The organism is Salinimicrobium marinum (genome assembly GCF_014651535.1).
In the GTDB taxonomy this organism is placed as follows: Bacteria; Bacteroidota; Bacteroidia; order Flavobacteriales; family Flavobacteriaceae; genus Salinimicrobium; species Salinimicrobium marinum.
This window is the reverse complement of record NZ_BMXB01000005.1, coordinates 57,672-173,014: the sequence shown is the minus strand read 5'-3', so window position 1 is coordinate 173,014 and position 115,343 is coordinate 57,672. Positions and strand designations below refer to the sequence as shown.

105 protein-coding genes (2 of these 105 cut by a window edge) are annotated in these 115,343 nt (G+C 41.3%); 52 read left to right on the top strand and 53 right to left on the bottom strand.

The window, feature by feature from the left end; all coding sequences use genetic code 11:
- A protein-coding gene (locus IE056_RS09110; RefSeq protein WP_189604396.1) for a RagB/SusD family nutrient uptake outer membrane protein crosses the window boundary here: on the top strand, nucleotides 1-1,870 show its 3' portion. The gene continues 71 nt to the left of window position 1, outside the view; only the last 1,870 of its 1,941 coding nucleotides appear in the window; its start codon lies off the left edge, out of view; it ends in the stop codon at nucleotides 1,868-1,870.
- A 388-nt stretch (nucleotides 1,871-2,258) separates the two neighbouring features.
- Here IE056_RS09110 and xylA read toward each other — a convergent pair whose 3' ends face one another.
- From xylA to xylE, 3 genes are read right to left on the bottom strand one after another with little or no spacing between them, the layout of a single operon-like run.
- The gene (xylA, locus tag IE056_RS09105) at nucleotides 2,259-3,572 is read right to left on the bottom strand and encodes a xylose isomerase (protein ID WP_189604395.1); all 1,314 of its coding nucleotides are present in this window, start codon (nucleotides 3,570-3,572) and stop codon (nucleotides 2,259-2,261) included.
- A 2-nt stretch (nucleotides 3,573-3,574) separates the two neighbouring features.
- The gene (locus IE056_RS09100) at nucleotides 3,575-5,071 is read right to left on the bottom strand and encodes a xylulokinase (protein ID WP_189604394.1); all 1,497 of its coding nucleotides are present in this window, start codon (nucleotides 5,069-5,071) and stop codon (nucleotides 3,575-3,577) included.
- Nucleotide 5,072: 1 nt separating this feature from the next.
- Complete coding sequence (gene xylE, locus IE056_RS09095) at nucleotides 5,073-6,686, bottom strand: D-xylose transporter XylE (RefSeq protein ID WP_189604393.1); 1,614 nt, start codon at nucleotides 6,684-6,686, stop codon at nucleotides 5,073-5,075.
- Nucleotides 6,687-6,878: 192 nt separating this feature from the next.
- On the opposite strand from xylE, the gene IE056_RS09090 reads away from it, so the two are divergent.
- Together IE056_RS09090 and IE056_RS09085 are read left to right on the top strand one after the other, a co-directional pair.
- Nucleotides 6,879-7,598 (top strand): NUDIX hydrolase, encoded by a 720-nt coding sequence (locus IE056_RS09090; RefSeq protein WP_189604392.1) that lies wholly within the window; start codon nucleotides 6,879-6,881, stop codon nucleotides 7,596-7,598.
- 306 nt (nucleotides 7,599-7,904) lie between these two features.
- Complete coding sequence (locus IE056_RS09085; protein WP_189604391.1) at nucleotides 7,905-8,939, top strand: LacI family DNA-binding transcriptional regulator; 1,035 nt, start codon at nucleotides 7,905-7,907, stop codon at nucleotides 8,937-8,939.
- On the opposite strand, the gene IE056_RS09080 is transcribed toward IE056_RS09085, so the two are convergent.
- The 7 genes from IE056_RS09080 to IE056_RS09050 are packed head-to-tail and all read right to left on the bottom strand — an operon-like array spanning nucleotide 8,936 to nucleotide 17,009.
- The gene (locus IE056_RS09080) at nucleotides 8,936-10,222 is read right to left on the bottom strand and encodes a TRAP transporter large permease (RefSeq protein WP_189604410.1); all 1,287 of its coding nucleotides are present in this window, start codon (nucleotides 10,220-10,222) and stop codon (nucleotides 8,936-8,938) included. The two genes, IE056_RS09085 and IE056_RS09080, sit on opposite strands and share 4 nt — an antisense overlap.
- On the bottom strand, nucleotides 10,222-10,698 hold the full coding sequence (locus IE056_RS09075; RefSeq protein WP_189604390.1) for a TRAP transporter small permease: 477 nt from the start codon (nucleotides 10,696-10,698) through the stop codon (nucleotides 10,222-10,224). The genes IE056_RS09080 and IE056_RS09075 overlap by 1 nt, the downstream gene beginning before the upstream one ends.
- Nucleotides 10,698-11,672 carry a TRAP transporter substrate-binding protein gene (locus IE056_RS09070; protein ID WP_189604389.1) on the bottom strand — a complete coding sequence of 325 codons (975 nt, stop codon included), beginning with the start codon at nucleotides 11,670-11,672 and terminating at the stop codon, nucleotides 10,698-10,700. The genes IE056_RS09075 and IE056_RS09070 overlap by 1 nt, the downstream gene beginning before the upstream one ends.
- Nucleotides 11,672-12,340, bottom strand: coding sequence for a bifunctional 4-hydroxy-2-oxoglutarate aldolase/2-dehydro-3-deoxy-phosphogluconate aldolase (locus IE056_RS09065; RefSeq protein WP_189604388.1), 669 nt, complete (start codon nucleotides 12,338-12,340; stop codon nucleotides 11,672-11,674). Before IE056_RS09065 ends, IE056_RS09070 begins: the two co-directional genes overlap by 1 nt.
- A 9-nt stretch (nucleotides 12,341-12,349) precedes the next feature.
- Nucleotides 12,350-13,348: a sugar kinase gene (locus tag IE056_RS09060; protein WP_189604387.1), complete on the bottom strand. Its 999-nt coding sequence runs from the start codon at nucleotides 13,346-13,348 to the stop codon at nucleotides 12,350-12,352.
- Nucleotides 13,349-13,364: 16 nt separating this feature from the next.
- Nucleotides 13,365-14,777: a glucuronate isomerase gene (gene uxaC, locus IE056_RS09055; protein ID WP_189604386.1), complete on the bottom strand. Its 1,413-nt coding sequence runs from the start codon at nucleotides 14,775-14,777 to the stop codon at nucleotides 13,365-13,367.
- A 24-nt stretch (nucleotides 14,778-14,801) separates the two neighbouring features.
- Entirely contained in the window at nucleotides 14,802-17,009 is a 2,208-nt protein-coding gene (locus tag IE056_RS09050; RefSeq protein WP_229793715.1) for a glycoside hydrolase family 3 C-terminal domain-containing protein, read from the bottom strand.
- Nucleotides 17,010-17,207: 198 nt separating this feature from the next.
- Here IE056_RS09050 and IE056_RS09045 point away from each other — a divergent pair, with 198 nt between their 5' ends.
- Genes IE056_RS09045 through IE056_RS09025 form a run of 5 tightly spaced genes read left to right on the top strand, consistent with a single transcriptional unit; the run spans nucleotide 17,208 to nucleotide 25,329 of the window.
- Nucleotides 17,208-19,376: an alpha-glucuronidase family glycosyl hydrolase gene (locus IE056_RS09045; RefSeq protein WP_189604385.1), complete on the top strand. Its 2,169-nt coding sequence runs from the start codon at nucleotides 17,208-17,210 to the stop codon at nucleotides 19,374-19,376.
- Between the two features lie 16 nt (nucleotides 19,377-19,392).
- Nucleotides 19,393-20,136, top strand: coding sequence for an SDR family NAD(P)-dependent oxidoreductase (locus IE056_RS09040; RefSeq protein ID WP_189604384.1), 744 nt, complete (start codon nucleotides 19,393-19,395; stop codon nucleotides 20,134-20,136).
- A 1-nt stretch (nucleotide 20,137) separates the two neighbouring features.
- A complete protein-coding gene (gene uxuA, locus IE056_RS09035; RefSeq protein ID WP_189604383.1) occupies nucleotides 20,138-21,307 on the top strand; it encodes a mannonate dehydratase in 1,170 nt (389 codons plus the stop codon).
- 5 nt (nucleotides 21,308-21,312) lie between these two features.
- The gene (locus tag IE056_RS09030; protein WP_229793714.1) at nucleotides 21,313-22,455 is read left to right on the top strand and encodes an endo-1,4-beta-xylanase; all 1,143 of its coding nucleotides are present in this window, start codon (nucleotides 21,313-21,315) and stop codon (nucleotides 22,453-22,455) included.
- A gap of 12 nt (nucleotides 22,456-22,467) precedes the next feature.
- Nucleotides 22,468-25,329, top strand: a complete 2,862-nt coding sequence (locus IE056_RS09025; RefSeq protein WP_189604382.1) for a glycosyl hydrolase 115 family protein — start codon at nucleotides 22,468-22,470, stop codon at nucleotides 25,327-25,329.
- A 180-nt stretch (nucleotides 25,330-25,509) separates the two neighbouring features.
- Here the strand turns inward: IE056_RS09025 and IE056_RS09020 are convergent, their stop codons facing one another.
- Nucleotides 25,510-26,412 (bottom strand): SMP-30/gluconolactonase/LRE family protein, encoded by a 903-nt coding sequence (locus IE056_RS09020; RefSeq protein ID WP_189604381.1) that lies wholly within the window; start codon nucleotides 26,410-26,412, stop codon nucleotides 25,510-25,512.
- A 162-nt stretch (nucleotides 26,413-26,574) separates the two neighbouring features.
- Here IE056_RS09020 and IE056_RS09015 point away from each other — a divergent pair, with 162 nt between their 5' ends.
- The 6 genes from IE056_RS09015 (at nucleotide 26,575) to IE056_RS18610 (ending at nucleotide 29,667) form a co-directional block, all read left to right on the top strand.
- A complete protein-coding gene (locus IE056_RS09015) occupies nucleotides 26,575-27,903 on the top strand; it encodes an MATE family efflux transporter (protein ID WP_189604380.1) in 1,329 nt (442 codons plus the stop codon).
- A 98-nt stretch (nucleotides 27,904-28,001) separates the two neighbouring features.
- Nucleotides 28,002-28,769 carry an enoyl-CoA hydratase/isomerase family protein gene (locus IE056_RS09010; protein ID WP_189604379.1) on the top strand — a complete coding sequence of 256 codons (768 nt, stop codon included), beginning with the start codon at nucleotides 28,002-28,004 and terminating at the stop codon, nucleotides 28,767-28,769.
- A gap of 4 nt (nucleotides 28,770-28,773) precedes the next feature.
- On the top strand, nucleotides 28,774-28,959 hold the full coding sequence (locus IE056_RS09005) for a hypothetical protein (protein WP_189604378.1): 186 nt from the start codon (nucleotides 28,774-28,776) through the stop codon (nucleotides 28,957-28,959).
- Between the two features lie 170 nt (nucleotides 28,960-29,129).
- A complete protein-coding gene (locus IE056_RS09000; protein WP_189604377.1) occupies nucleotides 29,130-29,309 on the top strand; it encodes a hypothetical protein in 180 nt (59 codons plus the stop codon).
- Between the two features lie 44 nt (nucleotides 29,310-29,353).
- Nucleotides 29,354-29,539 carry a hypothetical protein gene (locus IE056_RS08995; RefSeq protein ID WP_189604376.1) on the top strand — a complete coding sequence of 62 codons (186 nt, stop codon included), beginning with the start codon at nucleotides 29,354-29,356 and terminating at the stop codon, nucleotides 29,537-29,539.
- Complete coding sequence (locus IE056_RS18610) at nucleotides 29,539-29,667, top strand: hypothetical protein (protein ID WP_262891446.1); 129 nt, start codon at nucleotides 29,539-29,541, stop codon at nucleotides 29,665-29,667. Before IE056_RS08995 ends, IE056_RS18610 begins: the two co-directional genes overlap by 1 nt.
- Nucleotide 29,668: 1 nt before the next feature.
- Here IE056_RS18610 and IE056_RS08990 read toward each other — a convergent pair whose 3' ends face one another.
- The gene (locus tag IE056_RS08990; protein WP_189604375.1) at nucleotides 29,669-30,316 is read right to left on the bottom strand and encodes a 2OG-Fe(II) oxygenase; all 648 of its coding nucleotides are present in this window, start codon (nucleotides 30,314-30,316) and stop codon (nucleotides 29,669-29,671) included.
- Nucleotides 30,317-30,558: 242 nt separating this feature from the next.
- Here IE056_RS08990 and IE056_RS08985 point away from each other — a divergent pair, with 242 nt between their 5' ends.
- Nucleotides 30,559-31,008: a 6-pyruvoyl trahydropterin synthase family protein gene (locus tag IE056_RS08985; protein ID WP_189604374.1), complete on the top strand. Its 450-nt coding sequence runs from the start codon at nucleotides 30,559-30,561 to the stop codon at nucleotides 31,006-31,008.
- Nucleotides 31,009-31,088: 80 nt separating this feature from the next.
- On the opposite strand, the gene IE056_RS08980 is transcribed toward IE056_RS08985, so the two are convergent.
- Nucleotides 31,089-31,724, bottom strand: coding sequence for an alpha/beta hydrolase (locus IE056_RS08980; RefSeq protein WP_229793713.1), 636 nt, complete (start codon nucleotides 31,722-31,724; stop codon nucleotides 31,089-31,091).
- Entirely contained in the window at nucleotides 31,724-32,677 is a 954-nt protein-coding gene (locus IE056_RS08975) for a ring-cleaving dioxygenase (RefSeq protein WP_189604373.1), read from the bottom strand. The genes IE056_RS08980 and IE056_RS08975 overlap by 1 nt, the downstream gene beginning before the upstream one ends.
- 131 nt (nucleotides 32,678-32,808) lie before the next feature.
- Between IE056_RS08975 and IE056_RS08970 the strand changes: the two genes are divergently transcribed.
- Entirely contained in the window at nucleotides 32,809-33,561 is a 753-nt protein-coding gene (locus IE056_RS08970; protein WP_189604372.1) for a UDP-2,3-diacylglucosamine diphosphatase, read from the top strand.
- Nucleotides 33,562-33,615: 54 nt separating this feature from the next.
- Here IE056_RS08970 and IE056_RS08965 read toward each other — a convergent pair whose 3' ends face one another.
- Nucleotides 33,616-33,990: a DUF6686 family protein gene (locus tag IE056_RS08965; RefSeq protein ID WP_189604371.1), complete on the bottom strand. Its 375-nt coding sequence runs from the start codon at nucleotides 33,988-33,990 to the stop codon at nucleotides 33,616-33,618.
- A 237-nt stretch (nucleotides 33,991-34,227) separates the two neighbouring features.
- Between IE056_RS08965 and IE056_RS08960 the strand changes: the two genes are divergently transcribed.
- Nucleotides 34,228-35,004 carry a universal stress protein gene (locus IE056_RS08960; protein WP_189604370.1) on the top strand — a complete coding sequence of 259 codons (777 nt, stop codon included), beginning with the start codon at nucleotides 34,228-34,230 and terminating at the stop codon, nucleotides 35,002-35,004.
- A gap of 80 nt (nucleotides 35,005-35,084) precedes the next feature.
- A complete protein-coding gene (gene pckA / locus IE056_RS08955; RefSeq protein ID WP_189604369.1) occupies nucleotides 35,085-36,716 on the top strand; it encodes a phosphoenolpyruvate carboxykinase (ATP) in 1,632 nt (543 codons plus the stop codon).
- 435 nt (nucleotides 36,717-37,151) lie between these two features.
- On the opposite strand, the gene IE056_RS08950 is transcribed toward pckA, so the two are convergent.
- The 6 genes from IE056_RS08950 to IE056_RS08925 form a co-directional block, all read right to left on the bottom strand.
- Nucleotides 37,152-37,898, bottom strand: coding sequence for a succinate dehydrogenase/fumarate reductase iron-sulfur subunit (locus IE056_RS08950; protein ID WP_189604368.1), 747 nt, complete (start codon nucleotides 37,896-37,898; stop codon nucleotides 37,152-37,154).
- Nucleotides 37,899-37,906: 8 nt separating this feature from the next.
- A complete protein-coding gene (locus IE056_RS08945; protein WP_189604406.1) occupies nucleotides 37,907-39,823 on the bottom strand; it encodes a fumarate reductase/succinate dehydrogenase flavoprotein subunit in 1,917 nt (638 codons plus the stop codon).
- A 2-nt stretch (nucleotides 39,824-39,825) separates the two neighbouring features.
- On the bottom strand, nucleotides 39,826-40,497 hold the full coding sequence (locus tag IE056_RS08940; protein WP_189604367.1) for a succinate dehydrogenase cytochrome b subunit: 672 nt from the start codon (nucleotides 40,495-40,497) through the stop codon (nucleotides 39,826-39,828).
- Nucleotides 40,498-40,765: 268 nt separating this feature from the next.
- Nucleotides 40,766-42,043: an acetyl-CoA hydrolase/transferase family protein gene (locus IE056_RS08935; protein ID WP_189604366.1), complete on the bottom strand. Its 1,278-nt coding sequence runs from the start codon at nucleotides 42,041-42,043 to the stop codon at nucleotides 40,766-40,768.
- Nucleotides 42,044-42,079: 36 nt separating this feature from the next.
- Nucleotides 42,080-44,194 carry a methylmalonyl-CoA mutase gene (scpA, locus tag IE056_RS08930; RefSeq protein ID WP_189604365.1) on the bottom strand — a complete coding sequence of 705 codons (2,115 nt, stop codon included), beginning with the start codon at nucleotides 44,192-44,194 and terminating at the stop codon, nucleotides 42,080-42,082.
- A 10-nt stretch (nucleotides 44,195-44,204) separates the two neighbouring features.
- Complete coding sequence (locus IE056_RS08925) at nucleotides 44,205-45,596, bottom strand: methylmalonyl-CoA mutase subunit beta (RefSeq protein WP_189604364.1); 1,392 nt, start codon at nucleotides 45,594-45,596, stop codon at nucleotides 44,205-44,207.
- Nucleotides 45,597-46,148: 552 nt separating this feature from the next.
- Between IE056_RS08925 and IE056_RS08920 the strand changes: the two genes are divergently transcribed.
- The 6 genes from IE056_RS08920 (at nucleotide 46,149) to IE056_RS08895 (ending at nucleotide 50,468) form a co-directional block, all read left to right on the top strand.
- Nucleotides 46,149-46,289, top strand: a complete 141-nt coding sequence (locus IE056_RS08920) for a hypothetical protein (RefSeq protein ID WP_189604363.1) — start codon at nucleotides 46,149-46,151, stop codon at nucleotides 46,287-46,289.
- A 76-nt stretch (nucleotides 46,290-46,365) separates the two neighbouring features.
- On the top strand, nucleotides 46,366-46,782 hold the full coding sequence (gene mce / locus IE056_RS08915; protein ID WP_189604362.1) for a methylmalonyl-CoA epimerase: 417 nt from the start codon (nucleotides 46,366-46,368) through the stop codon (nucleotides 46,780-46,782).
- 3 nt (nucleotides 46,783-46,785) lie between these two features.
- Nucleotides 46,786-48,345 carry an acyl-CoA carboxylase subunit beta gene (locus tag IE056_RS08910; RefSeq protein ID WP_189604361.1) on the top strand — a complete coding sequence of 520 codons (1,560 nt, stop codon included), beginning with the start codon at nucleotides 46,786-46,788 and terminating at the stop codon, nucleotides 48,343-48,345.
- Nucleotides 48,346-48,356: 11 nt separating this feature from the next.
- A complete protein-coding gene (locus IE056_RS08905) occupies nucleotides 48,357-48,713 on the top strand; it encodes an OadG family protein (protein WP_189604360.1) in 357 nt (118 codons plus the stop codon).
- A 12-nt stretch (nucleotides 48,714-48,725) separates the two neighbouring features.
- A complete protein-coding gene (locus IE056_RS08900; protein WP_189604359.1) occupies nucleotides 48,726-49,154 on the top strand; it encodes a biotin/lipoyl-containing protein in 429 nt (142 codons plus the stop codon).
- Nucleotides 49,155-49,214: 60 nt separating this feature from the next.
- The gene (locus IE056_RS08895; protein ID WP_229793712.1) at nucleotides 49,215-50,468 is read left to right on the top strand and encodes a sodium ion-translocating decarboxylase subunit beta; all 1,254 of its coding nucleotides are present in this window, start codon (nucleotides 49,215-49,217) and stop codon (nucleotides 50,466-50,468) included.
- 340 nt (nucleotides 50,469-50,808) lie between these two features.
- On the opposite strand, the gene IE056_RS08890 is transcribed toward IE056_RS08895, so the two are convergent.
- From IE056_RS08890 to purN, 5 genes are all read right to left on the bottom strand, one after another.
- Complete coding sequence (locus IE056_RS08890; RefSeq protein WP_229793711.1) at nucleotides 50,809-52,434, bottom strand: aspartate:alanine exchanger family transporter; 1,626 nt, start codon at nucleotides 52,432-52,434, stop codon at nucleotides 50,809-50,811.
- Between the two features lie 506 nt (nucleotides 52,435-52,940).
- Nucleotides 52,941-54,839: an amidophosphoribosyltransferase gene (locus tag IE056_RS08885; RefSeq protein WP_189604358.1), complete on the bottom strand. Its 1,899-nt coding sequence runs from the start codon at nucleotides 54,837-54,839 to the stop codon at nucleotides 52,941-52,943.
- Nucleotides 54,840-54,900: 61 nt separating this feature from the next.
- Nucleotides 54,901-55,824, bottom strand: coding sequence for a PfkB family carbohydrate kinase (locus IE056_RS08880; RefSeq protein ID WP_189604357.1), 924 nt, complete (start codon nucleotides 55,822-55,824; stop codon nucleotides 54,901-54,903).
- A 135-nt stretch (nucleotides 55,825-55,959) separates the two neighbouring features.
- Nucleotides 55,960-56,445: a ribonuclease HI gene (rnhA, locus tag IE056_RS08875; protein ID WP_189604356.1), complete on the bottom strand. Its 486-nt coding sequence runs from the start codon at nucleotides 56,443-56,445 to the stop codon at nucleotides 55,960-55,962.
- Nucleotides 56,438-57,040 carry a phosphoribosylglycinamide formyltransferase gene (gene purN / locus IE056_RS08870; protein WP_189604355.1) on the bottom strand — a complete coding sequence of 201 codons (603 nt, stop codon included), beginning with the start codon at nucleotides 57,038-57,040 and terminating at the stop codon, nucleotides 56,438-56,440. The genes rnhA and purN overlap by 8 nt, the downstream gene beginning before the upstream one ends.
- A 148-nt stretch (nucleotides 57,041-57,188) precedes the next feature.
- Here purN and IE056_RS08865 point away from each other — a divergent pair, with 148 nt between their 5' ends.
- From IE056_RS08865 to pyk, 5 genes are all read left to right on the top strand, one after another.
- Nucleotides 57,189-57,425, top strand: a complete 237-nt coding sequence (locus IE056_RS08865) for an acyl carrier protein (RefSeq protein WP_013069791.1) — start codon at nucleotides 57,189-57,191, stop codon at nucleotides 57,423-57,425.
- A 16-nt stretch (nucleotides 57,426-57,441) separates the two neighbouring features.
- Nucleotides 57,442-58,695, top strand: a complete 1,254-nt coding sequence (gene fabF, locus IE056_RS08860) for a beta-ketoacyl-ACP synthase II (protein WP_189604354.1) — start codon at nucleotides 57,442-57,444, stop codon at nucleotides 58,693-58,695.
- A 9-nt stretch (nucleotides 58,696-58,704) separates the two neighbouring features.
- Nucleotides 58,705-59,451, top strand: a complete 747-nt coding sequence (gene rnc / locus IE056_RS08855; RefSeq protein WP_189604353.1) for a ribonuclease III — start codon at nucleotides 58,705-58,707, stop codon at nucleotides 59,449-59,451.
- A 96-nt stretch (nucleotides 59,452-59,547) separates the two neighbouring features.
- A complete protein-coding gene (locus IE056_RS08850; RefSeq protein ID WP_189604352.1) occupies nucleotides 59,548-60,039 on the top strand; it encodes an IPExxxVDY family protein in 492 nt (163 codons plus the stop codon).
- Complete coding sequence (gene pyk, locus IE056_RS08845) at nucleotides 60,040-61,470, top strand: pyruvate kinase (RefSeq protein WP_189604351.1); 1,431 nt, start codon at nucleotides 60,040-60,042, stop codon at nucleotides 61,468-61,470.
- A 98-nt stretch (nucleotides 61,471-61,568) separates the two neighbouring features.
- On the opposite strand, the gene dinB is transcribed toward pyk, so the two are convergent.
- On the bottom strand, nucleotides 61,569-62,672 hold the full coding sequence (dinB, locus tag IE056_RS08840) for a DNA polymerase IV (protein ID WP_189604350.1): 1,104 nt from the start codon (nucleotides 62,670-62,672) through the stop codon (nucleotides 61,569-61,571).
- A gap of 335 nt (nucleotides 62,673-63,007) precedes the next feature.
- Here dinB and IE056_RS08835 point away from each other — a divergent pair, with 335 nt between their 5' ends.
- The 4 genes from IE056_RS08835 (at nucleotide 63,008) to IE056_RS08820 (ending at nucleotide 66,062) form a co-directional block, all read left to right on the top strand.
- On the top strand, nucleotides 63,008-63,670 hold the full coding sequence (locus tag IE056_RS08835) for an NAD(P)H-binding protein (protein WP_189604349.1): 663 nt from the start codon (nucleotides 63,008-63,010) through the stop codon (nucleotides 63,668-63,670).
- 126 nt (nucleotides 63,671-63,796) lie between these two features.
- Entirely contained in the window at nucleotides 63,797-64,936 is a 1,140-nt protein-coding gene (locus tag IE056_RS08830) for an aldo/keto reductase (RefSeq protein ID WP_189604348.1), read from the top strand.
- A 137-nt stretch (nucleotides 64,937-65,073) separates the two neighbouring features.
- Nucleotides 65,074-65,556, top strand: coding sequence for a CYTH domain-containing protein (locus tag IE056_RS08825; RefSeq protein WP_189604347.1), 483 nt, complete (start codon nucleotides 65,074-65,076; stop codon nucleotides 65,554-65,556).
- Nucleotides 65,553-66,062 (top strand): YciI family protein, encoded by a 510-nt coding sequence (locus tag IE056_RS08820; RefSeq protein ID WP_189604346.1) that lies wholly within the window; start codon nucleotides 65,553-65,555, stop codon nucleotides 66,060-66,062. The genes IE056_RS08825 and IE056_RS08820 overlap by 4 nt, the downstream gene beginning before the upstream one ends.
- A gap of 158 nt (nucleotides 66,063-66,220) precedes the next feature.
- On the opposite strand, the gene IE056_RS08815 is transcribed toward IE056_RS08820, so the two are convergent.
- The 6 genes from IE056_RS08815 to IE056_RS08790 all read right to left on the bottom strand — a co-directional run bounded on the left by IE056_RS08815 (nucleotide 66,221) and on the right by IE056_RS08790 (nucleotide 74,772).
- Complete coding sequence (locus IE056_RS08815; RefSeq protein ID WP_189604345.1) at nucleotides 66,221-67,621, bottom strand: efflux transporter outer membrane subunit; 1,401 nt, start codon at nucleotides 67,619-67,621, stop codon at nucleotides 66,221-66,223.
- A gap of 9 nt (nucleotides 67,622-67,630) precedes the next feature.
- A complete protein-coding gene (locus IE056_RS08810; RefSeq protein WP_189604344.1) occupies nucleotides 67,631-70,777 on the bottom strand; it encodes an efflux RND transporter permease subunit in 3,147 nt (1,048 codons plus the stop codon).
- 11 nt (nucleotides 70,778-70,788) lie between these two features.
- Nucleotides 70,789-71,907 (bottom strand): efflux RND transporter periplasmic adaptor subunit, encoded by a 1,119-nt coding sequence (locus tag IE056_RS08805; RefSeq protein ID WP_189604343.1) that lies wholly within the window; start codon nucleotides 71,905-71,907, stop codon nucleotides 70,789-70,791.
- A gap of 21 nt (nucleotides 71,908-71,928) precedes the next feature.
- Nucleotides 71,929-72,426, bottom strand: a complete 498-nt coding sequence (locus IE056_RS08800) for a GbsR/MarR family transcriptional regulator (protein WP_189604342.1) — start codon at nucleotides 72,424-72,426, stop codon at nucleotides 71,929-71,931.
- A gap of 218 nt (nucleotides 72,427-72,644) precedes the next feature.
- Nucleotides 72,645-73,490 carry a phospholipase A gene (locus IE056_RS08795; protein ID WP_189604341.1) on the bottom strand — a complete coding sequence of 282 codons (846 nt, stop codon included), beginning with the start codon at nucleotides 73,488-73,490 and terminating at the stop codon, nucleotides 72,645-72,647.
- Nucleotides 73,491-73,701: 211 nt separating this feature from the next.
- Nucleotides 73,702-74,772, bottom strand: a complete 1,071-nt coding sequence (locus tag IE056_RS08790) for an isoaspartyl peptidase/L-asparaginase family protein (protein WP_189604340.1) — start codon at nucleotides 74,770-74,772, stop codon at nucleotides 73,702-73,704.
- A gap of 162 nt (nucleotides 74,773-74,934) precedes the next feature.
- On the opposite strand from IE056_RS08790, the gene IE056_RS08785 reads away from it, so the two are divergent.
- From IE056_RS08785 to IE056_RS08775, 3 genes are all read left to right on the top strand, one after another.
- Nucleotides 74,935-75,453, top strand: coding sequence for a 3-hydroxyanthranilate 3,4-dioxygenase (locus IE056_RS08785; RefSeq protein WP_189604339.1), 519 nt, complete (start codon nucleotides 74,935-74,937; stop codon nucleotides 75,451-75,453).
- A 103-nt stretch (nucleotides 75,454-75,556) separates the two neighbouring features.
- Nucleotides 75,557-77,110 carry an L-piperidine-6-carboxylate dehydrogenase gene (gene amaB, locus IE056_RS08780; RefSeq protein WP_189604338.1) on the top strand — a complete coding sequence of 518 codons (1,554 nt, stop codon included), beginning with the start codon at nucleotides 75,557-75,559 and terminating at the stop codon, nucleotides 77,108-77,110.
- A gap of 198 nt (nucleotides 77,111-77,308) precedes the next feature.
- A complete protein-coding gene (locus IE056_RS08775; protein WP_189604337.1) occupies nucleotides 77,309-78,178 on the top strand; it encodes a carboxypeptidase-like regulatory domain-containing protein in 870 nt (289 codons plus the stop codon).
- A gap of 47 nt (nucleotides 78,179-78,225) precedes the next feature.
- Here IE056_RS08775 and nadD read toward each other — a convergent pair whose 3' ends face one another.
- Genes nadD through IE056_RS08760 form a run of 3 tightly spaced genes read right to left on the bottom strand, consistent with a single transcriptional unit; the run spans nucleotide 78,226 to nucleotide 80,254 of the window.
- A complete protein-coding gene (gene nadD, locus IE056_RS08770) occupies nucleotides 78,226-78,810 on the bottom strand; it encodes a nicotinate (nicotinamide) nucleotide adenylyltransferase (protein ID WP_189604336.1) in 585 nt (194 codons plus the stop codon).
- The gene (gmk, locus tag IE056_RS08765; RefSeq protein WP_189604335.1) at nucleotides 78,807-79,397 is read right to left on the bottom strand and encodes a guanylate kinase; all 591 of its coding nucleotides are present in this window, start codon (nucleotides 79,395-79,397) and stop codon (nucleotides 78,807-78,809) included. The genes nadD and gmk overlap by 4 nt, the downstream gene beginning before the upstream one ends.
- The gene (locus IE056_RS08760; RefSeq protein WP_189604334.1) at nucleotides 79,397-80,254 is read right to left on the bottom strand and encodes a YicC/YloC family endoribonuclease; all 858 of its coding nucleotides are present in this window, start codon (nucleotides 80,252-80,254) and stop codon (nucleotides 79,397-79,399) included. Before IE056_RS08760 ends, gmk begins: the two co-directional genes overlap by 1 nt.
- A gap of 136 nt (nucleotides 80,255-80,390) precedes the next feature.
- On the opposite strand from IE056_RS08760, the gene IE056_RS08755 reads away from it, so the two are divergent.
- Nucleotides 80,391-80,885 (top strand): acyl-CoA thioesterase, encoded by a 495-nt coding sequence (locus IE056_RS08755; protein WP_189604333.1) that lies wholly within the window; start codon nucleotides 80,391-80,393, stop codon nucleotides 80,883-80,885.
- 89 nt (nucleotides 80,886-80,974) lie between these two features.
- Here the strand turns inward: IE056_RS08755 and IE056_RS08750 are convergent, their stop codons facing one another.
- The 3 genes from IE056_RS08750 to IE056_RS08740 are packed head-to-tail and all read right to left on the bottom strand — an operon-like array spanning nucleotide 80,975 to nucleotide 83,002.
- Complete coding sequence (locus tag IE056_RS08750) at nucleotides 80,975-81,871, bottom strand: DMT family transporter (protein ID WP_189604332.1); 897 nt, start codon at nucleotides 81,869-81,871, stop codon at nucleotides 80,975-80,977.
- Nucleotides 81,864-82,217, bottom strand: coding sequence for an arsenate reductase family protein (locus tag IE056_RS08745; protein ID WP_189604331.1), 354 nt, complete (start codon nucleotides 82,215-82,217; stop codon nucleotides 81,864-81,866). Before IE056_RS08745 ends, IE056_RS08750 begins: the two co-directional genes overlap by 8 nt.
- Nucleotides 82,218-82,237: 20 nt before the next feature.
- Nucleotides 82,238-83,002: a DUF3298 and DUF4163 domain-containing protein gene (locus IE056_RS08740; RefSeq protein ID WP_189604330.1), complete on the bottom strand. Its 765-nt coding sequence runs from the start codon at nucleotides 83,000-83,002 to the stop codon at nucleotides 82,238-82,240.
- Nucleotides 83,003-83,092: 90 nt separating this feature from the next.
- Here IE056_RS08740 and IE056_RS08735 point away from each other — a divergent pair, with 90 nt between their 5' ends.
- Nucleotides 83,093-84,235: a cystathionine gamma-synthase gene (locus IE056_RS08735; RefSeq protein ID WP_189604329.1), complete on the top strand. Its 1,143-nt coding sequence runs from the start codon at nucleotides 83,093-83,095 to the stop codon at nucleotides 84,233-84,235.
- Between the two features lie 342 nt (nucleotides 84,236-84,577).
- On the opposite strand, the gene IE056_RS08730 is transcribed toward IE056_RS08735, so the two are convergent.
- Entirely contained in the window at nucleotides 84,578-84,718 is a 141-nt protein-coding gene (locus IE056_RS08730; RefSeq protein ID WP_189604328.1) for a hypothetical protein, read from the bottom strand.
- A gap of 180 nt (nucleotides 84,719-84,898) precedes the next feature.
- The gene (locus IE056_RS08725; protein ID WP_189604327.1) at nucleotides 84,899-85,672 is read right to left on the bottom strand and encodes a THC0290_0291 family protein; all 774 of its coding nucleotides are present in this window, start codon (nucleotides 85,670-85,672) and stop codon (nucleotides 84,899-84,901) included.
- Between the two features lie 181 nt (nucleotides 85,673-85,853).
- On the opposite strand from IE056_RS08725, the gene gdhA reads away from it, so the two are divergent.
- The 3 genes from gdhA to IE056_RS08710 all read left to right on the top strand — a co-directional run bounded on the left by gdhA (nucleotide 85,854) and on the right by IE056_RS08710 (nucleotide 90,573).
- On the top strand, nucleotides 85,854-87,197 hold the full coding sequence (gdhA, locus tag IE056_RS08720) for an NADP-specific glutamate dehydrogenase (protein ID WP_189604326.1): 1,344 nt from the start codon (nucleotides 85,854-85,856) through the stop codon (nucleotides 87,195-87,197).
- A 254-nt stretch (nucleotides 87,198-87,451) separates the two neighbouring features.
- Nucleotides 87,452-88,171: a DNA repair protein RecO gene (gene recO / locus IE056_RS08715; RefSeq protein WP_189604325.1), complete on the top strand. Its 720-nt coding sequence runs from the start codon at nucleotides 87,452-87,454 to the stop codon at nucleotides 88,169-88,171.
- Nucleotides 88,171-90,573, top strand: a complete 2,403-nt coding sequence (locus IE056_RS08710; protein ID WP_189604324.1) for a TonB-dependent receptor — start codon at nucleotides 88,171-88,173, stop codon at nucleotides 90,571-90,573. Before recO ends, IE056_RS08710 begins: the two co-directional genes overlap by 1 nt.
- 47 nt (nucleotides 90,574-90,620) lie before the next feature.
- Here the strand turns inward: IE056_RS08710 and IE056_RS08705 are convergent, their stop codons facing one another.
- The 5 genes from IE056_RS08705 to IE056_RS08685 form a co-directional block, all read right to left on the bottom strand.
- Nucleotides 90,621-91,463 (bottom strand): hypothetical protein, encoded by an 843-nt coding sequence (locus IE056_RS08705; protein WP_189604323.1) that lies wholly within the window; start codon nucleotides 91,461-91,463, stop codon nucleotides 90,621-90,623.
- A 161-nt stretch (nucleotides 91,464-91,624) separates the two neighbouring features.
- A complete protein-coding gene (locus tag IE056_RS08700; RefSeq protein WP_189604322.1) occupies nucleotides 91,625-91,870 on the bottom strand; it encodes a hypothetical protein in 246 nt (81 codons plus the stop codon).
- 237 nt (nucleotides 91,871-92,107) lie between these two features.
- Nucleotides 92,108-92,527 carry a DUF1801 domain-containing protein gene (locus IE056_RS08695; RefSeq protein WP_189604321.1) on the bottom strand — a complete coding sequence of 140 codons (420 nt, stop codon included), beginning with the start codon at nucleotides 92,525-92,527 and terminating at the stop codon, nucleotides 92,108-92,110.
- A 50-nt stretch (nucleotides 92,528-92,577) separates the two neighbouring features.
- Nucleotides 92,578-93,489: a hypothetical protein gene (locus IE056_RS08690; RefSeq protein WP_189604320.1), complete on the bottom strand. Its 912-nt coding sequence runs from the start codon at nucleotides 93,487-93,489 to the stop codon at nucleotides 92,578-92,580.
- A gap of 103 nt (nucleotides 93,490-93,592) precedes the next feature.
- Nucleotides 93,593-94,171, bottom strand: a complete 579-nt coding sequence (locus IE056_RS08685) for a porin family protein (RefSeq protein WP_189604319.1) — start codon at nucleotides 94,169-94,171, stop codon at nucleotides 93,593-93,595.
- Nucleotides 94,172-94,366: 195 nt separating this feature from the next.
- Here IE056_RS08685 and IE056_RS08680 point away from each other — a divergent pair, with 195 nt between their 5' ends.
- The 5 genes from IE056_RS08680 to IE056_RS08660 all read left to right on the top strand — a co-directional run bounded on the left by IE056_RS08680 (nucleotide 94,367) and on the right by IE056_RS08660 (nucleotide 100,015).
- Nucleotides 94,367-94,639, top strand: a complete 273-nt coding sequence (locus tag IE056_RS08680; RefSeq protein WP_189604318.1) for a hypothetical protein — start codon at nucleotides 94,367-94,369, stop codon at nucleotides 94,637-94,639.
- A 207-nt stretch (nucleotides 94,640-94,846) separates the two neighbouring features.
- A complete protein-coding gene (ileS, locus tag IE056_RS08675) occupies nucleotides 94,847-98,248 on the top strand; it encodes an isoleucine--tRNA ligase (RefSeq protein WP_189604317.1) in 3,402 nt (1,133 codons plus the stop codon).
- A gap of 5 nt (nucleotides 98,249-98,253) precedes the next feature.
- The gene (locus IE056_RS08670; protein ID WP_189604316.1) at nucleotides 98,254-98,637 is read left to right on the top strand and encodes a TraR/DksA family transcriptional regulator; all 384 of its coding nucleotides are present in this window, start codon (nucleotides 98,254-98,256) and stop codon (nucleotides 98,635-98,637) included.
- Between the two features lie 75 nt (nucleotides 98,638-98,712).
- Nucleotides 98,713-99,333 carry a DUF4097 family beta strand repeat-containing protein gene (locus tag IE056_RS08665; protein ID WP_189604315.1) on the top strand — a complete coding sequence of 207 codons (621 nt, stop codon included), beginning with the start codon at nucleotides 98,713-98,715 and terminating at the stop codon, nucleotides 99,331-99,333.
- A gap of 37 nt (nucleotides 99,334-99,370) precedes the next feature.
- The gene (locus tag IE056_RS08660) at nucleotides 99,371-100,015 is read left to right on the top strand and encodes a lipoprotein signal peptidase (RefSeq protein WP_189604314.1); all 645 of its coding nucleotides are present in this window, start codon (nucleotides 99,371-99,373) and stop codon (nucleotides 100,013-100,015) included.
- Here IE056_RS08660 and IE056_RS08655 read toward each other — a convergent pair.
- The 7 genes from IE056_RS08655 to IE056_RS08625 all read right to left on the bottom strand — a co-directional run bounded on the left by IE056_RS08655 (nucleotide 100,000) and on the right by IE056_RS08625 (nucleotide 107,057).
- Nucleotides 100,000-100,413 carry a response regulator gene (locus IE056_RS08655; RefSeq protein WP_189604313.1) on the bottom strand — a complete coding sequence of 138 codons (414 nt, stop codon included), beginning with the start codon at nucleotides 100,411-100,413 and terminating at the stop codon, nucleotides 100,000-100,002. The genes IE056_RS08660 and IE056_RS08655 overlap by 16 nt on opposite strands.
- Nucleotide 100,414: 1 nt before the next feature.
- Entirely contained in the window at nucleotides 100,415-101,869 is a 1,455-nt protein-coding gene (locus tag IE056_RS08650; protein ID WP_189604312.1) for a PAS domain-containing sensor histidine kinase, read from the bottom strand.
- A gap of 44 nt (nucleotides 101,870-101,913) precedes the next feature.
- Nucleotides 101,914-102,486, bottom strand: coding sequence for a 5-formyltetrahydrofolate cyclo-ligase (locus IE056_RS08645; protein ID WP_189604311.1), 573 nt, complete (start codon nucleotides 102,484-102,486; stop codon nucleotides 101,914-101,916).
- Nucleotides 102,473-103,462 carry a succinylglutamate desuccinylase/aspartoacylase family protein gene (locus IE056_RS08640; protein ID WP_189604310.1) on the bottom strand — a complete coding sequence of 330 codons (990 nt, stop codon included), beginning with the start codon at nucleotides 103,460-103,462 and terminating at the stop codon, nucleotides 102,473-102,475. Before IE056_RS08640 ends, IE056_RS08645 begins: the two co-directional genes overlap by 14 nt.
- Nucleotides 103,463-103,465: 3 nt before the next feature.
- A complete protein-coding gene (gene rimK, locus IE056_RS08635) occupies nucleotides 103,466-104,338 on the bottom strand; it encodes a 30S ribosomal protein S6--L-glutamate ligase (protein ID WP_189604309.1) in 873 nt (290 codons plus the stop codon).
- Nucleotides 104,335-104,760 carry an ATP-dependent zinc protease family protein gene (locus tag IE056_RS08630; protein WP_189604308.1) on the bottom strand — a complete coding sequence of 142 codons (426 nt, stop codon included), beginning with the start codon at nucleotides 104,758-104,760 and terminating at the stop codon, nucleotides 104,335-104,337. The genes rimK and IE056_RS08630 overlap by 4 nt, the downstream gene beginning before the upstream one ends.
- Before the next feature lie 74 nt (nucleotides 104,761-104,834).
- On the bottom strand, nucleotides 104,835-107,057 hold the full coding sequence (locus IE056_RS08625) for a TonB-dependent receptor (RefSeq protein WP_189604307.1): 2,223 nt from the start codon (nucleotides 107,055-107,057) through the stop codon (nucleotides 104,835-104,837).
- A gap of 139 nt (nucleotides 107,058-107,196) precedes the next feature.
- On the opposite strand from IE056_RS08625, the gene uvrC reads away from it, so the two are divergent.
- The 6 genes from uvrC to IE056_RS08595 form a co-directional block, all read left to right on the top strand.
- Nucleotides 107,197-108,993, top strand: coding sequence for an excinuclease ABC subunit UvrC (gene uvrC, locus IE056_RS08620; protein ID WP_189604306.1), 1,797 nt, complete (start codon nucleotides 107,197-107,199; stop codon nucleotides 108,991-108,993).
- Complete coding sequence (locus tag IE056_RS08615; protein WP_189604305.1) at nucleotides 108,986-111,211, top strand: patatin-like phospholipase family protein; 2,226 nt, start codon at nucleotides 108,986-108,988, stop codon at nucleotides 111,209-111,211. The genes uvrC and IE056_RS08615 overlap by 8 nt, the downstream gene beginning before the upstream one ends.
- Nucleotides 111,212-111,325: 114 nt before the next feature.
- Nucleotides 111,326-112,486 (top strand): homogentisate 1,2-dioxygenase, encoded by a 1,161-nt coding sequence (locus IE056_RS08610; protein WP_189604304.1) that lies wholly within the window; start codon nucleotides 111,326-111,328, stop codon nucleotides 112,484-112,486.
- 66 nt (nucleotides 112,487-112,552) lie between these two features.
- On the top strand, nucleotides 112,553-113,689 hold the full coding sequence (gene hppD / locus IE056_RS08605; protein ID WP_189604303.1) for a 4-hydroxyphenylpyruvate dioxygenase: 1,137 nt from the start codon (nucleotides 112,553-112,555) through the stop codon (nucleotides 113,687-113,689).
- Nucleotides 113,690-113,984: 295 nt separating this feature from the next.
- Entirely contained in the window at nucleotides 113,985-114,758 is a 774-nt protein-coding gene (locus tag IE056_RS08600) for a DUF3108 domain-containing protein (protein ID WP_189604302.1), read from the top strand.
- Nucleotides 114,759-114,766: 8 nt separating this feature from the next.
- Nucleotides 114,767-115,343, top strand: the 5' portion of a protein-coding gene (locus IE056_RS08595; RefSeq protein WP_189604301.1) for a tryptophan 2,3-dioxygenase family protein. Its footprint extends 389 nt past the window's final position; only the first 577 of its 966 coding nucleotides appear in the window; its start codon is at nucleotides 114,767-114,769; the stop codon falls past the right edge of the window.

Genomic DNA, 115,343 nt, shown 5'->3' with positions numbered 1-115,343 from the left:
TGAGGATATTTTAGAGGAAACTCCAAGAGCTACGTATGAGCCAGGTTTTTTCCAAACTGAAGCCGGTGTGCTTGGTGGATTAACCTCAATGTATGCTCACCTTCGTTACATATACGGGCAGGCTTATTATTATAATACTACCGAAACTGGAACAGACGAGGTGACATATGCACAAAGTGCCGACCAGAACTTCCTGGTAATGGACCTTTCCGGCCAGGGAAATATTACTCCTGAAGATAGTCGTGCCGATGTTATTTGGGCAACAGCTTTCTCCAATATCAATACAGCAAGTGGAATACTTGAAAATGCAGAAGAGGTTGGAATTTCAGAAGAACTTACTGCAGAAGCACGTTTTTTCCGTGCCTTTGATTACTTCTTGCTGGTACAAACCTTTGGGGGTGTGCCTTTGGATCTTGGAGCAGGAGAGCTCGCATTTAATACCAGCCCTACCCGGGTTTCGACAAGAAATACGGTACCGGAAGTCTATACCCGTGCCATTTTTCCCGATTTACAACTTGCAGTGGAAAACCTGCCAGATAGTCCGCGGGTAACGGGAGGTGCGACAAAAACCCTTGCGCGTCTTTATCTTGCCAAGGCATATTTAACTTATGGATGGTGGCTTGAAAATCCAAACAACATCCCTACCTATCCTGAAACTTCTCGCACAGATCCCGATGGGAATGATGCTCAGTGGTACTATCAGCAAGCGTATGATGTAGCCATTACAGCAATAGATAATCCTGGTCCATTCGGACTTCAGCCCACATATTACGATGTTAATAATGCTGAAAATGACCGAAACAGTGAAATCCTGTTATATGCAGATCATACAGAGACCAGTGAATTCTACAATGGAGCCAGTCTTACCTGGAGTAATGGGAACGCCCCAGAAAACTTTGCAGGCTGGATGATGACCTGGAATTATACGGTAATCAGAAGTGCAACAGATCCTAACTGGGAGAATACGGTAAGTTCTGTACAACGTGAGGATTCTCAGGATCTGGGAAGACCGTGGACCCGTATGGCGCCAACTATTGGAGCAATAACTGAAACCTTTGCAGATAAGACCCGTGATTCCCGTTATGACGGAACTTTTACCACCACCTATCGTGGTAACTGGCCAAAAGGTGGTGTAGCGGAGGAAGTTCTGTATAATGCCAATGGTTTGCCTGTAGAACCGGGAGATGCCATCCTTACTTTCCTTGATGAACAACCTGAAGCAACTATAGATTATCCTGATGCGCAGGGAAGAAGTAATATTGGTGCAGGTGTATTGCCGGGAAGATCAGATTTTGTGGTGGGACCACAGGATATTAGCAGAGTAGTTTACCCGGGGCTTTGGAAACTCGGTCCTTACCGAACTGATACCGGAGAAGGTTTAGGGCAGCCAAACGCTGCGAGCACCCGTCCATTTAATATTGCAAAATTCTCAGAGCTTTATTTTGTTGCAGCCGAGGCGGCTGTTCAGGGTGCAAATCCAACAGGGATGACCGCTAGAGAATTGATAAATATTCTTCGTGCAAGAGCCGGAGTATGGCGCTGGGATAACAATGAAGAGCAGCCAAGAAATGAAGACTTCAGTGATGAGCTGGTTTCTGAAACTCCTGCAGAAATTGATATCAATTACCTCCTGGCAGAGCGATCCAGAGAGTATTTTGGGGAGGGGTACCGCTGGTACGACCTTATCCGAACTCAAAAATGGGAAGAGCTGGCCTCAACCTATCAAATTGCCGGAAGCGATTATGGTGATCATACTGCACAAACTATAACCAGGCAGATTGAGCCACATCATTATCTGCGTCCTATTCCGCAAGGTCAGATTGAAGCTATGGAAGGGGATACAGAGATTTATCAGAATCCGGGATATTAAAATTTAGTGATTGATAGATGCTTAAGAGATTGGTTGCTGAATGTTAGCGGCCAATCTTTTTTGTTTTTACTGAAAATGACATTCATGTCACGAACCACATAGTATTTTTTATACAGGCAGGGTATTTGAGGGGGAAGAATCTTAATCGTTTTGCCGAAGGAATCATGAAGAAAGTCTTTTGAAGGTAATGATCCTTTACAACAGGCTAAAGCTTCTGAAGATTTTATGCAGAAGTCAATAAATTAGGAGTACGTATGCCTTATTGGTAACATTAAATTCTGCTCTATCATAATTTAAGATTGGAAACCTTATGAATGGAGTGAAATAAAAAAGCCGGAATCAGTACGATTCCGGCTTTTGCTTTATACATCTTCTTATGAAAAAAAGATTAGATTGAATTAGCGATTAATTGCTCAAACAATTCCTGTTTTCCGCTTATTTGCTGAGGTTCTCCTGCCTCTCTTGCTATTTTGCTTAAATCTTCAAGAGATAGATCTCCTTTTTCAAACTTCGCTCCGTTCCCGCTGTCAAAAGAAGCGTAACGGTCTTTTCTAAGTTTTTTATACTGGGTATTTTGCAGGATGTTTTCTGCGCAAATAAGACCCCTGGCGAAGATGTCCATTCCTGCAACATGTGCAATGAATTTATCCTCAAGATCGGTGGAATTACGTCTTACTTTAGCATCGAAGTTAATACCTCCACCTTTGATTCCGCCACCTTCAAGAATGATAAGCATTGCCTGAGTGATCTCAAATAAGTCAATCGGAAACTGGTCTGTATCCCAACCATTCTGGTAGTCTCCTCTGTTAGCATCTATACTTCCAAGCATACCTGCATCAACAGCCACCTGAAGTTCATGTTCAAATGTGTGACCGGCAAGGGTGGCATGGTTTACCTCAATATTTAATTTGAAGTCATTTTCCAGTCCGTATTGCTTAATGAAATGAAGAGAAGTAGCTGCATCATAATCATATTGATGCTTGGTAGGCTCCATTGGCTTTGGTTCAATAAAGAAGTTTCCTTTAAAGCCTTGTTTCCTTGCATAATCTTTACAAGTGTTGAGGAACTGACCTAAATGGTCTAATTCTCTTTTCATATCCGTATTCAGAAGGCTCATATAACCTTCACGGCCACCCCAGAATACATAGTTTTCCCCTCCAAGTGCAATGGTAGCGTCCAATGCAATTTTAGCCTGTGCGCCTGCGTAAGCAAGAACATCAAAGTTTGGATTCGTTGCAGCACCATTCATGTAACGAGGATTGCTAAACAGGTTGGATGTTCCCCACAATAACTTGATTCCGGTTTCATCCTGCTTTTGTTTGGCATATTCAACCATGGTCTGTAACCTCTTTTCAAATTCAGCAAGGGTCGGTGCCTCATCCACTACATCAACATCGTGGAAGCAGTAATATGGAGTACCCAGTTTGGTCATGAATTCAAAAGCAGCATCCATTTTATCTTTTGCACGGGTGATAGGGTCATCACTTTTGTCCCATGCAAAGGTTTCTGTTCCCGGTCCAAAAGGATCACTTCCTGTATTGTTAAAGGTGTGCCAGTATGCTGTTGCGAAACGTAAATGTTCTTTTAAGGTTTTTCCTGCAACTACTTTATTTTCATCATACCATTTAAAAGCAAGTGGGTTATCACTTTCCCTGCCTTCAAATTTGATTTGATCAATGTTTTTAAAAAATTTTGATTCCATAATTATTTTTTTTCGATTTTAATATTGGTTTTCCATTTTTCGTAGATCTCCTGATATCTTTCACTCAGCTCTTTAGTGGGCTCTAACCTTTCCAGAACCTTAAGTCCGCCAAACGCCTCATCAAGATTCTTAAAATATCCAGATCCATACGCAGCGCCACGGGCAGCTCCTTCGGCTCCGGAAGTGTTATACAGCTCCAGTGTAGCCTGTGTTGTATTACAGAAGATTTCCCTGAATACAGGGCTTAAAAAGAGATTGCCTTTACCGGCTCTTACTATTTCTCCCGATGTGCCCATTGATTTGATTACATCAAACCCATAGTTCATTGCGAAGACAATGCCTTCACATGCAGAGCGAATTAAATGCGAGGGTTGATGTATATTAAAGTTAAGGTTTTCAGTTCCGGAATTTGCCTGTTTATTGTTAAAAATTCGCTCTACCCCATTTCCGAAGGGATAGAACCTCAGGTCTTTACTCCCCGGTTCTGCTTTTGCAGCTTCCGCATTCAGCAAGTCATAGGAAACGAGTTCATTGTTCCCAAGAGAAACCATTTTACGAAGCCATTGGTATAAAATTCCCGATCCATTAATGATTCCAAGAATCCCGTTACGTTTTTTTTCTTCTGAATTGTTGACGTGTAAAAAAGTATTTACACGACTTTGTTCATCGTAGGCATCCTTGTCTGTTACCGCATACACCACTGCAGAAGTCCCTGCCGTGGTAGCAATTTCTCCAGGTTGTAAAACATTTAGGGAAAGGGCGTTATTGGGTTGATCTCCTGCGCGATACGTGATTTTTGTCTCCGGATTCAATCCCAATTCCCTAGCAATTTCGGGATGAACTTTTGCCTGGATTCCGAAATTAGGTACAATTTCAGGAATAATTTCTTCAGGAAGTCCCATTTGTTCCAGGATTCCTGTAGCAAGTTTTCCTTCAGAAAAGTTCCATAATGCAGCTTCAGAAAGTCCGGAGCTCGTAGTTTGTGCAACACGAGAAAGTTTTGCGGCAATATAATCTCCCGGCAGCATCATGTATTTTGCCTGTGCAAAAACCTTTGGTTCGTTAACTTTCACCCACTTCAATTTGGATGCAGTGAAATTTCCCGGGCTTCCCAGGATCTGTTTTTGGCAGTTCTCCAGTCCTATCTTTTCACAGGCATCATTTCCAATAGCCGCAGCTCTGCTGTCACACCAAATTATGGAAGGTCTTACAGGATCTAGGTTTTCATCGGTGATGACCAACCCGTGCATTTGGTAAGCTATACCAATGCCCTCAATTTTCTTTAGATCGAAATCATGCTTCTTTTTGAGATTAGCCAGTCCTTCTTTTACGTATTGCCACCATTTTTCGGGCTGCTGTTCTGCCCACCCAAACTGGGGAGCGATCATTTCCATTTCAAAATCGGGGGCAGTCACTGAGCATACTGTTTCGCCTTTTTCAGCGTCCAGAACTGATAGCTTTATAGAGGAACTGCCTAAGTCTATTCCTAAAAAATACATATTAATCTTGTTTTTTGCGAATCCACAGGTTTTCCATGTCTTCGAGGGTTCTTCCTTTAGTTTCCGGTACGTACTTCCAGATAAACAATCCGGAAAGAATAGCCATTACTCCGTAAATCCAGTAAGAGAATCCGTGGTTGAAATGTTCTACAAGTGCCGAGTTGTTGTTCATCATCGGGAACGTCCATGAAACCATTAAATTTGCCAGCCATTGTACTGCGACAGCTACAGCCATTACGCCCCTAATTTTGTTGGGGAAAATTTCAGATAACAGCACCCAGGTAACCGGTCCCCAAGACATCGCAAAGGCTGCAATGTAGAGAAGCATAAGTAGTAATGCCGGCAGACCTTCGGTTTCCAGATAAAGTGCAAATCCAAGGCCAATCATACTTATGGCCATTACTGCACTTCCTATCATCATTAACTTTTTTCTTCCGAATTTATCAACTGTCATGATGGCCAAAACGGTGAACAACATATTGATGGCTCCAACGATGATGGTTTGCAGCATTGACGCGTCTGTCTCCATTCCCATTCCTCTAAAGATCTCGGGAGCGTAATAAAGTACAACGTTAATTCCTACAAACTGCTGGAAAATAGAAAGTACAATTCCAATCAATACTACTCCCCAGCCAAAAGAAAGCCAGTGTGATCTTGTTCTGCTGAAGGATGCTTTTATGTCTGCCAGGATCTGTGAAGCTCGTTCGGGGCCGTTGAGTTTTGTTAGTACATCCATAGCATTTTTTTCATTCCCTTTCATTGTTTGGAAACGCGGAGTTTTCGGAACAAAAAACAGGAATAAAAGGAATATCAATGCGGGAATCCCTTCAGATAAGAACATGTATCTCCAGCCGGTTTCATTGATCCAGGTAAGGGTTTGTCCGCTTACGATAAAATAGTTCACAAAATAGACTATTAGCATCCCTGTAACGATTGCGAACTGGTTAAAAGAAACAAGTTTTCCCCTGATATTTGCCGGTGCCATTTCGGCAATATACATAGGGGCCAGCATACTGGCCAGACCAACACCTATTCCCCCAATGATCCTGTAAATAATAAAAGCGGTAAGGTCATTTGCCGGGAAAATATTCATGATTTCAGGGTAAGAAGATCCGCAGGCAGAAATAAGGAAAAGAAAGGCAGATAAGATGAGTCCGTTTCTCCTACCAATGGAATTAGCAGCTTTATCACCCATGGAAGCTCCAATGATACATCCTACCAGGGCGCTACTTATCATAAATCCAAGAATGGAATTTCGTAAATTTTCGGTTAAAACTCCAGGTAATGTGAGAAACTGAAAATAGTATATGGCACCACCTAAAAAAAGAATTGCTCCAATGATGATATACGCGGTACTTCGTTTAAAAAATTTCAAAATAAAAGAACCGAATAACAAACCAACGGCGAGGATGCATAAACTAATCATCACCTTGAACTGGAGAATACTGTTTGCTGCAAGAGTAGGATTATTTTCAAGAGTAGAAATAAAATAAGTTTCCAGCGCCCCTACAGCTCCGGAAATTACTGCAGTGTCATACCCAAACAAAAGACCACCAAGACTGGCGACCACCGTTATCATATAAACACTTTTTTGACTGGTTTGTGTTGATGCCATGGTTGGATTTATTTTTTTCTTAAAATTATCTTATAGTTTACTTGACTACAAGTTTAATTATTTATTTCTACTTTAGCAATTAATTAGAGCTAATATTGTGAGATTCTTAGGCCGGAAGGTATGCAATAGTTTTTCAATAAATTTATAGCTACAGTAATGCCGAAAACAGCAAACTGCCAAAGCAGCTAAAAAATGAAAAAAGCCTTAATAAATATGGATTCAGGAGAACTTGTGGAAACTCCTGTAATGAATTCAATTACTATAGACAGTGTGGTTTTTGGGTTTGAAAAAGGGAGTCTTGAGGTTTTACTGGTCAAGCATGCAGAAGGGATAAGCAAGGGAAAATGGGGACTTCCCGGCGGATGGATAAAACAGGAAGAAGGAATTGATGAAGCGGCACATAGGTTGCTGCGGGAGCTTACAGGATTGGATCAAATCTACCTGGAACAATTAAAAGCCTTTGGAGATCCCAACCGTTTTCCAAATGGGCGGGTCATCACCATTGGATATTATGCCTTGGTGAAGCGGGAAGATTACCGCATTAAAGCTGGATTTACAGCTTCGGAAGCAAAATGGTATAAGGTAAGGGAGATACCAGATCTAATTTATGATCATAATGAGATCCTGGAATATAGCCTTCAGAATCTTAGAAACAGAGTTCGCCAGGCACCCATAGGATTTACCCTCTTGCCAGAAAAATTCACGCTTCTCCAGTTGATGCAGCTTTATGAGGAAATTTTAGGAGTGGAAATGGATAAACCTAACTTCAGAAGGAAAATTCTAAGGATGAAACTACTTGTTGATCTTAATGAGAAACAAAAAGATGTTTCCCACAGAGCTGCAAAGCTGTACAAATTTGATAATGATATTTACCAGAAATTGACCAGGAAAGGCTTTAACTTCGAATTTTAGATTTAAAAAATTAAAAAACATTCTTCAGTTTAAGTGTCTTAAATTCTTCTCCTCAGTGGAGAAATTTTTCAATAAAAATTTATGCTGTTATCTCCAAAAGCGTAAAAAATACATTCATTTCGTGTTATTGAAATATTTATTTCTTTTAATTGGAAATGGTTTAATATATTAACACTATATTTAATGATGCTGTGGCTGTAAGCAATTAAAGAAAGTAAGCATTACATTATTAGAAATTGCTATCTTTGAAGGTTGGTTTAACCTTGTAAATTCCTCAGTTTTGGACATACCTGCAATAATATTTTAATGAAGAAGAAGAAGGAAGTCACTATTTATGATTTAGCAAAAGAACTTAATTTCTCTCCCTCTACTATTTCCAGAGCGCTTAACAATCATAAAAGTATTGGTAAGAAAACCACGAAGGAAATTCAAAAAGTGGCTGCAAAAATGGGGTACAGGCCAAATTCTATTGCTGCCAGCCTTCGTAGCAACAAAAGTAAGACCATTGGGATTATGATTTCAAGGATTAATCGTCCTTTTGTTTCTTCTCTAATCAGCGGGGTGGAAGATGCTGCAAGAAAAGCCGACCACAACGTAATTATTAGCCAGTCCAATGATAAATACGAAAATGAGGTAAAGAATGCCAAAGCTATGTATGACAGTAGAATTGGCGGACTAATAGTTTCCCTGGCTATGGAAACTAACAATACAGATCATTTTCAGCAGTTCGCAGATAATAATATTCCAATAGTTTTTGTGGATCGTGTTCCCCGGGATTTCAATTCATACAGGGTAATTATTGACAATTATGCAGCCGGTTATAGGGCCACAAAACATCTTATAGACCAGGGTTGTAAGAGAATTGCACATTTTGCAGGTGCGCAGCACGTGAACGTTTACAATCTCCGGAAAAAAGGCTATCTGGACGCTTTACTGGAAAATGGGATCGAAGTAGATGAAAACCTGTTAGTGGATCTGGAAACGATGAGTTTTGAAGAGGGAAGAGAAGCTATGAAAATGCTGCTTGAGTTGGATTTTCCGCCAGATGGTATTTTTTCTTCCAATGATACTGCAGCGGTCAGTGCTATTTTGTGTGCAAAGGAAAGAGGTGTGAGAATACCTGAAGAGCTGGCAATCATTGGGTTTAACGATGATCCTATCTCTTCTATAGTAGAGCCTTCCCTTTCAACAGTTTCACATCCAGCAATGAAAATGGGAGAGATCTCCACGCAGCGAATCCTTGAACATTCCGAAGATAATCTTGGCTCCAGTATTTCTGAAATTACTATGCTGGATACCGAGATCATTGTACGAAACTCCAGTAGAAGAAGGAAGATTTAGAATCCGAATAATCTTGGCAACCATAAGCTTAAAGCCGGAAAAAGGATGACCAGGATCAAAGAGAACAGCATTCCTACAAATAGAGGCAGTAAAGGTTTCACCACCTTCTGGATGGTGGTGCCGGCCACACCCACACCAATAAATAAAACGGCACCTACAGGTGGTGTGCACAGACCTATACAGAGGTTTAAAACCATGATCACTCCAAAATGCACCGGATCAATTCCCATCGCAACAGCCACCGGAAGAAAGATCGGAGTAAAAATTAATACCGCCGGAGTCATATCCATGAATATTCCGATAAATAACAGAATCAAATTAATTAGGATCATGACTACGATAGGATTATCGCTCACAGATAATAATGCGGAGGTTACTTCCTGCGGAATATTTTCATAAGACATTACCCATGACATGGCAATAGACATTGCGATGAGCAGCATTACCAGTGAAATAGTTCCGGCTGCCTGCACAAGTACCGCTTTCAGGCTTGTTATAGTCATTTCTTTATACAGGAATGCAAGAATAAGGCAATACACCACTGCAACGGAAGAAGCTTCGGTAGCAGTAAAGATTCCGGCTACTATTCCTCCTATAATGATGATGAGTAAAAGCAAACTTGGGAGAGCATCAATAAAAGCTTTAAATACCTGTGAAGCAGAACTTCTTTTTGAGGTAGGAAAGCCTTTTCTCTTTGCCCATACCAAAGCAATGGCCATTAAAATAAGCCCGGTTAAAATTCCGGGGATATATCCTGCCAAAAATAAAGCTCCAATACTTACACCTCCGCTCGCGAGGGAATAGATAATGAAAATATTACTTGGCGGTATCAACAATCCTGTTGTAGCAGCCGTTACGTTCACGGCAACTCCATATTCCTTTGTGTAGCCTTCCTTTTCCATTCTTTCAGACATGAAACTGCCAATAGCTGCCGCCGCGGCTCCAGCCGAGCCTGCGATAGCACCAAACATCATAGCTGCTACAATATTAACATGGGCCAAACCTCCCGGAAGTGAGCCTACCAGGGATTTCGCAAATTCTATAAGCCGCTTTGCAATTCCGCCGCTATTCATTATATGTCCGGCGAGGATAAAGAATGGAATAGCAAGGAGGGAGAAACTGTCCAGTCCGGTCACCACTCTTTGTGAGATCGTGGTAAAAGCTGCAATAGAATCAATACTAAATAAGATCGTGATAAGGGATGCTATGCCAATGCTCCAGGCAATGGGAACACGTATTCCTACCAGCACAATAAAACTTATAATCAGCATAAATATTTCCATCACTCAACAAGTTTTAATGCTTTTCTGGATGCTATCATAGCATGAATTTTGAAAAATATTATAATTAGTCCCGAAATTGGAAGGATAAGGTATACATAACCCATTGGGATCTCAAGTGCTGCAGAGGTCTGCCCTAATTTGAAGGAGATATAAATATATCGAAGTCCGCCAATTATAAAGATCATAAATACAAAGATGCTGATGATCACGCTGGTAAGCATTTCCAGTTTAAGCTTCTTTTTTTCAGACATACTATCGGGAAGCAGATCTATGGCTATATGCGCATTTTTTCCTGAAACATAAGCTGCACCAAGAATACTTACCCAGATTAACATAAAGCGTGCAAGTTCATCGGTCCAGGAACTTTGGTCGGCAAATATATATCTTGTGAGCACTCCCCAAAGAACGCTCAGCAGCATGACACTTAACAGTGCAACTACTGCCCATTCCAGGATTCTGTTCAGGTTTTTCTGCATCAATTGATATTTTTGATTCGCTGGATGATTTCATACAATTCCCTGTCTTTTGATTTAAGCGCTTCAATAAGTGGCTCACTCCGCTCTTTAAAAAGGTCTTTATCGGGATAAGTAACGTTCACACCTGCCGAAATAATTTCTGTAAGTGCTTCCTCTTCCGCAGCTTCCCATAATTCACGTTGTTTTACAGCAGCTTCATCTGCACTTTCCTGAATCCAATTTTGTTCCTCAGGATTTAATTCATCATAAATAAGAGTGCTCATCACCAGGATATCCGGGATGGAAGTGTGTTCATCCATGGAAAATTCCTTTGCGATTTCATAATGTTTGGATGTATAAAAGCTGGGAAGATTGTTTTCAGCTCCTTCCACTACGCCCTGTTGAAGTGAAGTATATAATTCACCCCAGGAAACCGGCGTGGCCGATCCTCCTAAAATTTTTACAAGATTGATAGCAGTAGGGCTTTCCATCACCCTAACCTTTAATCCGTCAAGATCATCTGGGGTGGCAATCACGGTATTTTTTGTGTAAAAGGATCTGCTTCCGGCATCAAAGTAGGTAAGGCCTTTTAACCAGTATTGTTCCCCGTCTTCCAGTAAGTCTTTACCAAGTTCACTATCGTAAACCTTGTACCGGTGTTCTTTATTCCGGAAAATATACGGATAACCGAAAACCTGAAGCTTTGGTGAAAAATTTTCCATTACCGCAGAGGAAACCTTTGTCATGGCAAGACTACCTATTTGCAGTAGTTCGAGGCTTTCCCTTTCTCCTCCCAGCTGACTGCTGGGATAAATATCAACAGTTAAAGTACCTCCCGATTTTTCTTTCACCCTTTCTGCAAAATATTCCATGGCAATATGGACGGGATGAGATAATCCCAGGCTATGGCTTAGCTTCAGGGATTTAACTTCCTTTTCCTGCTGGCAGGAAATACAGCATAAAATGAGTAGGATATATACCGGAAATTTTTTCATTAACTCCTCACTTCTGAAATTATTTCCAGTACCTGAGAGACCTTTCGCTGTAGCGCATCAAAATCTGAATTTTCAACGATTTCTTTGGTAATAAGCGAAGATCCCATTCCTACGCAGGTAACGCCGGCATCAAACCACTGCTTTAGGTTTTCTTTGTTAGGAGAAACGCCTCCGCTGGGCATAATTGATGTCCATGGTTGTGGTCCTTTCACGGCTTTCACGAATTTCGGTCCGTATACGGCTGCCGGAAATAGCTTTACAATCTCACATCCCAATTCTTCTGCAACGCAAATCTCATTGAGGCTACCACAGCCTGGGAGGTAGTGAATCTTTCTGCGGTTACAGATCTTCGCCACGTCTTCCCTTAGCACCGGACTTACCACAAATTCTGCTCCCAATGAAATATATAGTGAAGCCGAAGCTGCATCAGTTACAGATCCTACTCCAAGGATCAATTCCGGACAATGCTTCCGGGAATACTTTACAACTTCAGAAAAAGTCTCATGTGCAAATTCTCCGCGGCTGGTGAACTCAAAGAATCTGGCGCCTCCGTTGTAGCAGGCGGTGACGACATTTTTTACAATTTCAGCATCGGAATGATAGAACAGTGGAACCAAACCCGATTCCCTGAATTTAACTGCAATTTCTGGTCTTGAAAGTTTTTTCATTATCATAGTTTATCTGCTGATTCTTCCGGAGCGATCTCCTTCCACCAATTTAAGAACTTCTTCTTTGGTTACTCTATTAAAATCTCCCGGAATGGTATGTTTCAAACTTGAAGCTGCCGTTGCAAAATCCAGTGCTTTCTGGTCATCGTAATTTTGAAATCCGTAGATTAAAGCACCCATAAAACTGTCTCCTGTACCCACACGGTCTACAATAGGAAAGATATCATAAAGATCTGATTCCAGTACGTCGGAACCGTTGAACAAAGAAGCTGACCATTTGTGATGGGAAGCATTGATCTCCTTTCGGTTTGTAACAGCTATTTTCTTCAGCTTCGGAAATTTCTCTTTTAGACGTTCCGCAAGTTCTTTATTGGAACCATCCTTTGTCCTAAGATCAAAAAATTGTTGACAGGCATAATGTCCGGCTAAAAGGATATCGCTTTTTGCAACGAATTCTTTCATAGTTTCCGGCGGATCTGATTCATATTGCCAAAGATTGGCGCGGTAATTAAGATCGGCGGAAATGGTAATTCCCATAGCGGCTGCCGTTTCTATGGCATCCCGGCAAACATCTGCAGCGTTCTGAGAGATGGCAGGCGTAATGCCAGACCAGTGGAACCAGTCACAGTCCTTTAAAATTTCTTCCCAGTTAAACCATTCTCTATTAATTTCTGAAAAGGCAGAGTTTTTACGATCGTAAATCACCTTGCTGGACCGGTTCACAGCGCCTTGCTCCAGAAAATATAATCCTAATCGACCTTTTTCAAACAGAATATTCCCGGTGCCTACTTCATTAATTTTCAAATCGGAAACTGCGGTTCTTCCTATATCGTTATCGGGGAGGACTGTGACTAAATCTGTATTGAGCCCAAAATTCGCCGCCGTTATAAGTACGTTCGCTTCGCTACCACCATAAACCACTTCGAATTTGTCTGCCTGTGAAAATCTTAGATTATTTTCACTGGTTAACCGCATCAAAATTTCGCCCAGGCTTACAAGTTTCTGCATTTTAATCTTATTTTTCTTATTGTACGTTTTCCGGAAATTCAAAAAATTCTTTCGCGTTGTGATAACAAATATCCTGAATGATCTTGCCTATCCATTCATAATCTTCCGGGAGTTCCTTCTTCTCGATGTCATTGCCGAACAAATTACATAAAATCCTTCTAAAATATTCGTGCCGGGGTACCGAAAGAAAACTTCTGCTGTCGGTGAGCATCCCAACAAAACAGCTCAACAAGCCCATATTAGAAATGGTATTTAACTGTTTTTCAATTCCTTCTTTTTGATCCAGGAACCACCAGGCAGATCCATGCTGAACCTTCCCTTTTGGAGTATCTCCCATGAAATTTCCGGCCATGGTTGCCATTATCTCATTTTCTGCAGGGTTTACATTGTAGAGGATTGTTTTTGGAAGTGAATTTTCCTTGTCTAAAGAATCCAGGAATTTCGCCAGTGGCTTTGCCTGCTGGAAATCACCAATGCTGTCAACTCCTGCATTAGCACCAATTTTTGCTAACATTCTTGAATTTGTGTCTCTAATAGGCCCCAGGTGTAATTGCATTGCCCAGTTTCTGGCCGCATAAAACTTCCCGAGGTAAAACATCAAACCCGATTTGTAGATCATTGCTTCCGAAGGATCAATTTCTTCATTATTAAGCTTCTTCTGCAGGATCTCATTTAATTTTTCATCCGTAAAGTCTTCAGCGCATGCACATTCAAGTCCGTGGTCCGAGAGTCGGCAGCCGTGATCGTGAAAATGACCAATCCTGTTTTCCACGGCCTTTAAAAAAGAATTGAGTCCTGTGATATCAATTCCGGTTTTCTCTGAAATGACATTTATGTAATCTTTAAATCCTGTTTTTTCAATATTCAGAAGATTGTCCGGCCTGAATGTTGGCAAAATTTGCACTTCAAAATTATCTTCAGCAATTTTCCGGTGATGGTGTAAGTCATCTGCAGGATCATCGGTAGTACAAACTACCTTGACGTTCATTTTTCTCAACAGGTTCCGGGTAGAATATGCCGGAGTTGAGATCATGGAATTACATTGCTGATAAATCTTTTTTGCGTTTGACGGACTTAAAATATCATTTATTCCGAAGTAACGCTGCAATTCCAGGTGCGTCCAATGATACAAGGGGTTTCTTAAAGTATATGGGATAGTTTCTGCCCACTTTTCGAATTTTTCCTCATCGATACTGTCACCTGTAATGTATTTTTCTTCTATTCCAAGAGCGCGCATGGCACGCCATTTATAATGATCTCCCTCAATCCAGAGTTCTGTGAGATTTTTGAATTTGCGATCATTGGCAATATCTTCCACCGGTAAATGACAGTGGTAGTCAATGATTGGCATATCCTTCGCGTACTCGTGATACAGCCTTTTCGCAGCTTCAGTCTCCAGTAGGAAATCCTCGTCTATAAAATTTTTCATTAAATAAGGTATATTATCTGTAGGCTATCTTAAAGTAAAAGTAGCTTCTTTTAATTTTGCTATTCCCAGTTCGGTGCTTCGGTTACCCGGGCTGGAACCACCAAGATAGATTTTGAAATTTCCGGATTCCAGTACTCTTTCTCCTTCATCATTTACCAGTTCCATCATTTCGGGAGTAATTTTAAACTGAATCTCTTCGGAAGCACCCGGTTCCAAAGCAACTCTTTTTACTCCAAAAAGCTGATATTTTGGAGCTCTTACGGAAGCTTCAAGATCTGAAACATATAACTGAACCACCTCTTCTGATCTTGTGTTTCCCGAATTTTTAACTGTAATAGTGGCGTTTAAAGATTTTCCTTTTCTTATCCTTTTTTCTGAAAGTCTTACATCGGAATAATCAAAATTCGTATAGCTCAACCCATATCCAAAGGGATACATTGGTTCTGCATCCATGTATTTATAAGTTCTTCCTTCCATAGAATAATCTTCGTACGGCGGAAGATCATCCAGGGATTTTGGAAAAGTAATCGGTAGCCTTCCGGAAGGGGATACCTTGCCGAAAATGACATCTGCAACGGCATTTCCACCTTCTTCCCCGGGATACCAAACCAGCAAAACAGCATCGGCAAGTTCATGCACTTCCTGAAGGTTCATAGGGCTACCGCCGGTTATGACTGCGATCAGCGGATTGTCGCCGGCAGCTTCACTCAGTTTCCTGAGGTAATCGATCTGGTTTTGCGGAAGATTGTAATCCAGCCTATCCCCAAATGTTTCAGAAGCAATGGATTCCCCTTCCTCACCCTCCAATACTCCCGAAATTCCTAAAACGGCAATGGTTGCATCACTGTTTTCTGCATTAGGAGAAGCCCAATCCTGCGGATTTGCGTTTGGCCTATCCAATAAGGTTCCCTGACGGTATTGCATCTGGCTTTGTGGTTCAATGGCACCGGCAAGGCCTTCAAGAATGGTTACCAGGTTCGGATTTATTCCGTGGTAATTTCCTAAAAGTACTTCTATACTGGTGGCATTAGGGCCCGTAATAAAATACTTGGAAAGATCATTTTTAAGGGGAAGTGCATTATCATTTTTAAGCATCACGATAGACTTCTGCGCTACTTCTCTGGCTAAAGCCCGGTGCTCTTCGGTATCTAGATTTGCAGCAGAAAGCTGCGAATACGGATTATTTTTAGGAGGATCAAAAAGTCCTAATTTGAATTTGGTTCTCATCAGGACCGACAGTTGCTCATCAATTTCAGCTTCCGTTACCAAACCTTGATTAACAGCTTCTACCAGGGAAGGATAAACGCTTCCGCAGTTGAGGTTCACCCCGCTTTTAATTCCAAGTGCTGCTGCTTCCTCGGGCGTTTCTACTACGTTGTGACCTTCATAAAAATCTACAAGTGCCCAGCAATCACTCACAATATGGCCCTGAAAATTCCATTTGTCCCGTAAAACGTCCTGCAATAAATATTTGTTTGCGCAACAAGGTTCGCCGTTGGTAGCATTATAGGCACACATTATAGTTTCTACGTCAGCCTCGACCAAAGCCTGAAAAGCAGGTAAATAGGTTTCCCACATATCTTTCATGGAAGCTTCGGCATTGAATTCATGGCGAAGTTTTTCGGGCCCACTATGGACCGCATAATGTTTTGCGGCAGCGGCTGTTTTTAAATATTTGGGGTCATCTCCCTGAAGTCCTTTTACAAATGCAGTTCCTAAAAGGCCGGTTAGATAAGGATCTTCTCCGTAAGTTTCCTGGCCACGTCCCCATCGTGGATCACGAAAAATATTAATATTCGGAGTCCAGAAGGTGAGTCCGCTGTATTGGCGGCGGTATCCGTGTTCTACAGCAGTATTATGTGTGGCACGTGCTTCATCAGAGATTTTGCTGGCGACTTCAAGGATCAAATCTTCATCAAAAGTAGCTCCCATTCCAATGGCCTGCGGAAAAACCGTAGCCACGCCCGATCTTCCTATTCCGTGCAAAGCTTCGTTCCACCAGTTATATTCCGGGATTCCCAGTCGTTCTACTGCGGGACTGTTATGCATCATTTGCCCCGCCTTTTCTTCCAATGTCAATCGATTGACTAAATCCTCTACTCTTTCATCGATGGAAAGGCTGGGATCATTAAAGGGATAAGTTTCTGTGCTTGCTGTTTCCTGCCCGCAAAGGAACTGCGGGGCAACAGCGAGGAACATCATTATAATCGGCTTAAGAAAAGAGACTTTCATAATACTTTTTGATGTTGATGAATATTATTCCGACAATTTAAACGTCGAATTTTAAAGATAGTGTTAACAAATAAAGCACAAAAATAGATTAAACGCAACCGATTGCGTAATTAATTTTGTTCACAAGCTTTTTTTACCTAATTTTCGCTTCGCAACCGTTTTAGCGCTGCTTTGTTTCAATTTAAAATAAATCTGTTTATGATATACAAAAGATCCTTTCTAGTCCTTGTTTTGTGTTGTTGTTCTGCACTAATGTCTGCACAGGACGGGTATGACTTATGGTTGCAATATGATAAAATTGATGATGATAAGGTGGTGGAAAATTATTTGGATCATATCAGCGGATTTCATAAGTTCGGATCTGACGAGACGCTGGATGTGGCAACGACAGAGTTGAAAACTGCTTTTGAAGGACTGGTTGGCCAGACATTAAAAGAGTTAAATTCTGTTGAAGAAAATTCCGTAGTACTGGGAAGTGAGGAGAACCTGCCATCAGAAATCCGGGCAATGCTGAAAAGTGATCTTTCAGAAATAAATTCTGAAGGTTATGTGCTCAAAAGCCTAAGCCTGAACAATAATAGAATTACCGTGGTTACTGGTAAAACCGATGTCGGAGTACTTTATGGTACCTTCAGGTTAATTAAAGAAATGCAGTTGCATAACAACATTACTCAATGTGATATCATTGATTCTCCTAAAATTCAGAAGAGGCTTTTAAACCATTGGGATAACCTCGACAGGACTGTGGAGCGTGGGTACGCCGGCTTCTCCATCTGGGACTGGCATCATCTTCCGGAGCTTATAAAACCTGAATATATCGACTACGCCCGTGCAAATGCATCCATTGGAATTAACGGTACCGTTTTAACCAACGTTAATGCCAGTTCCCTGGTGCTGACTTCCCACTATATAGAAAAAGTAAAAGCTTTGGCCGAAGTTTTCAGGCCTTATGGACTCCAGGTGTATTTGACAGCGCGCTTTTCCTCACCAATGGAATCGGGGGACCTGAAAACGGCAGATCCTTTAGATCCTGAAGTGAGACAATGGTGGAAAGATAAAGCAGATGAAATTTATGCTGAAATTCCCGATTTTGGAGGATTTTTGGTCAAAGCAAATTCCGAAGGGCAACCGGGGCCTAACAACTACGACAGATCGCACGTAGATGGGGCAAATATGCTGGCGGAAGCCGTAGCGCCTCACAGCGGAATTGTGATGTGGCGCGCCTTCGTTTATTCTGAAGACGATCCCGAAGACCGTGCAAAACAAGCCTATTCAGAATTTGTGCCTTTTGATGGTCAGTTTCACGACAATGTTCTGGTACAGGTAAAAAACGGACCTATAGATTTTCAGCCGCGGGAGCCATTTCATCCTATGTTTGGTGCGATGCCCGATACTCCGTTGATGATGGAATTCCAGATCACACAGGAATATTTAGGCTTCAGTTCGCACCTGGTATACCTGCCGGAAATGTTTGAAGAAACACTAGATGAAGATACATATGTGCAGGGAGAAGGATCTACGGTGGCCAAAGTGGTCGACGGAACCTTATCCAATAAAAAATTAACGGGAATTGCCGGGGTTGCCAATATTGGAACCGCAAAGAACTGGACAGGACATCCATTCGGGCAGGCGAACTGGTATGGCTTTGGAAGACTGGCGTGGGATCCTTACCTTGATTCAGAAGCTATAGCCAAAGAGTGGTTGAAAATGACTTTTTCAAACGAGCAGGAATTTGTAGATCCGGTAAAAGATCTAATGATCAAATCTAGAGAGGCTGTGGTAAATTATATGACGCCTCTTGGACTACATCATATTATGGATACAGGGCACCATTATGGCCCGGGTCCATGGGTAGATGACCTTGGAAGACCTGAATGGAACCCCGTTTACTATCACCGAGCCACTTCTGAAGGTGTCGGATTTGATAGAACAGAATCAGGGAGCGATGCTCTCTCTCAATATGCAGAGCCTATCAGGGAAAAATACAATTCCATTGAGACAACGCCCGAAAAATACCTGCTTTGGTTCCACCATGTGCCGTGGGATTATAAAATGGAAAACGGGCAAACTTTATGGTATAATCTTGCAGCAAAATACCAGGAAGGTGTGGAAGACGTAGAAGAGATGGTGAACACCTGGAATGACATAGAGGAATATGTAGATGACCAAAGGTTTGAGGAAATTCAAATGCTGCTGCAAATTCAGCTGAAAGAGGCCAAATGGTGGCGCAATGCCGTGTTGCTGTATTTTCAGCAATTCTCCGGAAAGGAGTTACCCGAATTTATCCCTGAACCCGAATATGACCTAGAATATTATCAATCCCTGGAATTCCCTTATGCTCCCGGCATTAGTCCTTCCTGGCATTAATTAAAATAAACTACTTATGGAAAATAAGCTTACAGCTATAGTTACCGGCGCCAATGCCGGATTAGGATTTGCAACTGCAAAAAAGTTTTGTGACAACGGAATCATCACCTACGTAAACGGAAGAAACAAGGAGAAAACGCTGCAAGCCTGCGAGGAGCTTGGACCAAATGCAAAACCCTTCATTCTCGACCTGAACAATCTCGACGAAATCCCCGACGCAATTGTAAAACTTGCTAAAGAAGCCGGAAAAATTGATATTTTGGTGAACAATGCGGGAATCAATATGAAAAAGGAATTTCTGGAGGTTACCAATGAAGAATTTCAGAATATTCTCCACACCAATGTGCTGGCTCTTTTTGCAGTGAGTAGGGAAGTGGCAAAGGTGATGAAGGAGAACAATTCCGGAAGCATTATCAACATCAGCTCAATGGCTGCGCAATATGGAATTCCTAAAGTAATCGCTTATTCTGCCAGTAAAACAGCCATAGACGGGATGACCCGCGCCATGGCAGTAGACCTTGCACAATTCGGTATTAGGGTGAACGCGGTAGCTCCTGGTTTTATCAAGACCAATATGTCCAGCAAAGCTTTGGATAACGATCCGGAGCGTAAGAACAAGGTGCTTTCAAGAACGCCAATGGGCAGACTGGGAGAACCTTCAGATGTTGCCGATGCTGTGTATTATTTCGCGACTTCAGAATCAAAATTCACCACCGGAACTGTTTTGCCGGTAGACGGTGGAAACTCAATAGGTTTTTAGTATGTACAGAATGACTCAAACCATGCGTTGGTATGGCCCTAACGACTTACTCTCGCTTAAAGAATTGAAACAGGCCGGGATCACCGGAATCGTAACTGCTTTACACGAAATTCCCGTTGGAGAAATCTGGTCTCAAAATGCCATTTTAGAGAGGAAAGCAGAGATCGAAGCCCTGGGAATGGAATGGAGCGTGATCGAAAGTCTTCCAGTACATGAGGATATCAAGAAACGCTCTGGAAATTTTGAGCAATACATTGAAAATTACAAAATCAGCCTTCAGAATATTGGGAAATGCGGGATTGAAGTAGTAGCTTATAATTTTATGCCAATCCTGGATTGGGTACGTACAGATCATTTTTACGAAAATAAGGAAGGTGCTACTGTATTAAGGTATGACCCCGTAAAATTTGCTTTTTTTGACCTTTTCCTGCTGAAAAGGAAGAATGTAGAACAGGATTATTCCGAAGCTGCAATGGCTGAAGCGAAAGCGTTGGGAGAAAAACTTTCTTCAGAAGAAAAAGAACAGCTTTTTAAAAATATTCTTCTCGGTTTACCCGGAAGTAAGGAAAATTTCACTCCTGAAATTATTAAAGATCTGTTGAAAAGCTACCAGCATATCACTGATGAAAAACTCCGGGAGAATCTGGTTTCTTTTTTAAAGGAAGTGGCTCCTGTGGCGGCCGAAAGTGGCGTAAAACTGGCAATCCATCCCGATGATCCTCCATTTTCTGTGTTGGGATTACCAAGGGTGGTAAGCAACCAAAAAGACCTGGAGTACATTTTCAATAATGTTGATGCCAATGCCAACGGACTCTGCTATTGCACCGGTTCCCTGGGCGCAAATCCCAAAAATGATCTGCTGGAGATTTTTGAAAAATTTAGTGACAGGATCCACTTTTTGCACCTTCGGAATGTGAAGAGAGAAGCTTCCGGTGTGTTCATGGAATCAGATCATCTGGCCGGAGATGTGCCAATGACTGAAGTTATGAAGAAGATCCTGAAACTTCAGAAGGAAAAACAAAAGACCATTCCCATGCGACCAGATCATGGGTATTTGCATTCAATGGAAAAAGATAAAAAATACTACGCCGGCTACTCCTTTATTGGTCGTCTAAAAGGTCTGGCAGAATTACGCGGACTTGAACTGGGGTTACTTGAAACTTTTAAATAAAATTTATGGCTCATTTAAATATTCTAAAGAAATCGGCTCTTTTGATGCTGTCTTTTTCCCTCTTGACTGCTTGTAAAAATGAATCGGGTAAAGCGGAACAACCAGCTTTAACGACTGAAGAACAAGAGCAGGAAAAAGGGCTCAAGGATTATTATTCAGATTATTTTTCCATGGGAGTTGCGGTCGCACCAAATACTATAAAAGGAGAATCTGCTGAACTTCTTTTAAAAGAGTTCAACAGCATCACTCCTGAAAATGTGATGAAGATGGGGCCTATTCATCCTGAGAAAGACCGGTTTAACTGGGAAGAAGCCGATGCTATTGCTGAATTTGCCCGTGAGAATGATCTCATGATGCGGGGACATGCCCTGGTTTGGCATCAACAACACGGGGGCTGGATCTTTGACGCTGAAGATGGCGGGAAAGTGAATAAGGAAGAGTTACTAAGCAGGATGAAAACTCACATTGATTCTGTAGTCGGTCGCTATAAAGGCACCATCTACGCATGGGATGTGGTGAACGAAGCCATTGCTGATGACAGCACACAGTTCCTACGAAAATCTGAATGGTATGATATTACAGGAGAGGATTTCATTATAAAAGCCTTCGAATATGCCCATGCAGCCGATCCTGATGCGAAACTTTACTACAACGATTATAATGCGATCATTCCTGAAAAGAGGGACAGGATCTACAAGCTTTTAAAGATGCTGGTAGATCGTGATGTGCCAATTGACGGAGTGGGAATTCAGGGGCACTGGTCCATTTATGGTCCTTCAGAAGAAGAACTTCGTGAGGCTCTGGATATGTATTCTTCCTTAGGCCTGGAAGTGCAGATCACCGAACTGGATGTTTCCCTTTATCCCTGGGAGAAAGAACAGCGGGAGCGCAGACCCGGGGATGTGGATGAATTTACGTCCGAGCTGGAACAAAAACAACTGGAAACCTACGATATGTTCTTTAGAGTTTTTAGGGATTACAAGGATGTTTTGACGAGCGTGACTTTCTGGAACTTATCAGATCAATATTCCTGGCTGGATTATTATCCGGTAGAAGGCCGTAAGAACTATCCGCTTTTGTTTGGCGAAGATATGCAGCGTAAAAAGGCCTATTTTCAGGTTATAGATTTTGCAGAAGAAAAAGAATAAAAAAACCGCAGTATGAAGATCACCTCCAATATTACTAAAGTCAGCTTTCTGTTTTTCCTGTTTTTTCTGGGAATGAACTTGAATACTGTTTTTGCGCAGGAATCCTATATAGCTACTTCTGAAGAAAACGAATATTTCCCGTTGGTTTCTGAAGCTGGAAGTGCAGCAATACACATCGATGAAAACGATTTCAAAGGCGTACACCGGGTAGCTGAAGATCTTCAGAAGGATATTAAAAGGGTGACAGGAAATCTTCCGGAACTCCTCAGAAATTCCGAAGTTTCTTCCGGGACACCAGTTATTGTGGGAACACTGGGCAAGAGCCGCCTCATCGATCAACTTGTTCAGAACAAAAAAATTGATGTTACTAAAATTCAAGGAAAGTGGGAAACCTTTGCTATTAAGGTGGTGAAAGATCCTTTTGAGGGGGTAGAACAGGCGCTGGTGATCGTTGGAAGTGACAAACGAGGGACAATCTTCGGGATGTATGATGTATCGGAAGAAATCGGAGTTTCTCCCTGGTATTACTGGGCAGATGTTCCGGCTAAACAATCAGATGTACTTTATGTGCAGCCGGGAACACATTCTAAAGGCACTCCAAAAGTAAAGTACCGTGGCATCTTCATTAATGATGAAGCCCCTGCACTTGCAGGCTGGGTAACAGAGAATTTCGGCGGATTCACCAGTGGATTCTATGAGCATGTTTTTGAACTTATTTTGCGTATGCAGGGCAATTACCTGTGGCCGGCGATGTGGGGAAGGGCTTTTTATGATGATGATCCCAAAAATCCTGTTTTGGCAGACGAATATGGAGTCGTAATTGGAACTTCTCATCACGAACCTTTAATGCGGGCGCACGACGAGTGGAGGCGCTTTGGTGAAGGAGGCTGGAATTATAATACCAATCCCGAGAACCTTCGGGAATTCTGGAGAGGCGGAATTCAACGAATGGGAGATTATGAAAGTGTGGTTACAGTTGGTATGCGTGGGGACGGTGATGAACCAATGGCCGAAGGTACCGCAATTGAACTTTTGGAACGCATTGTGGAAGACCAGCGGCAGATCATTGCTGAAGTTACCGGAAAACCGGCAGAAGAAACTCCACAGGTTTGGGCACTTTATAAAGAAGTACAGGATTACTACGATCAGGGAATGCGGGTACCCGATGATGTTACGCTGCTGTTGGCAGATGACAACTGGGGAAATATCCGTAAACTCCCAAACCCTAAAGAAGAACCAAGGGAAGGCGGCTACGGGATCTATTATCATTTTGATTATGTTGGTGGTCCGAGAAATTACAAATGGATCAATACCACCCAAATCTCGCGGGTTTGGGAACAAATGAACCTCGCATATAAATTCGGAGCAGACGAACTTTGGATCGTGAACGTGGGTGATATCAAACCGATGGAATTCCCAACCAGTTTCTTTTTGGACTATGCCTGGGATCCCGAAAAAATAGGGGCCGGAGATCTTTGGAAATATACCGAAAATTGGGCTGCCAGACAGCTGCCCGAAGAATATTCCGAAGAGATTGCAGATCTACTTCTTACCTACTCAAAATACAACAGCCGTAGAAAACCGGAATTGATAAGTCCGGAAACTTACAGCCTTATAAATTTCAATGAAGCTGAGAGGATCGTAAAAGAATATCGTGACCTTGAGAAAAGAGCGGAAGCGATCTATGAACAGATTTCCGAAGAATATAAAGATGCTTATTATCAGCTAGTATTATTTCCCGTAAAAGCATCGGTAAACCTGAATGAACTTTATGTTTCTGCTGCAAAAAATAATTTATATGCAGAACAGGGCAGGGCTGCAGCCAATAAATATGCCGACAAAACTGAGGAACTCTTTCAAAAAGATGCTGAGCTAACAGAGCAGTATCACACTGAACTTGCCGATGGTAAATGGAATCACATGATGTCTCAAACACACATTGGCTATACCTACTGGCAACAACCAGATCAAAACAATATGCCTGAGATTGGGAAAATCAAAGTTCCTGAAAAAGCGGAAATGGGCGTAGGAGCTCAGGGATCCAAAAATGTATATACAAGAAGTGGTGCGACTACCACTTTACCCACATTTGATCCGTTCAATGATCATGAGTTCTATGTAGAGGTTTTCAATACAGGTCGAAAATCCTTTGACTTTAAAATTCAGAAAAAAGAAGATTGGATAGAAGTTTCTGAGGAAAAAGGCACTGTTGAAGATCAAAAAAGGCTTTTAGTCAGTGTGAACTGGGAAAAAGCCCCTAAGGGGCAGACTCGTGGTTCCTTCAGGATTAATGGAACAGGCAAAAGAATAACTGTTGAAGTACCTGTCAATAATCCTGAAAATGAGAATATCAAAGGCTTTGTTGAAAATAGCGGATTTATTTCTATGGAAGCCGCAAATTATTCTAAAAACAATAAGGAGAACGAAAGCGGCTGGGAATTGGTGCCAAACCTTGGAAGAACAGGATCTGCCATGACTTCATTTCCAAATGAACCCACTCAGCAGGAACTTTCAGAAAATAGTCCGTATCTCGCTTATAATTTTCATAGCTTTAGTTCGGGTGAGGCAGACGTGGAATTTTATTTATCACCAACGCTTGATTTCAGGAATCAGGGTGGATTGGAATTCGCATTTTCAATAGATAATAAGGAGCCGGAAGTAATCAATATGCACGAAAAAACTGAAGATAACTGGAATACTTCCGTAGCAAATAACGTTACAAAAGTACGTACAACAATAAGCATTGAGCCGGGGAATCACACGTTGAAAATATGGGCAATAGAATCTGGAGTTGCCTTGCAAAAGATTGTGATAAAAACTGGAGAGGATAAAGATTCTTATTTAGGCCCACCGGAAAGCGCGAAGGTGAAATAATATCATCTGGAGACCTACTTTAAAGGAGGCTGTCTAGAAGCTTATTTTACGTCCACCTGAATTTATTTCAGGTTCTAATAATAATGAAAACCAGATTTAAATGATTCTGAAATAAATCAGTATGACGAACTAAGATGCTTTTCAGATAGCCCTTTAAAAAGGGTTAAGATGACTTTTTCCCTAACGTACCCCCTTAACCTTCATCTCCAGACTAAAAACCGCATCCATAGCAGTAATAAATAATATCTGATTATTTTTTCCACCGAAAGTGACATTTGCTGTCCAGTTTTTTTCCACTGGAAGATGGAGGATCTTCTCTCCTTTCTTATTAAAAACAGTGACACCATTGCCGGTAAGATAGAGGTTACCCCGATTATCGATGGTCATACCGTCAGATCCCATTTTTGTAAAGAGCGTTTTATTCGAAAGGCTTCCATTTTCAGCAATGTCAAAAGACCAGGTTTTGTCAGCTTCAATATCTGCTATATACAGCTTCTTACCATCGGGCGTACCAATGGTGCCGTTTGGCTTTACAAGATCTTCTGTGGCAACAGTTAATTCCTTACTGTCCGGAGACAAATAATATACCCGCTGCTCTTCCATTGGCTGCCCGTCATAATTCCGGTACGGTCTTTCGTAGTAAGGGTCCGTAATATAAATTCCTCCTTTTGCATCGATCCAAAGATCGTTAGGTCCGTTTAATTTCTTTCCCCGGAATTCGTCGACCAACACAGTGACATTTTTGTTTTGATCGATCTTCCATAATTCAGATTTCTCATCGGCACAGGCAAAGAGATTTCCATTTAGGTCAAAATAAAGTCCGTTGGCCCGGCCTATATCTTCCATAAAGACGGAGACTTTGTTATCTTCCACAGACCATTTGAGAATGCGGTTATTCGGCTGATCTGTAAAATACACATTACCTTCATAATCGGCCGCAGGGCCCTCGGTAAATTCAAATCCATCGGAAACCAATTTCATTTCTGCACCGTCTGCAACGATTAAGGATTCCTGCGATTTACAGCTTATGGTGAATATTAACGTGGAAATAAAAAGAAGTCTGGATGTAGTACAGATTTTCATATTTAAAATTTTTCAGAAATAAAAGATACGGAAAACTCCCGGGACAGACCTCACAGTTATGAGGGTTCAGGATGAACCCTTGAGGTTTCAGCAACAAAGATCCCCTTCTAAAATAGTTATTAAGCCGAAGGATTTTATCTTTGCGGCTGCAAAATCATAGATTTGGATTCTTCCGTAAGCTTTAGAAACATCAATAAAATTGCCGTTCCCGCCATCATTGCCGGAATCGCAGAGCCGCTCATCTCTCTTACAGATATTGCGGTGATTGGAAATGTGGAGGAGAATTCTGTAGAAGCGCTTGCCGCAGCGGGGATTGTTGGTTCGTTTTTATCTGCAATTATCTGGATCATGGCGCAGACAAAAACGGCGATTTCCGCATTTGTTTCCCAGCACCTCGGCGCCAATAGGCTTCATGCCGTGAAAACACTGGTGCCACAGGTGATCTATTTCAACCTTCTATTGAGCCTGGTAATTTATTTTATTACTGCTTTTTTTGCAGAAGCCATTTTCACTGCTTATAATGCCGAGGGTTTGATCCTCAATTATTCCGAAAATTATTACCGGATAAGGGCACTTGGCTACCCATTGACCCTGGTCACTTTCGCTATTTTCGGAGTTTTCCGCGGGCTACAGAATACGCTATGGGCTATGAAATGTAGTATAACCGGCGCAGTTGTGAATGTGGCGCTGGATTATTTGTTGGTTTTTGGAATTGAGGGTTATATCCCGGCTATGCACCTCGAAGGAGCCGCTTATGCAAGTCTGGTGGCGCAGGGAACCATGCTCGTGATGGCGCTTTGGTACTTCTTTAAAAAGACCCCTTTTCACTTAAAATTAAGCTTCAATATCAATCCGCAGATGAAAGGCCTGTTACTTATGGCAGCCAACTTAATTGTGCGGACTACGGCTCTAAACTTTGCCATTTACCTGGCAAATGCATACGCTACAGATTATGGGAAAAACTACATTGCCGCACAAAGTATCCTGATGAATATCTGGCTTTTCTTTTCTTTCTTTATTGATGGCTACGCCAACGCCGGAAACGCAATTGGGGGAAGGCTATTGGGCGCCCGGGACTATAAAAACCTTTGGGAGCTCAGTAAAAAGATCTCAAAATATGCTGTTTGGATTGCCCTGATTCTGGCGGGAATTTGTGCCTTGTTTTATAATGAAATTGGGTTGCTGTTTAACAAAGAAGCCTCTGTGCTGGTGCTGTTTTCTTCCGTTTTTTGGATTGTCTTGGTAATGCAGCCAGTTAATGCCATCGCTTTTATGTTCGACGGAATTTTTAAAGGTCTGGGAGAAGCAAAATATCTTCGGAATTTACTGTTGGGTGCTACCTTTTTGGGCTTTGTTCCGGTGCTGCTGATAGGAGATTACTTCGGCTGGAAACTACACGCAATCTGGGCTGCTTTTTTCGTGTGGATGCTGATTAGAAGTAGTGCGCTCGTGATCAAATTCCGAAGGAAATATCTTCAGAAGGAGGTTTAATACGCTCTTGAAAAAGTATAAAATATTCTATTTTTTACCATTTCTGGATACCATATTCAGGCTTATTTTTTCTACTTTGGTAGAAAACTAATCAAATTATGACCACCACCCGCGAAAACGGAAGCTTATATACCAGTATTGTAAATAAAATAGCCACAGTAGAATTCGGGCATCCTGCCAGCAATTCCTTTCCTTTGGAACTGCTTCAAAGGCTGGAAAAGGAATTTCAGAAGTTATCAGATAATGATGAAGTAAACCTTATCATTCTAAAATCTGAAGGAGATCGTGCTTTTTGTGCAGGGGCTTCTTTTGATGAGTTGCTGGAAATTACAAATATGCAGCAGGGAAAACTCTTTTTCTCCGGATTTGCAAATGTGATCAATGCAATGCGTACGTGTAAAAAACTGATCGTTGGGAGGATCCACGGAAAAACTGTGGGAGGCGGTGTGGGTCTGACTGCGGCCTGTGATTATTGCCTCGCAACAGAACAGGCAGCTATTAAATTATCTGAATTAAGCATAGGAATTGGTCCTTTTGTAATCGCACCCGCTGTAGAACGAAAAATGGGAGTGGGCGCACTGGCAGAACTCACTCTGGCCGCTCACGAATGGAAAAATGCCTATTGGGCGAAAGAAAAAGGATTATACGCACGTGTTTTTGAAGATATCAAAGACCTGGATAAAGAGGTAGAAATATTTTCTGAAAGATTAGCCTCTTATAATCCTGAAGCTCTTTATGAAATGAAGAAAGCACTCTGGAAAGGAACTGAAGACTGGGATAAATTTTTACCCGAACAGGCTGCTATCTCGGGGGAGCTTGTCCTTTCAGAATTCACGAAAAATGCATTGACTAAATTTAAAAAATAGAAAAATGAAGTTATTTTTACTACAAGCATCTGAAGATGTGTCTGAAAGTTTTGCCTATAAATTAGGCTACGGTGTGGGATATGTAGGAGCGAATTATTTCTGGGAACTATTAATTGCTTTCTTACTCGTGGTTGCGGCTACAATTTATTTTATTGTAAAATATCGAAGAAACAGGTCCAGGGATATTTAATTCTCCTGAGAATTCAAGGCATAAAAACGAGTCTGTCAGGTTAAGCGGAGTCGAAACCTGTTTCAAGGCAGATATCAACAATTTTTATGCTGGCAAAGGAAGAGCATCGTATGGAATATTAGTGATTAATTTATTTCTGCGAGCAACTCCTCACTAACTTATATATTACGATGAAAATATTTTTAACACAGGTTTCAGCGGAAGAAGAAATCGGAAGCATCCAGGAACTGGGAATTAAGGCAGGTTTGTTCATAGGGACTCATTTCCTGGAAATAATAATCTTTGCTGCGTTGCTTATCATTTCAGTTTTTTTCTTCGGGCAAAGAAGAAAAAGATCGGCTGGTATTTAATTTTTTGGCAATTGATTTTTCGGTATCTTTCTTAAAAATAAACTATGGCTGTACAGGAACATTTACCAAAAGACAAACAGGCAACCCCCGAACAGGAGTGGGGATTTACCTTCTGGGAATTTATTGAAGGAAATTGGCCTTACCTGCTGGGAATTCTTATCATTCTTGGGATATTTTTATATGCAAGACATAGCTGGAGAAAAAGAAATGAGAAAAGATATAAAAACTAATGCAACAGGATGTCCCCGTTAATGACGAAACCTTTGAGATCCTCACTTTTTTAAGTGGCTACGGATTCTGGCTTTTGCTGGCCATTGCTCTTGTTGCAGTTGTTTTGTACAAGAAGTTCAGGAAATAATTTATCGGGTTTTAAGCCATCCGGTAATGCTGAGACGCTCGGTTTTCACCGGCTTTACCTCATGTTCTAATATCTGACTTTCAAAAATCACCACTCTCCCCGGAAATGGATAAATCGTTTTTGGCAATTCAACTCCATTTTCGTTGGTGTAAATCACCAGTTCCCCGCCATACTCTGGTTTCCAGTCCTGATCGTTCAGGTAACATACCATAGAAAGTTTTCGCCGGTCGTCGTTCTGGAAAGTGTCGAGGTGACGCTTGTAAAAAGTGCCTTCGGGATATAGGGCGTAGTGGAATTCTTTGTAGAGGATCCCCAGGAAACAGGTTTTGTTGAGGTAGTCCACGAAGTTGTTGATCTTCCTGAAAAAGGTTTTTTCTGCTTCTCCTGCAGTAGCCTCATTCAGCCATAAAATAAAATCTCCGCGAATGGTCTTTTCGATCACTTCATTGATACGGTTCCCAATAGCCGCTTTCTTGAAATTATCTTCTTCGTATTTTTCTAAGAGGGAATTCCGCAGCATTTCAACTTCTGTAGGATCAAAGAAATCTTCCACAACAGAATATTGTTGCTCCAGCAAATTTGAAATCACCTTTTCATACAGCGGATTTTCAACAAAATCTACCTGCTCATACAACTCATTTTCCAACATTCTCCTGGATTTAAAATTGAGCGAATTTACATTATTTCCAAATTCGATTTTTAATATTTTGTTCGCCTCTGTAAAATAATTATAATTTTTTAGATAACCTTATAAAGGCAGTAATCCTTTTGCTTTCTACCCGGTGGCTTTGAAATAGACTGAAGATTGGGTTTTTTAGCTTAAACAGGTGAGATTAAGAAAGTAGAATTTGCCCGCTTATTTAATACCTTTGCAAATCTAAATTGAATATCATGTCAAAAGTCAGGATCACCAAACAGTTTTCATTTGAAACGGGGCATGCTCTCTACGGGTATGACGGAAAATGCAAGAATGTGCATGGCCACAGTTATAAACTTTGGGTTACTGTTCTTGGCGAGCCGGTTTCAGATGAGAAGGATGTAAAGCTGGGCATGGTGATCGATTTTGGAGACCTGAAGAAAATGGTGAAGCAGGAGATAGTAGACGTTTTCGATCATGCAACTGTTTTCAATAAAAATACCCCTCACATTGAACTTGCGCAGGAACTGCAATCCAGGGGACATGATGTGATTCTGGTTGATTACCAGCCTACCAGCGAAAATATGATTCAGGATTTTGCTGAAAAGATCAAGGTTCGCCTTCCCGATCACTTGCACCTACATTCTCTGAAACTCCAGGAGACGGAGACTTCCTATGCCGAGTGGTACGCTTCAGATAATTAAAATTCCCTAACCGCCGAAGGGGGAGTAGATTTTAGTTTTAAATCTTTTATAAGATTCAGGATTACCTTGAAAAAGTCTTTTTAAACCTTTTCCCTTCTGAAAACAAAATTATTGGCAATAGTGATTTCCTGCTGAAGGATGGTGTGACCGACATTTTCAAATACTTCGAGTAATACCTCCGCATTTTTGTTCTTCAGGATTTCCGCAGTTCTCTGTACTCTTTCAAGAGGAACATGGGTATCTGGATCGCTTGTGCCGATAAATACGGGAGTCTGCTCAAAATCTGTGATGTAGTCGCCGGTGTTGATATTCTCTCCAATAAGTCCGCCGATGATTGCAACTGCTCCGCCGTATCTTTTGGCATTTCGGGTGATGTATTCGAGGGTGAGACAGGCCCCCTGGGAAAATCCGAAAAAGTATATGTTTTCTGAAGCTATTCCCTGTTTATTAAGTTCGGCTTCAGTATGTTTCAGAAGTTCCAGGGCAGAGGAGAGCCACGGCTGATTCTGGTCTTCGGGGGCCATAAATGACAGCGGATACCAGCTGTTGTTATAAGCCTTTGGCGCAACAAGGGCAAAACCATCTACATTAAAATGATCTGCAACAGCAAGAATATCTTCTGCCGTTCCTCCCCGGCCGTGTATCATGATGAGTGCTTTTTCTGCTTGTTCTATAGGTGTTCCTGCCGTTACCAGCTCTTTTTGGTGCATTTCCATTACTTAAAATTTTCGGTGTTTAAATGTACAGGTTTGACTGCTTTCTCTATTTCTTCCCTCCTGGATTGATACTGTGGCGGAAGTTTTAACTCTTCTCCCAAGCGCTCCGGGGCCTCATCTATGGCAAATCCGGGTTCGGCAGTGGCGACTTCAAACAACACTCCGCCGGGTTCCCTAAAGTAGATCGATTCAAAATATTGCCGGTCTAGAACGGGAGTCGGATTTAATCCGCGTTCATAAATCTTCTTCCTTATCTGCGACTGGTTTTCTGCATTGGCGGTATTGAATGCTATGTGATGTACCGTTCCGCCGCCACCAAGTCCGCGAAGGGCATCGGGGGAGCAGACAATGTCAATATAATTTCCGGGAGTATTGTCGGCTGCAAACCTGAAGCGGTTTCCTTTTTCTGCAATAAGTTGATGATCCATCACTTCCGTAAGCAATCCCGCAGTGCGTTCATAACCTTCCTGGGCAATTTCGGCGCTGTAGAAGCCTTTTATGGAATGTTCTAAAGGAATAGGCCCATACGTAAAGCCGGGGCGTTTGTCCAGGTCATTAAATACCAGTTCAAGACCAAGGCCATCGGGATCTTCAAAGTATATGAAGGCTTCACTATCAAAGCGTTCCTGTACAGGTTTATGGTTAATGTTAAATTTCTTCAGTCGGTTTTTCCAGTATTCGATGGAAGCCGAGGGCACAGAGAAAGTAGTAACATTCAGCATTCCTTTTCCGTGGCGTCCTCTTCGGATTCCTTCATAAGGGAAAAATGTGAGGATGGAACCCGGGGCTCCGGTTTTGTTTCCGTAGTAAAAATGATAAACTTCCGGCGCATCAAAATTAACAGTTTTCTTCACCATTCGCAGGCCCAGAATCCCTGTATAGAAATTAAGGTTGCGTTGAGGTTCCCCAGCAAGCGCTGTTATATGGTGAATTCCGGTAATAAGGTTGTCCATAGCATCCTTTTATTTAAAGATAGGCTTCTTTTCCTGAATAATCAAAAGATTGAGAGGGAGAGCCCTTCTGAACAAGCCCATTTTCTCAAATTAACTTTTTCCTTCTATCTTTACCGCCAGAAATCTAAAGAATGAATATTCAGGAAGGTAAAAAAGTGTATTTCTCCAGTGACAATCACCTTGGAGCCCCAACAGCTGCCGAGAGCAAGCCGCGGGAGGAGAAGTTTGTGAAATGGCTGGATGAGATCAAAGAAGATGCCGCGGCTATTTTCCTTTTGGGTGACCTCTTCGATTTTTGGTTTGAATACAAACATGTAGTGCCAAAAGGATTTGTTCGTACCCTGGGCAAACTTGCTGAAATTAAAGACAGCGGTATTCCTGTGCATTTTTTCGTCGGAAACCATGATTTATGGATGAACGATTATTTTGAAGAAGAACTGAATATTCCGGTGTATCACAAACCAAAAGAGTTTGAATTCAACGGAAAAACATTCCTGATTGGGCATGGAGACGGACTAGGTCCAGGGGATCAAGGCTATAAAAGGATGAAAAAGGTATTTACCAATCCTTTTTCGAAATGGCTGTACGGTTGGCTGCACCCGGATCTGGGAGTTCCGCTGGCGCAATATTTTTCGGTGAAGAATAAGGCCATTTCGGGGGAAGAAGACATGGAGTTTCTGGGAGAGGATAAGGAATGGCTAATTCAATATTGCCGCCGAAAACTGGAAAGCAAACACTACGATTACTTTCTTTTCGGCCATCGCCATCTTCCTATGGAAATTCAGCTGAATGAAAAATCTACTTACATTAATACCGGGGACTGGATCAACCACTACACTTATGCTGTTTTTGACGGGGAACAAACCCGAATAGTTACTTATTAAAGCCTGCTGGTGGTTAGCATTATTCCTGAAAATTCTTTTCTGAAATTAGCACTTTTAATTTCTCCCGGCACCCCAAATATAATCCTGCAGGTCGAGCTTAAATAAAGTTCCTTCTACAAGATCTGATAATTTGGAAAGCTCCTGCATGTTTAGGGAAATATCCATTTTTTCAAGCGGAGTTTTGAGCAGGATATTTCTACAGGATTTATTTGCCTTGCAGTCTGAGCAGTTATAGAATTGTGCAGACCTTATGTTCTGGGAAAACTTAGAAATCTCCTCCTGTAACAAATAAAAACTCATGTTCCTGAAAACCACCTGAATTCTCTCATAATCGGCATTTGGAACAGTATTTTTCCATCGAAAAGCCAGGCCCAGTTCGTTATGGTATATTAAAACGACGTCTTCCATCCTGAAAAGCTTTTTTTCCAAAGATAAACTTTTTATTTATACCCAGTCTAAATAACAGCTACTGAAATATATTTCTCCTGATTTTAAGCCTTTGGAAGATTTGTTAAAACTTCAATCGATTTCGCTATAAAAGGTTGATAACATTGTCTTTAAACCTGATAAATGTCATTCTTTAAGGTCTGCTTTGAGTGTATCTTTATTACATCAAAAAGATCAAATCTGCAGAGAATCTTGTTAATGAATTAAATACGCCACGCCATGAAAAATATCCTAATTCCCTTCGACTTTTCAAATGTTTCTTTAAATGCACTGGAGTATGCAGTAAAATTTGCCAAAAATGACGAAAGCATTACTTTATTTCTTCTTCATATTAATGATGGGAATTTAAAGGAGAGCGAAATTTCTGGCAAATTCCAGAATGTTGTTTTTAAATATGAGGGTCCTTTCAATCCGAAGATCGAGACGGTGATCAAATCGGGAAAACTCATTCCATCCATCCTGGAAATTCAGAAAAAACTGAAGGTGGACCTAATCATCATGGGGACCAAAGGTGCCGAAGGAGAGGATAATGTGGCAACAAGAACTTCAAAATTTGTTCAGGAAGCAGATCTTCCGGTGCTGGTTATTCCCGAAAAAGCAAAATACTTCAGGCTTGAAACCATCATCCTGACCCTTGGAAAAGATAAAATTGCAGACAGAACTCCTCTTTATGTCCTGCTGGATGTTTCCAGAAGGTTTAATGCCCGGGTTCATGTCCTTACAGTTCATCAGGCTACCGTGGAAATGGGCTATTCCGAAGAGGATGAAAGCAATGAAGCTACCCTTCAGTACTTCCTTGAAATGTTTTACTCACACCACTCCTTTGCAGAAAACGAAGACATTGAGCAAGGGATCAAAGAGTATATTGAAAAATATGACATAGACATGCTGGCCATCATGCCAAAAACTCACTTAAAAAATGATGAGGCTTCCGAAGGCAGGCTTACCAAACATTTAACCTTGCACAGTGATATTCCACTTCTTGTGCTGGATTAAAAAGAAATATAAACCCGGCCATGAAAGCTGTTGTTATTCCTGGCCAACTATAATGAGTGCTAACTTTAAATTAATAGATCATGGAAAATGTTTTAAAAAATCCTAATACCGGAACCCTTAAAAAATATGGGTTAAAGGATAATGTAGTGCGCTGGAATTTGCCGGGAGAGGAATTGCAAAAAATTACAGTAGAGAAAGGAATGGGAGTGGAGACCGAAAATGGTACTCTGGCCATCAATACCGGAAAATTTACCGGAAGATCACCACAGGATCGTTTTCTTGTAAAAGATGAATACACCAAAGATAAAGTGTGGTGGGGTAAAATCAATAAACCACTTTCTTCCGATAATTTTGATATGCTATATGAAAGGGTTACTGAATACCTTTCTGGAAAAGAGGTTTATGTTCATGATGGCTATGTTTGTGCCCATCCCGAATACCGCATGGATGTGCGTACGATTACGGAATATCCATGGTCCAACTTTTTCGTGAAAAACATGTTTTTAAGACTTAATGAAGAGGAGCTTGAAAACTTTGAAGAAGACTGGCTGGTAATATGTGCCCCCGGATATGAAGAAAAAGAGCCCGAAAAATACGGACTGCGCCAGGGGAATTTCAGTATCCTGAATTTTAGTAGAAAAATAGCTTTAGTAGGAGGTTCTGCCTATACGGGAGAGATGAAAAAAGGGATTTTTTCTGCCTTGAACCTTATCTTGCTGGTGGAAAGAAATGTACTGCCAATGCACTGTTCTGCCAACGTGGGAGAAGATGGAGATACTGCTATTTTCTTCGGACTATCAGGAACCGGAAAAACCACTCTTTCTGCAGATCCTGACAGAAAACTGATTGGGGATGATGAGCATGGCTGGACCGCCGAAAACGTGGTGTTTAACTTTGAAGGAGGATGTTACGCCAAGGTAATAGACCTTACTGAAGAAAATGAACCTGATATATTCAGGGCTATAAAACCAGGAGCATTACTTGAAAATGTGGTCTTCAAACCTGGAACCAGGGAAGTTGATTTTTCTAATAGTAGTATTACTCAGAACACAAGGGTAAGTTATCCAATAGAGCACATTGAGAATATCCAGCAGCCTTCTTACGCAGAAAATCCTAAAAATATTTTCTTCCTAACCTGTGATGCTTTTGGAGTATTGCCTCCGGTATCTAAATTAACTCCGGGACAGGCAGCTTATCACTTCATCTCCGGGTACACTGCAAAAGTTGCAGGAACCGAAGCAGGGATCACAGAACCTGTACCTTCTTTCTCAGCTTGTTTTGGAGAACCTTTCATGCCATTACACCCGGCAGTTTATGCAGAAATGTTGAGCAAAAAAATGAAAGATTCCAATGTGAATGTCTGGCTGATCAATACAGGATGGAGTGGCGGACCTTACGGAGTTGGTTCCAGGATCAAACTGAAATATACACGGGCCATGATCTCTGAAATTCTTAAAGGAGAACTTGAAAAAGTAGATTATGAAATACACCCTATCTTCGGATTAAACATGCCGAAATACTGCCATGGAGTTCCTTCTGAAATCCTCAGCCCAATTAACACCTGGCTTCAGAAAGGAGCGTACATTCAAAAATCCATTCAGCTGGCACATTCTTTCCACCTGAACTTTGAGAAGTATGCCAATGAAGCTTCAGAGTCAATTATTGAGGGTGGACCACTGATTGATGAACATCATAAAATGCAGGAAATGTAATTTTGAGGATGCAGTTAGTTTGGCTGCTAGAAAACCGTCTGGGCTTTGGTTCAGGCGGTTTTTGATTTTCTATAAAGTTTCAGATGTTGTAGTCTCTATGTTTTGAGGAGATAATTATTAGGTAAAGTAAATCGGTGATTATTTTTTAAACCGTCAGTGCTGAACCTCGGAAAAAGGGATCATATTCCCCTTTTATTTCCAATTCAGATGTTCGCTGGAATATGTGAAGTAGTGAATAACAGAAAAAGGGGGAATTTTAGTACGACGGTAAACTTCAGGCGTAAATCGAATTTTCCGGATACAAAATTTTTTAAGAAGTCTGTAGAAACGAAAAGGCTGCCTAAAAGTGGATCCTGCCTCACTCCTGATTTTCCCAAATTTTCAGAAGGACAGTTTCACTACTTTACAGACAGCCTTTTTCCTAAAAATTAAAAATTACTTCTTTAATAATCGTGACCTGTTGTATTCGTAATTCATGCGCGCAATGTTCAGTACCGAAATATCTTCGGGACATTCTACCTGGCAGGCTTCTGTAAATGAGCAGTGGCCAAAACCTTCCTCCTCCATTTGATTCACCATACTCACCACGCGTTGCGGAGTTTCCTTATTTCCCTGCGGTAATTGCGCCAGTTGAGAAATTTTGGCGCTGGTAAAGAGGGCTGCACTGGAGTTTTTACAACTTGCCACACAGGCACCACAGCCAATACAGGCTGCAGAATCAAAAGCTGCTTCGGCCTGTTCATGGGTAACGGGAATGCTGTTGGCCTCCGGAGCCTGCCCGGTATCAACCGACACATATCCTCCTGAGGCAATGATATGATCCAGGGAAGAGCGGTTCACTTTAAGGTCCCTAACGATTGGAAAAGCGGTTGCTTTAAAGGGTTCCACGTAAATGGTGTCGCCATCTTCAAAAGACCTCATGTGCAACTGGCAGGTGGTGGTGTGTTTTAATGGCCCGTGTGCAATTCCGTTGATCATAACACCGCATTGTCCGCAAATACCTTCCCGGCAGTCGTGGTCAAATTCTACAGGACGTTCGCCCTTTTTGACCAGCTGGATGTTCAGCATATCGAGCATCTCCAGAAAAGACATGTCTTTGCTAACCTCAGTAAGTGTATAATCCACGAAACCACCTTTGCTCTGACTATTTTTTTGTCGCCATATTTTTAGATAGATTTTCATACTATTTTTTATTTGTAGCTTCTAACTGTAGGTGTGACAGTATCAAAAACTAAAGGTTCTTTGTTTAAAACGGGAGAAGATGGATTTCCGGTCCATTCCCAGGCGGCAGAATAACAGTAATTTTCATCATCGCGCCGGGCTTCTCCTTCTTCGGTTTGATGTTCGGCTCTAAAATGTGCGCCACAGGATTCTTCCCTTTGAAGCGCATCAATACACATAAGCTCTGCGAGTTCCATATAATCTGAAACCCTTCCTGCTTTCTCCAGTTCGCTGTTCACTTCTTCCACATCTCCCGGCACGAGTAAATTCTCCCGGAATTCTTTTCGTAGCTTTTTGATGTTTTCAATAGCCTTTTGCAGTCCTTCTTTGGTGCGCAGGAGTCCGCATTTATCATACAATTCCTTGCCAAGTTCTTTGTGAAACTCCTCTGCTGTTTTACTTCCTTTGCATTTGAGGAAGCTTTCCAGCTGCTCCCGCACCTTCATTTCGGTTTCTTTGAAAGCAGGATGATCTATGTCTGTTTTTGGTGTTCTTATTTCATCTGCCAAATAATTCTGAAGCGTGTACGGAAGAATAAAATATCCGTCGACGCAGGCCTGTAACAGCGAGTTTGCACCCAATCTGTTGGCGCCGTGGTCGGAAAAATTGGCTTCTCCAATGGCGAAAAGTCCGGCGATGGAAGTCTGAAGATCATAATCCACCCACAGACCTCCCATAGAAAAGTGGGCGGCAGGGGAGATCTTCATAGGCTCCTTATAAGCGTCTATTCCGGTGATTTTCTTGTACATGGTAAAGAGATTCCCGTAACGTTCTGCAATTACCTCTTGTCCGTATTCTTTGATTGCTCTGGCAAAATCGAGGTAAACTGCATTTTTTAAAGGACCGACTCCCTTGCCCAGGTCAATTTGTTCTTTGGCAGCCCTGGAGGCAATATCCCTTGGCGCCAGGTTTCCGAAAGCCGGATATTTTCTCTCCAGGTAATAATCGCGGTCTTCCTCGGGAATAATTCCGGGGAGACGGGTTTCGTTTTTATCCTTCGGAACCCAGATTCGGCCATCATTCCGAAGCGATTCCGACATCAACGTAAGTTTGGATTGATGTTCCCCGCTTTGCGGTAGGCTGGTAGGATGAATTTGTGTCCAGCTGGGATTTGCCATAAAAGCACCTTTCTTGTGAGCCCTCCAGATAGCTGATGCATTACAGCCCATCGCCAAGGTGGAGAGGTAATAGATCTTTCCAAAACCGCCTGTTGCCAACACTACAGTGTGTGCCCCATGCCGCTCAATAGCGCCGGTATCCAGATTACGCGCAATGATCCCGCGTGCTTTGCAATCTATCATTACGATATCCAGCATTTCATGACGGGTGTATAATTTTACTTTTCCGGCGTTTTGCTGCCGTAAAAGTGCCTGGTAAGATCCCAATAATAATTGTTGTCCTGTTTGTCCACGGGCATAAAATGTTCTCGATACCTGTACCCCGCCAAAAGAGCGGTTTCTAAGATAACCTCCGTATTCCCGTCCAAAAGGTACGCCCTGCGCCACCGCCTGATCTATAAGACTTGCTGAACATTCCGCCAGTCTGTAGGTATTAGCTTCCCGTGAACGGAAATCCCCTCCTTTGAGGGTGTCATAAAACATGCGGTACACACTGTCCCCGTCATTTTTATAATTCTTGGCAGCATTGACGCCACCCTGGGCTGCCACCGAATGAGCTCTCCTCGCAGAATCCTGAAAACAAAAACTTTTCACATTATATCCCATTTCTGCAAGAGAGGCCGCGGCCGATGCTCCTGCCAGTCCTGTTCCCACCACAATTACTTCCAGTTTTTTCCGGTTATTGGGGCTAACGAGTTTTGCTTTTGCCTTATAGTTGCTCCATTTTTCGGCTATAGGGCCTTCCGGGATGGTCGCTTTGATTGTGATGCTCATAATTGCTGGGTTAAATAAATATATACGGGAATAAGTATGTAACCGAAAGTCATTACTACGGCGAAGATAATTCCCAGAATTTTAACAATTTTCGTGTACAATGGATGATATAATCCAAGGGTCCTGTGGGCACTAAAAACTCCGTGGAGTAAATGATACCCCAGAGCGATAATGGCCACGATATACAGGATCACATACCAAAGCTCCTGAAATGCAACTACCACAAGGGTGTAGAGGTCTTTGTTTCCGTTTATGTCAAGCGGCATTTCTCCAAATTTATAGGAGTACCAGAAATCTTTAAAGTGTATCACCAAAAAGACAAAAATGATGATCCCGAGTGCCATCATATGTCTGGAATACCACTTGCTGGCCCTGCCTCTGCGGTCTCTTGCATAGGATGGGCCGTTTGCTCTTTTACTTTTTATACCCAGGTAAATGGCATCAATGGTGTGTACAATAATACAGGCATATAATACATAGGCTACAAACTTCACGAAAATGTTCCCTCCCAGTAAGCGGCTATACGAATTATATTGCAGCTGTGCTTCTTCTGCGGGAAGCAACAACTGTAAATTTCCGGCTAAATGAATGATGAGAAAAAAGGATAGAAACAAACCTGTAAGAGCCATTAAATTTTTCCTGGTAAGTGTGTTTTTATTAAATATCATAGTGGAATTTTAGTGCCAAATTTTTATTTCAGATATCATTTTTACTATTTATAGAGGATTATTTTCTTCTGAAGAATTGTAATCAAAATTCTTTGATTTACTTCTGAAAAGGGATAAATCTCCATCGAAGTTATAAATTATATATCAATCTTTTACTGATTAAAATCAGCGGAGTTGAAGATGATGATCCGGAATTGATACTAGGAATCCAGATCATCTGTTTCAAATAATCAAAAAGGATTTTCTTGATCAGCCGTGTTCCATCCTTCTAAAATGCCAATTCAAAATAGGCTTTTTGCAGTGCTTCCCGGTGATCGGGATGAGCAATGGATATCATTGCCTTCGCACGTTGTTTCAGGTTTTTTCCGAAGAGATCTACTACGCCATATTCGGTTGCTATGTAATGCACGTGTGCTCTCGTGGTGGTAACTCCTGCTCCTTCTTTAAGAAACGGGACTATCTTGGAAACACCTTTATTGGTTACCGAAGGCATGGCGAAAATAGCTTTTCCTCCTTCGGAAAGGGATGCACCTCTTATGAAATCCATTTGTCCGCCCACGCCAGAAAAATGATATTTTCCGATAGTATCTGCGCACACCTGACCAGTAAGGTCAATTTCAATAGCCGAATTTATAGCAGTCACTTTTGGGTTTTGTCGAATAACAGCAGTGTCATTGGTATACGCTGCTTCTTTGAAATGCACCACAGGATTATCATCTATGAAATCATACAGGTTCTGTGTTCCGGCAGCAAAACAGGTAACAATTTTTCCGGTTTTAATCTTTTTTTCTTCCCCGGTTATTACTCCTTTTTCGATTAGGGGAAGCACGCCATCTGAAAAAAGTTCGGTATGTATTCCCAGTCTTTTGTGGTTCATTAATTTTGAAAGCACCACATTCGGGATGCCTCCGATTCCCATTTGCAGGGTGGCCCCGTCTTCCACTAGTCCGGCGACATATTCCCCCACTTTCTGCTCAATATCTGTGGGAGCAGTGATTACTGACGTATGGATTGGAAAATCAACGGCAATGGCAGAATGGATCTGACTGACATGAATAATTCCGTCTCCGTGGGTTCTTGGTACCTGCGGATTTACCTGCGCGATGACCTTTTTGGCAGTTTGAACTGCAGGTAGTGTAACATCTACCGATACTCCCAGGGAGCAATATCCGTGTTCATCTGGCGGAGAAACCTGTACAAAAGCAACATCTATGGGAAGAATATTCCTTCTGAAAAGCAGGTGGATTTCACTCAGGAAAACCGGAATATAAGCACCGATTTCAGAATTAACCGCCTTGCGAACATTTCCTGCTACGAAGCAACTGTTGGTTTTAAAAGATTTGTCGAAAGGAGGAGTGGTATATCTGGCCGCACCTTCGGTATGGATATGGATGAACTCCACATCCTTTACTTCGTTGTGGCGGTCACAAAGAGCTTCAATCAGGACATTGGGAGTCATGGCAGCTCCGTGAAGGAACACCCGGTCTCCCGATTTTACCTGGGTTACTGCTTCGGCAGGGGTTACGAATTTTAGAGAATTTGTCATAATTGTAATGTTAGAATGTAAAATATGCTACGTCCCCTATTCATCAATAAGGATCTCCAGTAACTGAATAGCGGTATCGCTGATCCTGGTTCCGGGCCCAAATACCGCTACAGCTCCGGCATCAAACAAATACTGGTAATCCTGGGACGGAATAACCCCGCCCACAATCACCATGATATCTTCACGGCCAAACTTCTTTAGTTCCTCAATCACCTGCGGCACCAGCGTTTTGTGTCCTGCCGCAAGGGAAGAAACCCCCAGAATATGAACATCGTTTTCAACAGCCTGTTTGGCAGCTTCGGCGGGAGTTTGGAACAATGGTCCAATGTCTACATCAAAGCCTATATCGGCATAACCGGTAGAAACTACTTTTGCGCCGCGGTCGTGCCCATCTTGACCCATTTTGGCAACCATGACCCTTGGACGGCGGCCTTCTTTCTCGGCAAAGTAATTTGCCATTTCCCGGGCTTTGCTAAAAGAGGTGTCTTCCTTCATTTCTCGTGAGTATACTCCGTTAAAGGATTGGATTTTTGCTTTGTACCTGCCATACACTTTTTCGAGCGCATCACTGATTTCTCCAAGGGTTGCTCTCTCCCTTGCAGCTTCAACAGCCAGGGCCAACAGGTTATCATTTTCAGAAGCGGCGGCTTCGGTTAATTTATTGAGTGCTGAGGTTACTTTTTCAGAATTTCTTTCTGTTCTTAGCTTTTCTAAGCGCTCTATCTGCTGCTTTCTTACTGTCTGGTTGTCGACTTCCAGGGTGACCATTGCATCTTCTTTTTCCCTTCGGTACTTATTTACTCCCACAATAATATCCTGCCCGCTGTCTATTCGGGCTTGTTTTACTGCGGAAGCTTCTTCGATCCGGAGTTTGGGGATTCCTGCTTCAATGGCCTTGGTCATTCCGCCGAGTTCCTCCACTTCCTGAATCAGTTCCCAGGCTTTAGTGGCGATCTTATCGGTTAAAGATTCTACGTAATAACTGCCGGCCCATGGATCTACCGTTTTGGTGATCTGGGTTTCCAGTTGCAGGTGTAACTGAGTATTCCGTGCTATTCTTGCAGAAAAATCGGTGGGAAGAGCAATGGCTTCATCCAGCGCATTGGTGTGCAGACTTTGTGTTCCGCCAAAAGCAGCGGCTGCGGCTTCAATACAGGTGCGTGCCACATTGTTGAAAGGATCCTGCTCTGTCAAACTCCATCCGCTGGTTTGGGAATGTGTTCTAAGGGCAAGGGATTTTTCATTTTTGGGATTAAACTGTTTCACGAGTTTCGCCCAAAGCATTCGGGCGGCACGCATTTTTGCAATCTCTGTAAAATGGTCCAGTCCGATTGCCCAGAAAAAGGATAAACGCGGTGCAAAACTATCAATTTCCATGCCGGCAGCCAGTCCCTTTCTTATGTATTCAAGTCCGTCTGCCAGAGTGTAAGCCAGTTCGATCTCACTGGTGGCACCGGCTTCCTGCATGTGATATCCGGAAATACTAATACTGTTGAACCGGGGCATATTTTTGGAAGTATATTCAAAAATATCTGAAATGATCTTCATCGAAGGGGTAGGAGGATAGATGTAGGTATTCCGCACCATAAACTCCTTTAAAATGTCATTTTGAATCGTTCCTGAAAGCAGTTCTGGCTTTACACCCTGTTCTTCGGCGGCAACGATGTAAAATGCGAGGACCGGAAGCACGGCTCCGTTCATCGTCATAGATACCGACATCTGGTCCAGCGGGATCTGGTCGAAGAGTATTTTCATGTCCTCTACCGAATCGATCGCAACCCCCGCTTTTCCCACATCACCAACCACTCTTTCATGATCACTGTCATAACCTCGGTGGGTGGGAAGGTCAAATGCTACCGAGAGGCCTTTTTGTCCTGCAGCCAGGTTTCTGCGGTAAAAAGCATTGCTTTCTTCTGCAGTAGAGAAACCGGCATACTGGCGAATGGTCCACGGCCTCATTACATACATGGTGCTGTAGGGACCGCGCAGGAAAGGGGCAATTCCTGCGGCATATTTTAGATGCTGCAACTCTTCTACATCTTTTTTGGAATATGATTTTTTCACTGCATTTTCCGGAGAATCGGGAGCAGCAGCTCTTTTTGGAGCTGGTGTTTCTTTAAGGCTAATATTTTGAAGATTCTTTCTTTCCATGGCCATTGCTTTAAGTGAGAACTGTTTTTTCCTTTTCCAGCCTTTCCTTTTCAGCTCTTTCACTGAGCCTTCTTTCAGGAATAGGTTCTAAAATCGGGCTGCCGAAAATACTGTTGTAGAAAGGATCTTTTTCCAGATCGCTACTCATTCTGTCTTCCGGATTTGGAAATTTGTTAGTGCCTATCAGGATCAATTCTCCGTTATCAAACTGTTGTTGTTCTTTTTCGGCACTCTCTTTTATTTGTTTCTGAATAATTCCGGCTTCCAGTTGCTTTAGAAAACCACCACCGGCTTCTATCTTTTTGAAGATTTCGAGAGCGGCTTTGGCAAACTGCCTGGTAAGGCTTTCAATGTAATAAGCCCCGTCGGCAGGATTCGCTACTTTGTCAAGGTAGGCTTCATTTTTCATTACGAGTAACTGATTTCGGGCAATCCTTTCCCCAAAGTCGTTGTTATTGTGGAAAATATGATCATAGGCCAAATTGCACACTGCATCTGCACCGCCAAGAATGGCACTCATGCTTTCGGTAGTGGTGCGAAGCAGGTTCACGTTGTAGTCATACAGCGTTTTATCCCGAAGTGTAGGTTGTGCAAGGATATAGCAGTCCTTAGGAAGATAATATTCACCGGCCAAACTTGCGTACAGCCATCGCAGTGCCTTTACTTTGGCAATTTCAAAGAAATAATTACCACCCGATGCTATTTTGAAAAGGGGTTGGAAATCATTTAAACCAGCTGCCCTGTAATCAAGGTAATTTAAATATTCATTGACATGAGCCAGGGAAAAAGCCAATTGCTCGGGGATGGTTGCGCCTGCATTTTGGTAAAGGCTAGCATCAATACTCACCACAGATTTAAATCCGGAAGATATTTTGATCCTGTTTTCCAGGATTTTGTGGTCCTGCTGTGAATCAAAATACCAGTTTCCGGTTTTGGCCAGGTTTCCAAGGATATCGGTCTGTAGATATACTTTATTCTCTTTATCCTTCAGATATTTTTGTAACAGGATAAAATATTTTTCAGACAGGAATTGAGGTTCCAGAAAGAGGGGAGTTTCTTTTAGATTTATTCCCGATAAAAGGATTTGCGGTTCTATTGTTTCAGAAGGGATTACAAACCAAAGGCTTTCAGCTCCTTTTTCAAGGACTTCTTTTGCTTTCGTATTCGCTTCACCAGCGCTAACTGCAGTGATTTTTTCACAAACCCTCCATTTCCCCGGAGGAGCAGGCTGCTCCGTTTCCTCAAAATCATCTGGATGATAAAAAGGTTGTATGTCTATTCCGTCACGGGATTTGTAGACAAGCTTCTCATTGTAATCGGCACCCTTAAGGTCCGACAGGATTTGCTGTTTCCATTGTTCCCGAGATACTTCCGGGAATTCTTTGAATAATGTGTCTTTCATCTTAATAGTATTAACGAAAGTTAGTTGCATGGTGCCAGGTGATTACGGACTCCTCAGAAACTGTTGATTTAAAAGACTTCTGAATATATGAGTGGTAAAATCTGGTGTGCGAATACTGTTTGGATTGATCAAAATCTTTTGCTGCTGAAGAAAATTTACTATCGTCAGAAGATCCGGCATTAAATTGAAGTGTGGAGCCGGAACCAGGTCCTTTATGTGGGAAAACCTGAAGTTCAAAACCTATTTATTTAAGGTGATCAAAACACTGAAAACATGGAATCAAAAAATTGACTTTATCCTTCCATAAATCGCTCTATAAATTTACTCATTTGCTTTGGATTGAGAATCAAAAAATCATTAAAAATTCACATTTTTTTAAGAAAAGGTTGTGGTTAATAACCTTCTTGGAAAGATGATATTTATCATGTTTATTTAAGAGGTAAAGCCTTATTATTACTGATGTTAAGCGATATTTTTATAAAAAAAATATTCTCGAAATAGATATTATGAAAGTTAACAATTCTTTATCTTTATAGAACAATTCTTACCGCCATGAAAAAAAATTTTAAACTTATAGAAATGGTATTTCAGCTTCAGAATAATCAATTCAGATCGCTGGAATTCCCAATGGAAAATATTCTCATCTCAATTCCTTTACCCGAAGAATATGTGATGGGAAGAAAAAACTTTTAAAAAGAATTTAAAAACCGCAATTATGCGGTTTTTTTAGCTAAAAACTGAAGATAAATAATAATGTAAATCTAGAATTATGGGACCAACACACATTGAACATATAGGTATAGCTGTGGAAAGCCTGGAGGAAGCCATTCCCTTTTATGAAAAAATTTTTGGTTTCAAATGTTACTCGATAGAAGAGGTAAAGGATCAAAAGGTGAAAACAGCTTTTTTTAAAGTTGGCCAGACGAAGATTGAACTGCTGGAATCTACAGATCCCGATGGCCCTATTGGAAAATTTATTGAGAAGAAAGGTCAGGGCGTGCATCATCTTGCTTTTGCTGTCAATGATCTTTCGGGGAATTTGACAACAATGGAAGAAAAAGGAGTGCGGTTAATTGATTCAAAGCCCCGAAAGGGGGCAGAAGGCCTTGAAATTGCTTTTCTCCACCCCAAATCAACCTTTGGGGTTTTGACCGAATTATGTGAAGAACCAAATATAAATAAATAAGCGATGTCAAGTCAGGATAAAGTAAATCAACTGATCCAAAAAAGGGAAACCGCCCGGTTAGGGGGAGGCCAGAAGAGGATTGATGCCCAGCATGCAAAAGGTAAATTAACAGCTCGCGAAAGAATTGATATTCTGCTGGATGATGGCAGTTTTGAGGAATTCGATATGTTCGTAACTCACCGCTGTACCAATTTTGGAATGGATAACAATAAGGTGCTTGGAGATGGGGTGGTCACAGGACACGGTACTATAGATGGCCGCGTGGTATATGTGTTTTCCCAGGATTTCACTGTTTTTGGTGGCTCTCTATCCGAAACCTTTGCACTTAAGATCTGTAAAGTAATGGATATGGCGATGAAAGCAGGGGCACCGCTTATTGGGATCAATGACAGTGGAGGTGCACGTATCCAGGAAGGGGTTACGTCCCTTGCGGGATATGCCGAGATCTTTGAACGCAACATTCTCGCTTCGGGAGTTATTCCGCAGATCTCAGCCATTTTTGGTCCCTGTGCGGGGGGAGCCGTTTATTCCCCGGCCCTTACAGATTTTGTTATGATGACCGAAGAGAACAGCTATATGTTCGTGACCGGCCCAAAAGTGGTGAAAACAGTAACCGGAGAGGATATAAGTGTGGAAAACCTGGGTGGAGCTAATGTACACGCTTCTAAATCCGGGGTATCGCATTTTAAAGTTTCTTCGGAAGAAAACGGACTTCTTCTTATTCGGAAGTTACTTTCTTATCTGCCGCAGAATAATCTGGAAGAGGCGCCCATTTTCAGTACAAGCGATCCTATAGATAGAATGGATGATTATTTAAACACCATCATCCCTGATAATCCGAATCAGCCTTACGATATGCAGGAAGTGATCTACAGTATCGTGGATGAAGGAGAGTTTCTGGAGGTTCATAGAAATTATGCCAAGAATATCATTGTAGGTTGTGCAAGGATGAACGGGGAATCTGTTGGAATTGTGGCAAATCAGCCAAATTTTCTAGCCGGAGTCCTTGATAGTGATGCCTCCAGAAAAGCTGCCAGATTCGTTCGGTTTTGTGATGCTTTTAATATTCCGATTCTCACCCTGGTAGATGTTCCGGGTTTCCTTCCTGGTAGTGGTCAGGAGTATGCCGGCATAATCATTCATGGTGCAAAATTAATGTTTGCCTATGGAGAGGCGACCGTACCGAAAATAACCATCACCCTTAGAAAATCTTACGGCGGGGCACATGATGTGATGAGTTGTAAACAGTTGCGGGGAGATCTTAACTACGCCTGGCCTTCAGCAGAAATTGCCGTAATGGGTGCTTCCGGAGCAATTGAGGTGTTGGAAGGAAGGGCGATGAGCAGCATAGAAGACCCTGAAGAAAGAGCGCAATATAAACTCCAAAAAGAAGCAGAATACAAGGAGAAATTTGCCAATCCTTACGAGGCGGCTGCCTTTGGGTATATAGACGATGTAATTGAGCCGAGGAACACCAGGTTCAGGATTATTAGAGGACTGCAAACCCTGCAAACCAAAAAGCTCACCAATCCGCCAAAGAAACATTCCAATATTCCTTTATAAACCTTTCAGATATGAATGATGTAGAAAGTTTAGCAGTGGACTGGTCAGAAATATGGATCATCACAGCGGTAGGATATACGGTGGTGTTTATAGCGCTGGTACTGCTGGTGTTTGTCTTTAAAAACCTACCCAATTTTCTGAATTTTAAGTTCAGGAAAAAGGAGAAGAAAGTGAATTATAATTCCAAAGATCCGGAAGGTGAAAAGTACCTCTCGGGAGAAGTGAGTGCTGCTATTGGTATGGCATTAAGCCTTTACTTTAAGGAGCAACATGATGAAGAGAGTGGCATTATCACGATAAAACGGGTTTCGCGTACTTATTCCCCCTGGAGCTCAAAAATTTACGGAGTCAACAATAACCCAAGGTAAAGCCAAATAATAATGAAAAAGTTCGATTTTAAAATAAACGGGAACAACTATTCGGTTCACCTCAAGGAATTTGATGAAGAGGTGGCAACCATTCAGGTGAATGGAACAGAATATAAGGTGGAAGTTCAACTAGAGAACAGAAAACCTATGAAAACGCCTAAACTGGTGCGGGAAAAAGTGGCGCGTCAACCGGGAGAAGGGCAAATTAAAAAACTGGAATCTTCGGGAGGTTTCCAGGTCCTGGCACCACTTCCGGGGAGTATATTCAAACTGAAGGTGAAAGAAGGGGACAGCGTCGCTAAAGGGGATGAATTACTTATCCTGGAGGCGATGAAAATGGAGAACCATATTCTGGCCGATGAAGCAGGTGTGATCAAGGACCTGAAAATAAAAGAAGGAGACTCTGTGCTTCAAAATGACCTTCTGCTGGTGATAGGTTAATGTTTGCCTCATACTGAATCAAAGAAGCTGAAAAGCTTCGGAATCTTAAATTTTATTATTGTGAAAAAATTCATCACCATTTTTGTTATACTGGGCATCTTATACCTCATTCCGCTGATGGCAGGAGGGAATTTGATGGCTCAAAATCTTGTGCCGGAAGCTTCTGAGAGTGGTAGCGGACTTTTAAGAGGACTGGAACAATTCTGGGACTACACCGGGTTTGCAAACGCTAGTATTGGAAACCTCATTATGATCGCCGTGGGTCTGTTCTTTATTTTCCTGGCTATAAAGTATGATTATGAACCTTTATTGCTTATTCCAATTGGAACAGGTATTCTTTTAGGAAACATACCTTTTCAGCCTGGAGTGGGCGTGGGGATCTATGAAGAAGGATCTGTCCTCAGTTATTTATATTTTGGGGTCACCCAGGGGATCTATCCGCCGCTCATATTTTTGGGAATAGGTGCGATGACAGATTTCTCTTCCCTCATTTCCAGTCCCAAGCTCATGCTGCTAGGTGCTGCCGCCCAAATAGGCGTATTCGGGACCTTTATTGGAGCTGTTGCACTGGGTTTTGAAATTCACGAAGCAGGTGCGATTTCCATCATTGGTGGTGCCGATGGACCTACGGCCATCTTTGCATCGGCCAAGCTGGCTCCGCAGTTAATAGGTAGTATTGCCATTGCTGCCTATTCTTACATGGCTCTGGTACCGGTAATTCAGCCGCCTATCATGAAACTGCTTGTTTCCAAAAAAGAGCGGAAAATAAGAATGAAGCCGCCCCGTGCCGTGTCTAAGTTGGAAAAAATGCTGTTTCCAATCATAGCACTGTTGCTCACCACATTCATTTCCCCAACCGCCATGCCTTTATTAGGAATGTTGTTTTTCGGAAATATCCTTAAGGAAAGTGGAGTAACCGACAGGCTTGCAGAGACCGCAAGAACTAAAATGATCGATATTGTAACCATTCTGTTGGGAGTTACCGTGGGTGCTTCTACGCAGGCTAGTGTGTTCCTGACTTCCAGCTCAATTAAAATATTCCTGCTGGGTGCGGCATCTTTCGTGCTGGCAACTGCCGGTGGGCTCATCTTTGCAAAAATTATGAACCTGTTTCTTAGCGAGGGCAATAAGATCAATCCGCTGATTGGTGCGGCCGGAGTATCGGCTGTTCCCGATAGTGCGCGGGTAGTGCAAATGGAGGGCGTGAAGAGTGATCCATCAAATCACCTTCTAATGCATGCCATGGCTCCTAATGTGAGCGGAGTGATTGGCTCTGCGGTTGCGGCGGGTATCATGATGAGTTTCCTTAGTTGATCTTAGTTCATGTTAAACAGTGGCTGTCAAGAAGCTCTAACACGTCCTTCTGAAATCTGACTTTTGAGGTGTCAGAAATCAGGTGGTTTTTTCTTCAGATGTAATCGGATCTGAATAAATACCGGGGATGTGAAAACGCTTCTTTGACAGCTTTTTTTTGCACAAAACTGTCAATTTTTCTGAAGAGGATTATTCCTAAGAAATCAGGTTTTACAGAAGACCTCAACAACTTCTGAAGTAGTAGCATAAGAAGGATTCGCTGTGATTCAGAAGCTATTTTTGAAGACTGAATTTTTTATCTTTTTCGGATGGATCAGAAAAAACTTTTGGGAATCTTGTATTAAAGAATATATGCCAGCACCTGGGTGCAGATAATAATGAACACCAGGGCAAAAGGATATACAGCCGCGTAGGCTATTTGAGGGCCTCCTGTGGTGGTCATGGAATCTACAGCACTCAATCCCGGGGTACTTGTCATACCGCCGGTGAGAGCTCCTAAAAGAGAGAATAAATTCACGTTCATAAAGTAGCGGCCAAGGATCACAACCACGATCATGGGAATTAAAGTGATTCCCGCAGCAATTCCAAAAAGACTGAATCCATATTCCTGTATCGTCACGCCCACCTGACTTCCGGCACTAAGGCCTACAGGGGTCAGGAAGAGAAGAAGTCCGAGTTGCCGGAGGATAAGGTTTCCCGTGACCGGTAAATTCCAGATAACCGATCCTGTTTTTCCGATTCTGCTAAGTACAAGGGCGGCTATTAAAACTCCACCCGTAATTCCCAGGGAGAACGATCCGCCTCCCGGAAGAGGGATTTCTATTGCGCCCAGCAGGAGGCCTACCACTATTCCCAGAGCTACAGGAAGAAAACTGGTGGTTTCCACATCTTTCATACTGTCTCCAAAAAGAGAGGAAAGCGAGTTTACATTTCCGGTGCTGGAAGAGATAAGCAGCCTGTCTCCAAATCGCAATTTAAGAGAGGGGCGTGCCGGCAGGTCGATCCCTGCCCTGCGTATGCGGGTGACAGTTGCTTTATAATTGTCCTGCAGGTTTAATTCCCCCAGTGTTTTGTTCACTACTTTATATCTTGATATCACATACCACCTCACATCATAAAGTCCGCTTGGAGTAATTTCTTTATCAGTTATTTTTCCCAGTAGCACTTCAACTCTTTTAAGAGCTTCCTCGGTGCCTACAGCTTTTACCAGATCTCCTTTGCGTAAAATGGCTTCTGCAGTTGCCGGTACCGAAACTTCATCGGGTCGCATAATACGGGAAATATTGGCTTTGGTCATCATCCTGATGTCCAGGTCTTTAAGAGATTTTCCGTCTACATTGTCATTGGTGATGATAAAATTCCGATTGATAACTTCTGAAGTATTCATTCTTGCTTCCGAAAGGAATTTTTCTTCCTCTTTGGCGAGCTTAGCCCGGAGCATTTTTGGAGCAAGTTTTACAAAAAGGATCACTCCAATCACTCCAAACGGATAGGCGATCCCGTACCCTATGGAGGCCAGGGGTGACTGCGTGGCTTCTATGGCTGCGGCCAAACCCGGAGTACTGGTCAAGGCACCGGTGAAAAGACCTGCGGCGATCTGGGAATCAATATCGAATCCAAGAGAGAAAACGACTGTGACCAAAGCTCCCGTAGCTACCGCTACGATGGCAAGCAGGATCAATTTGCTACCTTGTGTTTTCAAAACTTCAAAAAAAGAAGGTCCTGCCTGCATACCTATTGTGAAAATGAACAGCAGCAAGCCTACCTGCTGAATAATGGGAGGCAGAGCAAAATTTATTTCCTGAAGGTGGAGTAGATGCCCGTAAAGCATTGCTACAAAAATAACTGCCGATGAATCAAAAGATACTCCCTTAAACCTGATACGCCCCAGCTGAATTCCAATTCCTATGATGATGAATAGTGCAATATAATCTGTGCCCAAAAAGTCAATCAGGAAATCGGTCATGGAATGATATAGGTTAAAACGTCTGTTCTCCTGGAAAATATTATAATTTTTTCCTCTAAAACCTATGTTTTTTCTACGTTAGGGCTTTGAGAACTGGTAGTGGAAAGTTAGCACGCAATTAAATGCTGCACAAGTGTTTTAGAGAGAAAAACTGCTATATCGTTATCTTATAAAAGTAAAATGGCTTCATTCTGAGTAGAGTACTGAAAGAGTACAGACCTTAAAAAATTCAGTTTGCTACTTATGTGAATTTCAGAAGCTGTTGTAATAGTGTGAAGGGCAATAGGAAGGATAGAAGCTTCAATATGAGAAGTATAGAAAATAAAAAAGGTGGATAGCTCCACCTTTTTTGCCCCAAATCTACCATGAACTTAACCTACTTATGTTATGGCTCAGCTAAAGTAGATAATATAAATCAGCTCGTCTCTTTTTTTAGATAAACTACCTGTATACTAGACGAAATGCACATTGGTCCTTGAGGTTGTCCGAAATGCAATCATAAAATTTTAATATGCCCGGTCTTTATTCCCTTCAAAGAAGTTGATAAAAGCCCTGTTAACCACTCTATTACCTCCAAAAGTGGGGTAATTTCCTGTGAAATACCAGTCACCCAGATTATCGGGACATGCCTGGTGAAGGTTTTCAACAGATTGGTAGATGATCTTTACTTCGGCTTTTACACTTTCTTCGCTTAAAAGATCGGCAATCTTATCTGAGATCTGTTGTGCTGAAAAAGGTGCATATATTTCTTTTACAAAGTTTTTTACTTCATTATCCTCCAAATGAACCTGCTCAAGACATTTTTTGTAAACTTCTTCAATGACACCCGATTTTCCGTTTTCTTCCAGAAGTTCTAGTGCGGCTCTAAAGGCAACAAGGTCTTCTAGCCTTGCCATGTCAATCCCATAGCAATCGGGATAACGAATCTGAGGGGCAGAAGATACTACAACGATCTGTTTCGGGTTGAGCCGGTCCATCATTTTGATGATACTCTTCTTTAGGGTTGTTCCGCGAACAATACTGTCATCAATAATTACCAGATTGTCTTCGGGCTTCACCACTCCGTAAGTCACATCGTAAACGTGCGCTACGAGGTCGTCCCTGCTGCTGTCTTCAGTAATAAACGTACGCAGCTTCACATCTTTTATGGCAATTTTTTCGGTCCTTAGCCTGTGTGCCAGGATTTCCTGAAGCCGGGCATCTGTAAGGCTTTCCCTTTCAGCAAGAATGGTATCGTTTTTTTGTTTATTAAGTTCATCCTGTGCTGCTTCCACCATTCCGTAGAAGGAGGTTTCAGCAGTATTGGGAATGTATGAAAATACGGTATTGACGGTGTCGTGATCAATGGCTTTTAAAACATCGGGCATCAGCAATTTACCAAGGTTTTTTCGCTCCTGGTATATTTCGGCATCACTTCCTCGGGAAAAATAAATACGTTCAAAAGAGCAGGCTTTTCTTTCCAGTGGCTCAATGATCTTCTTGATCTGAACCTCTCCGCTTTTTTTGGTGATGATCGCGTGCCCGGGAGGTAATTCATGTACATCTTTGAAATCCACATTAAAAACGGTCTGAATTACAGGACGCTCTGAAGCTACTACCATCACTTCATCATCCTTGTAGTAATAGGCAGGACGAATTCCTGCAGGATCCCGCAGTACGAAGGAATCCCCATGTCCAAGAAGTCCGGCCATGGCATATCCGCCATCCCAGTTTTTTGAAGATTTTTTCAGGATTTTCCCAACATTCAACTGCTCTGCAATAAGAGGTGAAGCTTCTACTTTGCTGTAACCTTCCTTTTTAAGTTTCTTGTATAATTTTCTTACTTCATCATCCAGAAAATGCCCTATTTTTTCCATTACGGTAACTGTATCGGCTTTCTCTTTAGGATGCTGACCCAGCTCCACCAATCCGTTGAAGAGTTGATGTACATTGGTCATATTAAAGTTTCCGGCGACGATGAGGTTACGGTGCATCCAGTTATTCTGGCGTAGAAAAGGGTGAACAGCTTCTACGCTGTTTTTTCCAAAAGTTCCGTAGCGTACATGACCCAGAAACAATTCTCCAATGTATGGGATATGTTTTTTCTGAAGAGCGACATCATCTGCAAATTCAGGATGAAGATTTATTTCTTCGTTGATCCTTGCATTGATTTGTGCGAAAATATCCTGAATAGGTTGGGCGGCATTAGATCTTACCCGACTAATATAGCGGTCTCCGGGAGTGGTATTTAATTTAATACTTGCAAAACCAGCACCATCCTGTCCGCGGTTGTGCTGTTTCTCCATCATCAAATACATCTTGTTCACTCCATAAAAGGCAGTGCCGTATTTTTTTTTGTAGTATTCGAGCGGTTTTAACAGCCTTAGCTGGGCAATTCCACATTCGTGTTTAATAGCGTCACTCATAAAATTCCTTCTTGGGATAAAGATTTGTTTGTCACAAAAAAAGCCCTGAAATTACAGGGCGTTATGTTAATTTAATCTGGAACTGGGTTAAAGATTTGAAATCTTCCAGGCGTTGATGTACATCTTCTTTGGTCAATTCCTGCATTCTTTCTGTACCGAATTTTTCTACACAAAAAGAAGCGAGATTGGATCCATAAATAACAGCATTTTTCATGTTCTTGAATGAAAGATCACCGGTATGGGCAAGATATCCGGTAAAGCCACCGGCAAAAGTATCTCCTGCTCCTGTTGGGTCAAACACTTCTTCCAACGGTAAAGCCGGGGCAAAGAAAATTTGCTCATCATGGAATAAAAGAGCTCCATGTTCCCCTTTTTTAATAACCACATATTTTGGTCCCATTTCCGCAATTTTTCGTGCTGCCCTTACCAAAGAATGTTCGTTGGTTAGTTGTCTTGCCTCTTCATCATTAATAGTAACCACATCTACTTTAGCAATTACTTTCAAAAGATCATCCCAGGTATTGTCCATCCAAAAATTCATGGTGTCGAGAACTACAAGTTTGGGACGTTCCAGTTGTTCCAGGACGCTCAATTGTACCATGGGATGCAGGTTTCCAAGCATTACAATATCAGGAGATTTAAAACCTTCCGGTACAACGGGGTTAAAATCTGCCAGCACATTTAACTGTGTATCTAAGGTATCTCTGGAATTGAGGTCGTTGTGGTATTTTCCGCTCCAGAAGAAAGTTTTTCCACCTTTCACTATTTCAGTGCCTGAAATATCTATGTTCCTTTTTCTGAAAATATCAAGGTATTCCTGCGGAAAATCTTCTCCTACAACTGACACTATTGCGCTCTCAACATCAAATTGAGAAGCCGAAAGTCCAATGTAGGTAGCTGCACCACCTAATATTTTATCTGTTTTACCAAAAGGGGTTTCAATAGCATCAAAAGCCACTGTTCCCACTATTAATAATTTACTCATATGTATTTTTAAGAAATGAGGTGCAAATATAAGGAAACTTGAAAGGTAGTTGAGTTATAAAATCTGAAAAACTGAAGCCATAGTTTAAAAGGGTGAAGTAGCTGTTGGATTACTCCTGTTAGTCAGCAAGTATTTTCAATTAAAGAGACTTCCTCCTTCAGATTCAAAGCCTTCATCCAGCAGGAGTCTTTTAGCCTTTGAAGCAGCTACTGCAAGCGCATCACAGCGTTCGTTCTGGGGATGATTGTTATGGCCTTTTATCCATTTAAAATGCACCTTGTGTTTCCGGTATTCCTTTAAAAATTCTTTCCAGAGGTCAATATTCTTCCTGTCTTTGAAGCCTTTCTTTTCCCAATTGAATACCCATCCTTTTTGAACAGAGTCTACTACATATTTTGAATCTGTAAAGACCAATACAGAAGTTCCCGGATTTCTGAGCTTTTTTAAAGCATCAATCACGGCTAACAGCTCCATACGATTATTGGTGGTGTGTTTATAACCTTTGGAAAACTCCTTTTTGTAGGGTTTGCCTACCCATTCCATTACAATACCGTAACCACCTGGGCCGGGATTTCCCCTGGCAGCCCCATCTGTATACACGTGTACCTGCGGATCAATCATTACGGGAAGGAAAAAGCAGTTGCTCGATTACTTTCGGGAAATGTTGGTATTCCAGCTTATGGATCTTATGGGCGATTTCCTCGGCGGTGTCTTGGGGTGATATGGGTGTTGAGGTCTGGAAAATTGTTTTTCCTTCGTCGTATCTTTCGTTGACATAATGAATGGAAATTCCTGTTTCGGCATCTTTGGAATTAAAAACTGCCTGGTGCACATTCATCCCATACATTCCTTTTCCGCCGTATTTAGGGAGCAGGGCAGGGTGGATGTTAATTACCTTATCGGGGAACTCTTTCAGGATCTTTTTTGGGAAAACCCAGAGGAATCCGGCGAGAACGATCAAATCGGGATCCATATCCTTTAAAACATTCAGCACTTCATTAGTGTCATAAAAAGCTACCCTGTCAAAATGTAGAGCCTGTACTTCAAGGTCGTACGCTCTTTTAAGAACTTTAGCAGAGCGTTTATTGGAGAAAACAGCTTTTACCTCTGCTTTTTTATTTTCCTGAAAATACCTGATAATATTTTCTGCATTGGTTCCGGAGCCGGAAGCAAATATGACTATTCTTTTTTGGGAAGTGTTAGCTGTGCTGGTCAAACCGGAAGTATTAACAATTATTGGGAAGTAAAATTAAAGGGTTTAAATGAAAATTACGTAATTTAACTTCACATTTTTCCAGTAAAAACAGGTTTTAAAATAAAGTTTTTTATTTTTGCCACTTAATTAAAAATTAAAATCAAATATTATGTCAGACATTGCATCAAGAGTAAAAGCGATTATCGTTGACAAATTAGGCGTTGACGAGAACGAAGTAGTAAACGAAGCTAGCTTCACCAACGACTTGGGCGCTGATTCATTAGACACTGTTGAATTGATCATGGAATTCGAAAAAGAATTCGATATTCAAATTCCGGACGACCAGGCTGAAAACATTGCTACTGTTGGTCAGGCAATTTCTTATATCGAGGACGCAAAAAAATAAAAAGTAATACACCCATATGGAGTTAAAGCGAGTTGTAGTAACAGGATTAGGTGCACTTACCCCCATTGGAAACGATATTGAAGAATATTGGGACGCATTAAAGAATGGAAAGAGTGGTTCTGCGCCTATTACGTATTTTGATACGGAAAAGTTCAAAACTAAATTCGCTTGTGAGCTCAAAAACTTCAATGTTGAGGATTACTTCGACCGCAAGGAAGCCAGAAAACTTGATAAGTTTGCACAATATGCTTTGGTAGCTTCAGATGAGGCTATCAAAGATTCAGGATTAGATCTTGATGCAATTGACAAACTTCGTGTAGGTGTGATCTGGGGAGCAGGAATTGGAGGACTGGAGACTTTCCAGGATGAGGTTCTTGCTTTTGGTAAAGGTGACGGGACACCCCGTTTTAATCCGTTTTTCATACCTAAGATGATTGCAGATATCGCCCCCGGGCATATCTCGATCAGGCATGGGTTTATGGGACCTAACTATACTACCGTTTCGGCGTGTGCTTCGGCAGCCAATGCATTGATAGATGCCTTGAATACGATTAGGTTAGGTACTAGTGATATCATAGTTACCGGAGGATCTGAAGCAGCAGTTGCTCCTGCAGGAATGGGAGGGTTTAATGCCATGCATGCCCTTTCCACCCGAAATGATAGTCCCGAAACAGCCTCAAGGCCTTTTGATGCGAACCGCGATGGATTTGTATTGGGAGAAGGTGCGGGTGCTTTGATCCTTGAAGAATATGAGCATGCGAAAGCAAGAGGAGCGAAGATCTATGCAGAAGTTGTAGGTGGAGGTTTATCCTCTGATGCACACCATATGACAGCACCACACCCCGAAGGAATTGGAGTGATTGCCGTAATGGAGGCCTGCCTTAGAAATGCCGGTATGAAGCCCGAAGAAGTTGACGCTATAAATACACATGGAACCTCCACACCATTAGGAGATGTAGCCGAATTGAAAGCGATCAAAAAAGTTTTTGGGGAGCATGCAAAGAAGATAAATATTAATTCCACAAAGTCGATGACTGGTCACCTTCTTGGTGCGGCCGGAGCTATTGAGGCCATCGCTTCCATTCTTGCAATGAAGCACGGAATCATTCCTCCGACTATTAACCACGAAACACCTGATGAGAATATCGACCCGGAATTGAATTTAACACTTAACACGGCACAAAAAAGAGATGTAAAGGTAGCGATGAGCAACACCTTTGGTTTTGGAGGTCATAACGCCTGTGTATTATTTAAAAAATTTGACGAATAAAATTCTGCAATGAGTGTTATTCGAAATATATTAAATTCCCGTTCTTCTAAAGGCGGGAATTTTTTTATTGCCATCTCTAAAATAGTTGGTTTCAAGCCAAAGAATATCGGCCATTACAAAAAAGCCTTTACTCACAGGTCCCTCAATAAAAAGGATGAAGATGGTAATGCTATCAATTTTGAGAGGATGGAATTCCTTGGCGATGCTATGTTAAGTGCGGTTATAGCCTCACATCTTTTTAAAGAAGTTCCCGGAGGAAACGAAGGCTATCTTACCAAAATGCGTTCAAAGATCGTAAGCCGTAAACATTTAAATGAATTGGGGAAAGATCTTGGATTGTTGGAACACATACAAACCAATATCTCCAGTGAGCAATTTGGGGCAAATATTCACGGTAATCTGTTTGAAGCGCTGGTAGGTGCTATTTATCTTGACCGAGGATACAAATACTGTAAAAGATTCATCTATGAAAGGGTTATAGCACCTTATGTAGATATAGAACAACTTGAAGGCACTGTTATTAGTTATAAGGGCTTATTGATAGAATGGTGCCAGAAAGAAAAAAAGGATTTCAACTTTGAAGTGTATGAAGACACCGGAAAAGATGAAATAAAACATTTTGCCGTAAAGCTTAGAATTGAAAACCGGGTAGTGGCAAAAGCCCGTGCAACTTCCAAGAAAAAAGCTGAAGAAAAAGCTGCTCGAAGAGCATATTACGCTTTTCAGAACAGGATCCCCACCAATTCAGATTCTTAGAAAACTATAACGTTTTCGTAATATTAGGGAAGATTTAGTGTCATAAATTTAATTTTTAACCCTATTTATTTTATCTTTATCAATTAAGTTGAGAATATGCTGGCGCATAAATTAATTCTGGATGCTGTTGTCGATAACTCTTATAAACTTATAGCCATTCACTGTTCCGTAGAGGAATATAAACTGGCTTTTTTATTGAACAAGCATCTTAATTTACGATTGTCCAGGGGGCGAAACGACATTGATCTTCGCATCAAATCCTCTCTGGCGGTCTTTGCTTTGTACACCTATAATGATGAGCAAAAATATTGTGATTATTTTTTGATCAGTAATAAGTGTAAAGGGCAGTCAATTAAAACAACAGCCGACTTTGGTTCTCTTTTCGGAGAAGAAGAGATGTCATCTGAGACTATTTATCTCTTACCAGAGTTTAAAAAAGTGGATTTTTTTCTGAAAATAGAAGAAGATTCCGACCTGGTTTCGGAAGCATTACTTCTGGAAAGGATTAAAGAAATCCCACAGATCGCGACCGCATATTCCATTGAAATTAATAAGATAAAATCTAAGGAAAATTTAATTTTTGACTAAATGCCAAATAACAAAAAGACTAAAATTGTAGCTACCCTTGGGCCGGCGACCAGTTCTAAAGATGTTTTGAGAGATATGCTTCGTGCGGGAGTAAATGTTTTCAGAATCAATTTTTCCCATGCCGACTATGAAGATGTAAAGGAGCGTATTAAAATGATACGGGAATTAAATGAAGAACACGGTTTTACTGCTGCTATCCTTGGAGACCTTCAGGGACCCAAGCTTAGAGTGGGGAAAATGAAGGATGAAATAGTCGTTTCTCCAGGAGATGAAATTACCTTTGTTACCGGAAAAGAATTTGAAGGTACGGCAGAAAGGGTCTATATGAATTATGATACCTTCCCACAGGATGTAAATCCCGGGGAAAGAATTCTTCTTGATGACGGGAAGCTTATGTTTGAAGTCATTAGCACCAACAGAGAAGATGAAGTTTTGACCAAGGTCATCCAGGGTGGACCTTTAAAATCAAAAAAAGGGGTTAACCTTCCCAATACAAAAATCTCACTCCCGGCATTAACGGAAAAAGATATCAGAGATGCTATTTTCGCTGTAGAGCAGGAGGTAGACTGGATAGCTTTGTCGTTTGTGCGTCACAGTGAAGATCTTATTGAGCTTCAGGAATTAATTGCGAAACACACAGATCATAAGATCCCGATTATCGCAAAGATAGAAAAGCCTGAAGGTGTTGAGAACATTGACAAGATCGTTGCCTATTGTGACGGTATTATGGTTGCCAGGGGAGATCTTGGAGTGGAAGTTCCTGCCCAGGAAGTTCCGTTAATTCAGAAGCAACTGGTATTAAAAGCCAAAAAAGCACGTATTCCTGTAATTATTGCCACCCAGATGATGGAAACAATGATCACCAGCCTTACGCCTACAAGGGCAGAGGTTAATGACGTTGCCAACTCTGTTATGGATGGAGCCGATGCCGTGATGTTGAGCGGTGAAACTTCTGTAGGTAATTATCCTGTACAGGTTATTCAAAAGATGAGTCAGATTTTAATGAGTGTAGAGAATTCTCCGCTTATTAAAGTACCTCATGAACCACCGCATGTACGTACAAAAAGATACATTACAAAATCTATTTGTTATCATGCTGCGCATATGGCCAATGAGATTAAGGCTACAGCTATCTGTACCCTTACCAACAGTGGATACACGGCTTTCCAGATCTCTGCATGGAGACCTGAAGCAAATATCCTGGTATTTACTTCCAATAGACGTATTCTTTCGCAACTGAGTCTTTTATGGGGTGTAAAGGCGTTCTATTATGACAAATTTGTAAGTACAGATGAAACTATAGAAGATATCAACAGGATCGCTTCTGAAACAGAATATGTTCAAAAAGGTGATTTTACAATTAACCTTGCAGCCATGCCAATTACAGATAAAGGAATGGTAAATACCCTTCGTATTTCTGAAATTAAGTAAAAGGTAGTTTTTAAATAATCTGAAGCCACGAATGCACTACTTACTATTTGGTGTATTTGTGGCTTTATTGTTTATAAAAAGTTTTCTTTTTGTGGATCTTAAAATTCAAATCTTAGTTGTACTGCCACTTCCTTTTTCTCCTCTTCCTTCTCCTTGTCTTTATCGGTGTTTAAATTTGAAAGGGAAATTCCCAGAAGCCTTACAGAATCCTTCATTTTTTCCTGGTACAGTAAATCTTTTGCTATTTCAAGGATCAAATCTTTGGAAGAAACATAATAGGAGAGTGTTTTGCTTCGTGTCTGCAGCGTAAAATCACTGTATTTGATCTTTAAAGTCACTGTTTTTCCTGCCACTTTATTTTTTGAGAGTCGGCGTTCTATTTCTTCGGAAATGTGGCCGAGCCGCTCCAGCATGAATATTTCTGAAGAGATATTTTCATCGAAGGTACGTTCGGCACCCAGGGATTTCCTGATGCGTGAAGGCCTTACTTCACTAAAGTGTATTCCTCTTACCACGTTGTAATAATGTTCCCCACTTTTTCCGAAGTGTTCGTTGAGAAAATCGAGAGATTTTGTTTTCAGGTCTTTTCCGGTAAAAATGCCCAGCTGGTACATTTTTTCGGCAGTGACTTTCCCTACGCCGTAAAATTTCCTGATCTCAAGTTCCTCCAGAAAAGCTTCTACCTCTTCAGGATTAACGGTTTTTTGTCCGTTGGGTTTGTTGACATCACTGGCAATTTTAGCTATGAATTTATTGATCGAAATTCCTGCAGAAGCATTTAATCCTGTTTTTTCAAAGATCTTTTGGCGTATCTCCCTTGCAATTAAAGTAGCACTGGGATTTCCTTTTTTGTTTTCGGTTACATCAAGGTAAGCTTCATCCAGAGAAAGAGGTTCTACAAGGTCTGTATATTCAAAAAAGATGTTCCTGATGCGCTGGGAAATTTCCCTGTAACGCTCGAATCTTGGCTTCACAAAAATGAGCTGCGGACAATTTCTTTTTGCAATGATGCTGCTCATGGCACTTTTTACACCATACTTGCGTGCTTCATAGCTTGCTGCGGCTACCACGCCACGTTCAGAACTTCCTCCTACCGCTAGGGCCTTTCCGCGTAATTCAGGATTGTCCAGTTGCTCAACCGATGCATAGAATGCATCCATGTCAACATGAATAATCTTTCGTAAAGGCAGTTGCTGTTCCACCCTGTAAAGCTAATGAAAGTTCAGTCTTCAGAGCCGTAGGCGAACAAAAAATGTTGCCTTGAATTAGCCCTGACGCAGGTCAGGCTCTTGCAGAATTCCCTCTTTTTAACAGCTGAGCATTTTCATTCTGGAGCCGGGTGTAAACTAAATTGATCTGCCTGAATAATTTTTATAAAGGGGTAGACCCATCTTTTGCAGTTATCTAACATAGGAAAATTGAAAAATTCTTGTTCTTTGAATTCTCTGCATTGGTTCACCTAAAAACTTAAGACGTTGTTATAATCTTTGAATTCGTAGAAAAAACTACTACCTTAATAAGCCTAACAGGAAAGACTATGAAAACAGCAATTATATTAGGGGCGACAGGTTTAACCGGAAGCAACGTTCTGAACAAGCTTCTCCTTGATGACAGGTATGAAAAAGTAAAGCTTTTTTCCAGAAGCACTGCCGCTGTGGCACATCCAAAAGTGGAGGAACACCTTATAGATCTGTTCGAACTCGAGCAGCATGCAGATCTTTTTACCGGGGATGAAGTTTATTGCTGTGTGGGAAGTACACAGAAGAAAACACCCGATGAGGAGATGTATAAGAAAGTGGACTATGGAATACCTGTTGCCGCTGCAGAGTTGTGCAAGCGAAATAACATAGAAACGCTGCTGATAGTTTCAGCTTTGGGTGCAGATCCTGAAAGTAAATTTTTTTACAACAGGACAAAAGGGGAAATGGAACAGGATGTTCTAAAAAAAGAAATTTCCCGAACCTACCTTTTCCGGCCTTCTCTCATCGCCGGGAAACGCGAAGAGAAACGACCACTGGAATATGTCTGGAAGCAGCTAATGAGAGTAGGAGATCATTTTTTGGTGGGGCCTCTGAAAAAATATAAGAGTATACAGGCGGAAGCTATAGCAAAAGCTATGATCTTTGTCGCCAACCACCGCTATGCTGCAGTAATGATAGAATCAAAAGAAATTCAGGAAATTGCGGATGCGGAAAAATAGGTTTTCAGGCTTAACATCAGGTTAACGACATAAAACATGATTTTACTATAACTTGTAATTAAAAGGATTCTGCAAATGCAGGGGATTTTCTTTAGGAAAAGCGATTACCGATTAAACAAAAACATTATGGTTTCCAGACGTGACTTTATATTTAAATCCATGCTAACTTCAGCTGCAACATTTGCTCCTGCAGCAATGTTTTCTGCTATGAGCAGCGAAAATATTTTAGGAAGCACACCTTTTGCCGCACCTAAAAACAAAACTTCCGGAGAAAGATATACTCCCGGAAAAAAATACGGATTGGGTGGGGTGGCTGCCGGAAGTGCTTTTCATGTCAATAGTGATGAACAAATTAGGCAGATGCTGGAAGCCGCCTGGGATTCCGGAGTTCGTTATTTCGATACCTCCCCGTGGTACGGCTTGGGATTGAGCGAACGCCGCATGGGACAGTTCCTCTACAATAAAAACAGGGAAGAGTATGTGCTTTCCACTAAAATCGGTCGGATTTTAGAACCCGATTCTGATTTTGAAATGCCAGATGGAATCTGGAAAGGAAAATTGAATTTCAACTATAAATATGATTACACTGCCGAAGGGGTAAGGAAATCTGTTGAAGACAGTTTACATCGAATGGGGCTGCCGTATCTGGACATCGTTTTTATTCACGATCTTTCGCCCGATAATGAAGATATGGGAGAAAACTGGACTACATATTTTGAGGAAGCCAGAAAAGGAGCCATGCCCGAACTTACTAAAATGCGGGAAGAAGGTCTCATCAAAGCCTGGGGCTTTGGAGTGAACAGGATAGAACCCATCCTGCGAACCATGGAAGTGGCAGATCCCGATATCTTTCTTTCGGCTACCCGCTATTCATTAATTGAACATGAAGAGGCCTTGAATAAGCTCTTTCCTGCTTGTGAAAAGAATGATGTTTCGCTGGTCATGGGAGCGCCTTTAAATTCCGGGTTTTTGGCAGGACATGACCGTTATAATTACAGTAATGATATTCCGCAGGCTTTCATGGAGAAAAGAGATAAATTGTGCGAAATTGCCAAAAGCCATCAGGTAGAATTAAGATCGGCTGCTTTACAGTTTTGTGCTGCTCCGGCAGTTGCGGCTTCTGTGATCCCGGGGGCAAGTACGGCGGAACAGGCTGCAGCCAACGTGGCTTCCATGAGTGAAAATATTCCGGCAGATTTCTGGAAAGAACTGAAAGCTGAAGGTCTCATCGCATCCAACGCTCCTGTTCCTGAAGAAAAGAAATAATTCCTTCATAAAAAATTCTGTAACTATAAATTCTAATTTTGATACCGGTCGCTTTTTAAATCTTGGGAAAACCGAAGCTCCTGAAAAAGACTAAAAGGACATCTGAACAAAAATTATAAAAGAGCTACTTCTGAAAAATGATAGAAACAGAACGAAAATTTTTAGTGACTTCTGAAGCTTTTAAAGCAGAAGCTATAAGGCAACAGAAAATTGTACAGGGTTATTTGAACAGCGCACCCGAACGTACGGTAAGAGTCCGCATCAAAGGTGACAGGGCATTTTTGACCATCAAGGGGAAAAGTAATGATTCAGGATTGAGCCGTTATGAATGGGAGAAAGAAATTTCCGTGGAGGAAGCAGAGGCTTTGCTAAAACTCTGTGAACCCGGAATGGTGGAAAAAGTGAGATATGAAGTAAATTCCGGAAACCATATTTTTGAAGTTGATGAGTTTTTTGGTGCAAACAAAGGTCTTTTGCTGGCAGAAGTAGAACTTACTTCCGAAGAGGAAGAATATGAGAAACCGTCGTGGTTGGGAAAGGAAGTTTCAGGAGCCAAGCGGTATTACAATTCATACCTGGTGAACCAACCCTACCAGACATGGAAAATTGAGGAACAATGAAAAAATATCTTAGCATTTTCAGCCTTTTTTTGATCTTAACTTCTTGTGAGGAAAGAACTGAAAAACCGGAAAATTCCCGCGGAATTCCCGGTCCGGAAAAAGTGGAAGCCATAACCGGCACAGATGATTCCGAAAGCCGTGCAGAGGAATTGAAAAACGACGGATACCAGGTGTTCTTGCATAAAGAAGGAGATTCTACTTTGTTGATGCAGCAGTATTACATGGTGCTTCTGAAAGAAGGGCAGAACCGAAACCAGGATTCCACTGAAACCGCTGAGCTTCAAAAACAGCATATGGCGCATTTAAATCGAATGCTATCTGAAGGTTATGCCGGTCTTACCGGACCCTTTGAAAATGATGGTGAACTGCGTGGCGTAGTAATCTTCAACACCCGAACAGCAGAAGAAGCCGATAGTCTTGCCCGGCTGGATCCAATGGTAGAAGCCGGCAGACTGGAAGTGGAAGTACTTCCCTGGTGGACGGTAAAAGGAAGAAAACTTGAATAGCTAATTGAGAAAAATGATTTATTCTAAGTTGGATTTGCTCGAGGTGATTTAAAAGTCCAGCTACTTTAAGAGGAATGTAAATTCATATAAAAAGAAACTGCCCCGCAAAACGGGGCAGTCACCAACACACTAAACTAATCTAATCAATCATGAAAAAATTATTCCCAGCCTCCGCCAAGAGCCTGGTATAGGTCTACTATAGAGTATAATCTGTTTAACTCTGCATCAATAAGTTCCAGCCTGGAGTTCAGGGCATTTTCCCTTGCGGTCAAGACTTCCAGGTAATTTGCCATCCCATTGTTGAGTAATTCTTCAGAATAGCTGGTGGCAAGATCATAAGCTTCAAATTCCTTCGTTTTAAGCTCTATTCTTTCCTCGGCTGTTTCAAAGTTATACAACGCATCAGAAACTTCACGGGAAGCCGTTAAAATTGATCTTCTGAAATCTAGAAATGCTATTTCCTGTTGTGCCTGTGCAACTTCGAATTGCGTTCTTATTTGTCGCCTGTTTAAAACGGGCTGCGCCAGGGAACCGGCGAGGTTGGCAAATAAAGAATTGGCATTAAAAAGTTCTGCAAAATCCAGACTCTGGAACCCACCTGAAGCAGTTAGATTCAAAGAAGGATAAAAGCTGCTGCGTGCCACATTGGTCAGTTCAAAAGCATTGACCAGGTTGTATTCTGCAGCAATTACATCTGGACGGTTTCTTAGCAATTGTGCGGGAACCCCGATTCTTAATTCGCTTTCTATTTCCTGCTCTGCAAGGCTGCTTCTCTCTATTTGGTGCGGAGCTTCACCCAGCAAAATGGATAATCCGTTTTCCAGAAGCCGAATGTTGTTCTCCAGGTTTAGCAATACTGCGCGGGCACGGTAAAGCTGCGCTTCTGTTTGTTGAACGCCCACTTCGGTAACGTTACCGGCTTCTTTTAAGGCTCTTGTTGTTTCCAGGCTGCTTTCACGGGTCACAATGGTCTCCCTGGTAATACGGGTTTGCTCATCGAGAGCCAGCAACTGGTAGTACAAGGAGGCAATGTTCGCTATTAATTCAGTTTTTACTGCCTGGTGTGCAGCAATAGACTGCAGGTAGGAAGCCTGAAAAGCCCGGTCATTACTCCGAATCTTTCCCCAGATATCTGCTTCCCAGGAAAGACTTCCTGTAGCTTCATACTGAGTAATGCTTCCGTCGAAAATGGAGCCAAACTGACTGTTTCCGGAAAGGATTTGATGATTTAATCCGCCGCTAAGGCTAAAGGTGGGAAAGTAACTGGCTTTTCCCTGTTTAACATAAGCTTCGGCAGCAGAGATCTGCTGGAGTGCAATACGTATATCAATATTGTTCTCGAGAGCTTCTTCTATATAACCCTTGAGATATGGATCTGTGAATAGTTCCCTCCAGGAAACATCTGCCATGCTGGAGCCATCTTCGGGCAGCATGTCTGTCCTGTAATACTCTTCTTCCACTACTTCAGGACGCTCATAGTCTTTTGCCACAAAGCAGGACTGCAATGAGAACAAAACGGCCGGAACTAAAATAAATTTATATACTCTTAAATTCTTCATTTTATAATTTTATAAATGATCATTGTTTTCAGTAACAGCTTCCGGTTTTCCGCTAATTTTCTCCTGAAGCCACTGGAACAGGATGTAAAGGATTGGAATAATGAAAACTCCAAGCAGGGTACCAATAAGTAAACCACCCACGGCACCTGTACCGATGGATCTGTTTCCTGCTGCTCCGGTTCCGGTAGCAAATACCAACGGCAACAATCCTATAATAAAGGCGAAGGAAGTCATCAAAATTGGTCTGAGTCGTACCCTTGCCGCATCAAAAGCAGCTTCGACTATAGGAATTCCTGCTCTACGCCGCTGTATGGCAAATTCCACGATCAAAATGGCATTTTTGGCCAGCAGCCCCAGCAGCATGATCAAAGCGATCTGGAAGTAAATGTTGTTTTCCAAACCTGTCAATGCGGTAGTAACATAGGCTCCCATCACTCCCACCGGAAGTGAGAGCAATACGGTTAATGGAAGTAAGTAACTTTCGTATTGCGCCGCCAGGATGAAATACACAAACATAATACTTAACATGAAGATAAATATCGTCTGGTTTCCTGCTGAAATTTCTTCCCTTGTTAATCCCGAGAAATCAATAGAATAATTTGCCGGAAGAGAGCCGGTTCCTACTTCCTGTACTGCTGCAATGGCGTCACCCGAAGAATATCCGGGAGCCGGTGCTCCATTTACTGCGGCCGCATTAAAGAGGTTAAACCTGGTTACAGATTGTGGTCCATAAACCCGTTTTAATTCTACGAATTCTGTAATAGGAGCCATTTCCCCCTGTCCGTTTCTAACAAATAGGGAATTAAGGTCTCCTACAGTCGCTCGCGCTTCCGGTTTAGCCTGTACATAAACCCTGTACTGTTTTCCGAAGCGGGCAAAGTCAGCTGCATACATACTTCCTATATATCCCTGAAGGGTGGAGAAAATACTGCTAATCGAGACGCCGGCTTCTTTGGCCTTTGGCACGTTCAGGTCAATTTCATACTGCGGATAATTGGTGTTAAAGGAACTCTGTGCATACAAAATCTCTGGTCTCTGCATTAAATCATTAAGGTATCCCTGGGCTGCCTGGTCAAGTTCGGTAAAAGAACCACCCGACCTGTCAAGGATCTGCATCTCAAACCCCGAGGAAACACCAAATCCAGGTACACTTGGAGGCTGGAAGAACAGGATATCAGCATCGGCAATGCCTGCACCTACTCCAAAAAGTTGTCCAATAATGGCTTCCACAGAAGTTGAGTCGTCATCACGCTCATCCCAGGGGGCAAGTTTAATTAATCCAAGTCCGTAATTACTTCCGGCGCCACCAATCAAACTAAATCCGTTTACCATAGAAACTGCTTCTATTCCCGGAATTTGCCTTGCTCTTTCGCTTAATGCGGAAGTCACTTCTACAGTTCGGTCCAATGATGCTCCCGGAGGAAGTGAGATATTAGCCATAACCATCCCCCGGTCTTCATCAGGCACAAAACCTGTAGGAGTGGTTGAAGAAGCCCAGAAAATGGCTCCTACAGAAGCAATAATTATCACAGCAGTGATCCATTTAAACCTATATAGGAAACCTAGCGATTTCACATATTTTTTGGTTGTAACATCAAATGCAACATTAAAAGAGGTAAAAAATCTCTTTAGAAATCCTTTTTTCTCGTGTGCTTTCTCCTGATGTGGTTTCAGGAACAAAGCACATAATGCTGGACTCAACGTTAATGCGTTTACTGCTGAAATTGCAATAGCCACCATTAAAGTCACCCCAAATTGTTCATAGAATACTCCCGTAGGTCCCGAAATAAAAGTAACGGGAATGAAAACCGCACCCATTACCAGCGTAATCGAAATAATAGCTCCTGCGATCTCATTCATGGCAGATTCCGTAGCTTTCTTTGCGCTTTCAGCGCCTTCTTCCAGTTTGGCATGTACGGCTTCCACTACCACAATTGCATCATCCACCACAATACCAATGGCAAGTACCAGTGCAAACAGCGTAAGTAGGTTGATGGAATAACCAAAGAGATTAAGGAAGAAAAAGGTGCCCACAATAGATACCGGAACTGCTATGGCAGGGATCAAGGTGGATTTAAAATCCTGAAGGAAAAGAAATACCACCAGGAACACCAAAATAAAAGCTTCAATAAGTGTGATAACCACTTTACTAATAGAAGCCTGCAGGAATTCATTAGTGTCAAAATTTATAAGGATATCAAGTCCTGAAGGAAAACCTCCTTCAAGTTCGGCTAACCTTTCATGGATAGTTTCGATAATTTCCTGTGCATTGGAACCAGGAGTTTGGTAAACTGCCATACTTACTCCCGGTAATCCGTTTGTATAAGAAATAACACTGTATCCTTCGGCGTCCATCTCAATTTCCGCGACATCTTTTAACCTTAAAAATTGGCCGTTGTCAAGGGCTGTAATGATGATGTCCTCATATTCTTCTTCGGTATTGTAGCGTCCACCATATTTAATAACATATTCAAAAGCCTCGGCATCATTTTGTCCTAAAGAACCTGCAGCTGCTTCCAAACTCTGTTCGTTGATGGCAGCAGTAACATCAGATGGCATCAGATTATAAGCTGCAAGTCTTTCTGGTTGCAGCCAAATCCTCATGGCATAGTTCTTAGATCCAAAAAGACGCACATCTCCAACCCCATTGATCCTTTTTAATTCAGGAATAACATTGATGTTGAGATAATTCTGAATAAAAGTAGCATCATATTCTTCATTTTCAGATAACATCGTAAGAAACATCAGGGAACTGGTTTGCTGTTTCTGCGTTGTTACCCCCGATTGTGTTACCTCCCGCGGAAGCAAAGGTGTGGCCCTTGCCACCCGGTTTTGCACGTTTACTGCAGCAATATCAGGATCAATTCCCTGGTCGAAGAAAACATTTATACTTGCACTACCATTGTTACTGGCTGTTGAGGTAATGTAGGTCATCCCTTCCACCCCGTTAATTTGTTCTTCGATAGGAATTATAACACTTTCCAGAACCGTCTCTGCGTTAGCACCCGGATAGTTGGCACTAACCTGTACAGTAGGTGGAGCAATGTCTGGATACTGGGTGACCGGTAGCGTGGTAATTGCCAGCACTCCCAGCATAAATATGATGATGGAGATTACTGTAGATAGTACAGGTCTCTCTATAAAAGTCTTTAGCATTTTCTAATTTTTTATTTAAATACTGGTTGTAGGGTATTGGCGATACTGTCAAAAGCCACGGGTTGCGGTTGTACAGGTGTACCATTTCGCAACTGTCCCACACCTCTGGCAATGATCTTGTCGCCTTGCTGTAGACCCGAAGCAACTACAATAACATTGTCAATCCTGTCCTGTACCTGGATAACTTTTGAAATAGCTACAGTGTCACCCTGTACCTGGTAAACATGAACTTTTCCCTGTTGCTCGAAAGTAGAAACTTCAGGAACCACTGGTACGTTTTCATACGTTCTTGGAATTCTTATATTACCACTGTTCCCGGAAGCGAGGATTCTACCTGGATTAGGGAATTTTGCCCTAAAGCCAACGGTTCCTGTGGAGCGGTCAACCTGGCCTGTTACTGTTTCGATCTCACCTTTGTGCTCATAGATCTTTCCATTTACAAGGGCAAGCTCTACTTCAGGGAAGTTTTCAATTTTTTCTGAAATTGTTTCTCCTTCAGCATTCTGAATAAAATTCAGGTAGTCTCTTTCATTCATTGAATAGAAAGCGTACACCTCATCAATATCTGAAACTGTGGTAAGCGGAGTTGGATCACCGGGACTTACAAGCGCGCCTTCTCTAAAAGGAATAGCGCCTACATAACCATCTACAGGACTTTTTATAGTAGCGTACCCAATACTGGCAGCAACACTATTTAAATTGGCTTTTGCCTGCTCCAGGCGTGCTTTGGCTGTTTCAAGTTGTACAGGGCTAATGATATTTTTCTCCACCAAAGGCTTAAGTTTATCTACTTCAACCTGGGCTGCATTTACATTCGCTCTGGCAGCACCGGCATCCTGAGATAATGATTCTGTTTCCAGTCTAAACAACGTTTGTCCCTTATTTACCGGCTGTCCTTCATCCACCAGTACATCTGTAATATAACCTGAAACCTTGGCGCGTACAGCACTGCTTACAGTACCTTCGATGCTTACAGGATAGGTTGTATAACCAGTCACAGTTTTATTGGGAACTTCAATAACCGGATACGGCGCAGGGCCTTGAGCGGCACCTTGTGCACTCTGCTCATCCTGGCACGACATAAAAAGAAAAGTGCTTAATATAAAACCGAAATAACTTAATTTTCTCATCTTGATTAACTATTGTATTTATTAGGTGTTTCTTGTAATTATTCTTGATCTAAATTTTTGAACTGCGGCAGTGGTCTCCTCCAGGAAAGTGAGGAAATCCCTCTGGAAATCTAGATCAAATTGATGTTCTTCACTATCTTTTTTAAGGGCATTCCTTTCTTTTTTGTATATTAAAATCTCCTCATGAAGTTTTTTTTCATTTTCCCATTTGGCAATTTTTTCATCAATAAGATTCAACATCAGGTCCGGGTTAATGATGAAATATCGCTTCCGGTCTCCCGATTTGGTGTAATATCTCACCCTTTTTGTCGACTGTAAATGATCTAAATGGGTTGAAATAGAACTTTTTCCGGCACAAAGGTTATTCACAAGTTCCTCGAACGTGACACCTTTATTCCCTGTTAAAATCAAGGTGGCAAATATTCTTGCCGCCAGGGGTGCCAGGTTTTCCGTTTCAAAATGGACTCCCATTTTTTCGATCAATTGCCTTTTTTGCTTATCTAAATCTTCTTCCTTCATCTACATTAATTTTCTGAAGGCGCAAAAGTAGTGATTAGTTCTGAACAAACCGAACCAATGAAACTAAAATTTTCTTGCGATGTTGCAAGGGACGTTTGTAACAAAATTAGTGGGGTGGGAAATGATAAAACAACGACCGAGGCTAACTTTAAGTTAAGCTTATGTCAGCCTGAAGATTAGGTGGAAATTTTTGAAAGAAGGGTTAGTGGAGATAAATACTAAAACTGATTGGGAGCAGGTTTCAGAAAATTGAGGTCATCAGATTTAAATAAGAATCCTATTCTTACCATGCTGGTAAATTCATTGTAGCTTATCAGGCTTTCTGCATATCCATGAAACCATTCCAGGGTAAGCCGATGGGTTCTCATTTTGAAGGGTCTGTAAGATAATCTCGTTCTTACAGCTCCTTTCCATTCCCAATTAAGGCCTTTTCGCACCATTACCTCCAGTGCCAGTCGGTCTGGTTTGAGATCATACGTAAAATCCAGTTCCCCGGGGCCCATGTACTCCATGAGATCGGGATTGTCTTTTTTATACCGAAACGGAAGCCAGCCCTCAATGCTCATATGTATCCTGTCTGTAAGAGCTGCCTTAAAGCTAAGGGAGAGTTTGTTCCAGCTTCTGGAGTAGATGCTGTCGCGACCGTTTGATTCGTGTTGGGCATTAAGAAAAGCCATTCCTATGAGCCTGTTATCGCTATTGTAGATGGGTTTTCCCACACTAATCCCCGGATTGAAATTTATTTCTTCAAATGGGCTGGAAGTATCATACACGTTCCAGAAAGAGGTTTGGGTATAAGTAAGAAAAAGATAGGAATCCAGCGGCAGCGTTTTTCGGGTAATGAGTTGCTTGAAACTTATTTGATATTTTGCATCTGCAGTTTGCTTGTTGATATCTTCATTTAAAGGGACACCGCTAATAAAATAGTTGTCCTCATACATGGAAAAGGAAGACATTTTGCTAATAGTATCGTCTACCTGTTCTCTGGTTAACTGCTGCCCATAACTGCTGCTGCTGCTGAAGGCTAAAAGGATCAAAAATGATATGGTGTAGTATATTTTCATTGTAAAGTTGTTGACTTCTAATTAAATTCCTTCGGAAATGTTTGAAGCAAAGCTATAGGTAGAGCAGAGACTACCGAAAAATAGGGATTTAATCTTATGTTAAAAGAAGTAATCTTCCGTTAAAGAACTTTTCCAAAGTTCCAAACTTTGGAAAAGTTGATGTCAAGTGAACCGTAAGAAAGGTGCCGGATTATTATAAAAAATTTTTCCCCTATTCGCTGTAAATCCCTATTTCAAGTTCGCCATTCTTATTCATGGTTGCCCGATACATTCCTGCAGTGTTAAACTCCATGGCTACATTTCCTTCACCGTCTATGGCAATGATTCCGCCGTTACCTCCCAGCTCCGGATTCTTTTTCTGAATTACTTCCCGGGCTGCTTCCTGGAGGCTTAATCCTTTATATTCCATTAAAGCTGAAATATCATAAGCCACCACGCCACGAATAAAAAACTCACCCCATCCTGTTCCTGAAACCGCACAGGTTTTATTGTTGGCATACGTTCCTGCACCGATGATAGGGGCATCTCCTATGCGTCCCCAACGTTTGTTGGTCATTCCGCCGGTGGAAGTCCCGGCAGCAAGATTGCCGTGTTTATCCAATGCTGCAGCACCTACAGTTCCGTATTTAGAATCTTTAATATAAGAGTCTACAAAGGCAGACCTATTATCATCATGATCCAGCTGAGTTTCCTCTCTATCTTTTATGCGCTCCAGGCTTCGGAAGCGGTTTTCGGTATAAAAGTATTCTGGATCTACTATTTCCAGTCCATTTTGAGCGGCAAATGTTTCGGCACCTTTTCCGGCCATCATCACGTGTTCTGAGTTTTCCATTACTTCATAAGCCAGGTTTATTGGGTTTTTGACAGTAGTCACCCCTGCGACCGCTCCGGCATTAAGGGTTGCACCATCCATAATGGAAGCATCCAGTTCATTTTTTCCTTCATTGGTAAATACAGCTCCTTTTCCGGCGTTAAAAAGAGGAGAGTTTTCCAATACATTGATGGTTCTTTGAACAGCTTCTAAGGCAGTCCCTCCGTTAGCCAGAATTTCATGGCCTGTTCTAATGGCTTCTTCCAGCTTGGTTTTATAGGCCTGCTCCAGCGAATCGGACATGTTTTCCTTCAGGATGGTACCGGCTCCCCCGTGAATGACAATTCCGAAGTTTTCAGGATCATGAGTTTCTGGTTTTTCTGAAGCTTCAGCCTGTGGGACTGGTGCATTTCCGGAATCATTACAACCAAAGGCAAAGACAAGCGATACGAGAAGAAATATTTTTTTCATAATAATGGTGATTTATGGGTAGAAAGTTAGGAAAAAAATTGTTGTTGCCTCTGGTCATTTATGGAGCATATTACCTTCCGAAGCAATAGAAATGGAAAGAAAAAGCAGGAGCAGACAATGTTAGCTTTAGAATGCTTAATTTTATGATATAAAATATGAAAAATGGCAGTAAATAAACCGTTCAACCTGAATAAATGGATTGAACAAAACCGGGATCTTTTAAAACCACCTGTTGGAAATAAAAGTTTGTACACAGAATCTGAGGATTACATCGTGATGGTGGTGGGCGGCCCTAATGATCGCAAAGATTACCACTACAATGAAACTGAAGAGCTGTTTTACCAGCTGGAAGGCAATATAAAAGTACATGTACAGGATGAGGGGCAAAAGGTGACGATGGAACTTGGCCCCGGCGACATGTACCTGAACCCTGCAGAAACCCCTCATTCTCCCGAAAGACAGGAAGGTTCTGTAGGGATAGTGGTGGAAAGGAAACGAACAGATCTTGATGCAAAAGATGGATTAATTTGGTTTTGTGACAATTGCAACAACAAATTATATGAGGTTTACTTCACTTTAAATGACATTGAAAATGATTTTCAGAAACATTTCAAGCATTTTTACGAAAGTGAAGAGTTGCGCACTTGTGACAAATGTGGAACTGTAATGGAGAGAAAATAGCTTTAAAAGTTAAAAAATCTCATTTGCCGAAAAGGAACTGGCAAAATGAATTTTCTTATTTTCGCAATAAACCACATAAAACCATATTAAAATTTAAAGATTTATGAGTTCAGTAGCAGAAAAATTTGGGATCACTCAGGCTCTTGAAGAGTTGGGTGTGAAAAACATAAATAACGGAACTTCCACAGGAGCCGACTGGTTTTCTTCAGGGGGGGAGATCGAATCCTATTCTCCGGTAGACGGAGCTTTGATAGGGAAGGTAAAAGCCACCACCGCTGAGGATTATGAGAAAGTGGTCCAAACCGCAGAGGCAGCTTTTAAAATCTGGCGTACCATGCCTTCTCCGCAACGGGGAGAGATAGTCAGAAAATTTAATGATGAATTAAGAAGATTAAAGGCACCTCTTGGAAAGCTGGTTTCCTATGAAATGGGAAAATCATATCAGGAAGGACTGGGCGAGGTTCAGGAAATGATAGATATCTGTGATTTTGCAGTCGGATTATCAAGACAATTGCACGGATTAACGATGCATTCTGAACGTCCCGGTCACCGAATGTACGAACAATATCATCCGCTGGGAGTAGTGGGAGTCATTTCTGCTTTTAACTTTCCGGTGGCCGTTTGGTCCTGGAACACGGCTTTAGCCTGGGTGTGTGGAGATGTTTGTGTGTGGAAAGGATCTGAAAAAACTCCGCTGACTTCTGTAGCTTGTCAGAATATCGCAGCACGGGTTTTTGCTGAAAACGGACTTCCGGAAGGGATTTCCTGCCTCATTACCGGGGACTATACTGTGGGAGAAATGATGACCAAAGATAAGCGCGTGCCGTTGGTATCGGCTACAGGTTCCATTAGAATGGGACGTAAAGTAGCGGCTGCGGTAGGAGAGCGACTGGGAAAATCATTGCTTGAACTTGGAGGAAACAATGCCATCATTGTGACTCCTGATGCAGATGTGAAAATGACGGTGATTGGAGCTGTTTTTGGAGCGGTTGGAACTGCAGGACAACGTTGTACTTCCACCCGAAGATTGATCATCCATGAATCTATGTATGATAAAGTAAAAGGAGCTATTGTGGATGCTTACAAGCAGCTGCGCATTGGAAATCCTTTGGATGAGAATAATCACGTAGGACCTCTTATTGATAAAGATTCGGTGAAGAATTATCAGGATGCGCTTAAAAAGGTAGTGGAAGAAGGCGGAAAAATTATTGTAGAAGGAGGCGTTCTGGAAGGAGAAGGTTATGAAAGCGGTTGTTACGTAAAACCAGCCATTGCCGAAGCAGAGAATCATTACGAAATCGTACAGCACGAAACTTTTGGACCGGTACTATATATGATGAAATATTCCGGGGGAGTGGAAAATGCACTGGAACTTCAAAACGGAGTTACACAAGGACTTTCTTCGGCAATTATGACCAACAACCTTCGGGAGGCAGAGAAATTCCTTTCTGTGGAAGGATCTGACTGCGGAATTGCAAACGTGAACATAGGAACTTCGGGAGCAGAAATTGGAGGAGCCTTCGGAGGTGAAAAAGATACAGGCGGTGGCCGCGAATCGGGATCTGATGCCTGGAAGGTATACATGCGAAGACAAACCAATACAATCAATTACACGACTGAGCTGCCACTGGCGCAGGGAATCAAATTCGATTTGTAGATTTACAGATGTGAGATATCAGATCGGAGATTTTAGAGAAAACCTGCTTCTAACGAAGCGGGTTTTTTGTTTTATACGGAGTTGATAATGCTAAAATAATAGTTAAAAGATATATTTGAGGTGTTTAAAAGTAGCTGCTGCTAAAATCGGGTAGAAAGAGACAGATTTGCGGCACTTCATTAAAATACTAAATCAAAAATGAATAATACATTCCTCTTTTTAGTGCTCCTCATTTGCTTTTCGCTGAATGCCATTGCACAGGAAAAGCTGATTTCAGGAGCTATTAAAGATGCTGAAAGCAATCAGCCGCTGGCATACGTCAACATCGGAATTTTTAATAAGAGTATTGGAACTGTCTCCAGTGAAAAAGGGGAATTCCGGTTAAAGTTACCTGCTAATGTGCAAGGAAGTGACACGCTGGTATTTTCTTATATTGGTTATGATGCTGTAAAAAAATTAGTTTCAGATTTGAATTCTCCTGTTCAAATTTCGATGAATGCTTCTGAAGATCAACTTGAAGAAGTGGTGCTAGATACAAAAGCTGCCAAACCAAAACGAATAGGCCGCACCAACAACGGATTAGGATTGTTGCACTATAATTTTTATACGGTTTATGAAGAAGACGTGGATGACAGGCTGAGCAAGGAGCTGGGAATGAAATTTCGCCTGAACAAAGATTGCAGGGTAGAGAAATTCAATTTGAGTATATCTCAAAATGAATTTAAAACCCTAAAATTCAGGTTGAATATTTACAGCTTAAAAGATGATCTGCCAGATGAATTGCTTATTAGTGATAATATCATTTTTGAATTAAAAGACAAACAAATCGGCTGGTACACGGTGGATTTGGATCAATATGATATTTTTCTCCGTGAAGAGCTGGAGACAGTGGTGATTTCTATTCAATGGGTTGAAAGCGAGAAAGCAGATACAGAAAGTAAGTTCTTTTCCATCCCTGGAAGTCAGTCGCCTTTTAATAAAGTGTACTCAAGGGACAAGGCAATGGATTCCTGGAAATCACAAACCGGCAGGTTAAGCATGTATATTGATGCAATGTGTGTGGATTAAATTTTTGTACTAATCAAATTGTGGAAATAAAAAACAGGAAAAATTGATTACCTGTAAAACCCCAGTTGATCTATATATCGCCATACAGAGTCGGGGAGCATTGGCCGCACGTCCCTGCCTTCTTTTATAGCCTGCCGGATAAAGGTGGAGGAAATCTCAATTTTTGGAGCATCTACCTTCTGGATTCTTGAGTGATTCAAAAATTCAGGTGCTGTTTCTCCTTCAGAAAAACGTGGATATACAATGATGTCATGGCGGTCCAGGATAATCTCATGGTTCTTCCATTTGTGGAAGCTTTTAAGGTTATCTTCTCCCATGATTAGGGTGAATTCATACTTCGGAAATTTTTCTTCCAGGTGTGCCAGGGTTTTTACGGTGTAATTTGGTTGTGGTAATCCAAATTCTATGTTGCTGGGCTTAAGCTGCGGATAATCTTCACACAGGTTCCACACCATATCATATCGGTGGTTGTTGTCTAACAGGCTGCTCTTCTTCTTATGCGGATTATGGGGTGTGACCACCAGCCACATTTCGTCTAGATCTGAATACTGCACCAAATGATTGGCAATAATAAGATGCCCAATATGTATTGGATTGAAAGTGCCAAAAAACAAGCCTACTTTCTTTTTCATTTTACCGATTTCTTTTCTGCTCCCATAAAGTCTGATACCAGGGCGTAGGCTTCTTCCAATGCGATGTTGAGGTTGTTGTTGACAATGATATGGTCAAACTGTGGCGCTGTTGCAAGTTCAATGGAGGCTTTTGCCACCCGCATATTGATCTTGTCATCAGATTCTGTTTTACGCTTTTTTAGCCTAATTTTCAGCTCCTCAATACTCGGTGGTTTTACAAATACAGCCAGGGTTTTTTCAGGATAGATCTGCTTTATATCCAAACCGCCAACAACATCAATGTCAAAAATTACATTTTTTCCTTCGGCCCAGATGCGGTTGACTTCACTTTTTAGAGTTCCGTAGAAATTGTCTCTGTAAACCTCTTCCCATTCCAGAAATTCATCATTCTTGATCTTGTCTTTGAATTCCCTGAGACTTAAAAAATAATAATCTTTACCATTTACTTCATTTCCGCGGGGTTCTCTGGAGGTTGCCGAAATAGAAAAATCAAGTTTCAGTTCCTCCTGAGCCAATAAAAATTGTACGATGGTTGTTTTTCCCGAACCGGAAGGCGCGGAAAAAACTATTAATTTCCCGTCTGCCATTAAAGTACGTTTAAAAGTTGTTCTTTAATTTTTTCAAGCTCATCCTTCATTTGCACCACTAATTGCTGCATAGGGGCATAGTTGGATTTACTTCCAATGGTGTTAATCTCACGACCCATTTCCTGAGAAATAAAGGCAAGTTTTTTTCCGTTGGAATCTTCAGAATTCAGGTTTTGTGTAAAAAATTGCAGGTGGTTTTCCAGCCGCACTTTTTCTTCTGTGATATCAAATTTCTCAATGTAGTAGATCAATTCCTGTTCGAACCTGTTCTCGTCAACATTTTCTTTTAATTCAGAAACATTTTTGTGCAGGCGTTCCCGCACCCCGGCAATACGATCGGGATCCATGGAAATGACTCTTTCCAGAAGATCTATAATATTCTGGTTGCGTTGTCTCAATTCATCTTCCAGCGCTTTTCCTTCGGCAGAACGAAATTCATTGATCTCATTCAGTGCTTCTTCAACGGCTTCCACAATAGAATCAAATTCGGTTTCGTCAATTTCTTCCCGCTCCGTTTTCAAAGCATCGGGCATTCTAACAGCCATTTTCAGCAGTTCGGTTTCGTCTCCCGGTACGATCTCTTTCAGTTGCGAAATGTAATTTTTCACTACTGCAGCATTTACGGTTGCCGAAGTTTCTTCTCCCGTGCTTTCTACAAAGACCGAAAAATCTACTTTTCCGCGGGTAAGGCTTCTGGAGATCATATTCCGAAGCACCAGTTCCTTTTCGCGGTATTGAGATGGTATGCGGGCGTTGAGGTCTAGGTTTTTGCTGTTAAGGGATTTTATTTCTACGGTTATTTTTTTGGAAGGAAGCTGCAATACGCTCTTTCCGAAACCGGTCATCGACTGGATCATGTGCAGTTTTTAAAAGTTGCACAAAGATACGGAAAACTGTAAAAGTGCCATAAGAAAGCTACAGAGATGTTTTTGTAGCAGATTTTTTCTATGCATGCATAATAAAAATTTGTAGTTTTATGGAAAAATTTGACATATGTACTTTAAAGAATTTGATATCAGGTGGAGTGATTTGGATGCTAACCGACACCTTGCCAACACTGCTTACATCAATTTTATGAGCCATACCCGAATGGGTTTTTTAATGGAAAATGGCTTCGGACAAAAGGAACTGGTGCAGAACAATCTGGGGCCGGTAGTTTTCTATGAACACATCTACTATTTCAGGGAAGTATTTGCCGGAAAACCGGTACGAGTTTCCTTGCAGTTAAAAGGTCTTTCTGAAGATGGAATGTATTTCGAATTTGTGCATAATTTCTATGATCACAAAGGACGGAATTTTGCCAGCTGTGAAATGATGGGCGCCTGGATAGATCTTGAAACCAGAAAACTAACCGCTCTGCCAGAAGATTTCTACCGCAATTTTGACAACATGGAACGATCTGACGATTTTAAAGTGCTGACAAAGGAAGATACCCGCAGATTCGGAAAACGACCGAATGATATAGATCCTGCGATGTTTAAATCCTGATAAATTTTATTTGGGTCCACTTTTTTACATCTGAAAATTCAATTTTCAGACTGAAAAGTAGAAACTATATTTTTACTATGTAGTAGCGGCTAAGCCCGTATTTCTGTTTTTTTCTTGGTTACCATATAAACTCCTGTAAAGACCAGTAATCCTGCAACTACTTTTGTGGTGTTAAGGCTGTCGGCGCCTGTTGCAATGGCGTAAATAATTGCGATTAGCGGCTGTAAATAAATAAAAGCACTAATCGTGGAGGCAGAGAGTTGCCTTAACGCAAACACATTAAGTAAATAGGTCGTAAAAGTAGTTCCCAGCACTACAAAAGCCATTTTCCAAATGGCTTCAAAAGGTAGACTTTGCCATTGAACTGCCGTGAATTCTCCAATTGTAATAGGAAGGTTGATGAATACGGCAAGGGTAAACAACCACTTCATTAGAGTGAATGGATGATATTTTGAGGTAAGTGGTTTTACCAGGATGAGATATAATCCGTAAGAAAAAGCGTTTACCATAAAAAGCACATTTCCCAGGGGAATGTTGGGAGCGTTGTCTTTGCTTTCTGCACTAAAAAGCACCAGCACCATCGCGCCCGCGAGTCCTACAATAATGCCCATGCTTTTTAAAAGGGTAATCCTTTCCCTTATTAAAACCGAAGCAAGTATAAGCACCATGACCGGCGAAAGGGTGACGATGACCGAGCTATTGATTGGAGTGGAAAGACTTAGGCCTTTGAAAAAGAACAGCATGTTAATGACCATTCCAAAGATCGAACAGGCGAGAATCCGCGGCCAGTCCGAAGTGGCAATTTTCTCTTTTGGTCCCAGGAGACTGATCGCCCAGAATAGTATGGCTGCACCAAATACGCGAAGAAAAATAAATCCGAATGGTTCGATGTAAACTGGCATCACTCCTTTGGCTACCGTATGATTGATCCCGTAGATCCCGCTGGCCACAATGGCAGCAATGATCGCCAGGACACGCTTACTCATGAAGCGAGGCTTTGGCTGCTTCGACTGTTTTTTTTGAATTTCCTATAAAGATCTCCTGTTCATGTACAATAACCGGCCGCTTTAAAAACGTGTAATGTTCCAGAAGAAGAGTTTTATAATCTTCCTCCTTAAGTTCCTTATTTTTAAGATCTCTCTCCTTGTACAATCTTGCTCTTTTACTAAAAAGTGATTCGTAATTGCCTGCAAGAGATTTTAGCTGCTCAACTTCCTCTTTTGTCAAAGGATCTGATTTTATATCCTGAAGATCAAAATCTGAAGGAGCATCAAGTTCAGATAAAATTCTTTTACAGGTGTCGCAGGTGGAGAGGTAATAGATCTTTTTCATAGCTGCAAATTTCAGAAAATTTATTCAACTTTAAGATAGGATTCCACCTCTTCCTTCGGAATTTCAATATGAATGTTTCCTGCAGAATAGGGAGCAACCTCATAGGCGTTGTAGATGAGGATCACGTTATCTTCATCAAAACCAATGTTTACCGGTAACTGATAGGTATCTTCCTCAAACCAGAATCCGGTGCTGTTGATGTTATCTTCTTCAGGTAAATCTTGATCCTCGCGGAAAACCATTTCTGCATAATCTTTAAATTCAGGAGTGAACAGGTCTTCTTGAAAATACTGCGCTCCGTTTTCCGGATTAAAATTCAGAAATGATAGAGCCCTATAGCCGTGAGCTCCGCCCCGAAAAATTTCAGAATTGATCCCGATGGAAATGAGATTTGCTGAGGTGTAAAATACTTTTCCGGTAACATAGGCTTCCCAGGTGGGTTCCTCGGGAAAATCACTGGTGGTACTTAGATAATCGGCTATAAAATCATCTGCAAGTTCTTCAAGGGAAGTAGTGGTAGTATCCTCTACAGATGAAACTATCTCAATAATGTAATTTTCAAGTGTTTTATTTATCCTGCCAGAAACCTCGTCCGGACCTGTCGCAACCGGAAAATCCAGGGAGATGACGGTGCATTGATTTTCGGGTTTTTCACAGGCTTCCCCTTCAGATTTTGTCAGGGATTCATTTTCGAAGAAGAGGATATTTTCAGGCTCTTTCTTGTCAGATTTGCAGGCGGTAACAAAAACAAGAAGGAGGGCAAAATAAAAATATTTTGAGGTCATTTTTTTTTCAGGGTTAAAGAATATTGAAAGATAAGGGGTATTTTGGGAAAGCCCAATACGAATGCTACATTTGTAAGTAAATTTTAAGATATGAAGTTCAATACCAAAGCAATTCATGGGGGACAGGAAAATGTAGACCCTGCTTATGGTTCTGTAATGCCGCCCATATACCAGACCACTACATTCAGTCAAACCACTCCAGGTGGTCATAAAGGTTTTGAGTACTCGCGAAGCGGAAATCCTACCCGCGCAGCCCTTGAACGTGCTCTTGCAAGTATCGAAAACGGGAAATTCGGATTGGCTTTTGCATCTGGACTGGCGGCCATTGATGCCGTTCTCAAGCTTTTCAAACCCGGAGATGAGATCATTTCTACCAATGATCTTTACGGAGGTTCTTACCGGTTGTTTACCGGGATCTATGAAAAGTTCGGGATCAAATTCCATTTTGTAGGAATGAACGACGCGGCGAAAATTGAAGATTATGTAAATGAAAATACCAGGATGATCTGGGTGGAAACTCCTACCAATCCTATGATGAATATCATTGATATTGAAGCTGTTTCCAGAATCACCAAAAAACATGAAATCTTACTGGCGGTAGATAATACGTTTGCTACGTCATACCTTCAGCAGCCATTGGAGATGGGTGCCGATATCGTGATGCACAGTGCTACAAAATACCTTGGGGGACACAGTGATGTGGTTATGGGGAGTCTGGTGGTGAAAGAAAAAGCTTTGGCCGAAAAACTATATTTTATTCAGAATGCCAGTGGCGGGGTAACAGGTCCGCAGGATAGTTTTTTGGTTCTCCGCGGAATCAAAACCCTGCACCTCAGAATGCAGCGGCATTGTGAAAACGGCGAAGCTGTTGCAAGATTTCTGAAAGGACATCCTAAAGTAAAAAATGTGTATTGGCCGGGATTTGAAGATCATCCAAACCATCACATTGCCAAAAAGCAGATGAAAGGTTTTGGAGGAATGATCTCTTTTACGACTGCTGAAGATACCCTGGAAAGTGCCGTGAAAATCGTGGAAAACCTGAAGGTCTTTACCCTGGCAGAATCTTTAGGCGGTGTTGAATCCCTGGCAGGACATCCGGCGAGTATGACACATGCATCTATTCCAAAATCTGAAAGAGCAAAAACCGGAATCCTGGATTCCATGATAAGATTGAGTGTGGGGATTGAGGATGAAGAAGATTTGGTTAATGACCTTAAGCAGGCATTGGGTTGAAGGTGATAAGTGAAGTAATAATGCTTCAAGTAAAACTTCCTGTATCCTACAGGATGTACTAAATCCCTCAACACTCAGCGAAGCAGATTTACTATTTCAGGTCTCTATTTTAGCCGTTTTTTTATTTCCATTCTTTGGTGTAGGATTCTGACATTTTCACATAGCATTCATCTGTTTGGAAAGAATTCAAATGAAAGCTCCAGAAATAAATTTCCAGGACGTTTGGCTTCTGTTTCTTCTGGCAGACCAGATTATACTATCCTGTTCTTTGTTGCCTCTCAAATAAGCGGCCGATTTAACAAAGAAAATGAATAGGTGGAATATGACTGAAGGATTGATTTCTTAACTGCGACCTATAGGATCGGGTGCGGCATCTTTCCCTTTATCGCCACTTTTCTTTTTTAGTTCCTCTTGCATGTTATGCTGATTCGTCACTTTATTCTGTGGGGCGGGATCGTTCTTTTTCATTTTATCTTTTGTCATGATGCTGTTTTTTAATTCCATCCAATTTAATTGATAAGTAGCTATGAGTCAAACAACTGAATTTTTTTAACCAATCTTTGTGCAATCTGAAGAATTATTAAGGGAAATTAAGAAAGGTTAGAATAGATGTGACTTTTCATAAAACCTTGAGAAGGAATTGGGTTATATTCAGAGAAAAGGTTAGAAATTGAGGTAGTAAATATATCCCACAGCTCCCCAGAAAATTACGTCATTTGCCTTGTTTTGAGGCTGATTGTGATTTAATCCATCCACCCAATCATTTAAATAATAGCGCCATTGACCTATGAAAACTAGATCACTAAAACGCCCAATCTTGTATCTAGTGCCCAGTCCCATTGCTACAGACCAGGTGCTTCCTCTTTCAAAATCAAGTCCGTCTTGAAAAGTAGGGAAGAGGTTTTCTTCAAGAGGACCCAGCGTTGAATAGGCGTCTGGTTTATAGGACACAAAACTGGCCCCCAGGCTGGCGAAAGGTGAAAAGGGATAGACAAATGCCGTATAGTCCCTGATGCTTAACGGATACCATTCCAGGTGTGCCCCTATTTCAAAAACCTGTGTAGAGCCTATCATCCCGCGTAACCTCTCCCCATTTTCATTGTTTTTACCCGCCACGTGCCCCCTGTGCCGCAGTTCGGTTTTATGAAAATCTATCTCGCTTCTTATTTTAAAATGATCATTAAAATAAGAATCTGTCGTATAGCAATTACAATCGGCGCTATAGGCAAAGTTCATGTAATGAACGATTCCCACTCCGGCACCTATATTACTGGCATTGGTCTCAAGGCTCCATCGTTCTCCGTAATCTGATAAAAAAGCAACAGGTCCTGCAATAGCTCCCAATTCCTGTCCAATTCCGAATTGTGCATGAGCCGTTCCCTTTCCGAAGAAAATACCGAAAAATATCAAAAGAAGATTTGTGGAAATCCGGGTCATAAATATAAAATGGGGCGGGACAAATATATAAAAACTACCTTAAGAATGTGCTACTTATCTCTTTTACAGGCAGAAGTTAAATTTATATCAATATGAAAATTTAAGCGGCTAAATTTTGCAGAAACTGTATATTTGTACAGAGCCCGAAAGGGCTTATTTAAAACTAAATACGTAGTATCCTATGGAAAAAAATGTACAGGAATTTTTAGATACTGTTTCTAAACGAAATACTAATGAACCCGAATTTTTACAGGCGGTTCATGAGGTGGCAGAAACAGTCATTCCATTTATTGAAAAGAATAAAAAATATCAAAATAAAATGCTTCTTGAGCGAATGGTGGAACCTGAGCGTGTGATCATGTTTAGAGTGCCATGGCTTGATGATAACGGGAATACCCAGGTGAACAGAGGATTCCGGATTCAGATGAATTCTGCGATCGGGCCTTATAAAGGTGGTTTGCGTTTTCACCCATCCGTAAACTTAAGCATTCTTAAGTTTTTAGCCTTTGAGCAGGTTTTCAAGAACAGCCTTACCACATTGCCAATGGGTGGTGGAAAAGGTGGATCGGACTTTGATCCTAAAGGAAAATCTGATAATGAAGTGATGAAATTCTGCCAGAGTTTTATGACCGAACTGCAAAGAAGTATTGGCGCGAATACTGATGTTCCTGCAGGAGATATTGGAGTAGGTGGCCGTGAAATAGGATTTTTATACGGTCAATATAAGAGACTTCGAAATGAATTTACCGGAGTATTAACCGGAAAAGGTCTTTCGTACGGTGGTTCTTTGATACGTCCCGAAGCAACAGGTTACGGAAACGTGTACTTTGCTGAAAATATGCTGAAGAAAAAAGGAGATACCATCAAAGGTAAAACCGTGGTTATTTCAGGATCGGGGAACGTGGCGCAGTTTGCTGCAGAAAAAGTTACCCAGCTAGGTGGGAAGGTAGTAACCCTTTCAGATTCTTCGGGATATATTTATGATGAAGACGGAATTTATGCTGAAAAACTTGCCTTCGTCATGGAGCTTAAAAACGAGAAAAGAGGAAGGATCAAAGAGTATGTAGATAAATATCCCGATGCTCAATACTTTGAAGGAGAAACTCCTTGGAATGTAAAATGTGATGTTGCATTGCCTTGTGCCACCCAAAATGAACTTCACGAGGAAGATGCAAGGGCACTTGTTTCAAATGGCTGTAAACTTGTAGGAGAAGGCGCTAACATGCCTTGTACTCCAGAAGCGATTGCTGTATTCCAGGAAAGCAGAATTCTTTTCTCTCCGGGAAAAGCTTCAAATGCAGGTGGAGTAGCAACTTCAGGTCTGGAAATGTCTCAGAACTCTTTGAGATTCAACTGGACTTCAGATGAGGTTGATGCAAAACTAAAACAGATCATGAATGACATTCATGAGCAATGTGTAAAATACGGTTCCGAAGAGGATGGTTATGTGGATTACGTAAAAGGTGCTAACATCGCCGGATTCGTTAAAGTTGCAGATGCTATGCTGGCTCAGGGAGTAGTATAATCTACTTTTTAGATATTTCAAAAGTTGTCTAAAAAGCTTATTTTACGTCAACCTGAAACTTGTTTCAGGTTCTATTGAATCTGAATTTCAGATGAATAGGATTCTGAAATAAAATTCAGAATGACGTTTTATTGCTTTTTAAACAGCTTTTTTTATGCCCAATAGTTTACATCATCGGTATTTAGGAAGTTATTTTTCTCTCCCAAATAATTGTACTTTTGAGAATTGTACAAAAACGAAAACTTCCTCGGGTAATGCTTATAACTACCAGGGCTATTGTCTTTAGTGCCCTTCGATATGGAGAAGCCGATTTGATCGTGAAGTGCTTCACCGAGAAGAGCGGATTAAAAACTTATCTACTTCGGGGAGTGTTAAAATCAAAAAAGGGTAAATTAAAAGCTTCACTTTTTCAGCCGTTGACGCAGCTGGAGATCGTGGCTAATCACAAAGACAAAGGCACCCTTGAAAGTATGAGGGAAGCTAAGGTGCTCCATACCTACCAAACCCTACATACCAACATCCTGAAGTCTTCGGTGGTTCTTTTTCTTTCAGAAGTGCTTCGAAATGCAGTAAAGGAAGAGGAGGCCAATGAGCCGTTATTTAACTATCTTGAAGCCACTTTTAACTGGTTTGACGCCCACGAAAGCATTGCCAATTTTCATTTGCTGTTTTTGCTGAAGCTCACCCGCCACCTCGGATTTTATCCCGATACGGTAGATGAGGAAATGGAATATTTCAATTTACTGGACGGTACATTTCAGGTTATAGAAACGAATAACTACTGCGTGAGCAATGAGAATCTGGTGCTTTTAAAGCAGCTTTTGGGCATAACCTTTGATGACCTTTTTACAGTAAAACTGAATCAGTCGGGTCGTGCTAAGTTTTTGATGATGCTGCTTGAATACTATGAACTGCACCTCCAGGGGTTTAAAAAACCAAAATCACTTGCAGTCCTAAACGAAATCTTTAATTAATGCGGATTCTTCTTCTACTGGCATCTTTGTTTGCTGTATTTTCTTCCTACGCGCAAGACATTACAGTAATCGATGAAGCCACTAAACAACCCATCTTCAACGTCGCAGTATTTAATCAGGATAAATCTAAAAGCACCCTTACCAATTTTGACGGAAATGCCGATCTTTCGGAATTTTCCACAAATGAAATTATCTTCTTCAGGCATGTTTCCCACACCGAAACGCATGCCACCAAAAAACAACTTCTTCGGAACAAGAATGTGCTTTTAATGAAACCTGACGAAAATGCCCTTAGTGAGGTGGTGCTTTCAGTTTCCGGGTTTGAGCAGAGCACAAGGGATATTCCGCAGAAGGTAGTAAGCATGGGCAGGGAAGAAATTGTTTTCTCCAACCCGCAAACCTCGGCAGATCTTTTGGAAAGCAGCGGCCAGGTGTATGTTCAAAAGAGTCAGTTGGGCGGAGGGAGCCCCATGATTCGTGGCTTTGCGACGAATAGGTTGTTGATCACGGTAGACGGGGTGAGGATGAATACGGCGATTTTTAGAGGAGGAAATGTACAAAATGTGATCTCCATAGATCCATTATCGGTGAGGAGGACAGAAGTGATTTTAGGTCCGGGATCTGTGATCTATGGGAGCGATGCCATTGGTGGAGTAATGAACTTTTATACCCTTAAACCCGGATTTTCCCATAAAAAAGAAAAGGTAGTTTCGGGAAATGCCTACACAAGGTATGCTACGGCCAATGAGGAGAAAACAGGTCATTTTGATTTTTCTGTAGGAACCGAAAAATGGGCATTTTTGACCAGTGCCAGTTATTCAGATTTTGAGGATCTTAGAATGGGAAGCCACGGCCCCGAAGAATATCTGCGGCATGAATACGTGCTGCGAAGGGATGGGGAGGATGTGACAGTTCCAAATGAGCATCCGAAAGTTCAGGTTCCTACGGGATACAATCAGTTAAACCTCTTGCAGAAGATCAGGTTCAGGCCAAATTACGAGTGGGATTATAGCCTGGGGGTGCTTTATTCTACCACATCAGATTATCCACGCTACGACCGGTTGTATAGGAAACGCAATGGGGAACTGCGTGCAGCCGAATGGTATTATGGTCCGCAGCGGTGGATGCAGACCAATTTTCAGATCGGAAAGAAAGGCAACGGAAATTATTATGATGAGGCGCGATTAACAGCAGCGTATCAGTTTTTCGAGGAGAGCAGGAACGATCGGGATTTAGGGGGAGAGACACTGTATCAAACCGAAGAGCATGTGGATGCCTATTCCTTTAATCTGGATTTTGAAAAGGAGTTTTCTGAAAATAAACTTTTCTACGGAATCGAATATCTTCTGAATGAAGTGGGTTCCCACGGAAGGGAAACCAATATCCTGAACAAAGAAACTGTTGCCGGTCCTTCCCGTTATCCTGATGGTTCCACATGGCAGTCAATGGCGGTCTATACCAGCTTTCAGTGGAAGCTAAAAGAGGATTTGGTTCTGCAAACAGGTGCGAGGTATAACTATATTTTACTGGATGCCGAATTCGATGATACCTTCTATGATTTTCCTTTTGAAGAAGCAAATATAAATACCGGAGCCCTCACCGGAAGTGCCGGATTAAGCTGGCAGCAAAGTGCTGTGCTAAACTGGAAACTGAATTTCTCCACGGCTTTCAGAGCGCCAAATATTGACGATGCAGGGAAGATCTTTGATTCCGCTCCCGGACTCGTGGTGGTGCCCAATCCCGGTCTTGAACCTGAAACAGCCTATAATGCGGAACTTGGTTTTCAGCTGAATTTGGAAAATGTTCTTGTGCTGGATGTTTCCGGCTATTACACCTATCTGGATAATGCTATGGTGCGCCGGGATTTCGACCTGGATGGGGAAACCATGATCGATTACCAGGGCGAGCCCAGCAGGGTGCAGGCCATACAAAATGCCGCCCGGGCGTATGTCTATGGCTTTGAAGCCGGAGCAAAACTAATTTTCAATGGTGATCTTCACCTGGTGACCCAGATAAACCTTACAGAAGGAAAAGAAGAGCAGGCAGACGGATCTGAAGCTCCTTTAAGGCATGCAGCGCCTCTTTTTGGAAATGCCCACCTGGTTTGGCAGAAAGAAAACCTGAAATTTGATCTTTATGGTGAATATAATGGAGAATTCAACTATGATGAACTGGCTCCCACTGAACGCGATAAGCCGTATTTATATGCTACAGATGCCAACGGAAATCCTTATTCCCCGGAATGGTACACGATCAATTTCACCACCCAATACCGGGTATCTGAAAACTGGCTTGCAACAGCCTCTTTAGAAAACATCACAGATCAGCGTTACCGCACCTATTCTTCCGGGATGGCAGCTGCAGGAAGAAATTTGATTTTGGCGTTCAGGTATAGTTTTTAAAGATACCAGGGATAATTATTACCATCAATATCTTGATTTCCTTACAATTAAAGATGTTCGTTATAATATTTAATTATAAAGTATATGTTATCCAAGGTATATTCGTCTTCTTCGATTTTAGAGATCAATTCACTATTTTCACTAAATAATCTTCTTAAGCTTTTTTTGTAGAGGAAGTTATCAATTAAAACTAATTCTTCATCCGTCTGTATAAAATAATAGATTTTTTTCGTCCTTATATTTGCCCCTGCCGGATTATTATGATGGTTATTTTTTTTCTCATATTCAAACAACTGAATTCGGTCATCTACAAGTAATTTGAGATAATCTCCTTTGTTGTCAAATAAATTGACTCTCTCTTTTTCCTTATAATAAAATATCTCATTATTCATACGATATGCCTGAATGCTATCATTATTTATTTTAACTATTCGATCATTTTTCCCTGACAAATATAATTTTCCCAAAAGAGGGTTGTGGATCTCTCCATAAATAGTATCCTTTTGAATCGTAACAACATAATCAGATAGTTTTTCTTCCTTATGGATGAAATTCCCGATGCTACTTTTAAGCCATTGGTCCGTATTGGTATCTTTCTCAGAGGTGGCATAAATTCCATCTGTATGTTTAGGTTCTTTATAGGTATAAATCTTATCATTTAATTTAAAAGATGTTACCTTCTTTAAATTATGTTTTCGAAACTTTATCCAACTACTTTTTGGATTCTGAATTTTCTCATAGAAGTAAAGTTTATTTTTGGTGTAATTCCGAAAAGTTCCATAAATGGTATCACTATTTTGTTTGACTATATAATCCAGAAACTGTTCTTGGGAATAAGATTTGCCGAAAAGCAAGAAAATTAAAATTAATAACAGGGTATATTTTCCCATGATTTTTATTTCGATCATTTGTAATTGATAAATAGTTGGGAGTATGCTACTTATATCTCGTTATCCAGTTCATTGATTGCCTTACGAAATGACTGTTTTTAGCAAACTTTAATAAAAAAATGTATAATCACATAGTTAAGAATTAGGATTATTTTTTGTCTCTAATCCACGTAAAAATCTATTCTTTTTCCTGATGCTGTACCGTTAGCAATAAACATTATATTTTTTTTAGATTTTGGTACCTGAACGATTAAAAAAGGTGCTAATTTCTCTTCATCATTATCAGGATCGGAATTTACCAGATCATAGCGTACAATAAGATTTTCATCATCTTCTTTAATTCCGATGAGGTCAATCTTGTCAAGGCCTTGTTGATTCGCATCTGAATGGAAAATTTGAATTAGCATTTTCTTTTTATAAAGCCCTTTTGCGTCTAAGTTGTATTTTTTTGGAAGTCAGATGGCAGGTAATCTTTATTGAAATATTTATTAAAACATACTTTTCGTAAATTAGGGATTGAGGAGTCAGTTCCTTCTGCTATAACGGTGTATAGAATGTTTTGCAGGTTTTGCTCCTGTGCGTAAATCCCGTTGAAGAAAAGGAAGCTTAGCGTAAGTGAGATGATAATGACTTCAATCTTCATTTTATATTCCTAAAGTTATGAGGTGTTTTACCTGGTGGTACGTCAAAGTTGCTTTAATACATTTTTTTAGCTCTTTTTCGGGAAGTTCCTGATTTATATCAAAAATGATCGCACGTTTCCCTTCAAACTGAAATTTGTTGCCAAAAACCAGTTGGAAAGTATCTACCAGCCTGCTGGAGCATTGAAAATACATGGCGTATTGATCGGGTGTTTTTTCCTTCCAATCCATACGGAGGGTACTCCCGTTTTTAGTAACAAAACTCGGTTCTCCCCATCTCAGGGTTTCTTCCAAATCGGTCACTCCTTCGGTTTGTTCCGCTGTTTCTATTACCAGTGTCCGCAATTGATCCATCTTATCCCGAACGAATTCAGGATAATTGGTGAAAATTCTTTCCACTTCCGGGTTGGTTTTTAAAGTCATTTCGCCATTAATCCGGTTTACAGACAGTTATCTCTTGAACAGTTCCCATGTTATTCTTCCAACATCCACTGTAGTAAATCTTCTTTGTCAACGATAGACCAACTGTGAGGATTACGTTCGCCATTTGCTCTGTAACCTTTATCTTCAGTGGTAATATATTCTATTTTTTTAAAATCTTGGGAAGTTAAATAGTTTGATAATCTTTTCAGATGAAAAGCATTCATTTGCTCATAATCAATGCCCATATTTTCTTTCCACCAGGTTTTATCAGGTTCTGTGTAAAAACGAAGTTTGGTGTTCTTTAGATTCTCTAAGTTCTGAGCGTTTTTCGTTTCAAAGGTGAAGGGAGCACGTTTTTCATAAGGCTCAATTTCCTCATCGGGATTTCCCAGTTGAGGTTTAAAGTAATTCAGCATAAAAGAGCTTTCCCCTACCGATGCCTGGGAAAAGTTTCTTTCAATGTTTTGTTCTGCAATACGATATAATGCGGCGATATCTACCGGGGAATCTATAACAAAGACTCCGGAAGGACTCAGATCGTATTCCGCATTTTGGGAAAGGTAATTCCCTATTAGTAATGCAATATTTCCTCCGCTAGACATCCCGCCAAAGTAAATTTTATCAGAAGGTAAATCGTTGGTGTTGATCATTTCCTTAATATTATTGGCCAGCTGTGATTTATCAGATTCCTCCAGCCATAATTTCCGGTTATAATTCAAATATGATACTGCAACATTGTTTTCGAGCGCCGATTCTGTGATAGGAAACCCGTTTTCAATGTTTTCAGCAGTTTCCGGAAATCCTCCGAAAAGGATCAGTACTGCTTCAGGATTTTCGGGTTTATAGAGCCTGGAAAACTCGGTTTCAACAGGTCTTTCCTGCATTTCATCTTGCTGGGCAAAAATGCAGGTTGTAAAAAAGAGGATGTTTACGATGATAAAATTTCTTAGAAGATTTTTCATTTATTGATGTTATAACGCTTCTTTTAGAAACTGGTGGTTAATAATATTATGTAAATAATCGGGAGAAATGAAGAATCCCACACTTTCTGAATTTAGAATTTGCCTAAAACATGAAACCAATTCCTACCTGGAAGCCATAATTCTTACTGGAATCTATGTAATTTTCGCTATCAAAAGCATCAGTAAAACCATGGAAATATCTTGCATCTGCGAAAAAGCCTCCTGTAAAGTTATAGGAAACCCCTACTGCTCCACCAAATTCAAAACTGTTTCCGAAATCGGTTTCTTCTCCGTCTACTTCTTCATTTACCAAAAAATTAAATGATGGCCCTGCTGCTATGGCTAAAGATTCGGTAAGATAAAATTTGGCCAACACGGGAACCTGAATATAATCTAGTTTGTATTCGGTTGTTCTGGGGCTACCTCCCAACATAATAACTTCGGCCTCTGTGCCTTGTGTGGTATAAAAAACTTCTGGTTGTATGGAAAACTTAGTTGTTATTGGAATTTCTGCCAGTAGGCCCAAATGCAATCCTGTCATAGTATTGTTTTCAGAAAAACTGTCGGAATTCATACTGGTAAAATTAACACCAGCCTTAGCGCCAAAAAGAACAGACTCCTGGGCCATACCTATTGTTCCGTTAAAAATGATAAGCCCAAAGATTAAAATTAAATTTTTCATGTAGTTGTTGATTATGATTGATTAATGAAGAATTGTTCCTTACGAACAACTAAAAATAGAATAATTATTTAATTCAGGAGCCTGATTTTCTGAACTTTCAGGTTTTACTTTTTTCTGAAGAAGTGTTTTTGTATTTCATTTTAAGATTTTTTTTAAGAAAAATTTAATATATTTATAGAAGAAAATTTTTGAGTTATGGAAAATTCTAAGCTCTACTATTTATTTATGATAGTGCCACTTTTTGTGATCTTTTCAGCAAAACAAATGGCGCTTATTACTTCTTTTGAACTTCTGGTTTTGCTAAGTTCTTATTTCCTGGTCTACAGGACCTATATAGACGGAAAAAGACTTGCAGATAAAAACCTGATCCCTGAATCTGAGATCTGGAGAATGTTGATTCCGGGTCAGCGGTTCAAATATTTTCAGGAGTTGTATTTCGATAAGCGCAGCAATTTGCGAAAAGTATAACAGGTGGATTATGAAATTGAATGCCGGTACTATTCCTGTTAATTTCGGGTGCTTTTATACGATTAGCTGCTGCACCTTTTTTCTGCTGAAATTCCAATTCTGAAGAAGAGTATTAAGAAAATGTTTCCAGTATAGGTTTTCCTGTATAAAATCCTTCTATTTGCTAAAATTGATTAATTTTGCAAACCTATTTGAAAGAAGGAGTAAATGAACACAAAATTCCCTGAATATAAAGGACTTGACTTGCCGAAAATAGCAGAAGAAATTCTGAATTTTTGGGAGGAAAAGAAAGTTTTTGAAAAAAGTGTAAGCAGTCGTGAAGGCAATGAACCTTTTGTATTTTTTGAAGGTCCGCCTTCAGCAAATGGTTTGCCGGGTATTCACCACGTGATGGCGCGCGCGATTAAAGATATTTTTTGCCGTTATAAAACTCAAAAAGGGTTTCAGGTAAACCGAAAAGCAGGTTGGGATACACACGGACTGCCAGTTGAGCTTGGGGTTGAAAAAGAACTGGGGATCACCAAAGAAGATATTGGTACAAAAATTACGGTGGAGGAATATAATGAAGCCTGTAAGAACGCGGTAATGCGTTATACCGATGTGTGGAACAACCTTACCGAAAAAATGGGATACTGGGTGGATATGGATGACCCATATATCACCTACAAATCAAAATACATGGAAACGGTGTGGTGGCTGCTTTCCCAGATCTACAAAAAAGGGCTTATCTATAAGGGATACACCATTCAGCCGTATTCACCAAAAGCCGGTACGGGTTTAAGTTCCCATGAGCTAAATCAGCCCGGGACCTATCAGGACGTGACAGATACCACGGTAACTGCAATGTTTAAAGCCCGAAAAGAAACCCTGCCCGATTTTCTTTCAGAAACAGAAGGGGAACTTTTCTTTATCGCCTGGACGACTACTCCATGGACCCTGCCTTCAAACACTGCTTTGACCGTAGGACCTAAAATTGAATATACGCTTGTAAAAACCTATAATCAATATACTTTTCAGCCTATCAATATCATTGTTGCCAGTAACCTGGTGGAGAAACAATTTGATAAGAAGTTCAAAAAGGTGGAAAATGAAGAAGCTTTAAAACCCTTTAAACAGGGCGACAAAATCCCATATTTTGTTGGAGGACGTTTTACAGGGAAAGACCTGGTAGGAATCAAGTATGAACAGTTGATGCCATACGTGCTGCCATACCATAATCCAGAAAATGCATTCCGGATCATTGCCGGGGATTTCGTAACTACCGAAGATGGTACAGGTATCGTGCATACCTCTCCGACTTTTGGGGCAGATGATGCCATGGTGGCAAAACAGGCAGAGCCGGAAGTTCCTGCGCTGCTGGTAAAAGATGAAAATGACAAACTTGTGCCGTTGGTGGACCTTCAGGGGAAATTTCGTCCTGAACTTGGGGAACTTGGTGGTAAGTATGTGAAAAATGAATATTACGATGATGGTGAAGCTCCCGAGAAATCTGTAGATGTGGAGATTGCCATCAAATTAAAAGAAGAAAACAGGGCTTTTAAAGTTGAAAAATATGTTCACAGTTATCCAAACTGCTGGAGAACAGATCGCCCGATCTTATATTATCCGCTTGATTCCTGGTTCATTAAAGTAACCGAGGTAAAAGACAGGATGTTTGAATTGAACCAGCAAATTAACTGGAAACCTAAATCCACAGGTGAAGGTCGTTTTGGGAACTGGCTGGCAAATGCCAATGACTGGAACCTTTCCCGTAGCCGTTTCTGGGGAATTCCGTTGCCAATCTGGAGGACAGAAAATGGCAGGGAAGAGATCATTATTGGTTCGGTTAAAGAGTTGAAGGCTGAAATCACCAAAGCCGTTGAGGCAGGAGTGATGAAAAATGATCCTTTCCCTGATTTTAAAGTGGATGATCTTTCCGAAGAAAATTATGATCAGGTAGACCTGCATAAAAATGTGGTGGATGAGATCATTCTTGTTTCAGAATCAGGCAAACCAATGAAGCGCGAAAGCGATTTGATCGATGTGTGGTTTGATTCTGGTTCCATGCCGTATGCGCAATGGCATTATCCATTCGAGAACAAGGAAAAAGTGGAAGGCGGACTAAGAAAAGCCGATTTCATAGCCGAGGGCGTTGACCAGACGAGAGGATGGTTTTATACGCTTCACGCCATTGCTACCATGGTGTTCGACGATATGGCCTACAAAAACGTGGTTTCCAACGGACTTGTGCTTGATAAGAACGGACAAAAAATGTCCAAACGCCTTGGAAATGCGGTAGATCCATTCGAAACGCTTGCAGCTTTTGGTCCCGATGCTACCCGTTGGTACATGATCTCCAACGCAAATCCATGGGATAACTTAAAATTTGATATTGAAGGAATTTCTGAAGTGCGTCGTAAATTCTTCGGAACACTTTACAACACGTATTCCTTCTTCACTTTATATGCGAACATTGACAATTTCACCTATTCTGAAGCCGATGTACCTTTAGAAGAACGTCCTGAAATTGACCGTTGGATCCTTTCTGAACTCCACACGCTCATTGAGCAGGTAGATAAATTCTATGCCGATTATGAGCCTACCAAAGCGACCCGTGCAATATCTGAATTTGTTCAGGAAAACCTGAGCAACTGGTACGTGCGTTTATGCCGTAGAAGGTTCTGGAAAGGTGATTACGGGCAGGATAAAATTTCTGCATATCAAACTCTTTATACCTGCCTTGAAACAGTCGCGAAGCTTGGTGCGCCGGTAGCACCTTTCTTTATGGACAGGTTGTACCAGGATCTAAATTCCGCTACACAAAAGGAAGAATTTGAATCGGTTCATATTGCTGAATTTCCGGTAGCCGACAAGTCTTATGTGGATGAGTCGCTGGAAAGACAAATGCAGAAGGCACAGACAATTTCTTCCCTGGTTCTTTCACTACGGAAGAAAGAGATGATAAAAGTGCGCCAGCCATTACAAAGGGTGATGATTCCTGTACTGGATGAGCAGCAAAAACAGGAGATTCTGGCAGTTGCCGAATTAATAAAATCTGAAGTTAACGTTAAGGAATTGCAGTTAATTGATGATGCTTCGGGCATACTTGTAAAGCAGGTAAAACCCAACTTTAAAGTGCTGGGCCCGCGCTTCGGGAAAGACATGAAATTAATTGCAAATGAGATCAATAACTTTACTTCCGAAGAAATAAGTACCATCGAACGTGAGGGGAAAATTGATGTAGGAATTAACGGAAAAATGATTACTTTAGGCGCTGAAGATGTTGAGATTACTTCTCAGGATATTGAGGGGTGGCTGGTAGCTAATTCCGGTAATATTACAGTGGCTTTGGACATTACGATCTCCGATGAGCTTAAGCAGGAGGGAATTGCCAGGGAGCTGGTAAACCGAATCCAGAATGTTCGGAAAGAATCGGGATTTGAAGTGACCGATAAAATAAATGTGACCCTACAGAAGGACGGTATTGTCGAGGGCGCCGTTCAAAACAATATAGATTATATAAAAAACGAAACGCTTACTGCAAATCTCGACCTAGCAGAAACGGTAAACAATGGCACTGAAATCACCTTTGATGAGGTAGCGACGAGATTGTTTATTCAAAAAAACTAATAACTATGTCAGTAGAAGTAAAAGAACGTTACAGCGATGCAGATTTGGCTGAATTTAAAGCGCTTATTCTTGCAAAAATTGAAAAGGCTAAAGAGCAGCTTGATTTGTACAAAAGTGCTTACATGAATGATGGTAACAATGGTACAGACGATACCTCACCAACGTTCAAGGCTTTTGAAGAAGGAAGTGAAACCATGAGCAAAGAAGCGAACTCCCAGCTTGCAATTCGCCAGGAGAAGTTTATTCGTGACCTTAAAAATGCTTTGGTGCGAATTGAAGGCAAAACTTATGGAATTTGTCGCGTTACCGGAAAATTGATTGCTAAAGAAAGATTAAAACTGGTACCTCACGCTACTTTGAGCATTGAAGCTAAAAATTTACAGCGTTAAGACCGGTATTGAATTATATTTAAAAGCGCTCCCTGCCGTTTTATGGTGTGGAGCGCTTTTTGTTTATTCCGCCCTATGAGATCAATTTTGGTTATTGCTGTTATTTTCTTCGGGTTTTCTGCTTTTGCACAAAAGAAGACTTTGAGTTTTATGGATGCAAAAGAGATTACAGGGATCATCATAAGGAGCGATGAGGTATTTAAGATAAGGATCTCCACAGCTCCGGTAGAAACTATTATAATAAAAACAAGGGCAGATGGGGAATACTTCAATAACATTAGTCTGGATGCTGAAGTAAGCGGTGAAACTCTCCTGCTTACTTCCCGCTTCAGGGAGATATTACAAAGCGGATTTGATAAGCTGAGTGCCCACAAAGTTTTCGCCATGGAAGTGGAACTTGAAGTGCCCGAAGGTCTCTCGGTTGAAATAATATCCAACCTTGCTTCGGTACTTGCAAAAGGCGTATATGAAAGGCTTTTTGTTCAGCTGAAATCAGGTTATTGCAACCTTCAGGAGTTCAATGGTGACGCCGTAGTAAATACCTTTGACGGTAATGTGGAAGTGGAAACATCAAATGCCCTAGTAAAAGCATCTTCCAGACATGGTACAGTAAATACTGATATCAATGCAGGCGGACAGCATACAATTCAAATTACTTCAATCAATGGCAACATAAGCGTCACAAAAACTAAATAATATTAGTATTTTTGAACGTTTTTAATTTAAATTTTCAATGTCTTTAAAAAAAGCTTCTCTCATTATAATTCTGGTGTTACTAATAGATCAGATCACAAAATTTTATATTAAAACCAATTTTGCACTTGGGGAAGAAATAAAGGTCTTCGAGTGGTTTAGTATTCTTTTTGTGGAAAATGAAGGGATGGCCTGGGGAGCGAGGATTCCCGGGGAATATGGCAAATTGATCCTTACCAGTTTCAGGCTGGTGGCGATCGTGGGGATAGGATACTGGCTGTGGGATTCGGTGAGGAAGAATGGATCGAAAATCTTAATAACAGCTATTGCCCTTATTTTTGCAGGTGCTTTCGGAAATATAATTGATTCTGTTTTCTACGGAGTAATATTTGAACACAGTTACGGACAGGTGGCGGAGTTGGTTCCTGCAGCCGAGGGCTATGGCACTTTAATGCATGGAAAAGTGGTGGATATGCTGTATTTTCCATTATGGTCTGGATACCTTCCGGAATGGATTCCTTTCTGGGGTGGAAATTACTTTACCTTTTTTGAACCTGTTTTCAACATAGCCGATTCAGCTATTACAGTGGGAGTATTTCTTTTGATTCTGTTTAATAAAAGGGCATTTCCTGCGGAAGATGAGCAGGGAGAAGAGAGAAACAAGAAGGTTCAGGCTACTTCCTGATCGAAGATCTTTTCAAATTTTTTGAGCTCGATAGGCTTGATCAAATAATCTGTTACCATATTGAAGGATTTGGCGCGTTCCAAATCGCGGGGATCTATAGAGGAACTCACCACGTATAAGGTGATCTTTTTATTGAAGCTGTTCTTGATCTTGAAAAACTCTCCAAGGAATTCCCAGCCGTCCATTACAGGCATATTGAGATCAAGAAAAATGATGTCGGGAAGCTTGTCCTGGTTCATATTTTCCAGGATAGGCCTGAAATAGTCAAGCGCTTCTTTTCCGTTTTTGAAAATGATGAGATTCCGGGATAATTTTTTGATCTCGATGATCTTTTTGACGAGGTTGACGTAGATGCTATCATCATCAATGATACACGCCAATTCAATGGGCTGCTCCATATTACCGGAATTTGATTTTAAAGGTAGTACCTATATTTACGGTACTGGTCACAGAAATGTTTCCACCCATTGCTTCCACCTGATTTTTCGTTATGAATAACCCAATTCCCTTTGCTTCGGGATGGCGATGAAAAGTTTTGTACATGCCAAACATCTTGTCTCCATACTGGTCCAGATCAATCCCCATTCCGTTGTCACTTACTTCTAAAAAATTACTTCCATTCTCCTGATACGTCTGAATGAAGATGACCGGTTTCCGTCCTTTTTGCCTGTACCTAATGGCATTTGTGATCAAATTTAGTAAAATACTCTCCAGATATTCAGAAATGTAAGTTATTTCGTTCAACTTATCAAAATCAGCGATTATCTGCGCGTTTTCCCGCTTTATCAAAGATGAAGTTGAGGTGATTACTACCTGAAGTGCATCTTCGAATTTAACGGTTTTTTTCTCTTTGGTGAGAATGCTTTGTTTCGTGACAACCTCATTAAGGTGCCTTATGGCCTCGTCAAGATTTGTTGCAATATCATTGACGTTCATCAAGAGATCCAGCTTGTCGCGATCTTTTTTAGACTCTGTAAGCAGCTGCGAAATGAGGCTGAGGTTGCTGCTGTGTGACCGCAGATTATGGGAGACAATATGAGCAAAATTAAAGAGCCTTGAATTTTGTGCTGCAATAATATCCAGGGAGTTCTGCAGATTGATTTCATTGGTTTTGTTGAGGTCAATATCCTGAAAAACTCCTCTTATTCCAATAATCTCCTGTTCCTTATCATAAACCGGTTTTCCTGTTGCCCGTATCCAGAATTCACTGTTGTGGAAGGTGAGCATCTTGATCTCTACCTTAAAAGGTATGCCATATTCTGCACACTTTTTAAACATCTCCTGCGCTTTTTTCCGGTGCTCCTGCGCATAGAACTTCATTTTGTCTTCGGGCCGCGGCTCATAATCGTAAGGACAGTTAAATATCTTTTTAGTGACCTCGTCCCAGTATACCGCACCCGAAGCCGAATCAACATACCAGCCTCCCGTGGAAGTCATTTCGGCGGTTTCCCGATAGTAAAAAAAGTTTTCTTCTATGGTATACTGGTCCCGCTTTGCCTGGTGAATGTTCACGAATAACAGTACTACAGAATCCTCCAGACTGTTTTCCTTCTTTTTTAGGGTACGGCACTCAAACCAGCGGAATTTCCCGTTTTCGAGTTTTAGCCTTACCTCAAGGTTAAAGGGTTTAAATTCGGAAATTAGCTGCCCAAAATGCTCCCGGAAGTCATAACGGTAGTCCTTGTGTAGGATTTCATCGAGGAAGTATTCTAAAGATGCTGTTTTTGTATCCTGCTTTCGCACTAAGACAAGAAAATGATCGGACCAGGTGATTTCTTTTGTAAGAAGATTGATCTTCCAGTAGGCAATATCAAAATCTTTTAAAATATTGTTTAACTGGAGGTCGTTGAGCATCAATAAAATGATTGGTTCATTAAATGTACCTCAAAAAACGACTTTTACAAATTTTTGAAGCTATAAATTTTTCCAGGAGTGACGCAGTAATCGAGTGGAATATCATTTTCTGAAACTTCTGAAATAATGGGCTCTGCTTCAAAGAATGAAAGTCCAACCTTTACGGTTTCTCCTGTGCAACTGTCTAAGAATCTATCGTAAAAACCTTTTCCGTAGCCAATCCTGTTGCCTTTTTCGTCAAAAGCCAGAAGGGGAATGAAAACCACCTCGATATTTTGCGGTGGAATTTCAATTCCGTCCACCGGTTCCGGAATTCCGTACTCGTTTTGCTTTAGGACAGTGGAATCTGTCAATAGATAATTTACCATTCGGAAATTTTCAAAATCAGATTTTGATACCACTACATTCTTATCCTTTCCCTGCAGGATGTGCAGGATAGTTTCGGTATTCACCTCTCTCTTATTGGCAATGCTCAGGAAAAGGTGATAATATGTATATTCCCAGATGGGTATTTTCAGGAGGTTATTGGCGATCTCTAGGCTTTTGTCTTCGATTTCTTCCGAAGAAAAATCTTCCCGCAGCTTCTTGTATCTTAGGCGCAACTCATTCTTCTTCATGACTCTTGTTTGAAGCGGAAAGATGGAAAATAGCATCTCCCTGGTAAACTATTGGCGATTCATTCACATTGATAATATATCCTTCATTTGGTGCCTTAACTTTATGACGCAGTTTCCCGTATGGATCTGTTATAATGGCAATATACTCACCTTTTTCAACATGCTTTCCGCAGGGAATTTTTACATGTAGCAGTCCGCTGTATTTGGCGCGCATCCAGGAGCTGTTTTCAATAACTACGGTTTCCCCTTTTGGATCGGGTACTTCAAATTTCTGCTTTAGCATATCCAGGTGATGAAGGATTCTCATTGCTCCTTCCACACCACTTCTGGCTATATCTTTATTACTGTTGTTGGATTTTCCGCCTTCAAACAACAACACCGATTTTCCATGTTTGGAGCAGGTTTCCCTGTAGGATTTTGTAATGGTTTTTGAGAGGATGGTAAATGGAGCATTGAATATTCGGGCATATTTTAACGCCTCCTGATCTCCTTTTACAATCCTAATCTGTGGGGCATTGAACCTGCTGGCGCCTCCTGTGTGAAAATCCATGCAGAAATCGGCGACCGGTAATATCTTCTGAACAAACTGGTAGGCAAACCTGCTGGCAAGGGAGCCATTTTTGGAACCGGGAAACACCCGGTTAAGGTCTCTGCCATCAGGAAATTCCCTGGTCATATTTAGAAATCCGAAGACATTGATGATAGGGATACAAATTACAGTTCCAATAGCCGGTTTGTTAATTTCCCTTACAATGAGCTGGCGTACTACTTCCACACCATTAATCTCATCGCCATGGATTCCTGCGGTGATCAACACCACCGGTCCCGGTTTTTTTGCCCGTTCAATGATTATAGGTACTTCAACCGATGTGGCGGTGTAAAGCTTCGCCATATTGAAGTTGATGGTGGCGCCTTTGCCGGGCGAAATTCTTTTCCCTAAAAGTTCAAGTACGTTGTTTTCGTCTATAGAAGCCATGCATTACATGTTTCTCTCAATATATCGAATAATTGTTTTGGCGATGTCTTTTCCGGTTGCTTTTTCTATACCTTCCAGTCCCGGGGATGAATTTACCTCAAGGATAAGTGGACCTCTGGAACTTTGCAACATGTCTACCCCCGCAACTCCAAGTCCCATGGATTTTGCTGCCTTAATAGCTGCATTTTCCTCATCATCGGTAAGCTGGATCACAGAAGCAGATCCGCCTCTATGCAAATTACTTCGGAATTCTCCTTCTTTTCCCTGGCGCTTCATCGCACCCACTACATGGCCATCTACCACAAGGGCACGAATATCGGCGCCCCCGGCTTCTTTGATAAACTCCTGAACGATCACCCTCGCCTGAAGTCCGTTGAAGGCTTCAATTACCGATTCAGCTGCATTCTTGGTTTCTGCAAGAACAACTCCAAGTCCCTGTGTTCCTTCCAGTAATTTTATGATCAAAGGTGCACCTCCCACATGGTCGATCACTTCCCCTACATCTTTAGAGTAGTTGGTGAAAACAGTTTTTGGCAATCCAAGCCGGGCGCGGGATAGTACCTGTAAACTTCTCAGTTTGTCACGGCTGCGCACCAGTGACTGTGATTCGGTAGTGGTGAAAACGCCCATCATTTCGAACTGCCGGACTACTGCTGTACCATAAAAAGTAACAGAAGCCCCGATCCTGGGAATTACCGCATCGGTATTTTCCAGATGTCTTCCTCGGTAAAAGATGGAAGGATGTTTTTTCTCGATGATAAGATCACACTTAAGTGGATCGATCACCTCTATGCTATGCTTTCTCTCCTTTGCAGCTTCTATAAGCCGTTGGGTGGAATAGAGATTACTATTTCTGGATAGGATTTTTATATTCATTCTTGGTTGAGATTGAAGGATACGTCAAAATATTCGGTATCTACGATAAATTTTTTGGTGAGAAATTTTCGCCCCAGCAGGACAGGAAATCTCATTTCCTGGCGTGCAGAAAGTGAAAGAGAAATTTTATAGGTTCTGTTGAACAGGTTTATAGTGCTTTGAATCTGATATCTTTTCTGTACCATCCCGTTACTGGATTTCACAAAAACAACATCATAATCTGTAAAAGTAAATTCTTTGCCGTTGTACAGCGGGTGTTCTTCATCCAGAAATGTGCATTTAAGAACGCCATCTTCTTCTTTAATGTTATCACAATGAATGGAGGAGGTGTAAGCTCCGGTATCAATTTTTACTGAAATATCGTTTAAGTGCAAACCCGGAAAATCTGCCCTGTCATAACGACCAATCATTCTTTTTTCCATGGCTGCAAGTTAATAAAAGGAGAATGTTTAAATCTTAACAATTTCTCAAAATATAATACTGAATTTCAGTGAGTTTACCAATTAATTGAAATTTTCCCCCTTAGAAAAAACGGAGTTCCGGGGGTGAAATGAATCTCTTCTACAGGAGCCGGTTCATCAAAAAGGCGGGTTTCGGTTGCAAACTGGGTCTCGTTCCAGTCGGTATCAAAAATGTTCTCTACAATGATCCCGAAAGTGTAATTCCTGTAAGAATAATTCAGGTTGAGATCTGTGACAACATAACCTTCGGCAGTAATGCTGTTATCCTCGTTGGCAGGTCGATCATTGAGGTACCGGTAATTGATGCTTCCGGAGAAATTTTTTAGGTTTTCGATGGCGATCCCTCCGGTAGAAGTAAAGTCCGGCGCCAGGGGAATATAATTTTCTCCTTCCGGGTCTTCGGTGCTTCGGGCGTGGGTGTAATTGGCATCGGCAAAAAGATACAGCCAGTCTGTAGTTTGATACCTTGCCCCAAGATCAATTCCCATTCGCCTGGTTTTTCCGCTGGGCTCCACAATTCCGGCATCTCCAACATACACAAATTCCTGATCCAGAAACAGCGTCCATAAGGCGGCATTAAAAACGAGCCTATCGGTAGCTTTATAAACTGCTCCAAGATCTGCTCCGTAAGCAGCCGGTAAAACGTCTTCCCCGTTGTTGGCTACCACCACTCTGGTGTCATTGGAATGATAACCAATCCCGGTTTTCAAAAACAGCTGAAACTGAGTCGTTGGATTGTAGATGAAATTCAGTTTTGGGCTGGCGAAGACTTTGGTTTCACTTTGATTGTTGTAAGTTTCCGATAGCAGATTTTCATAATCAAACTTGAAGTAATCCAGGCGAAGTGCAGGATTAACTTTGAATTTTCCGAAGTTAAATTCGGTGTTTACAAATCCGTAAGCGTTCGTTTCATCAATATTTCCTAAGGCGAGGCGGTTAAGCAGTTCTTTTCGGTTTCGGGTGTGCGACAGCTCCACTTCATTGATATCATCATATCGAAACCCGATTCCTGAAGTGTAGGAGAAATCAAAATCATTGAATTCTATGAGGTCTGAAACGGCAGTTTCAAAGCCTAAAATATTCCGATCTTCCTGCTGTTTTATCTGGTCTCCGTTAACAGGATCTTCCAGGAAGAAAGTGAAATTGGAGTAAAGTTCGAAATCGTAGTGGTTGTAAAAAGCTTTTGTTTTAAGTCTTTTTGTTGCGCTAAGGTATTTTGAATGTGTGGCCAGTAAATTGGTGCGGCTGGTATTTCCACCTTCGGTATCGTCTATGGCGCCAAACCGGGAAATCATTCCGGCGTCTATTGCACGTTGCGGAATTTGTCCCGAAGCATCCCACTTGCTTTGAAAATGAGAAGCGGTTAAGGTCATTTTTTGATCTCCGGGAATAGAAAAATTATACTTTCCAAGTAAGTTGAACCGGTTGAAATTTTGCGGAGATTCAAACGGGCCATTGGTAAGGTTCAGGGAAGACGCCACGTAGGCGTTGCTGCTTTCCGTTTCCAGAACATTGAACATTCCAACCGTCCTGAAGGTGTCAAACTGCCCGTATTCTACAGAAACAGTACTGTTTTCAAGTCGGTCTTTGGTTTTAAAACCAACATAACCGGCAGTATTGAAATTTCCCTGGTCGGAATAATATGGGCCTTTGCCGAATTCTATTTTTTCGATGGTCTCAGGGATCAAAAAGTGCAGATCTGCATAACCCTGTCCGTGGGCGTGGGAAACCATATTTACAGGCATTCCGTCCACATTGAGGGTAATATCGGTTCCGTGATCTATATCAAAACCTCTCAGGAAAATTTGTTCGGCTTTTCCGCCACCGGCATGTTGGCCAATGATCAATCCCGGCACCCGGCGCAGGATCTCCTGGGAAGATTTCACAGGATTCGTCTGCAGGTCAATTTCTGCAATCTGGTTCAGGATATTTACTTCGGAAGTAATTAGCACCTGAGAAAGGGAGGTTTCTGAAGGTTCTAGAATAAACCTGATCTCTCTTCCAAAATCTTCCGGAGTAATGGAAATTTTTGCTGTACCGTACCCTATGTGGGTGAAAGAAAGCTTGTCATTTACAGAAATATTTTCCAGTTCAAATTTTCCGAAGTTATTGGTTTGGGTGTGCTGGCCGGTATTCTCATTAAAAACCGCAACATTTGCGAGCGGTTGGTTGGAGGAATTAAGAAGCAGGCCTTCTACTTTTTGTGTTTGTGCAAATGCAGATGTAAATGCGAAAAAGAGAATTAGAAACGTTTTCATTTAATTGATGGGTTTAGCGGGCGCAAAGAAAAGCGGTTCATTTTTTGTGAAAAACTAATTTCTTAAATTAAGAAAAATTTAACATTTTTAAAAAGCCGCTGTCAGGGCTTCAGATTTTTTATATTTTACCTTTGGATCAATGGACAAACCTAATGTAGAATTACAGTTAAAAACACTTCCGGAAAACCCGGGTGTGTATCAGTATTTCGATAAAAACGGAAAGATCCTGTACGTAGGGAAAGCCAAGAATCTTAAGAAACGGGTAACATCTTATTTCACCAAGAATAATGACAGTCAGCGGATTCGCGTGATGGTGAAAAAGATCCATGAAATACGACACATCGTGGTCGCTTCTGAAACGGATGCCTTGTTGCTGGAAAACAACCTGATCAAAAAGCTGCAGCCACGCTTTAACGTGATGCTGAAGGATGATAAAACATATCCCTGGATCTGTATAAAAAATGAACGTTTTCCAAGGGTTTTTCCTACTCGGAGACTGGTGAAGGATGGGAGCGAATATTTTGGACCCTATACTAGTTTCAAGACGGTGAATACCTTGCTGGACCTTATTAAAGGTTTGTACCAGTTAAGGACCTGCAATTACGACCTTTCCGAAGAGAAAGTCAGGAACGGAAAATACAAGGTATGCCTGGAATACCATCTGGGAAACTGCCTTGGCCCTTGTGAAGCGAACGAAAGTGAAGCCGAATACCTGAAAAAGATCGAAGCCATACGCCAGATCGTTAAAGGGAATTTTAAAGACTCACTTCAGGAGTTCCGGCTGCAGATGAAGGAGCACGCAGAAAAAATGGAATTTGAAGAAGCCCAGAAGATCAAATCAAAAATTGATGTTTTAGAGAATTACCAGTCCAAATCCACGGTGGTGAATCCGAAGATCAATAACGTTGATGTGTTTTCAATAGTTAGTGATGAGGAATACGGATATGTGAATTTTCTGCAGTTATCGCACGGTGCTATTATTCGTGCCCATACTATAGAACTTAAGAAAAAGCTGGATGAAACTGAAAAAGAGCTCCTGGAGCTTGGGATCATTGAAATACGCCAGCGGTTCAATTCCCTTACCCGTGAAATTTATGTTCCGTTTAAAGTAGATGCGGGGGAAGATATAAAAGTCACGGTGCCGAAACTGGGCGATAAAAAACAGATAGTGGATCTTTCTACCAGGAATGCCAAATATTTCAGGCAAGAACGTTTTAAACAAATGAAGATCGTAGATCCCGACCGTCATGTAAAAAGAATCATGGCGCAGATGAAGAAGGATCTGCGGTTAAAAGAAGAGCCAAGACATATAGAATGTTTTGACAACTCCAACATACAGGGATCAAATCCCGTAGCGGCCTGCGTGGTTTTTAAAGATGGAAAACCCAGCAAGAAAGATTACCGGAAGTTCAATATCAAAACCGTGGAGGGTCCTAATGACTTTGCTTCCATGGAAGAAGTAGTATTCCGGCGTTACAGGAGATTGCTGGAGGAGGGAGAACCATTACCGCAATTGATCATTGTAGATGGAGGGAAGGGACAGCTTTCCAGCGGAGTGAAAGCTTTGGAAACTCTGGGTTTACGCGGAAAAATTGCTATCATTGGAATTGCCAAGCGCCTGGAAGAGATATTTTATCCGGGGGATACTATTCCGTTGTACCTTGACAAGAAATCTGAAACCCTGAAGATTATTCAGCATCTGCGGAATGAGGCTCACCGTTTCGGGATTACTTTCCATCGAAATAAACGCAGCAGTACTGCTTTAAACACAGAACTTGAAAATATTCCTGGCATCGGCGAAAAAACGGTGGTAGAGCTGTTGCAGCAATTTAGATCACTCAAACGCATAAAAGAAGCTTCGAGAGAAGAACTGGCACAGGTAGTAGGAAAATCGAAAGCCGGAATTATTAAAAATCACTACCAGGAAGATGTATAAAAAAATAGTGTTTCTCTTCCTTTTTTGTACGTCACTTTTGTTTTCTCAGGAAAAGAAAGATCCTACCGTTGGGGTGGTTTTAAGTGGAGGGGGAGCAAAGGGACTTGCGCACATAGGTGCCCTGAAGGTCCTGGAAGAAGCCGGAGTGCAAATAGATTATATTGGTGGCACCAGTATGGGGGCCATTATAGGTTCTTTGTATGCAGCGGGGTATACTGCAAACGAGCTGGACAGTATTTTTGAAAGCACCAATTTTGAAATCCTCATTCAGGATGAAATTCCTCGTGGAGCCAGAACATTTTATGAACGAAAGGATGCAGAAAAATATGCTATAAGTCTGCCGTTTGATGATTTCAAAATTTCTTTTCCTTCAGGTCTTTCCAGGGGTCAGAATATTTATAATATGATTTCCAGGCTGACCCTGCATCATGCCGACAAATCTAATTTCAAGGAATTGCCGATTCCGTTTTTTTGTGTGGCGACCAATGTAGAAACGGGAGAAGAGGTGATCATGGACAGCGGCCATCTGCCACAGGCAGTTTTGGCCAGTTCGGCCATTCCTACCTTGTTCAGTCCTATTCTGGTAGATGGTAAATTGTTGACAGATGGTGGGGTGGTGAATAATTTTCCGGTGGAAGAAATGCGGAAAAGAGGAGCAGACATTATCATCGGAGTGGATGTGCAGGATAGCCTTACAGACAGGAATGAGCTGCGAACTGTATTTGAGATCCTCACCCAGATAAGCAATTTCAGGACTGTAAAGGATATGGAGGAGAAAATAAAGGAGACAGATGTTTATATAGTTCCTCCAATTACACCTTTTTCTGTAATGTCTTTTGACCGCGGAAGAAAGATCATCGACGCAGGAGAGGAAGCCGCGAGAAGCAGTATGGAGCAACTGAAGAATATTGCTGCAGAACAGGTAATAGAAACAAGGGAGCCTCTTAAGATCAGGGAGGTGGACAGCCTTTACATATCCGATATCCGGGTGGAAGGAAATCATTCTTATCCGCGGGCTTATGTGCTGGGCAAACTCAGGTTCAGGTATCCTTCAACCGTCTCCTATAAAGATTTTGTTCTGGGGATCAACAATCTTTCGGCTACCGGGAATTTTGATAGGGTAAATTATAAACTGAATCCAATTAACGGTGGTTACGCGATGGAACTGCAACTGGAGGAAAAGGAAAGCAAGACCTTTTTACAAATGGGATTGCATTATGATGACCTTTACAAGAGTGGGGCTTTGATCAATTTCACTAAAAAGAGTTCTCTGTTTACCAATGACGTGGCTTCTTTTGATTTTGTGTTGGGGGATAATTTCAGGTATAATTTCGAATATTACTGGGATAAAGGCTTCTACTGGAGCGTAGGGTTGAGATCCAGGTATAATAGTTTTGACAAAAGTGTGGGAGTCGATTTTGCAGAAAACACCTCCGAAATGAGATCAGATATAAATGTGAATCGGCTTTCAATAGATTATGCAGATCTTACCAACCACGTCTATATAGAAACCCTTTTTGAACAGGTGTTCTCCATAGGATTAGGGGCCGAACATAAATTTCTTGAAGTAACTTCGGAAACGATCAATGACGTGGAAACTACCATTCCATCTACTGTTTTTGACAAGAGTAATTATTTTAGCGCCTTTAGTTATCTGAAATTTGACAGCTTTGATAACAAATATCTTCCCGGAAAAGGATTTTATTTTAACGGAGATTTTCACTTGTACTTTTTATCATCAGATTATCATGAGAATTTCTCAAAATTCTCGATCGTAAAAGGCTCTCTTGGATATGCTTTTTCTCCCACTTCTAGGATATCGGCCAGGATTTCTGCCGGTACGGGCTTTCATATTGGGAACAACGAAAACAACTCCCTGGATTTTTTTCTTGGCGGTTATGGAAATGATTTTATCAATAATATTTTTCCATTTTATGGCTATGATTTTCTGGAGCTTTCTGCAGACAGTTATATAAAAAGCATGGTGGAGGTGGACTATGAAATTTTCAGAAAAAACCACATAATTGCCAGTGCTAATTTTGCCAATGTAGAGGATAATCTTTACAGCACCGGAGACTGGATTTCCATGCCCGATTATTCCGGGTATGCATTAGGTTATGCCCTGGAAACATTTATGGGGCCGCTGGAAGTGAAATATTCCTATTCACCCGATGCCAGAAGCAGTCATTGGTTTTTTAGTCTTGGATTCTGGTTTTAGAATTTCTTTAGGGAGCATTCACATAAAATTTTCCGATATTTGTAGTTAAACAGCGTCTTTTCTGGAAAAATTGCCTTTTTCACGAAAACGTTTTCTTTATTTAAAACTTACAATATGCCTTTTTATCATAAACTGGGGAAGATTCCTCCAAAACGTCACACCGTCTTTAAGAAACCAGATGGAAGCCTGTATTACGAACAATTATTTGGCACCATTGGTTTTGATGGAATGTCATCAAACATGTATCACGAACAACGTCCTACTCAGGTTAAGGAGGTAAAAGGAAGTTACGATGCGAGGCCGAAGATTGCCAAAGAGAACAATATCAAATCTTACAGGTTAAGGGGTTTCCAGATTGTACCGGAACCTGATTATCTCCAAAGCCGAAAAGTTGTACTTACCAATGCCGATGTCGATATTGCACTGGCAGCGCCACAGCAATCGACTTCAGATTATTTCTATAAGAATTCAGATTCCGATGAGCTTTTGTTTGTGCATAAGGGGAGCGGGAAATTAAGAACCCACCTTGGAAATCTTGATTTCAAATACGGGGATTATCTCGTCATCCCAAGAGGGACTATCTACAAGATCGATTTTGATGAAGAAGTGAACAGGCTTTTCATTGTAGAATCCAGACGTCCTATCTACACCCCAAAAAAATACCGGAATCATTTTGGGCAGCTGCAGGAGCATTCTCCTTTTTCCGAGAGGGATATCCGGCAGCCTTATGAGCTGGAAACCAATAATGAATCGGGCGAATTTCTTATCAAGATTAAGAAAAAAGGAGAAATATTCGATATGGTCTATGCTTCCCATCCTTTTGATGTGGTAGGTTACGATGGGTATAATTATCCGTATGCTTTTTCGATCCACGATTTTGAACCTATCACAGGCCGAATCCATCAGCCGCCACCGGTACATCAGAATTTTGAAACCGATGCTTTTGTGGTTTGTTCTTTCTGCCCCAGGTTGTACGATTACCATCCCGATAGTATTCCGGCACCCTATAATCATAGTAATATAGACAGTGATGAGGTATTGTACTATGTAGACGGAGATTTTATGAGCCGAAATGATATTGAGGCGGGACATATTTCATTGCATCCGGCAGGAATTCCGCATGGTCCGCATCCGGGAGCGGTAGAGAGAAGTATTGGGCAGACAAAAACAGAAGAACTTGCGGTCATGGTAGATACCTTCAGGCCATTGATGGTCACAGAAGAAGCAATGAAAATTGCTGACGAGACCTATCATAAATCCTGGCTGGAGCATTAAGCTGAAGAAAAATATTCAGAAATAATAAATATCAACCTGATTTTCAGGAAAGGAAATAAAACAATTATGTCAACAGAAAACACAATAGAATTAAAGAAAACAGTTCCACAGGCAGAAGATTTCTTGCCGTTGCTGGGAACAGATTACGTAGAATTATATGTAGGTAACGCCAAGCAGGCTGCATACTACTATCAGCAGGCCTGGGGTTTTCAGCCTGTAGCATATTCGGGACTTGAAACCGGCAGCAAAGACCGGGTGTCTTATGTGCTTCAGCAGGATAAGATCAGGTTGGTGTTAACCTCTCCAATTCAACCGGGAGGAGATATTAACCGACATATAGATCTACACGGCGACGGAGTGAAAATTGTGGCTTTATGGGTGGATGATGCCCGCAAGAGTTATGAGGAAACCACTAAAAGAGGTGCGAAATCTTACGTGGAGCCTTATGAGCTGAATGATGAGCACGGGCAGGTAGTACTGTCCGGAATTCATACCTACGGGGAAACCGTTCATATGTTCGTTGAAAGAAAAAACTATTCAGGACCATTTATGCCCGGTTACAAGGAATATAAACCGAATTTTAAAACTAAAGAAACCGGTCTGAAATACATTGACCACATGGTGGGAAATGTGGGTTGGAATGAAATGAACAAATGGTGTGAGTTTTATGCGAAAGTAATGGGATTTGCACAGTTGGTTTCATTTGATGACAAGGATATTTCAACAGATTATACCGCGCTCATGAGCAAAGTGATGAGCAATGGTAACGGGAGAATAAAATTTCCAATAAATGAACCTGCAGAAGGAAAAAAGAAGTCACAGATTGAGGAATATATTGATTTTTATCATGGTGCAGGAGTACAGCATATAGCTGTTGCAACAGATAATATTATTGAAACAGTAACAAATCTAAGGGATCGTGGCGTTGAATTTTTGTACGTTCCCGAAGCTTATTATGATGATGTTTTGGATAGAGTAGGTGAAATTGATGAAGATTTGGCACCGTTGAAGGAGCTTGGAGTGTTAATTGACCGTGATGACGAAGGATATTTGCTGCAAATATTTACAAAACCCGTTTTGGACCGCCCAACCATGTTTTTTGAGATCATTCAACGAAAAGGAGCCCAATCTTTTGGGAAAGGTAATTTTAAAGCCCTTTTTGAAGCAATTGAGAGGGAGCAGAATTTACGTGGAACACTTTAAATTGGCAATTAAGCAAAGAATATATTGGCCGAAAACTTAAAAATATAGATAGGTGGATAGGGTTTAGTTAAAGTTGAAATTTCTATTGTTAATACAGGAAAGATGTAAGACTTTTGCACCGCAATTCTGGAGTGGTTACCAGTGATTGTAAAATTAAATTTTTTTTCATAATTTAAGTTTTAGTTGGTTAATAAGATTAAAAACCCTGTCGTAATTTGACAGGGTTTTTTCTTTTAGATACATTTGGAATAGAAATTGTAATTATTTGAAAAATAGCCCATCTAATCTATCCTAAATGAAAAAAATATTTACAGTTTTGATATTCTTTTTTGCTGCAATGGCAAATGCACAATCCAATCATGCATTTCAAGATGGGGAGTGGTTCAAGTTCCGGATTCATTACGGAATCTTCAATGCAAGTTTTGCTACCCTGGAAGTCAAAGAAAAAACATTTAATAATAAACCCGTGTACCACGTTGTAGGGAAAGGAAAATCTACAGGCGCTCTTCACTGGTTCTTTAAAGTAGATGATAATTACGAAACTTATTTTGATAAGAAGAGTGGTAAGCCATACAGGTTTATAAGGCAAATTGATGAAGGGGGACACACCAGGGACATCCAGATCGATTTTGATCATAAAGACAAAGAAGCTCTCGTGTTTAACCGGAAATATGATTCTAAAGCTACCTACCCAATTCAGGATGATGTGCATGATATGCTATCCTCATTTTATTATCTTCGCAATAACTTAGAAGTTGAAGGCCTCGAAATAGGCGATGTGATGCATCTAAACATGTTTTTTGATGACGAGCATTTTGATTTTCAGCTTAAATTCCTCGGAAGAGAGGTTGTTAAGACAAAATTGGGTAAAATTGCAACTTTAAAATTCAGACCTTACGTAATGGCAGGTCGGGTTTTTGAAGAAAAAGAGAGTCTTACGCTTTGGGTGAGCGATGACAAAAACAGGATGCCTGTAAAGATCAAAGCCAACCTTGCGGTAGGATCACTCGATGCTGATATTGATGCTTTTAAAGGGCTAAAACATCCTTTGAGGATCATAATGGATTAATAAATACTATGAGGGAAATTAAACCGGAAATAGCTGATAAGGTTTTTCAGCTGGAAGAGAAATTCAAAAATTCCGGGCAGGATCTTGGTTCTTACCTGGACGGTTTATTATACGACAAATACTTAACCTATTGGGATTATATTAATCTTGATACGCTTTTGAGCTTACAAAAACCACTCACTCACTTTCCCGATGAAGAGATCTTTATAGGATATCACCAGATAACCGAATTATATTTCAAGCTTATCATTCACGAACAAAAACAAATTCTCGAAAAGGAAGATTTAACGGCCGAGTTCTTTATTCAGAAACTTAACAGGATTATTCGCTATTTCCGGATTCTTACAGATTCTTTTGACGTAATGATTCGTGGAATGGAACGGGAACAATTTCTGAAATTCAGGATGGCCCTGCTGCCCGCCAGTGGATTCCAGTCTGCACAGTTCAGGATGATTGAGCTGTATTCTACTCCGCTTAAGAACCTGGTGCATAAAGAAGTGAGAGAGGAGTTTGATAACAATATAAACCTGGAGGAAGTTTTTGACAATATCTACTGGAAAAGAGGGGCTACAGACCTTTCTACCG

What these genes read in the sequence shown, in the direction of transcription:
- xylA (WP_189604395.1), bottom strand. Translation starts at nt 3,572, where the DNA reads ATGGAATCAAAATTTTTTAAAAACATTGATCAAATCAAATTTGAAGGC.
- IE056_RS09100 (WP_189604394.1), bottom strand. Translation starts at nt 5,071, where the DNA reads ATGTATTTTTTAGGAATAGACTTAGGCAGTTCCTCTATAAAGCTATCA.
- xylE (WP_189604393.1), bottom strand. Translation starts at nt 6,686, where the DNA reads ATGGCATCAACACAAACCAGTCAAAAAAGTGTTTATATGATAACGGTG.
- IE056_RS09090 (WP_189604392.1), top strand. Translation starts at nt 6,879, where the DNA reads ATGAAAAAAGCCTTAATAAATATGGATTCAGGAGAACTTGTGGAAACT.
- IE056_RS09085 (WP_189604391.1), top strand. Translation starts at nt 7,905, where the DNA reads ATGAAGAAGAAGAAGGAAGTCACTATTTATGATTTAGCAAAAGAACTT.
- IE056_RS09080 (WP_189604410.1), bottom strand. Translation starts at nt 10,222, where the DNA reads ATGGAAATATTTATGCTGATTATAAGTTTTATTGTGCTGGTAGGAATA.
- IE056_RS09075 (WP_189604390.1), bottom strand. Translation starts at nt 10,698, where the DNA reads ATGCAGAAAAACCTGAACAGAATCCTGGAATGGGCAGTAGTTGCACTG.
- IE056_RS09070 (WP_189604389.1), bottom strand. Translation starts at nt 11,672, where the DNA reads ATGAAAAAATTTCCGGTATATATCCTACTCATTTTATGCTGTATTTCC.
- IE056_RS09065 (WP_189604388.1), bottom strand. Translation starts at nt 12,340, where the DNA reads ATGAAAAAACTTTCAAGACCAGAAATTGCAGTTAAATTCAGGGAATCG.
- IE056_RS09060 (WP_189604387.1), bottom strand. Translation starts at nt 13,348, where the DNA reads ATGCAGAAACTTGTAAGCCTGGGCGAAATTTTGATGCGGTTAACCAGT.
- uxaC (WP_189604386.1), bottom strand. Translation starts at nt 14,777, where the DNA reads ATGAAAAATTTTATAGACGAGGATTTCCTACTGGAGACTGAAGCTGCG.
- IE056_RS09050 (WP_229793715.1), bottom strand. Translation starts at nt 17,009, where the DNA reads ATGAAAGTCTCTTTTCTTAAGCCGATTATAATGATGTTCCTCGCTGTT.
- IE056_RS09045 (WP_189604385.1), top strand. Translation starts at nt 17,208, where the DNA reads ATGATATACAAAAGATCCTTTCTAGTCCTTGTTTTGTGTTGTTGTTCT.
- IE056_RS09040 (WP_189604384.1), top strand. Translation starts at nt 19,393, where the DNA reads ATGGAAAATAAGCTTACAGCTATAGTTACCGGCGCCAATGCCGGATTA.
- uxuA (WP_189604383.1), top strand. Translation starts at nt 20,138, where the DNA reads ATGTACAGAATGACTCAAACCATGCGTTGGTATGGCCCTAACGACTTA.
- IE056_RS09030 (WP_229793714.1), top strand. Translation starts at nt 21,313, where the DNA reads ATGGCTCATTTAAATATTCTAAAGAAATCGGCTCTTTTGATGCTGTCT.
- IE056_RS09025 (WP_189604382.1), top strand. Translation starts at nt 22,468, where the DNA reads ATGAAGATCACCTCCAATATTACTAAAGTCAGCTTTCTGTTTTTCCTG.
- IE056_RS09020 (WP_189604381.1), bottom strand. Translation starts at nt 26,412, where the DNA reads ATGAAAATCTGTACTACATCCAGACTTCTTTTTATTTCCACGTTAATA.
- IE056_RS09010 (WP_189604379.1), top strand. Translation starts at nt 28,002, where the DNA reads ATGACCACCACCCGCGAAAACGGAAGCTTATATACCAGTATTGTAAAT.
- IE056_RS09005 (WP_189604378.1), top strand. Translation starts at nt 28,774, where the DNA reads ATGAAGTTATTTTTACTACAAGCATCTGAAGATGTGTCTGAAAGTTTT.
- IE056_RS09000 (WP_189604377.1), top strand. Translation starts at nt 29,130, where the DNA reads ATGAAAATATTTTTAACACAGGTTTCAGCGGAAGAAGAAATCGGAAGC.
- IE056_RS08995 (WP_189604376.1), top strand. Translation starts at nt 29,354, where the DNA reads ATGGCTGTACAGGAACATTTACCAAAAGACAAACAGGCAACCCCCGAA.
- IE056_RS18610 (WP_262891446.1), top strand. Translation starts at nt 29,539, where the DNA reads ATGCAACAGGATGTCCCCGTTAATGACGAAACCTTTGAGATCCTCACT.
- IE056_RS08990 (WP_189604375.1), bottom strand. Translation starts at nt 30,316, where the DNA reads ATGTTGGAAAATGAGTTGTATGAGCAGGTAGATTTTGTTGAAAATCCG.
- IE056_RS08985 (WP_189604374.1), top strand. Translation starts at nt 30,559, where the DNA reads ATGTCAAAAGTCAGGATCACCAAACAGTTTTCATTTGAAACGGGGCAT.
- IE056_RS08980 (WP_229793713.1), bottom strand. Translation starts at nt 31,724, where the DNA reads ATGGAAATGCACCAAAAAGAGCTGGTAACGGCAGGAACACCTATAGAA.
- IE056_RS08975 (WP_189604373.1), bottom strand. Translation starts at nt 32,677, where the DNA reads ATGGACAACCTTATTACCGGAATTCACCATATAACAGCGCTTGCTGGG.
- IE056_RS08970 (WP_189604372.1), top strand. Translation starts at nt 32,809, where the DNA reads ATGAATATTCAGGAAGGTAAAAAAGTGTATTTCTCCAGTGACAATCAC.
- IE056_RS08960 (WP_189604370.1), top strand. Translation starts at nt 34,228, where the DNA reads ATGAAAAATATCCTAATTCCCTTCGACTTTTCAAATGTTTCTTTAAAT.
- pckA (WP_189604369.1), top strand. Translation starts at nt 35,085, where the DNA reads ATGGAAAATGTTTTAAAAAATCCTAATACCGGAACCCTTAAAAAATAT.
- IE056_RS08950 (WP_189604368.1), bottom strand. Translation starts at nt 37,898, where the DNA reads ATGAAAATCTATCTAAAAATATGGCGACAAAAAAATAGTCAGAGCAAA.
- IE056_RS08940 (WP_189604367.1), bottom strand. Translation starts at nt 40,497, where the DNA reads ATGATATTTAATAAAAACACACTTACCAGGAAAAATTTAATGGCTCTT.
- IE056_RS08935 (WP_189604366.1), bottom strand. Translation starts at nt 42,043, where the DNA reads ATGACAAATTCTCTAAAATTCGTAACCCCTGCCGAAGCAGTAACCCAG.
- scpA (WP_189604365.1), bottom strand. Translation starts at nt 44,194, where the DNA reads ATGGAAAGAAAGAATCTTCAAAATATTAGCCTTAAAGAAACACCAGCT.
- IE056_RS08925 (WP_189604364.1), bottom strand. Translation starts at nt 45,596, where the DNA reads ATGAAAGACACATTATTCAAAGAATTCCCGGAAGTATCTCGGGAACAA.
- IE056_RS08920 (WP_189604363.1), top strand. Translation starts at nt 46,149, where the DNA reads ATGAAAAAAAATTTTAAACTTATAGAAATGGTATTTCAGCTTCAGAAT.
- mce (WP_189604362.1), top strand. Translation starts at nt 46,366, where the DNA reads ATGGGACCAACACACATTGAACATATAGGTATAGCTGTGGAAAGCCTG.
- IE056_RS08910 (WP_189604361.1), top strand. Translation starts at nt 46,786, where the DNA reads ATGTCAAGTCAGGATAAAGTAAATCAACTGATCCAAAAAAGGGAAACC.
- IE056_RS08905 (WP_189604360.1), top strand. Translation starts at nt 48,357, where the DNA reads ATGAATGATGTAGAAAGTTTAGCAGTGGACTGGTCAGAAATATGGATC.
- IE056_RS08900 (WP_189604359.1), top strand. Translation starts at nt 48,726, where the DNA reads ATGAAAAAGTTCGATTTTAAAATAAACGGGAACAACTATTCGGTTCAC.
- IE056_RS08890 (WP_229793711.1), bottom strand. Translation starts at nt 52,434, where the DNA reads ATGACCGATTTCCTGATTGACTTTTTGGGCACAGATTATATTGCACTA.
- IE056_RS08885 (WP_189604358.1), bottom strand. Translation starts at nt 54,839, where the DNA reads ATGAGTGACGCTATTAAACACGAATGTGGAATTGCCCAGCTAAGGCTG.
- IE056_RS08880 (WP_189604357.1), bottom strand. Translation starts at nt 55,824, where the DNA reads ATGAGTAAATTATTAATAGTGGGAACAGTGGCTTTTGATGCTATTGAA.
- rnhA (WP_189604356.1), bottom strand. Translation starts at nt 56,445, where the DNA reads ATGATTGATCCGCAGGTACACGTGTATACAGATGGGGCTGCCAGGGGA.
- IE056_RS08865 (WP_013069791.1), top strand. Translation starts at nt 57,189, where the DNA reads ATGTCAGACATTGCATCAAGAGTAAAAGCGATTATCGTTGACAAATTA.
- fabF (WP_189604354.1), top strand. Translation starts at nt 57,442, where the DNA reads ATGGAGTTAAAGCGAGTTGTAGTAACAGGATTAGGTGCACTTACCCCC.
- rnc (WP_189604353.1), top strand. Translation starts at nt 58,705, where the DNA reads ATGAGTGTTATTCGAAATATATTAAATTCCCGTTCTTCTAAAGGCGGG.
- IE056_RS08850 (WP_189604352.1), top strand. Translation starts at nt 59,548, where the DNA reads ATGCTGGCGCATAAATTAATTCTGGATGCTGTTGTCGATAACTCTTAT.
- pyk (WP_189604351.1), top strand. Translation starts at nt 60,040, where the DNA reads ATGCCAAATAACAAAAAGACTAAAATTGTAGCTACCCTTGGGCCGGCG.
- IE056_RS08835 (WP_189604349.1), top strand. Translation starts at nt 63,008, where the DNA reads ATGAAAACAGCAATTATATTAGGGGCGACAGGTTTAACCGGAAGCAAC.
- IE056_RS08830 (WP_189604348.1), top strand. Translation starts at nt 63,797, where the DNA reads ATGGTTTCCAGACGTGACTTTATATTTAAATCCATGCTAACTTCAGCT.
- IE056_RS08825 (WP_189604347.1), top strand. Translation starts at nt 65,074, where the DNA reads ATGATAGAAACAGAACGAAAATTTTTAGTGACTTCTGAAGCTTTTAAA.
- IE056_RS08820 (WP_189604346.1), top strand. Translation starts at nt 65,553, where the DNA reads ATGAAAAAATATCTTAGCATTTTCAGCCTTTTTTTGATCTTAACTTCT.
- IE056_RS08815 (WP_189604345.1), bottom strand. Translation starts at nt 67,621, where the DNA reads ATGAAGAATTTAAGAGTATATAAATTTATTTTAGTTCCGGCCGTTTTG.
- IE056_RS08810 (WP_189604344.1), bottom strand. Translation starts at nt 70,777, where the DNA reads ATGCTAAAGACTTTTATAGAGAGACCTGTACTATCTACAGTAATCTCC.
- IE056_RS08805 (WP_189604343.1), bottom strand. Translation starts at nt 71,907, where the DNA reads ATGAGAAAATTAAGTTATTTCGGTTTTATATTAAGCACTTTTCTTTTT.
- IE056_RS08800 (WP_189604342.1), bottom strand. Translation starts at nt 72,426, where the DNA reads ATGAAGGAAGAAGATTTAGATAAGCAAAAAAGGCAATTGATCGAAAAA.
- IE056_RS08795 (WP_189604341.1), bottom strand. Translation starts at nt 73,490, where the DNA reads ATGAAAATATACTACACCATATCATTTTTGATCCTTTTAGCCTTCAGC.
- IE056_RS08790 (WP_189604340.1), bottom strand. Translation starts at nt 74,772, where the DNA reads ATGAAAAAAATATTTCTTCTCGTATCGCTTGTCTTTGCCTTTGGTTGT.
- IE056_RS08785 (WP_189604339.1), top strand. Translation starts at nt 74,935, where the DNA reads ATGGCAGTAAATAAACCGTTCAACCTGAATAAATGGATTGAACAAAAC.
- amaB (WP_189604338.1), top strand. Translation starts at nt 75,557, where the DNA reads ATGAGTTCAGTAGCAGAAAAATTTGGGATCACTCAGGCTCTTGAAGAG.
- IE056_RS08775 (WP_189604337.1), top strand. Translation starts at nt 77,309, where the DNA reads ATGAATAATACATTCCTCTTTTTAGTGCTCCTCATTTGCTTTTCGCTG.
- nadD (WP_189604336.1), bottom strand. Translation starts at nt 78,810, where the DNA reads ATGAAAAAGAAAGTAGGCTTGTTTTTTGGCACTTTCAATCCAATACAT.
- gmk (WP_189604335.1), bottom strand. Translation starts at nt 79,397, where the DNA reads ATGGCAGACGGGAAATTAATAGTTTTTTCCGCGCCTTCCGGTTCGGGA.
- IE056_RS08760 (WP_189604334.1), bottom strand. Translation starts at nt 80,254, where the DNA reads ATGATCCAGTCGATGACCGGTTTCGGAAAGAGCGTATTGCAGCTTCCT.
- IE056_RS08755 (WP_189604333.1), top strand. Translation starts at nt 80,391, where the DNA reads ATGTACTTTAAAGAATTTGATATCAGGTGGAGTGATTTGGATGCTAAC.
- IE056_RS08750 (WP_189604332.1), bottom strand. Translation starts at nt 81,871, where the DNA reads ATGAGTAAGCGTGTCCTGGCGATCATTGCTGCCATTGTGGCCAGCGGG.
- IE056_RS08745 (WP_189604331.1), bottom strand. Translation starts at nt 82,217, where the DNA reads ATGAAAAAGATCTATTACCTCTCCACCTGCGACACCTGTAAAAGAATT.
- IE056_RS08740 (WP_189604330.1), bottom strand. Translation starts at nt 83,002, where the DNA reads ATGACCTCAAAATATTTTTATTTTGCCCTCCTTCTTGTTTTTGTTACC.
- IE056_RS08735 (WP_189604329.1), top strand. Translation starts at nt 83,093, where the DNA reads ATGAAGTTCAATACCAAAGCAATTCATGGGGGACAGGAAAATGTAGAC.
- IE056_RS08730 (WP_189604328.1), bottom strand. Translation starts at nt 84,718, where the DNA reads ATGACAAAAGATAAAATGAAAAAGAACGATCCCGCCCCACAGAATAAA.
- IE056_RS08725 (WP_189604327.1), bottom strand. Translation starts at nt 85,672, where the DNA reads ATGACCCGGATTTCCACAAATCTTCTTTTGATATTTTTCGGTATTTTC.
- gdhA (WP_189604326.1), top strand. Translation starts at nt 85,854, where the DNA reads ATGGAAAAAAATGTACAGGAATTTTTAGATACTGTTTCTAAACGAAAT.
- recO (WP_189604325.1), top strand. Translation starts at nt 87,452, where the DNA reads ATGCTTATAACTACCAGGGCTATTGTCTTTAGTGCCCTTCGATATGGA.
- IE056_RS08710 (WP_189604324.1), top strand. Translation starts at nt 88,171, where the DNA reads ATGCGGATTCTTCTTCTACTGGCATCTTTGTTTGCTGTATTTTCTTCC.
- IE056_RS08705 (WP_189604323.1), bottom strand. Translation starts at nt 91,463, where the DNA reads ATGGGAAAATATACCCTGTTATTAATTTTAATTTTCTTGCTTTTCGGC.
- IE056_RS08700 (WP_189604322.1), bottom strand. Translation starts at nt 91,870, where the DNA reads ATGCTAATTCAAATTTTCCATTCAGATGCGAATCAACAAGGCCTTGAC.
- IE056_RS08695 (WP_189604321.1), bottom strand. Translation starts at nt 92,527, where the DNA reads ATGACTTTAAAAACCAACCCGGAAGTGGAAAGAATTTTCACCAATTAT.
- IE056_RS08690 (WP_189604320.1), bottom strand. Translation starts at nt 93,489, where the DNA reads ATGAAAAATCTTCTAAGAAATTTTATCATCGTAAACATCCTCTTTTTT.
- IE056_RS08685 (WP_189604319.1), bottom strand. Translation starts at nt 94,171, where the DNA reads ATGAAAAATTTAATTTTAATCTTTGGGCTTATCATTTTTAACGGAACA.
- IE056_RS08680 (WP_189604318.1), top strand. Translation starts at nt 94,367, where the DNA reads ATGGAAAATTCTAAGCTCTACTATTTATTTATGATAGTGCCACTTTTT.
- ileS (WP_189604317.1), top strand. Translation starts at nt 94,847, where the DNA reads ATGAACACAAAATTCCCTGAATATAAAGGACTTGACTTGCCGAAAATA.
- IE056_RS08670 (WP_189604316.1), top strand. Translation starts at nt 98,254, where the DNA reads ATGTCAGTAGAAGTAAAAGAACGTTACAGCGATGCAGATTTGGCTGAA.
- IE056_RS08665 (WP_189604315.1), top strand. Translation starts at nt 98,713, where the DNA reads ATGAGATCAATTTTGGTTATTGCTGTTATTTTCTTCGGGTTTTCTGCT.
- IE056_RS08660 (WP_189604314.1), top strand. Translation starts at nt 99,371, where the DNA reads ATGTCTTTAAAAAAAGCTTCTCTCATTATAATTCTGGTGTTACTAATA.
- IE056_RS08655 (WP_189604313.1), bottom strand. Translation starts at nt 100,413, where the DNA reads ATGGAGCAGCCCATTGAATTGGCGTGTATCATTGATGATGATAGCATC.
- IE056_RS08650 (WP_189604312.1), bottom strand. Translation starts at nt 101,869, where the DNA reads ATGCTCAACGACCTCCAGTTAAACAATATTTTAAAAGATTTTGATATT.
- IE056_RS08645 (WP_189604311.1), bottom strand. Translation starts at nt 102,486, where the DNA reads ATGAAGAAGAATGAGTTGCGCCTAAGATACAAGAAGCTGCGGGAAGAT.
- IE056_RS08640 (WP_189604310.1), bottom strand. Translation starts at nt 103,462, where the DNA reads ATGGCTTCTATAGACGAAAACAACGTACTTGAACTTTTAGGGAAAAGA.
- rimK (WP_189604309.1), bottom strand. Translation starts at nt 104,338, where the DNA reads ATGAATATAAAAATCCTATCCAGAAATAGTAATCTCTATTCCACCCAA.
- IE056_RS08630 (WP_189604308.1), bottom strand. Translation starts at nt 104,760, where the DNA reads ATGGAAAAAAGAATGATTGGTCGTTATGACAGGGCAGATTTTCCGGGT.
- IE056_RS08625 (WP_189604307.1), bottom strand. Translation starts at nt 107,057, where the DNA reads ATGAAAACGTTTCTAATTCTCTTTTTCGCATTTACATCTGCATTTGCA.
- uvrC (WP_189604306.1), top strand. Translation starts at nt 107,197, where the DNA reads ATGGACAAACCTAATGTAGAATTACAGTTAAAAACACTTCCGGAAAAC.
- IE056_RS08615 (WP_189604305.1), top strand. Translation starts at nt 108,986, where the DNA reads ATGTATAAAAAAATAGTGTTTCTCTTCCTTTTTTGTACGTCACTTTTG.
- IE056_RS08610 (WP_189604304.1), top strand. Translation starts at nt 111,326, where the DNA reads ATGCCTTTTTATCATAAACTGGGGAAGATTCCTCCAAAACGTCACACC.
- hppD (WP_189604303.1), top strand. Translation starts at nt 112,553, where the DNA reads ATGTCAACAGAAAACACAATAGAATTAAAGAAAACAGTTCCACAGGCA.
- IE056_RS08600 (WP_189604302.1), top strand. Translation starts at nt 113,985, where the DNA reads ATGAAAAAAATATTTACAGTTTTGATATTCTTTTTTGCTGCAATGGCA.